The sequence below is a fragment of the Burkholderia sp. Bp8991 genome (assembly GCF_003853795.1).
GTDB lineage: Bacteria > Pseudomonadota > Gammaproteobacteria > Burkholderiales > Burkholderiaceae > Burkholderia.
On sequence record NZ_QTQJ01000006.1, the window covers coordinates 1 to 112,068 of the forward strand.

Annotated in this window: 106 protein-coding genes and 1 pseudogene (1 of these 107 only partly in view); 53 read left to right on the top strand and 54 right to left on the bottom strand. The window is 69.2% G+C overall.

The annotated features are described in order from the left end of the window. On the bottom strand, window positions 1–477 hold a 477-nt coding region (locus DIE02_RS08510; RefSeq protein ID WP_185702610.1), incomplete at its 3' end, for a hypothetical protein. 36 nt (window positions 478–513) lie between these two features. Beyond that, window positions 514–1,359: an aldo/keto reductase gene (locus DIE02_RS08515; RefSeq protein WP_124486984.1), complete on the bottom strand. Its 846-nt coding sequence runs from the start codon at window positions 1,357–1,359 to the stop codon at window positions 514–516. Window positions 1,360–1,527: 168 nt separating this feature from the next. On the opposite strand from DIE02_RS08515, the gene DIE02_RS08520 reads away from it, so the two are divergent. Beyond that, entirely contained in the window at window positions 1,528–2,274 is a 747-nt protein-coding gene (locus DIE02_RS08520) for a GntR family transcriptional regulator (protein WP_044845577.1), read from the top strand. A gap of 37 nt (window positions 2,275–2,311) precedes the next feature. On the opposite strand, the gene DIE02_RS08525 is transcribed toward DIE02_RS08520, so the two are convergent. Further along, entirely contained in the window at window positions 2,312–3,703 is a 1,392-nt protein-coding gene (locus DIE02_RS08525; RefSeq protein ID WP_124486983.1) for a CoA transferase, read from the bottom strand. Between the two features lie 139 nt (window positions 3,704–3,842). Between DIE02_RS08525 and DIE02_RS08530 the strand changes: the two genes are divergently transcribed. Next, window positions 3,843–5,075, top strand: a complete 1,233-nt coding sequence (locus DIE02_RS08530; protein ID WP_124486982.1) for a citrate/2-methylcitrate synthase — start codon at window positions 3,843–3,845, stop codon at window positions 5,073–5,075. On the opposite strand, the gene DIE02_RS08535 is transcribed toward DIE02_RS08530, so the two are convergent. Then, window positions 5,048–5,371: a DUF2917 domain-containing protein gene (locus DIE02_RS08535; RefSeq protein ID WP_044845574.1), complete on the bottom strand. Its 324-nt coding sequence runs from the start codon at window positions 5,369–5,371 to the stop codon at window positions 5,048–5,050. The genes DIE02_RS08530 and DIE02_RS08535 overlap by 28 nt on opposite strands. A gap of 191 nt (window positions 5,372–5,562) precedes the next feature. Between DIE02_RS08535 and mdtD the strand changes: the two genes are divergently transcribed. Both mdtD and DIE02_RS08550 read left to right on the top strand, forming a co-directional pair. Further along, complete coding sequence (mdtD, locus tag DIE02_RS08545; protein ID WP_124486981.1) at window positions 5,563–7,002, top strand: multidrug transporter subunit MdtD; 1,440 nt, start codon at window positions 5,563–5,565, stop codon at window positions 7,000–7,002. Window positions 7,003–7,182: 180 nt separating this feature from the next. Next, window positions 7,183–8,457: an EAL domain-containing protein gene (locus DIE02_RS08550; protein ID WP_044845572.1), complete on the top strand. Its 1,275-nt coding sequence runs from the start codon at window positions 7,183–7,185 to the stop codon at window positions 8,455–8,457. 16 nt (window positions 8,458–8,473) lie between these two features. Here DIE02_RS08550 and DIE02_RS08555 read toward each other — a convergent pair whose 3' ends face one another. Both DIE02_RS08555 and DIE02_RS08565 read right to left on the bottom strand, forming a co-directional pair. Further along, window positions 8,474–9,088 (bottom strand): bifunctional 2-polyprenyl-6-hydroxyphenol methylase/3-demethylubiquinol 3-O-methyltransferase UbiG, encoded by a 615-nt coding sequence (locus tag DIE02_RS08555; protein WP_124486980.1) that lies wholly within the window; start codon window positions 9,086–9,088, stop codon window positions 8,474–8,476. A gap of 240 nt (window positions 9,089–9,328) precedes the next feature. After that, window positions 9,329–9,853: a DUF962 domain-containing protein gene (locus DIE02_RS08565; RefSeq protein WP_124486978.1), complete on the bottom strand. Its 525-nt coding sequence runs from the start codon at window positions 9,851–9,853 to the stop codon at window positions 9,329–9,331. A gap of 81 nt (window positions 9,854–9,934) precedes the next feature. Between DIE02_RS08565 and DIE02_RS08570 the strand changes: the two genes are divergently transcribed. Both DIE02_RS08570 and chrA read left to right on the top strand, forming a co-directional pair. After that, on the top strand, window positions 9,935–10,642 hold the full coding sequence (locus tag DIE02_RS08570; protein ID WP_124486977.1) for a Crp/Fnr family transcriptional regulator: 708 nt from the start codon (window positions 9,935–9,937) through the stop codon (window positions 10,640–10,642). A 141-nt stretch (window positions 10,643–10,783) separates the two neighbouring features. Beyond that, window positions 10,784–11,995, top strand: a complete 1,212-nt coding sequence (gene chrA, locus DIE02_RS08575) for a chromate efflux transporter (protein WP_124486976.1) — start codon at window positions 10,784–10,786, stop codon at window positions 11,993–11,995. 110 nt (window positions 11,996–12,105) lie between these two features. Here chrA and sodB read toward each other — a convergent pair whose 3' ends face one another. Together sodB and xseA are read right to left on the bottom strand one after the other, a co-directional pair. Then, window positions 12,106–12,684, bottom strand: coding sequence for a superoxide dismutase [Fe] (gene sodB / locus DIE02_RS08580; RefSeq protein ID WP_124486975.1), 579 nt, complete (start codon window positions 12,682–12,684; stop codon window positions 12,106–12,108). Window positions 12,685–12,924: 240 nt separating this feature from the next. Further along, on the bottom strand, window positions 12,925–14,307 hold the full coding sequence (xseA, locus tag DIE02_RS08585) for an exodeoxyribonuclease VII large subunit (RefSeq protein ID WP_124486974.1): 1,383 nt from the start codon (window positions 14,305–14,307) through the stop codon (window positions 12,925–12,927). 450 nt (window positions 14,308–14,757) lie between these two features. Here xseA and lpxK point away from each other — a divergent pair, with 450 nt between their 5' ends. The 4 genes from lpxK to adk all read left to right on the top strand — a co-directional run bounded on the left by lpxK (window position 14,758) and on the right by adk (window position 17,749). Beyond that, complete coding sequence (lpxK, locus tag DIE02_RS08590) at window positions 14,758–15,786, top strand: tetraacyldisaccharide 4'-kinase (protein ID WP_124486973.1); 1,029 nt, start codon at window positions 14,758–14,760, stop codon at window positions 15,784–15,786. Next, window positions 15,767–15,970 carry a Trm112 family protein gene (locus DIE02_RS08595; protein WP_006750935.1) on the top strand — a complete coding sequence of 68 codons (204 nt, stop codon included), beginning with the start codon at window positions 15,767–15,769 and terminating at the stop codon, window positions 15,968–15,970. Before lpxK ends, DIE02_RS08595 begins: the two co-directional genes overlap by 20 nt. Before the next feature lie 116 nt (window positions 15,971–16,086). Further along, complete coding sequence (gene kdsB, locus DIE02_RS08600) at window positions 16,087–16,878, top strand: 3-deoxy-manno-octulosonate cytidylyltransferase (RefSeq protein ID WP_044848576.1); 792 nt, start codon at window positions 16,087–16,089, stop codon at window positions 16,876–16,878. 208 nt (window positions 16,879–17,086) lie between these two features. Next, entirely contained in the window at window positions 17,087–17,749 is a 663-nt protein-coding gene (adk, locus tag DIE02_RS08605) for an adenylate kinase (RefSeq protein ID WP_044848575.1), read from the top strand. Between the two features lie 134 nt (window positions 17,750–17,883). On the opposite strand, the gene DIE02_RS08610 is transcribed toward adk, so the two are convergent. Continuing rightward, window positions 17,884–18,735, bottom strand: coding sequence for a LysR substrate-binding domain-containing protein (locus DIE02_RS08610; RefSeq protein ID WP_124486972.1), 852 nt, complete (start codon window positions 18,733–18,735; stop codon window positions 17,884–17,886). A gap of 113 nt (window positions 18,736–18,848) precedes the next feature. Here DIE02_RS08610 and DIE02_RS08615 point away from each other — a divergent pair, with 113 nt between their 5' ends. Continuing rightward, a complete protein-coding gene (locus DIE02_RS08615; RefSeq protein WP_124486971.1) occupies window positions 18,849–19,505 on the top strand; it encodes an FMN-dependent NADH-azoreductase in 657 nt (218 codons plus the stop codon). 247 nt (window positions 19,506–19,752) lie between these two features. After that, the gene (locus tag DIE02_RS08620) at window positions 19,753–20,511 is read left to right on the top strand and encodes an SDR family NAD(P)-dependent oxidoreductase (RefSeq protein ID WP_124486970.1); all 759 of its coding nucleotides are present in this window, start codon (window positions 19,753–19,755) and stop codon (window positions 20,509–20,511) included. 79 nt (window positions 20,512–20,590) lie between these two features. On the opposite strand, the gene DIE02_RS08625 is transcribed toward DIE02_RS08620, so the two are convergent. Both DIE02_RS08625 and murJ read right to left on the bottom strand, forming a co-directional pair. After that, window positions 20,591–21,433, bottom strand: a complete 843-nt coding sequence (locus tag DIE02_RS08625; protein ID WP_124486969.1) for a SirB1 family protein — start codon at window positions 21,431–21,433, stop codon at window positions 20,591–20,593. A gap of 8 nt (window positions 21,434–21,441) precedes the next feature. Further along, on the bottom strand, window positions 21,442–22,992 hold the full coding sequence (murJ, locus tag DIE02_RS08630) for a murein biosynthesis integral membrane protein MurJ (RefSeq protein ID WP_044848571.1): 1,551 nt from the start codon (window positions 22,990–22,992) through the stop codon (window positions 21,442–21,444). Between the two features lie 304 nt (window positions 22,993–23,296). On the opposite strand from murJ, the gene rpsT reads away from it, so the two are divergent. Then, on the top strand, window positions 23,297–23,569 hold the full coding sequence (gene rpsT / locus DIE02_RS08635) for a 30S ribosomal protein S20 (RefSeq protein ID WP_006482211.1): 273 nt from the start codon (window positions 23,297–23,299) through the stop codon (window positions 23,567–23,569). Between the two features lie 147 nt (window positions 23,570–23,716). On the opposite strand, the gene DIE02_RS08640 is transcribed toward rpsT, so the two are convergent. Beyond that, a complete protein-coding gene (locus tag DIE02_RS08640; protein ID WP_044848570.1) occupies window positions 23,717–24,037 on the bottom strand; it encodes a DUF3579 domain-containing protein in 321 nt (106 codons plus the stop codon). Between the two features lie 416 nt (window positions 24,038–24,453). Here DIE02_RS08640 and argF point away from each other — a divergent pair, with 416 nt between their 5' ends. After that, the gene (gene argF, locus DIE02_RS08650) at window positions 24,454–25,383 is read left to right on the top strand and encodes an ornithine carbamoyltransferase (protein WP_124486968.1); all 930 of its coding nucleotides are present in this window, start codon (window positions 24,454–24,456) and stop codon (window positions 25,381–25,383) included. 139 nt (window positions 25,384–25,522) lie between these two features. Here the strand turns inward: argF and murB are convergent, their stop codons facing one another. After that, entirely contained in the window at window positions 25,523–26,572 is a 1,050-nt protein-coding gene (gene murB, locus DIE02_RS08655) for a UDP-N-acetylmuramate dehydrogenase (RefSeq protein WP_124486967.1), read from the bottom strand. Between the two features lie 136 nt (window positions 26,573–26,708). Between murB and DIE02_RS08660 the strand changes: the two genes are divergently transcribed. Then, complete coding sequence (locus tag DIE02_RS08660) at window positions 26,709–27,194, top strand: YajQ family cyclic di-GMP-binding protein (RefSeq protein WP_014896235.1); 486 nt, start codon at window positions 26,709–26,711, stop codon at window positions 27,192–27,194. Window positions 27,195–27,309: 115 nt separating this feature from the next. Here the strand turns inward: DIE02_RS08660 and plsY are convergent, their stop codons facing one another. Next, a complete protein-coding gene (plsY, locus tag DIE02_RS08665; protein WP_044848567.1) occupies window positions 27,310–27,948 on the bottom strand; it encodes a glycerol-3-phosphate 1-O-acyltransferase PlsY in 639 nt (212 codons plus the stop codon). A gap of 182 nt (window positions 27,949–28,130) precedes the next feature. Then, window positions 28,131–28,622 (bottom strand): Cys-tRNA(Pro) deacylase, encoded by a 492-nt coding sequence (gene ybaK / locus DIE02_RS08670; protein WP_044848566.1) that lies wholly within the window; start codon window positions 28,620–28,622, stop codon window positions 28,131–28,133. Between the two features lie 345 nt (window positions 28,623–28,967). Between ybaK and DIE02_RS08675 the strand changes: the two genes are divergently transcribed. Further along, the gene (locus DIE02_RS08675) at window positions 28,968–30,530 is read left to right on the top strand and encodes a class I adenylate-forming enzyme family protein (RefSeq protein WP_124486965.1); all 1,563 of its coding nucleotides are present in this window, start codon (window positions 28,968–28,970) and stop codon (window positions 30,528–30,530) included. Between the two features lie 46 nt (window positions 30,531–30,576). Here the strand turns inward: DIE02_RS08675 and xerD are convergent, their stop codons facing one another. The 3 genes from xerD to queG form a co-directional block, all read right to left on the bottom strand. Then, a complete protein-coding gene (xerD, locus tag DIE02_RS08680; RefSeq protein WP_185500332.1) occupies window positions 30,577–31,545 on the bottom strand; it encodes a site-specific tyrosine recombinase XerD in 969 nt (322 codons plus the stop codon). Next, entirely contained in the window at window positions 31,545–32,012 is a 468-nt protein-coding gene (locus tag DIE02_RS08685; protein ID WP_124486964.1) for a methylated-DNA--[protein]-cysteine S-methyltransferase, read from the bottom strand. Before DIE02_RS08685 ends, xerD begins: the two co-directional genes overlap by 1 nt. A gap of 63 nt (window positions 32,013–32,075) precedes the next feature. Further along, on the bottom strand, window positions 32,076–33,311 hold the full coding sequence (queG, locus tag DIE02_RS08690; protein ID WP_124486963.1) for a tRNA epoxyqueuosine(34) reductase QueG: 1,236 nt from the start codon (window positions 33,309–33,311) through the stop codon (window positions 32,076–32,078). Window positions 33,312–33,328: 17 nt separating this feature from the next. Between queG and tsaE the strand changes: the two genes are divergently transcribed. Together tsaE and DIE02_RS08700 are read left to right on the top strand one after the other, a co-directional pair. Further along, window positions 33,329–33,880: a tRNA (adenosine(37)-N6)-threonylcarbamoyltransferase complex ATPase subunit type 1 TsaE gene (gene tsaE / locus DIE02_RS08695; RefSeq protein ID WP_044848561.1), complete on the top strand. Its 552-nt coding sequence runs from the start codon at window positions 33,329–33,331 to the stop codon at window positions 33,878–33,880. After that, window positions 33,862–35,397 carry an N-acetylmuramoyl-L-alanine amidase gene (locus tag DIE02_RS08700; RefSeq protein WP_044848560.1) on the top strand — a complete coding sequence of 512 codons (1,536 nt, stop codon included), beginning with the start codon at window positions 33,862–33,864 and terminating at the stop codon, window positions 35,395–35,397. The genes tsaE and DIE02_RS08700 overlap by 19 nt, the downstream gene beginning before the upstream one ends. A gap of 45 nt (window positions 35,398–35,442) precedes the next feature. Here DIE02_RS08700 and DIE02_RS08705 read toward each other — a convergent pair whose 3' ends face one another. Further along, window positions 35,443–36,321, bottom strand: coding sequence for an EamA family transporter (locus DIE02_RS08705; RefSeq protein WP_185500337.1), 879 nt, complete (start codon window positions 36,319–36,321; stop codon window positions 35,443–35,445). A 252-nt stretch (window positions 36,322–36,573) separates the two neighbouring features. Between DIE02_RS08705 and DIE02_RS08710 the strand changes: the two genes are divergently transcribed. Next, window positions 36,574–37,455, top strand: coding sequence for a pirin family protein (locus tag DIE02_RS08710; protein WP_124486961.1), 882 nt, complete (start codon window positions 36,574–36,576; stop codon window positions 37,453–37,455). A gap of 52 nt (window positions 37,456–37,507) precedes the next feature. After that, entirely contained in the window at window positions 37,508–38,356 is an 849-nt protein-coding gene (gene trxA / locus DIE02_RS08715) for a thioredoxin (RefSeq protein ID WP_044848557.1), read from the top strand. Window positions 38,357–38,458: 102 nt separating this feature from the next. On the opposite strand, the gene tcdA is transcribed toward trxA, so the two are convergent. Then, window positions 38,459–39,316 carry a tRNA cyclic N6-threonylcarbamoyladenosine(37) synthase TcdA gene (gene tcdA / locus DIE02_RS08720; protein ID WP_124486960.1) on the bottom strand — a complete coding sequence of 286 codons (858 nt, stop codon included), beginning with the start codon at window positions 39,314–39,316 and terminating at the stop codon, window positions 38,459–38,461. Between the two features lie 128 nt (window positions 39,317–39,444). On the opposite strand from tcdA, the gene pdxH reads away from it, so the two are divergent. The 3 genes from pdxH (at window position 39,445) to DIE02_RS08735 (ending at window position 42,789) form a co-directional block, all read left to right on the top strand. After that, complete coding sequence (gene pdxH, locus DIE02_RS08725) at window positions 39,445–40,089, top strand: pyridoxamine 5'-phosphate oxidase (protein WP_044848555.1); 645 nt, start codon at window positions 39,445–39,447, stop codon at window positions 40,087–40,089. 130 nt (window positions 40,090–40,219) lie between these two features. After that, complete coding sequence (locus DIE02_RS08730) at window positions 40,220–41,440, top strand: cyclopropane-fatty-acyl-phospholipid synthase family protein (protein WP_124486959.1); 1,221 nt, start codon at window positions 40,220–40,222, stop codon at window positions 41,438–41,440. Between the two features lie 23 nt (window positions 41,441–41,463). Next, a complete protein-coding gene (locus DIE02_RS08735) occupies window positions 41,464–42,789 on the top strand; it encodes a DUF72 domain-containing protein (RefSeq protein WP_124486958.1) in 1,326 nt (441 codons plus the stop codon). 54 nt (window positions 42,790–42,843) lie between these two features. On the opposite strand, the gene msrA is transcribed toward DIE02_RS08735, so the two are convergent. Continuing rightward, entirely contained in the window at window positions 42,844–43,404 is a 561-nt protein-coding gene (gene msrA, locus DIE02_RS08740) for a peptide-methionine (S)-S-oxide reductase MsrA (protein WP_044844456.1), read from the bottom strand. A 563-nt stretch (window positions 43,405–43,967) separates the two neighbouring features. Between msrA and DIE02_RS08745 the strand changes: the two genes are divergently transcribed. The 3 genes from DIE02_RS08745 (at window position 43,968) to DIE02_RS08755 (ending at window position 46,865) form a co-directional block, all read left to right on the top strand. After that, window positions 43,968–45,374 carry a selenium-binding protein SBP56-related protein gene (locus DIE02_RS08745; RefSeq protein ID WP_124486957.1) on the top strand — a complete coding sequence of 469 codons (1,407 nt, stop codon included), beginning with the start codon at window positions 43,968–43,970 and terminating at the stop codon, window positions 45,372–45,374. Continuing rightward, window positions 45,371–46,036 carry a hypothetical protein gene (locus DIE02_RS08750; RefSeq protein ID WP_124486956.1) on the top strand — a complete coding sequence of 222 codons (666 nt, stop codon included), beginning with the start codon at window positions 45,371–45,373 and terminating at the stop codon, window positions 46,034–46,036. The genes DIE02_RS08745 and DIE02_RS08750 overlap by 4 nt, the downstream gene beginning before the upstream one ends. Window positions 46,037–46,355: 319 nt before the next feature. Then, window positions 46,356–46,865, top strand: a complete 510-nt coding sequence (locus tag DIE02_RS08755; protein ID WP_124486955.1) for a flavin reductase family protein — start codon at window positions 46,356–46,358, stop codon at window positions 46,863–46,865. Here DIE02_RS08755 and DIE02_RS08760 read toward each other — a convergent pair. After that, entirely contained in the window at window positions 46,852–47,352 is a 501-nt protein-coding gene (locus DIE02_RS08760; protein WP_044844460.1) for an Lrp/AsnC family transcriptional regulator, read from the bottom strand. The two genes, DIE02_RS08755 and DIE02_RS08760, sit on opposite strands and share 14 nt — an antisense overlap. Window positions 47,353–47,482: 130 nt before the next feature. On the opposite strand from DIE02_RS08760, the gene kynB reads away from it, so the two are divergent. From kynB to DIE02_RS08790, 6 genes are all read left to right on the top strand, one after another. Continuing rightward, window positions 47,483–48,124: an arylformamidase gene (gene kynB, locus DIE02_RS08765; protein ID WP_124486954.1), complete on the top strand. Its 642-nt coding sequence runs from the start codon at window positions 47,483–47,485 to the stop codon at window positions 48,122–48,124. Window positions 48,125–48,179: 55 nt separating this feature from the next. Then, a complete protein-coding gene (gene kynU, locus DIE02_RS08770; protein WP_409333442.1) occupies window positions 48,180–49,436 on the top strand; it encodes a kynureninase in 1,257 nt (418 codons plus the stop codon). 92 nt (window positions 49,437–49,528) lie between these two features. Continuing rightward, a complete protein-coding gene (gene kynA / locus DIE02_RS08775) occupies window positions 49,529–50,455 on the top strand; it encodes a tryptophan 2,3-dioxygenase (protein WP_044844544.1) in 927 nt (308 codons plus the stop codon). Between the two features lie 582 nt (window positions 50,456–51,037). Further along, window positions 51,038–52,432, top strand: coding sequence for a D-arabinitol 4-dehydrogenase (gene dalD, locus DIE02_RS08780; RefSeq protein WP_124486953.1), 1,395 nt, complete (start codon window positions 51,038–51,040; stop codon window positions 52,430–52,432). Window positions 52,433–52,559: 127 nt separating this feature from the next. Continuing rightward, window positions 52,560–54,041: a xylulokinase gene (gene xylB / locus DIE02_RS08785; protein ID WP_124486952.1), complete on the top strand. Its 1,482-nt coding sequence runs from the start codon at window positions 52,560–52,562 to the stop codon at window positions 54,039–54,041. Between the two features lie 116 nt (window positions 54,042–54,157). Continuing rightward, window positions 54,158–55,114, top strand: coding sequence for a sugar-binding transcriptional regulator (locus tag DIE02_RS08790; protein WP_124486951.1), 957 nt, complete (start codon window positions 54,158–54,160; stop codon window positions 55,112–55,114). A 13-nt stretch (window positions 55,115–55,127) separates the two neighbouring features. On the opposite strand, the gene DIE02_RS08795 is transcribed toward DIE02_RS08790, so the two are convergent. Beyond that, complete coding sequence (locus DIE02_RS08795) at window positions 55,128–56,366, bottom strand: MFS transporter (RefSeq protein ID WP_124486950.1); 1,239 nt, start codon at window positions 56,364–56,366, stop codon at window positions 55,128–55,130. Further along, window positions 56,363–57,565 (bottom strand): serine hydrolase, encoded by a 1,203-nt coding sequence (locus DIE02_RS08800; protein WP_124486949.1) that lies wholly within the window; start codon window positions 57,563–57,565, stop codon window positions 56,363–56,365. The genes DIE02_RS08795 and DIE02_RS08800 overlap by 4 nt, the downstream gene beginning before the upstream one ends. Before the next feature lie 113 nt (window positions 57,566–57,678). Here DIE02_RS08800 and DIE02_RS08805 point away from each other — a divergent pair. Then, window positions 57,679–58,556: pseudogene (locus DIE02_RS08805) on the top strand (LysR family transcriptional regulator). Between the two features lie 13 nt (window positions 58,557–58,569). On the opposite strand, the gene DIE02_RS08810 reads toward DIE02_RS08805, so the two are convergent. The 8 genes from DIE02_RS08810 to DIE02_RS08845 form a co-directional block, all read right to left on the bottom strand. After that, complete coding sequence (locus DIE02_RS08810; RefSeq protein WP_124486947.1) at window positions 58,570–59,679, bottom strand: ABC transporter ATP-binding protein; 1,110 nt, start codon at window positions 59,677–59,679, stop codon at window positions 58,570–58,572. Window positions 59,680–59,741: 62 nt separating this feature from the next. Continuing rightward, a complete protein-coding gene (locus DIE02_RS08815; protein ID WP_124486946.1) occupies window positions 59,742–60,470 on the bottom strand; it encodes an HAD family phosphatase in 729 nt (242 codons plus the stop codon). Then, on the bottom strand, window positions 60,467–61,318 hold the full coding sequence (locus DIE02_RS08820; RefSeq protein WP_124486945.1) for a carbohydrate ABC transporter permease: 852 nt from the start codon (window positions 61,316–61,318) through the stop codon (window positions 60,467–60,469). Before DIE02_RS08820 ends, DIE02_RS08815 begins: the two co-directional genes overlap by 4 nt. Continuing rightward, window positions 61,315–62,262, bottom strand: coding sequence for a carbohydrate ABC transporter permease (locus DIE02_RS08825; RefSeq protein ID WP_044844473.1), 948 nt, complete (start codon window positions 62,260–62,262; stop codon window positions 61,315–61,317). The genes DIE02_RS08820 and DIE02_RS08825 overlap by 4 nt, the downstream gene beginning before the upstream one ends. Before the next feature lie 102 nt (window positions 62,263–62,364). Then, the gene (locus DIE02_RS08830; protein WP_044844474.1) at window positions 62,365–63,690 is read right to left on the bottom strand and encodes a sugar ABC transporter substrate-binding protein; all 1,326 of its coding nucleotides are present in this window, start codon (window positions 63,688–63,690) and stop codon (window positions 62,365–62,367) included. A gap of 89 nt (window positions 63,691–63,779) precedes the next feature. Then, window positions 63,780–65,132 (bottom strand): D-tagatose-bisphosphate aldolase, class II, non-catalytic subunit, encoded by a 1,353-nt coding sequence (locus DIE02_RS08835; RefSeq protein ID WP_124528865.1) that lies wholly within the window; start codon window positions 65,130–65,132, stop codon window positions 63,780–63,782. Beyond that, window positions 65,120–66,076: a sugar kinase gene (locus DIE02_RS08840; RefSeq protein WP_185702612.1), complete on the bottom strand. Its 957-nt coding sequence runs from the start codon at window positions 66,074–66,076 to the stop codon at window positions 65,120–65,122. The genes DIE02_RS08835 and DIE02_RS08840 overlap by 13 nt, the downstream gene beginning before the upstream one ends. Before the next feature lie 72 nt (window positions 66,077–66,148). After that, window positions 66,149–66,925 carry an L-iditol 2-dehydrogenase gene (locus DIE02_RS08845; protein WP_124486942.1) on the bottom strand — a complete coding sequence of 259 codons (777 nt, stop codon included), beginning with the start codon at window positions 66,923–66,925 and terminating at the stop codon, window positions 66,149–66,151. A gap of 328 nt (window positions 66,926–67,253) precedes the next feature. On the opposite strand from DIE02_RS08845, the gene DIE02_RS08850 reads away from it, so the two are divergent. The 5 genes from DIE02_RS08850 (at window position 67,254) to DIE02_RS08870 (ending at window position 70,837) form a co-directional block, all read left to right on the top strand. Further along, complete coding sequence (locus tag DIE02_RS08850; RefSeq protein WP_014896195.1) at window positions 67,254–67,715, top strand: Fur family transcriptional regulator; 462 nt, start codon at window positions 67,254–67,256, stop codon at window positions 67,713–67,715. Window positions 67,716–67,763: 48 nt separating this feature from the next. Then, the gene (locus DIE02_RS08855; protein ID WP_124486941.1) at window positions 67,764–68,678 is read left to right on the top strand and encodes a metal ABC transporter solute-binding protein, Zn/Mn family; all 915 of its coding nucleotides are present in this window, start codon (window positions 67,764–67,766) and stop codon (window positions 68,676–68,678) included. Between the two features lie 13 nt (window positions 68,679–68,691). Further along, entirely contained in the window at window positions 68,692–69,585 is an 894-nt protein-coding gene (locus tag DIE02_RS08860) for an ABC transporter ATP-binding protein (protein WP_044844478.1), read from the top strand. Next, window positions 69,578–70,363, top strand: a complete 786-nt coding sequence (locus DIE02_RS08865; RefSeq protein WP_124486940.1) for a metal ABC transporter permease — start codon at window positions 69,578–69,580, stop codon at window positions 70,361–70,363. The genes DIE02_RS08860 and DIE02_RS08865 overlap by 8 nt, the downstream gene beginning before the upstream one ends. Window positions 70,364–70,558: 195 nt before the next feature. Further along, complete coding sequence (locus DIE02_RS08870; RefSeq protein WP_124486939.1) at window positions 70,559–70,837, top strand: hypothetical protein; 279 nt, start codon at window positions 70,559–70,561, stop codon at window positions 70,835–70,837. A gap of 28 nt (window positions 70,838–70,865) precedes the next feature. Here the strand turns inward: DIE02_RS08870 and fghA are convergent, their stop codons facing one another. Both fghA and DIE02_RS08885 read right to left on the bottom strand, forming a co-directional pair. Then, on the bottom strand, window positions 70,866–71,714 hold the full coding sequence (fghA, locus tag DIE02_RS08875) for an S-formylglutathione hydrolase (protein WP_124486938.1): 849 nt from the start codon (window positions 71,712–71,714) through the stop codon (window positions 70,866–70,868). A 257-nt stretch (window positions 71,715–71,971) separates the two neighbouring features. Next, entirely contained in the window at window positions 71,972–73,423 is a 1,452-nt protein-coding gene (locus DIE02_RS08885; RefSeq protein WP_124486937.1) for a xylulokinase, read from the bottom strand. A gap of 449 nt (window positions 73,424–73,872) precedes the next feature. Between DIE02_RS08885 and DIE02_RS08890 the strand changes: the two genes are divergently transcribed. Next, window positions 73,873–75,249 (top strand): nucleobase:cation symporter-2 family protein, encoded by a 1,377-nt coding sequence (locus tag DIE02_RS08890; protein ID WP_185500334.1) that lies wholly within the window; start codon window positions 73,873–73,875, stop codon window positions 75,247–75,249. Window positions 75,250–75,507: 258 nt separating this feature from the next. On the opposite strand, the gene DIE02_RS08895 is transcribed toward DIE02_RS08890, so the two are convergent. The 3 genes from DIE02_RS08895 to DIE02_RS08905 are packed head-to-tail and all read right to left on the bottom strand — an operon-like array spanning window position 75,508 to window position 81,524. Then, window positions 75,508–77,031, bottom strand: coding sequence for an efflux transporter outer membrane subunit (locus DIE02_RS08895; RefSeq protein ID WP_044844485.1), 1,524 nt, complete (start codon window positions 77,029–77,031; stop codon window positions 75,508–75,510). Next, the gene (gene bpeB / locus DIE02_RS08900; RefSeq protein ID WP_044844486.1) at window positions 77,031–80,231 is read right to left on the bottom strand and encodes an efflux RND transporter permease BpeB; all 3,201 of its coding nucleotides are present in this window, start codon (window positions 80,229–80,231) and stop codon (window positions 77,031–77,033) included. The genes DIE02_RS08895 and bpeB overlap by 1 nt, the downstream gene beginning before the upstream one ends. Window positions 80,232–80,246: 15 nt before the next feature. Further along, the gene (locus DIE02_RS08905) at window positions 80,247–81,524 is read right to left on the bottom strand and encodes an efflux RND transporter periplasmic adaptor subunit (RefSeq protein ID WP_124486935.1); all 1,278 of its coding nucleotides are present in this window, start codon (window positions 81,522–81,524) and stop codon (window positions 80,247–80,249) included. A 398-nt stretch (window positions 81,525–81,922) separates the two neighbouring features. Here DIE02_RS08905 and DIE02_RS08910 point away from each other — a divergent pair, with 398 nt between their 5' ends. Continuing rightward, window positions 81,923–82,564 (top strand): TetR family transcriptional regulator, encoded by a 642-nt coding sequence (locus DIE02_RS08910; protein ID WP_124486934.1) that lies wholly within the window; start codon window positions 81,923–81,925, stop codon window positions 82,562–82,564. A 5-nt stretch (window positions 82,565–82,569) separates the two neighbouring features. Here DIE02_RS08910 and DIE02_RS08915 read toward each other — a convergent pair whose 3' ends face one another. Further along, window positions 82,570–83,223 (bottom strand): cysteine hydrolase family protein, encoded by a 654-nt coding sequence (locus DIE02_RS08915; protein WP_124486933.1) that lies wholly within the window; start codon window positions 83,221–83,223, stop codon window positions 82,570–82,572. A gap of 152 nt (window positions 83,224–83,375) precedes the next feature. Between DIE02_RS08915 and DIE02_RS08920 the strand changes: the two genes are divergently transcribed. Further along, window positions 83,376–84,377, top strand: a complete 1,002-nt coding sequence (locus DIE02_RS08920) for a helix-turn-helix domain-containing protein (RefSeq protein WP_124486932.1) — start codon at window positions 83,376–83,378, stop codon at window positions 84,375–84,377. Window positions 84,378–84,450: 73 nt separating this feature from the next. Here the strand turns inward: DIE02_RS08920 and DIE02_RS08925 are convergent, their stop codons facing one another. From DIE02_RS08925 to DIE02_RS08950, 6 genes are all read right to left on the bottom strand, one after another. Beyond that, window positions 84,451–85,161: a CoxG family protein gene (locus DIE02_RS08925; RefSeq protein ID WP_124486931.1), complete on the bottom strand. Its 711-nt coding sequence runs from the start codon at window positions 85,159–85,161 to the stop codon at window positions 84,451–84,453. A gap of 28 nt (window positions 85,162–85,189) precedes the next feature. Next, the gene (locus DIE02_RS08930) at window positions 85,190–85,549 is read right to left on the bottom strand and encodes a DUF427 domain-containing protein (protein ID WP_044844491.1); all 360 of its coding nucleotides are present in this window, start codon (window positions 85,547–85,549) and stop codon (window positions 85,190–85,192) included. Between the two features lie 138 nt (window positions 85,550–85,687). After that, window positions 85,688–86,125, bottom strand: coding sequence for a carboxypeptidase-like regulatory domain-containing protein (locus DIE02_RS08935; protein WP_124486930.1), 438 nt, complete (start codon window positions 86,123–86,125; stop codon window positions 85,688–85,690). A 93-nt stretch (window positions 86,126–86,218) separates the two neighbouring features. After that, window positions 86,219–87,703, bottom strand: a complete 1,485-nt coding sequence (locus DIE02_RS08940; protein WP_044844493.1) for a DegQ family serine endoprotease — start codon at window positions 87,701–87,703, stop codon at window positions 86,219–86,221. A 120-nt stretch (window positions 87,704–87,823) separates the two neighbouring features. Further along, window positions 87,824–89,170 carry an ATP-binding protein gene (locus tag DIE02_RS08945; protein WP_124486929.1) on the bottom strand — a complete coding sequence of 449 codons (1,347 nt, stop codon included), beginning with the start codon at window positions 89,168–89,170 and terminating at the stop codon, window positions 87,824–87,826. A gap of 3 nt (window positions 89,171–89,173) precedes the next feature. After that, on the bottom strand, window positions 89,174–89,836 hold the full coding sequence (locus DIE02_RS08950; protein ID WP_044844495.1) for a response regulator: 663 nt from the start codon (window positions 89,834–89,836) through the stop codon (window positions 89,174–89,176). 183 nt (window positions 89,837–90,019) lie between these two features. On the opposite strand from DIE02_RS08950, the gene dacB reads away from it, so the two are divergent. From dacB to DIE02_RS08965, 3 genes are all read left to right on the top strand, one after another. Beyond that, entirely contained in the window at window positions 90,020–91,555 is a 1,536-nt protein-coding gene (dacB, locus tag DIE02_RS08955) for a D-alanyl-D-alanine carboxypeptidase/D-alanyl-D-alanine-endopeptidase (RefSeq protein ID WP_124486928.1), read from the top strand. A gap of 441 nt (window positions 91,556–91,996) precedes the next feature. After that, entirely contained in the window at window positions 91,997–92,911 is a 915-nt protein-coding gene (locus DIE02_RS08960) for a sterol desaturase family protein (protein WP_124486927.1), read from the top strand. Window positions 92,912–93,006: 95 nt separating this feature from the next. Then, on the top strand, window positions 93,007–94,152 hold the full coding sequence (locus DIE02_RS08965) for an SGNH/GDSL hydrolase family protein (protein WP_124486926.1): 1,146 nt from the start codon (window positions 93,007–93,009) through the stop codon (window positions 94,150–94,152). Between the two features lie 91 nt (window positions 94,153–94,243). Here the strand turns inward: DIE02_RS08965 and DIE02_RS08970 are convergent, their stop codons facing one another. The 6 genes from DIE02_RS08970 to pyk form a co-directional block, all read right to left on the bottom strand. Beyond that, window positions 94,244–95,272, bottom strand: a complete 1,029-nt coding sequence (locus DIE02_RS08970; protein ID WP_044844499.1) for an L-threonylcarbamoyladenylate synthase — start codon at window positions 95,270–95,272, stop codon at window positions 94,244–94,246. Between the two features lie 11 nt (window positions 95,273–95,283). Continuing rightward, entirely contained in the window at window positions 95,284–96,477 is a 1,194-nt protein-coding gene (locus tag DIE02_RS08975) for a 5-(carboxyamino)imidazole ribonucleotide synthase (RefSeq protein ID WP_044844500.1), read from the bottom strand. Between the two features lie 88 nt (window positions 96,478–96,565). Further along, complete coding sequence (gene purE, locus DIE02_RS08980) at window positions 96,566–97,087, bottom strand: 5-(carboxyamino)imidazole ribonucleotide mutase (protein WP_044844501.1); 522 nt, start codon at window positions 97,085–97,087, stop codon at window positions 96,566–96,568. Between the two features lie 17 nt (window positions 97,088–97,104). After that, complete coding sequence (locus tag DIE02_RS08985; protein WP_044844502.1) at window positions 97,105–97,995, bottom strand: phosphoribosylaminoimidazolesuccinocarboxamide synthase; 891 nt, start codon at window positions 97,993–97,995, stop codon at window positions 97,105–97,107. Window positions 97,996–98,226: 231 nt separating this feature from the next. Continuing rightward, window positions 98,227–99,291 carry a class II fructose-bisphosphate aldolase gene (gene fba, locus DIE02_RS08990; RefSeq protein ID WP_044844503.1) on the bottom strand — a complete coding sequence of 355 codons (1,065 nt, stop codon included), beginning with the start codon at window positions 99,289–99,291 and terminating at the stop codon, window positions 98,227–98,229. Between the two features lie 312 nt (window positions 99,292–99,603). Beyond that, window positions 99,604–101,040: a pyruvate kinase gene (gene pyk, locus DIE02_RS08995; RefSeq protein WP_044844504.1), complete on the bottom strand. Its 1,437-nt coding sequence runs from the start codon at window positions 101,038–101,040 to the stop codon at window positions 99,604–99,606. On the opposite strand from pyk, the gene DIE02_RS35940 reads away from it, so the two are divergent. After that, window positions 101,039–101,167 carry a hypothetical protein gene (locus DIE02_RS35940; protein ID WP_257773798.1) on the top strand — a complete coding sequence of 43 codons (129 nt, stop codon included), beginning with the start codon at window positions 101,039–101,041 and terminating at the stop codon, window positions 101,165–101,167. The genes pyk and DIE02_RS35940 overlap by 2 nt on opposite strands. Window positions 101,168–101,324: 157 nt before the next feature. Here DIE02_RS35940 and DIE02_RS09000 read toward each other — a convergent pair whose 3' ends face one another. From DIE02_RS09000 to DIE02_RS09010, 3 genes are all read right to left on the bottom strand, one after another. Beyond that, complete coding sequence (locus DIE02_RS09000; RefSeq protein ID WP_124486925.1) at window positions 101,325–102,521, bottom strand: phosphoglycerate kinase; 1,197 nt, start codon at window positions 102,519–102,521, stop codon at window positions 101,325–101,327. Window positions 102,522–102,800: 279 nt separating this feature from the next. Continuing rightward, the gene (locus DIE02_RS09005) at window positions 102,801–103,124 is read right to left on the bottom strand and encodes an AzlD domain-containing protein (protein WP_124486924.1); all 324 of its coding nucleotides are present in this window, start codon (window positions 103,122–103,124) and stop codon (window positions 102,801–102,803) included. Continuing rightward, complete coding sequence (locus DIE02_RS09010; RefSeq protein WP_124486923.1) at window positions 103,121–103,876, bottom strand: AzlC family ABC transporter permease; 756 nt, start codon at window positions 103,874–103,876, stop codon at window positions 103,121–103,123. Before DIE02_RS09010 ends, DIE02_RS09005 begins: the two co-directional genes overlap by 4 nt. A gap of 207 nt (window positions 103,877–104,083) precedes the next feature. Between DIE02_RS09010 and DIE02_RS09015 the strand changes: the two genes are divergently transcribed. From DIE02_RS09015 to DIE02_RS09040, 6 genes are all read left to right on the top strand, one after another. Then, window positions 104,084–105,007: a branched-chain amino acid transaminase gene (locus DIE02_RS09015; RefSeq protein ID WP_047898927.1), complete on the top strand. Its 924-nt coding sequence runs from the start codon at window positions 104,084–104,086 to the stop codon at window positions 105,005–105,007. 50 nt (window positions 105,008–105,057) lie between these two features. Then, window positions 105,058–105,252, top strand: coding sequence for a zinc-finger domain-containing protein (locus tag DIE02_RS09020; RefSeq protein ID WP_006749970.1), 195 nt, complete (start codon window positions 105,058–105,060; stop codon window positions 105,250–105,252). A 141-nt stretch (window positions 105,253–105,393) separates the two neighbouring features. Further along, entirely contained in the window at window positions 105,394–106,431 is a 1,038-nt protein-coding gene (gene waaF, locus DIE02_RS09025) for a lipopolysaccharide heptosyltransferase II (RefSeq protein ID WP_044844509.1), read from the top strand. A 115-nt stretch (window positions 106,432–106,546) separates the two neighbouring features. Further along, on the top strand, window positions 106,547–106,993 hold the full coding sequence (locus DIE02_RS09030; protein ID WP_006749968.1) for a nuclear transport factor 2 family protein: 447 nt from the start codon (window positions 106,547–106,549) through the stop codon (window positions 106,991–106,993). Between the two features lie 33 nt (window positions 106,994–107,026). Next, entirely contained in the window at window positions 107,027–108,064 is a 1,038-nt protein-coding gene (locus tag DIE02_RS09035) for a hydrolase (RefSeq protein WP_044844510.1), read from the top strand. Beyond that, a complete protein-coding gene (locus DIE02_RS09040) occupies window positions 108,057–108,662 on the top strand; it encodes a DUF2946 family protein (RefSeq protein ID WP_044844511.1) in 606 nt (201 codons plus the stop codon). The genes DIE02_RS09035 and DIE02_RS09040 overlap by 8 nt, the downstream gene beginning before the upstream one ends. Window positions 108,663–108,692: 30 nt before the next feature. On the opposite strand, the gene DIE02_RS09045 is transcribed toward DIE02_RS09040, so the two are convergent. Next, complete coding sequence (locus DIE02_RS09045; protein WP_124486922.1) at window positions 108,693–110,387, bottom strand: M48 family metalloprotease; 1,695 nt, start codon at window positions 110,385–110,387, stop codon at window positions 108,693–108,695. Between the two features lie 275 nt (window positions 110,388–110,662). Here DIE02_RS09045 and moaC point away from each other — a divergent pair, with 275 nt between their 5' ends. Together moaC and DIE02_RS09055 are read left to right on the top strand one after the other, a co-directional pair. Further along, complete coding sequence (gene moaC / locus DIE02_RS09050; RefSeq protein ID WP_044844513.1) at window positions 110,663–111,151, top strand: cyclic pyranopterin monophosphate synthase MoaC; 489 nt, start codon at window positions 110,663–110,665, stop codon at window positions 111,149–111,151. A gap of 215 nt (window positions 111,152–111,366) precedes the next feature. Then, window positions 111,367–112,068 carry the 5' portion of a type VI secretion system Vgr family protein gene (locus DIE02_RS09055; RefSeq protein WP_124486921.1) on the top strand. It continues 1,986 nt past the right edge of the window, so the window shows 702 of its 2,688 coding nt (coding positions 1–702); the start codon lies at window positions 111,367–111,369; the stop codon falls past the right edge of the window.

Sequence of the window (112,068 nt, forward strand, 5' to 3'; positions counted from 1 at the left end):
GGAGGCCACGGCGACGGGGGTCATGGTGGTGGCGGCTCCGGCGATGGCGGAGGCCACGGCGACGGAGGTCACGGTGGTGGCGGCTCCGGCGGTGGCGGAGGCCACGGCGACGGAGGTCACGGTGGCGGCGGCTCCGGCGGTAGCGGAGGCTCCGGTGGCGGAGGTCACGGTGGTGGCGACTCCGGCGGTGGCGGAGGCCACGGTGGCGGTGGTTCCGGCGGTGGTTCCGGTGGCGGTTCCGGTGGCGGTTCCGGCGGTGGTTCCGGCGGTGGTTCCGGCGGTGGTTCCGGCGGTGGTTCCGGCGGTGGTTCCGGCGGCGGCGGCCATGGCACCGGCGGTCACGGCAACGGCGGTGGCAACGGTAATGGCAACGGTAGCGGCGGCGCTGGCAACGGTGGCGCCAACGGCGTCGGCAATGGCAATGGAAGCGGCAGTGCCGGCGGCAATGGCGGCAACGGCGGATCGTCCAGTGGCCATGGCCACTGACCGACGCATCGCCTGCCCCCGACGCGGTCAGAGCATTTCGAGCGCGCGCTTGCTGCGCGGCGGACGGAAGTACCCGTCGAGTTGCGCGCGCTCGTCATCGCTCAACACGAGATCGAGCGCGGCGCGATTGTCGCGCACGTGCTCGATCCGCGACGTCTTCGGAATCGCGAACACGCCCGGCTGCGCAAGCACCCAGGCGAGTGCGACGCGCGTGACCGACACACCGCGCTGCCGCGCGATTTCATCGAGCGGAGAACGCTTCGGCAGCCGTCCGTGATCGACCGGGCTGTAGGCCATCGCCGGCATCCGATGATCGACGAGCCACGGCAGCAGGTCGAATTCCGGGCCGCGCCGCGCGATGTTGTAGAGAATCTGGTTGGTCGCGCACGCGCCACCGCCCGCCTCGTCGACGAGCTCGGCCATGTCGGCCGTATCGAAGTTGCTGACGCCCCAGTGGCGGATCTTGCCCGCGCGTCGCAGCGCCTCGAACCCCTCGACCGTCTCCTCGAGCGGCACCGAACCACGCCAGTGCAGCAGGTACAGGTCGAGACGATCGGTACGCAGACGCTTGAGGCTCGCGTCGCACGCGGCGACGACGCCGCGCCGGCTCGCATGATGCGGATACACCTTGCTGACCAGGAACACGTCGTCGCGCAGGCCGGCGAGCGCCTCGCCGACGAGTGCCTCGGTCGCACCGTCGCCGTACATCTCGGCGGTATCGACCAGCGTCATCCCGAGATCGATCCCCTCGCGCAATGCGGCGATCTCGTCCGCCCGGCGCGCGGGCCGCTCGCCCATTTCCCAGGTGCCCAGGCCGAGTTTCGGAATCGTCTCACCGTCCGGCAGGACGACCGTGGCGATCGTGTCTGTCATGTGCTCCTCGCTGCGGATTCGTGGCCGCGCACCCGCGGCCGAAGCATCAAATACGACGCATCAGTGTAGTCAATCGGTGCGGCGTCCACCTGTTACACGGCAAAAACCGGCTATAACGGCACCGCATGATGACTTAGAATGGCCGGCACCCTGATCGATACCCATTCCATGAAGGCACCCACGGACGACCGCTGGCAGGACCTGCGCCCCGACCCCGACAACGACACGCCGCTCTACCTGCAGCTCGCCCGCAAGCTCGGCGACGCGATCCACGACAATCGCTGGGCGGCCGGCGAGGCGCTGCCGTCCGAACGCGTGCTGTCCGAAGCGCTCGGCGTGTCGCGCATTACCGCGCGCAAGGCGATCGCGCTGCTCGTCGAGCAGGGCCTGATCCGCCGCACGCAAGGGGCCGGCAACTTCATCCGGCCGCGCTACGAGGATCCGCTGTCGCGGCTGTCGAGCTTCAGCGAGATGCTCGAGCGCCGCGGCTTCAAGCCGAGTTCGCAATGGCTCGAGCGCGAAATCCAGCCCGCGAATCGCGACGAAGTGATCCAGCTCGGCCTGTCGCCGGCCGCCTCCGTTACACGGCTGAAACGCCTGCGCCTCGCCGACGGCATCGTGATGGCCGTCGAGAACTCGACGTTCCCCGCCACGCTGATTCCCGATCCGCAGGCGATCGGCGGTTCGCTGTACAGCTATCTCGAAGCGCGCGGCACGCCGATCGTGCGCGCACTGCAGCATTTCCGCGCGGTCAACGCGACCGACGAGATCGCGCAACAGATGGGCATCGCGCCGCACGACGCGCTGCTGCTGATCACGCGGATCGGTTATACGGCCGACCAGCGCGCGATCGAACTCACCGATACCTACTGCCGCAACGACTACTACGACTTCGTCGTCGAACTGCGCAAGTAACGCCGGCAATACTCACGGCGTACGGCGCCGCCGGCGCTCACAACCAGCATGCTTCGTCCGTGCCGAGCGGCACGGGCGGCCTCGAGAAGCGCGGCGGTGTCGCCGACAGGCGTTCGGCCGGACGCACGGCATCGATCGTGCCAAACGGCGACGCGCTCCGGTCGATCCGGTCGCGCACGTCGTCGAACGTGAAATCCGGCGCCCGCAGGCCGTCCGGCACCGTGCCGAACGATTGCAGCCAGCGCCCCGTCTGCGCGAGCGAGAGCCGCACGTGCCAGCTCCCCCCTTCCGTCGCACGGCGCGCGAGCGCGATCATCGCGCCGAACGCCGCGAGATAACCCGTCGCATGATCGAGCGCCTGGCATGGCAGATGGCGCGGGCCGTCCGCGTGCGCGGCGTGCTGCTCGTGCCACGCGATACCGCTCGCCGACTGCACGAGACTGTCGAAGCCACGCCGCATCGACCACGGCCCCGCGTGCCCGTATGCGGACACCGACACGCAGACGATGCCGGGTCGCAGCTCCGCCAGCGCCTGCGGCGAAAACCCGCGCGCCGCGAGCGCGCCGGGGCGATAGGCCTGCAGGAATACGTCGGCGTCGCGTGCGAGCGCGCGCAACGTGGCGACACCGCCCGCCTCGCGCAGGTCGATCCACGTCGAGCGCTTGCCGCGCCCGTTGTCGATCACGAGCGACGCGATGTTCGGCAGGTGCGGGCCGTTGACGAGCAGCGTCTGTGCCCCGTGCGATGCCAGCGTGCGGCCCGCGACCGGCCCCGCGATGATGCGCGTGAGATCGAGCACGAGCACGCCCGCGAGCGGCTGGTCGGGCGCGCCGTGGCCGATCGCCTCGACGGGCGCGTCACCGATCCGCTCGATCTCGAACAGCGGCAGCGACGCGAGTGCCCGTGCCTGGTCGTGCGCCGCCCATTCGTCAGGGGTTCTGATCAATGCCGCGCACAGGCCGGCCTCGGCGAGCGCGGTATCGAGTGCCGCGCCGTCCCACGTGCGGATCGCCGCGGCCACGTCATCGCGCTGCGGGCCGCTGCCGAGCACGTCGAGAATCCCGTGCAGGTGATGCGGAAAGTTCGCATGCAGCTGGATCCAGCGCCCGTCGCGCGTTTCGTAGAAGCCCGTCACCGGATGGCGCGGCTCGGGCGGCAGGCCGTCGTCCACGCGCAGGTAGCGTTCGCTGCGAAACGCGACGAGCGCGTCGCGCATCGACACGTCGACGCGCTGCGCGACGCCCGTGCGCAGCCGGTGGCATTCGGCCGCCGCGAGCCCGGCCGCCGCGATCGTCGCCGCGGCGAGCGTGCCGACGTGGAATGCCGACGGCAGCGTCGGGTCCTGCCCCGCCACGGCCGCGCGGGCCAGTGCGCGCGGTTCGCCGTGCGCCAGTTGCCACAAGTGGGTCAATGCGAGTTCGGGGGTCATGGTGGAAGCGCGCCGTGGAGGAGACGCATTCGAGTCTAGAATTCGCGACAGGCGCGATCAATCTTGATTGCGCGAATCAACGCATAACGAATAGTTGTAGCCGGGCCGCGCTTCATGCGCCCCGACAGGAGCGATCGGCATGACGTCCCTCAGCGCGCCGGAAGCCGCCGGCATCCTCGGTGTCAGCGTGAGCACCCTTTACGCGTATGTGAGCCGCGGCCTGCTGCGCTCGCTGCCCGACGGCGCGAGCAAGCGCCGCCGCTACGACGCGGACGAGGTGCGCCTGCTCGCGCGCCGCCGCGCCGATGCAAAACGCGCGGGCGGCGTCGCCGAACGCTCGCTCGACTGGGGCGTGCCCGTGCTCGAATCGCGGATCACGCAAATCGCCGACGGGCGCCTGCACTATCGCGGCGCCGATGCGATCGCGCTCGCGAACGACGCGACGCTCGAGGAAACGGCGGCCCGCCTGTGGGATTGTCCGCCCGCGCGGCTCGCGGCGGCAGGCCTTGCGTCGATCGGTTTCGACACCGCCCAGTGGGAAGACTGGGCCCGCCGCTGGGCCCATCTCGCGCCGCTCGAGCGCACGCTGGTGCTGCTCCCCGCCGCGGCCGCCTCGCTGCCGCGCCTGTGGGCGCAGGGGCGCGACGCGCAGTTCGACGCGGCCACGCTGCTGCTGCGCGTGACGACGGCCGCGCTGGCCGGCATCGCACCGGGCGACGCGCCCGTGCATCGACAGCTCGCCGCCGCGTGGCGGATCCGGCGGCGCGACGAAGCCGACCTGCTGCGCCGCGCACTCGTGCTGTGCGCCGATCACGAACTGAACCCGTCGACCTTTGCGGTGCGCTGCATCGCGTCGACCGGCACCCATCTGTTCGGTGCGATCGCGGGCGGGCTCGCGGCGCTGTCGGGCCCACGCCACGGCGGCGAGACGTTCCGCGCGGGCGCCCTGCTCGACGAAGCCGCGCGGGCCGCCGACCTCGACCGCTACCTCGCGCTGCGCGTCGCACACGACGAACGCGCGGACGGCGCACGCACGGCGCTGTCCGGTTTCGCGCATCCGCTCTATCCCGACGGCGATCCGCGCGCACGCGCGTTGCTCGACGCACTGCACGCGACGCTGCCCGCCCGGGCACCGCTGCGCATGGCCCGCGCGCTCGCCGCGCGCGTCGAGGCGGCGACCGGCCTGCGGCCGTCGATCGATTTCGCGCTCGCGGTGCTGGAGCGCACGCTTGCGCTGCCCGACGGCGCCGCGTTCACGCTGTTCGCGGCCGGCCGCACCGCGGGCTGGATCGCGCACGCACTCGAGCAGTACGCTGACGGCAAGCTCATCCGGCCCCGCGCGCGCTACGTCGGCAGCGACGCGGCTGCCTGAGCGCGGCCGCCGCGCCATGCGGCGAGCCGCCGCCACGCGCTCGGCGCGGCCTGCACGGCCGGCGCCGCCTGCGGGCCGAACGCGAACACCGCGCCGCCCGCCGCCGCGCTGATCCATACGCGCATGCCGGGCAGCAGCGCCAGGGTCTCGCCGGCATGCAACCAGTGATCGTCGGGCCGGCCCTCGATCGTCACCCATAGACCGCCGTCCGCGACCTGCAACGCGGTGCGATCGACGATTCGCCACCGCCCGGCCGGTTCGTTGCCGTCCATCTCGTAGAGTCGCAGTTCGCGCATGGCCGCCTCCGGGTCGCGTGGGTTCGATGACGCCAGTATTTCGGACCGTGGCGACACACGGACAGATACGCCTGCAGACACTTTCGACTGAACTGTATCGGTCCGCCGCCGGACAGGCGTCCGGACCGATCCTGCGTGGCACGGCGGCTTTGCCTACAATGGCGGCTGTCCCGCGCCACCGGTCCGTCCCCATGTTCCAACGTCCGCCCGCCGCCGCTCCCGGCGAAAAGAACCTCACCATAATGCTCTGGCTCGTTGCGACGGGTTTCTTCATGCAGACGCTCGATGCGACGATCGTCAACACGGCGCTGCCGTCGATGGCAGTGAGTCTCGGCGAATCGCCGCTGCGGATGCAGTCGGTCGTGATCGCCTACTCGCTGACGATGGCGGTGATGATTCCCGTCTCGGGCTGGCTCGCGGACACGTTCGGCACGCGGCGCGTGTTCTTCAGCGCGATCCTGGTGTTCTCGCTCGGTTCGCTGCTGTGCGCGAATGCGCATACGCTGTCACAGCTCGTCGTGTTCCGCGTCGTGCAGGGGGTGGGCGGCGCGATGCTGCTGCCGGTCGGGCGGCTGGCGGTGCTGCGCACCTTCCCGGCCGAACGCTACCTGCCCGCACTGTCGTTCGTCGCGGTTCCCGGGCTGATCGGGCCGCTGATCGGGCCGACGCTCGGCGGCTGGCTCGTGAAGATCGCGTCGTGGCACTGGATCTTCCTGATCAACGTGCCGGTGGGCGTCGCCGGCTGCGTCGCGACCTTCTACTCGATGCCCGACGCGCGCAACCCGGCCGTCGGCCGCTTCGACCTGAAGGGCTATCTGCTGCTGACGATCGGGATGGTCGCTATCTCGCTGTCGCTCGACGGGCTCGCCGATCTCGGGATGCAGCATGCGGCCGTGCTCGTGCTGCTGATCCTGAGCCTCGCGTGCTTCGTCGCGTACGGGCTGTACGCGGTGCGCGCGCCGCAGCCGATCTTCTCGCTCGAGCTGTTCAAGATCCATACGTTCAGCGTCGGCCTGCTCGGCAACCTGTTCGCGCGGATCGGCAGCGGCGCGATGCCGTACCTGATCCCGCTGCTGCTGCAGGTGAGCCTGGGCTATTCGGCATTCGAGGCCGGGCTGATGATGCTGCCGGTCGCGGCGGCCGGGATGTTCTCGAAACGGATCATCACGCGCCTGATCACGCGGCACGGCTACCGCAAGGTGCTGCTCGCGAACACGATCATGGTCGGGGTGATGATGGCGAGCTTCGCGCTGATGCGCGACACGGTGCCGGTGTGGGTGAAGGTCGTCCATCTCGCGCTGTTCGGCGGCTTCAACTCGATGCAGTTCACCGCGATGAACACGCTGACGCTGAAGGATCTCGGCACCGGCGGCGCGAGCAGCGGCAACAGCCTGTTCTCGCTCGTGCAGATGCTGTCGATGAGCCTCGGCGTCACGGTCGCGGGCGCGCTGCTGGCCACCTTCACCGGGATGCTGCGCACGGTGACGCCGAGCAACACGCTGCCCGCGTTCCATGCGACCTTCATCTGTGTCGGGATCATCACGGCCGCGTCCGCGTGGATCTTCGCGCAACTCGCGCCCGACATCCGCGGCGGCACGCAGCACAAGACCGATCCGTCCGAACGCGCGTGACGCACGGCGCGCGCCGCCACAATCGCCACGGCGGCGCGCCGCGCACCATGTCGGTGCAGCACGGCTGCACCGCGCGCGCCCTGCCGGCCGCGACGGCCCGCCGCACGGGGCACGATGCCGTGCATGCTTCTTGCTCGCCTATTCTGTAGGTAAACTGGCAGTCTTCCTTCGGCCGACATCATGAGCATGATCGACATCGATCCACCCGGCTTCCAGCCGCCCCGCCCCGTCGCCGGCGACGACGGGAAGCGGCGCACCGTGCTGTACGGCGCATACACCGTGTTCAGCGTGTTCCAGCCCGTTTTCTCGGTGTCGCACCGCCGCGCGATCGGCTATCACGCGTCGCTGCGCGCGCACGACGAGGACAGCCGCCAGGTCGCGTCGCACGAGGTGTTCACGCAGGCGGCGCGGCGCGGCGACCTGCTCGAGCTCGGCCGGCTCGCCGAATCGCTGCATCTCGGCAACTTCCACGCGTTCGACAGTCACGACGAATGGCTCTTCCTGAGCCTGCACCCGGCGGCGCTGATGGACACCGTCTACGGCGACGCGCTGCTCGCGAACCTGAAGGCGCTCGGCCTGCCGCCGCATCGCGTGGTGCTCGAGGTGCCCGAGCAGGCGGGCGGCGAGACGCCGCGCTATGCGGCGATCGTCGACGGGCTGCGCAAGGCCGGCTTCCTGATCGCGCTCGGCGGCTTCGGCGCGAAACATTCGAACATCGACCGCGTGTGGCACCTGCACCCCGACATCGTCACGCTCGACCGCGGGATCCTCGCGCAGGCGAGCGAACACTCGCATCTCGAGCGCGTACTGCCCGGGCTCGTGTCGCTGCTGCACGAATCCGGCCAGCTCGTGCTGATGGGCGGGCTCTCGACCGAGCGCGACGCGATGATCGCGCTCGAATGCGACGTCGATTTCGTGCAGGGACAGTACTTCGCGGGGCCGAGCGTCGACCCCGTGCAACCGCAGGCCGCCGCAGGCTGCATGGATACGCTGTCGGCCGCGTTGCGGCTGCGCGTCGCGCAACGCGAGCGCACGCAGGCCGAACGCCTCGCACCGTATGTCGCCGCGCTGGAGGAGGCCAGCCGGAAGCTCGTCGCGGGCGAATCGCTGATCGACGCGGCCGGCGCCGTGCTCGGGTTGCCGGAAACCGCGCGCTGCTTCCTGCTCGATGCATCGGGCCGCCAGATCGGCGACAACGTGCTCGCGCGCGGCAGCGTCTCGCAGCGGGCGAAGCGCTTCCGGCCGCTGCTGCATTCGGAAGGCGCGAGCTGGGAGCGCCGCCCCTACTTCATCCACGCGATGCGCGCGCCCGGCCGCGTGCATCTGACGCCGCCGTACCTGTCGATCAACGAAGCGCACCTGTGCGTGACCGCATCGATCGCCGCGCCGGCCGCGACCGGCATGCAGGTGCTGTGCGTCGACATCAACTGGGAAGCGGCACTCAGCCGCGAATGAGTTCGCGCGGCCGCGCTCACGCGGCGCCGTCGAGGGCGTTGGCGCGGCGCGCGATCAGCCGGTGCACGCGCTTGCCGGACGACGCGCTGACCACCTCGTGCTCGTCGATCACGTGCATGCCGGCGCCGAGCGCCGCATGCATGCGCGCCGAATCGAGCGGCGTATACAAGCGGCCGCGCTCGTCGCGCAGCGCGCCGTTGCCGGCCACCCGCCAGCTCAGGTACAACGTGCCGCCGGGCATCAGCAACCCGGCCAGCCGCGCGGCCGCCGCTGCAGCATCCGCCTGTTCGAGGTGCATGACGACCGTCTCGCACAACACGTTTCGAAACGCGCCGGCCGGCACGCCGGCGAGCGCCGGCAGCGCAGCCAGCTCGAAGGTCAGCGACGGGTGGCGCAAGCGCGCCTCGGCGAGCAGCGCGGCGCTCGCATCGTAGCCGCGCACGTCGAATCCGCGCGAAGCGAGCCACGCGGCGTCGCGTCCCGCACCGCAGCCGACGTCGGCCGTCGGCCCGGGCGAGAAATACTGCTCGAGCAGTGCATACATGTCGTCGGGGGCGGCCTGGTCGAGCCAGTCCTGCGCGTATTGCGCGGCATGGGCTTCGTAGGCATCGAGAGTCGGGCGATCCACCATGGCGATTGCTCCGCGTACGCGTCCTGTCGTGCGACGCACCCCGCATCTTAGCCGTTGCGCGTCGCGCGTGGGATGGCGGGCGACGCGCGGCCCCGCGCCGCTCGCAGGTCGCCGGCGCGGTCAGTTCGGCCCACGGCGCATCGCCGCGCCAGGGCCGGCCGCGATGCCGCCGCGAACCGGCCGCCGAGGGCGCAGCCGACCGCGTCCGCGCCGAACCCGCAGGCCGGCGCGGCCGACGCGTCAGACATGCGAATGCGCGCCGCCGTGCACGGGCCCCGCGCGCCGCTCGACCTCGCGGCGCACGTCGCCGCGCAGGCCCGCGAAAAACGCGACTTCGGCGACGACGAACAGCGGCCCGACCATCAGCCCGACCAGGTCATCGACGAACGCGGGCTTGCGCCCCTCGAACCAGTGCCCGACGAACTGTACGATCCAGCCGACCACGAACGCGCCGATGCCGATCCCGAGCCATTGCGCGGTCTGCAGCAGCGCGAGCGTCTGCGCGGCCCACAGGCCGAGGGCGAACAGCGCGGTCATGACCGCCCCGAAGCGCAGGTCGAGGCGCAGGTAGAACACCGCGAACGCCACCGCGAGCAGCAGCGCCGGCGACAGCGCGACACCGGCCAGCGTGCCGAGCGCCGGCCGCGACAGCAGCACCTCGACCGCGAACACGATCATCGGAATGCCGACCAGATGCGTCGCGATGTTGCGCGCGTCGCGATGGTAGGCCGCATACTGGGAAAGGTGGTCTTCGAGCGTCTTCATGGCGTCTCCTGAACGATCATTGGGCGCTATGATGCGCGTCACGCCCAGGAACCTCTGTCAGCTACCCGACATCGCGTGCCCATGCCCTCGCCGCTCGCCCCGTACCTGCCGCAGATCGAAGCGCACCCTTGGTTCGCCGCGCTGCCGCCGGCGTTGCGCGACGACCTGCTCGCCCGCGCCGCGTTGCGGCACCTGCCGGCCGGCCACGCGCTGTTCCGCCGCGGCGACCCGCCATGCGGGCTGTATGCGGTGCTGGCCGGCGCCCTCACCATAGGCGCGGTCGATCCGCAGGGCAAGGAAGCGCTGCTGACGGTCGCCGAACCCGTCACGTGGTTCGGCGAGATCGCGCTGTTCGACGGCCAGCCGCGCACGCACGACGCGATCGCGCTCGACGACACGCTGCTGCTGCACGTCCCCCAGCGCGCGCTGCTCGCGATTCTCGACACGACGCCGCAATACTGGCGGCAGTTCGCGCTGCTGATGGCGCAAAAGCTCCGGCTGAGCTTCCTGACCGTCGAATCGATGAGCGTGATGCCGGCCGCGCAGCGGCTTGCCGCACGGCTGCTGATGATCGCCGACGGCTACGGCGGGATCAGCGCCGGCCGCACGCGCATCCGGCTGTCGCAGGAAAAGCTCGCGGCGATGCTGTCGCTCACACGGCAGACCACCAACCAGCTGCTGAAGGCGCTGCAGGCCGACGGCGTCGTGCGGCTGCATGTCGGCGAGATCGAACTCGTCGATGTCGATGCGCTGCGCCGGGCGAGCGGGCTGCCTGACGGCACTCACTGACGGCACGCACTGACGACGCGCCGCCTCCGTCCTGACGCGCCCGTCGTGACGCCATCGAGCGATCGCCGCAACGCCGCATTCCCGCCGTCATCGCTTCGCGCTATCGTGGCGGCTCGTTCGTCCTTCTCCCCGCATACGCGCTTGAACACGTCCACCCTTACCGCCCCTTCCCGCCACGCGTGGCCTGTCTTCGTCGCGTTCCTGCGGCTCGGCCTCACGTCGTTCGGCGGGCCCGTCGCGCATCTCGGCTACTTCCGCGACGCGTTCGTCACGCGGCGCGGCTGGCTGACCGAACGCGCGTATGCCGATCTCGTCGGCCTGTGCCAGTTCCTGCCGGGGCCGGCGAGCAGCCAGGTCGGGATGGCGATCGGCCTGTCGCGCGCTGGTTATGCGGGAATGTTCGCCGCATGGCTCGGCTTCACGCTGCCATCGGCGCTGCTGATGATGCTGTTCGCACTCGGCATGCACGCTGCGGGCATGCCGGTCGCGGCCGGCGCGCTGCACGGGTTGCGGATCGTGTCGGTCGCGGTGATCGCGCAGGCGGTGTGGGGCATGGCGCGCACGCTGTGCCCGGATGCGCGCCGCGCCACGCTGATGGCGGTCGCGGCCTGCCTCGCGCTGCTCGTGCCGGCCGCATGGCTGCAGGTGGCCGTGATCGTCGCGGCCGGCGCGGCCGGCTTGGTACTGTTGCCGCAGCCCGAGCGCGGCGCGCACGATCCGCTGCCGCTGCACGTGTCGCATCGCGCGGGTGCGCTGTGGCTCGTGCTGTTCGCCGCATTGCTCGTCGCGTTGCCGTTCGCGGCGGGCGCGCTGCATTCGCATACCCTCGCGGTGGCCGACGCATTCTTTCGCACCGGCGCGCTGGTGTTCGGCGGCGGGCACGTCGTGCTGCCGCTGCTGCAGGCGGCCGTCGTCGCGCCGGGCTGGGTCGGCGATTCGGCGTTCCTCGCCGGCTACGGTGTCGCGCAGGCCGTGCCGGGGCCGCTCTTCACGTTCTCGGCGTTCCTCGGTGCGTCGCTGCGCGACGCGCCGAACGGCTGGCTCGGCGGGACGATCGCGCTCGTGTCGATCTTCGCGCCGTCGTTCCTGCTCGTCGCGGGCACCGCGCCGTTCTGGGAACGCCTGCGCCGCAGCACACGCATGCAGGCCGCGCTCGCGGGCGTAAACGCGGCGGTGGTCGGGCTGCTGCTCGCCGCGCTGTATCACCCGGTGTGGAGCGAGACGATCGTGTCGCCGCGCGACTTCGCGGCGGCGCTCGTCGCGTTCGTCGCGCTCGTGTTCTGGCGGGTGCCGCCGTGGGCCGTCGTGATCGCGAGCGCGGCGCTCGGCTGGTTGGCGACGGCGCTCGCCTGATCCGGCAAGTGCCACGCATCGATTCCCGCCCGACCAAAACAAGAAAGCCCTCGTGACGAGGGCTTTTCTTCGGGTGCCGCGCGCCGCAACGGCGCGCAGTACGCATGGACTTACGCGAAGTTCTTCGCTGCGAAGTCCCAGTTGACGATGTTCCAGAACGCTTCGACGAACTTCGGACGTGCGTTGCGGTAGTCGATGTAATACGCGTGTTCCCACACGTCGATCGTCAGCAGCGGCTTGTCGGCCGTCGTCAGCGGCGTGGCGGCGTTGCTCGTCGACACGATGTCGAGCGAACCGTCGGCCTTCTTCACGAGCCATGCCCAGCCCGAACCGAACGTGCCGACTGCGGCCTTCGAGAACGCTTCCTTGAACGCGTCGTACGAACCCCACTTCGCGTTGATCGCGTCGCCCAGCGCGCCCGACGGTGCGCCGCCGCCGTTCGGCGACAGGCTGTTCCAGAAGAACGTGTGGTTCCAGATTTGCGCGGCGTTGTTGAAGATGCCGCCCGACGACTTCTTCACGATCTCTTCCAGCGACAGGTTTTCGAATTCCGTGCCCGGGATCAGATTGTTCAGGTTCGTCACATAAGCCTGATGATGCTTGCCGTAGTGGTACTCGATCGTCTCTTTCGAGATGGTCGGCGCGAGTGCGTCTTCAGCGTACGGGAGCGGCGGGAGCGTATGAGCCATGGCGATTCCTTCGTTGAGTATGTAGGGAGGCTGTGTTGAATGCTGCCGAGCGTCCGATTGTAGGCGAGTCCGAATATCCCCGCAAACTCACGGGCATTTATCCGCGGTATGCAGAAAATCGGCGTTCCCGCTTCATCCGGCAGGACCAGAAGACGGATGCGCAGCATCCGTTCCCGCGCCGGGCGCCGGACCATCCGGAGCGCAGGACGCGCGACCTTCGTTCCGCTTACGCCGCCGCCGTCAGATCGTATCGGTCAGCCGCGGCTGCACGTCGGCGAGCGATACGTCGGCCGAGCCTTCGGCGAGATGCACGGTCAGGCGGCGCTGCGGTTTCAGCGCATTCGGCGCGCGCACCGCGCGGCCGGTCTGCGTGTCGATCAGCGCCGCGTAGCCGCGCTCGAGCGTGCGCTGCGGGCTCAGCACCTCGAGCCGCGCCGCGCAGGCCGTCACGCGCGCGGTATCGCGCTCGTGACGGCGCTGCAGCGCCACCGCGAGACGTTGCGACAGCCCGGCGAGTGCCTGACGCGCCTGCGCCGGGTCGGGCCGCGCGCGCTGCCAGCGCAATTGCGCGAGCGCGAAACGCGCACGCGCGTCGCGCACCGGCCGCGACGCGGCCGAGGCGAGCCGCACCGCCAGTTGCTCGACGTGGGTGCGCTGCCGCTGCAGCCGCTCGGCCGGGCTGACGAGCCGGCGCGCGAGCCAGTCGAGCTGCTGCGCGCGCTGCTCGAGCCCGCGTTCCAGGCAGCGCGCAAGCGCGCGCTGCCGGTCGGCCACCTCGCGCAACAGCAACGCGCGCTGCGGACTCGCGAGCTCGGCCGCGCCGGTCGGCGTCGGCGCGCGCAGGTCGGCCGCGAAGTCCGCGATCGTGAAATCGGTTTCGTGGCCGACGCCGCTGACGACCGGCAGTTCGCTCGCCGCGATCGCACGCGCGAGCGCTTCGTCGTTGAACGACCACAGATCCTCGATCGACCCGCCGCCGCGACAGACCAGCAGCACGTCGACCTCGCGCCGCGCGTTCGCCGCCTGCACGGCCGCGACGAGCTTCTCGGCCGAGCCCGCGCCCTGCACGGGCGCCGGATAGACGATCACCGGGATGTGCGGCGCGCGGCGCGCGAGCGTGGTCAGCACGTCGCGCAGCGCGGCGGCCTGCAGCGACGTGACGATGCCGATCGCGCGCGGGTGCGCCGGCAGCGGCCGCTTGCGCTCGGGCGCGAACAGGCCTTCGGCCTCGAGCTGCGCCTTCAGCCGCAGGAACGCCTCGTACAGGCGCCCCTGGCCGGTACGCCGCACGGCCTCGACGTTGAGCTGCACTTCGCCGCGCGGCTCGTACATCGTGACGACCGCTCGCACCTCGATCCGGTCGCCTTCGCGCGGCGTGAATTCCGCGTACTGCGCGCGACCGCGGAACATCACGCAGCGCATCTGCGCCTGCTGGTCCTTGATCGAGAAATACCAGTGGCCGCTCGCGGCGCGCGTGAAATTCGACACTTCGCCCGAAATCCACAGTAGCGGAAACGAGCGCTCGAGCATCGTCGAAATCGCGCGATTGAGCGCCGAAACGGGAATCACTTCGTCGCCGCCGCGGGTCGCGCCGGGAGCGGAAAAAGGAGAGTCGGAAAGCATGGGCGGTCGGATGAATGCTGGCGGCGACACGATAGTCCGACACGCGCGCGGCGTCCAGCGCCGGCCGCCCGCGCTGCACCATTTGAAAGGTGTCCACACTCTGGCAATCGTCCATCAAAAACGCTTCAAAACCGCGGAAAAACCCAGACGATTCCCCACAACGCATTGATTTTTATAGTTTTTTAAACCTTGCAGTTTGATTTGCCGCCGATTCGATGTCCGCCCGGCGGGCGTTTCGCGCGGACAGGCCGGGAGTTTTTCACAGAGTTATCCACAGCCCGTTCCGTTCCGGCCCCATCGGGTGCGTCGCACGGCCGCGCTTGCCGCGCCCGCGTGCGGCGCGCTAGAGTGCCGCCTTCCGAACCCCTTGCGGCATGCGCCGCCCCACGGAGAATCCGTCTTGACGAATCCGTCCCACGCCGCGGCGCAAGACGCGCCGCGCCCGGCCCGATGAGCGCGCCCGGCGGCCCGCTCGCGCGGCTCGAAGCGCGCCTCACGCGCGAATGGCAGCGACGCGGCGCCCTCGCATGGGCGCTCACGCCGTTCGCGTGCGTGTTCGGCCTGTGCGCGGCGCTGCGCCGCACGGCCTACGCGCAGGGCTGGAAACAACCGGTCGACGTCGGCGTGCCCGTCGTCGTGGTCGGCAACGTGACCGTCGGCGGCACCGGCAAGACGCCGACCGTGATCGCGCTCGTCGACGCGCTGCGCGCTGCCGGCTTCACGCCGGGCGTCGTGTCGCGCGGCTACGGCGCGAACGTGAAGGCGCCCACCGCGGTCACGCCCGCGTCGCGCGCGAGCGCGGCCGGCGACGAACCGCTGCTGATCGCGCGCCGCACCGGCGCGCCCGTATGGGTGTGCCCGGACCGCGTCGCGGCCGCGCAGGCGCTGCGCGCCGCGCACCCGGACGTCGACGTGATCGTCAGCGACGACGGCCTCCAGCACTACCGCCTCGCGCGCACGGTCGAGCTCGTCGTGTTCGACCACCGGCTAGGCGGCAACGGCTTCCTGCTGCCGGCCGGGCCGCTGCGCGAGCCGCTGTCGCGCCACCGCGACGCAACGCTCGTCAACGATCCATACAGCGGCGCGCTGCCGCCGTGGCCCGACACCTATGCGCTCGCGCTCACGCCGGGCGCCGCGTGGCACCTCGACCAGCCGGCGCTGCGCCGCCCGCTGTCGCAGTTCGCGCACGAGCGCGTGCTCGCCGCGGCCGGCATCGGCGCGCCGGAACGCTTCTTCGCGACGCTGCGTGCGGCCGGCCTCGCGCCGGCGACGCGCGCGCTGCCCGACCATTACGCGTTCGCCGACAATCCGTTCGTCGACGACGCGGTCGATGCGATCCTGATCACCGAGAAGGATGCAGTAAAATTGGGCGCTTCCTGGCGCGACGCTCGGCTGTGGGTCGTCCCCGTCGAAGCCGCGCTCGATCCTCGCCTCATTGCCCTCGTTGTGGAGAAACTCCGTGGACGCTCGCCTGCTTGAAATCCTTGTGTGCCCTATCTGCAAAGGCCCGCTCCACTATGACCGCGCCGCGCAGGAGCTGATCTGCAACGCGGACAAGCTCGCCTACCCGATCCGCGACGGCATCCCCGTGATGCTCGTCGACGAAGCGCGCCAGACCGTCGAAGGCACGCCGGTCGACCCCGCCGGCCCGGCCGGCAGCTAAACGCCGCACCGCTGCACCGGCGCCCGGCCGCGCTTCTTCGCGGCCGCGTGCCGGCCCTGCCGGGCGGCCCGCCTTCGACGCGCCGCCCGCCCCGCTCTTCTCACCGCTCAGCCCCGATGACTCATCCGCAGCCCTTCATCGCCGTCATTCCTGCCCGGCTCGCGTCGACGCGCCTGCCGAACAAGCCGCTCGCCGATCTCGGCGGCAAGCCGATGGTCGTGCGCGTCGCCGAGCGCGCGCGCGAAGCGGGCGCGCAGCAGGTGCTCGTCGCGTCCGACGCGCAGAGCGTGCTCGACGCGGCCCGCGAGCACGGTTTCGAAGCGGTGCTGACGCGTGCCGACCATCCGTCCGGCACCGACCGGCTCGCGGAAGTCGCCGCGACGTTCGGGTGGAGCGACGACACCGTCGTCGTCAACGTGCAGGGCGACGAGCCGCTGATCGACCCGGCGCTCGTCCGCGACGTAGCGTCGCACCTCGCCGCGCACCCGGACTGCGCGATCGCGACCGCCGCGCACCCGATCCACGACGCGGCCGACGTGTTCAATCCGAACATCGTGAAGGTCGCGCTCGACGCGCGCAACGTCGCGATGTACTTCTCGCGCGCGCCGATTCCGTGGAGCCGCGATGCGTACCAGCCGCACTGGCCCGACGTCGCGGCCATGCCCGCACCGGCCTTTCCGGTCTATCGCCACATCGGACTCTACGCCTATCGCGCGCGTTTCCTGCGCACCTATCCGTCGCTCGCGCAGGCGCCGATCGAGCAGGCCGAGCAGCTCGAACAGCTGCGCGCGATGTGGCACGGCGAGCGCATCGCGGTGCTGATCACCGAGCATGCACCCGAAGCCGGCATCGATACGCCGGCCGATCTCGCACGCGTGCAGGCCCTTTTTCGGCCGGGTTCAAAATAACCCGTGGCATAATCAGGCGATTGTGCGAGCCGTCCGCGACCCGCGCGTCCTAGCTTGACCCTGCCACGGCCCGTCCCGGCAGCCGCGCGTCGCCTTTCGCCGACGCGCCGCATCAGACCGGTCCGCCGCGCGCAAGGCAAGCCCCGCGCACGCTGTCGCCGACGCTTTTGCGTCTCGCCACACGAATCTACATACCGGAGATATCACCATGCGTTTGATCCTGTTGGGTGCGCCCGGCGCGGGCAAGGGTACCCAGGCAAACTTCATCAAGGAAAAGTTCGGCATCCCGCAAATCTCGACGGGCGACATGCTGCGCGCGGCCGTCAAGGCCGGCTCGCCGCTCGGCGTCGAGGCGAAGGGCTACATGGACGCCGGCAAGCTCGTGCCGGACGCGCTGATCATCGGCCTCGTGAAGGAGCGCCTGAAGGAAGCCGACTGCGCGAACGGCTACCTGTTCGACGGCTTCCCGCGCACGATCGCGCAGGCTGACGCGATGAAGGAAGCCGGCGTCGCGATCGACTACGTGCTCGAAATCGACGTCCCGTTCTCGGAGATCGTCGAGCGCATGAGCGGCCGCCGCACGCACCCGGCATCGGGCCGCACGTACCACGTGAAGTTCAACCCGCCGAAGGTCGAGGGCAAGGACGACGTGACGGGCGAACCGCTGATCCAGCGCGACGACGACAAGGAAGAAACCGTCCTGAAGCGTCTCGAAGTGTACGAAGCGCAGACCAAGCCGCTGATCACGTACTACGGCGACTGGGCGCAGCGCGGCGAGGAAAACGGCCTGAAGGCCCCGCAGTATCGCAAGATCTCGGGCCTCGGCAGCGTGGACGAAATCCGCGAGCGTGCGTTCGACGCACTGAAGTAAGCACCGCGTCGTGCACCGCAAGCCGCCCTTTCGGGGCGGCTTTTTTTTGGTTCATCGTGGAATTGCGTGAACCGGCGACGATGCATGTGCCTCTGGCCGCGCAAATCCCAACGCTGTCGCCGCGATGAACGTGGTCACGCGTTGTGCGCGAATGCCAGCACGATTGCGTTGCCCAGTTCATCGACAACCCTGGCCGACGCGCCCGGCGCCGCGAACATCGTGAACTCGACATCGGGCAGGGCCGGCAGGCCGGCATCCGGCGGAATCGCACGCAAGCCGTGCGCAAGTTGTGTGTGCACGATCGGCGTCACCGCAAGGCCCGCGTGCGCGGCGGCGCACAGGCCGGCGCCGCTCGGGCACACGAGCACGATCCGGTAATCCACGCCCGCTCGGGCCAGTGCTGCCAGCGAGGCCTCGCGATACGGGCAGGGTTCCGGCAGCAGCGCAATCGGCACCGGTGCGCCGGGCGTGAGCGACGCCCAATCCGCACCGGCCCACACGAGCGGCTCGCGCCAGAGCACGCGTCCGGCGGGCCCGCCGTGGCAGCGCCCGCCCATCACCACATCCAGTTCACCGTGATCCAGCGCCTGGAGCAGATCGCCCGGGATACCCACTCTGATGCTGAATGCGATGCGCGGGTACCGCCCGGCAAACGCCTTCATCACATGCATCAGCCTGACGTTGGCGAGGTCTTCCGACAGACCCACGCGGATCGTGCCCGCGCTCGGTTCGCGCAGCAGTTGCGCCCGCGCGTCCTGATTGAGCGCGAGGATGGCGCGCGCGTAACCCAGCAGCAGCTCGCCGTCCACCGTGAGCGCGACCGAGCGCGTGGTGCGCACGAGCAGGTCACGGCCGACCTGTTTTTCCAGGCGGCGCAGATGCGCGCTGACCGCGGACTGCGTCAGATTCAGACGGGCCGCGGCATGCGTGAACCCGCCTTCCTGGACGACGGCCACGAAGGAGCGCAGCAAAACGGTATCGAACATGAGATGTCCCGCAATACAGTGCGAATTCTACTGAGTAGCGTGATGATACTTCGTTTATATTTCGAATCGAACTATGTTCTGATGAGGGCCGTCAACCCGTCAGGAGTCGTTCCATGTCGACCTTGCTTCATATCGAATCGTCCCCGCGCAAGTCGCGGTCCGCATCACTCGACGTTGCGCACGCGTATCTGGAAGCCTGGCGCGACGCGCATCCGGTGCATCGGGTCGACGTGCTCGATCTGTGGGCGACGCAATTGCCGGAACTCGACGGCGATGCGCTCGGTGCCAAATACGCGGACTTGAGCGGCACGCCGCTCAGCGAAGGCCAGCAGCAAGCGTGGGCGGATTTCCGCCAGCTGGCGCAGCGGATGCACGACGCGGATACGCTGCTGTTCTCCGTGCCGCTGTGGAATTTTTCCATCCCGTACAAACTCAAGCATTTCATCGACGCCGTGTCCCACCGCGGCCTCCTCTTCTCATTCGACGAGCGTGGGTTGGCGGGATTGCTGAACGGCAAGAAAGCCGTCGTGATCTATGCGAGAGGCCTCGACTATTCAAGGCAATCGAGCACGCCCGCCGAGTCGTTCGACTATCAGCGGCCGTTTCTTGAGGCGTGGCTGCGCTTCATCGGTATCACCGACATCGAATCGATCGTCGTCGAGAAAACGCTGTTTGGACCCGAAATCGATCACGCGGGCAGGGAGGCTGCGCGCGAACAGGCAGTGACGCTGGTACACGCGGCTTCAGCATCAGCTTCGGTTGACGGCTGAACTGGCCAACGGCTGGAGACCGCCGAGCGCCGACGGTCTTCCACGTGTTCGCCGGCAATCTTCGATGAACCTTTTTTTCGCCTGCGCCATCCGTTTCGTCCGACCTCGCACGACCTCGCACGACCGCGCCGGTCTCGCCGGCATCCGGCGGCGCCCCGTACAATCGATCGAATACGTGCGCCGCACGAACCGGCGCGGCGGCCGTGCCTCCGATCGACCGGCATCGGACCCAACCAAGGAGACAGTGATGGAGATTCGCGACAACGTCTTTCTGATCACGGGCGGCGCATCGGGCCTCGGCGCCGGAACGGCCCGCATGCTCGCTCAGGCCGGCGGCAAGGTCGTGCTCGCCGACCTCAACGAAGCAGCCGGCGCGGCGCTCGCGGGCGAACTCGGCGGCGTATTCGTGCGCTGCGACGTATCGAGCGAGGTCGATGCGCAGGCGGCCGTCGACGCCGCGACGCGCGCGGGCACGCTGCGCGGCCTCGTGAATTGCGCGGGCATCGCGCCCGCCGCGAAAACCGTCGGCAAGGACGGCGCGCATCCGCTCGACGTGTTCGCGAAGACGATCAACGTCAACTTGGTCGGCACCTTCAACATGATCCGGCTCGCGGCCGCCGCGATGGCCGCGACCGCGCCGAACGCCGGCGGCGAACGCGGCGTGATCGTCAGCACCGCGTCGGTCGCCGCCTACGACGGGCAGATCGGCCAGGCCGCGTATGCGGCGTCGAAGGCCGGTGTCGCTGGCATGACGCTGCCGATCGCGCGCGACCTGTCGCGCCACGGCATCCGCGTGATGACGATCGCGCCCGGGCTGTTCGAGACGCCGATGCTGCTCGGCATGCCGAAGGACGTGCAGGACGCGCTCGGCGCGATGGTGCCGTTCCCGCCGCGGCTCGGCAAACCGGACGAATACGCGATGCTGGTGCGCCAGATCGTCGAGAATCCGATGCTCAACGGCGAAGTGATCCGCCTCGACGGTGCGATCCGGATGCAGCCGAAGTAAGTGCAAGCAAGCAGCTGCAAAAAAAACGCCCGCGATGCGGGCGTGTCGACGTTCGGGGCGCCGGTGAGACTGCGACGGCTCAGTCCTCGCCGTCGCGCTGCATCCGCTGCCGCAACTCGGTCACCTGCGACTCGACGACGGTCGCGTCCTCCGCATCGGGCCGCTCGCCGAGATACTGCTCGAGATCCTCGAGCGCGGGGCGCAGGTAGTCGAGCCGCGCATACGCGAAGCCGCGGTCGCGCACTTCGTCGAGCTGTTCCGGCAGCAGGATCACGAGCCGCTGCTGCACCGCGAGCAGCCGCTGCCAGCGTTCAGTCTGCAGATAGATCGTCTTCAGGTTGCGCAGCATCCGCGCGATGATCTCGCGGCTGGTGGCCGGCTGCAGCAGCGCGCGCAACGCGCTGTCGACCGCGCCCGCCGCACGCGCGACGTAGGGCTCGAGCATCTCGACCATCTCGGCCTCGGACAGCGAATGGCCGTTGGTCGGATCGATGATCAGGTCGCCGTCCGGCAGCGTCACGCGCAGCAGGAAGTGGCCGGGGAACGACACGCCGCGCGCCGGCACGCCGATCTGCTCGGCGAGCTCCAGGTACAACACCGACAGCGAGATCGGAATCCCGCGCCGCCGCTTCAGCACCGCGTTCAGGTGGCTGTTATCGGGGTCGTAGTAATCGTTGTGATTGCATGCGAAGCCGAGTTCGCGGAAGAAGAACGCGTTGAGCGCGGCGACGCGGTCCTTCAGGTCCGCATCGTCGCCGAGCCGGCGGCTCAGCCGCGCGGCCAGGATGTCGATTTCGGCCAGCGTACCCTGCAGGTCGAGGTCGGGATACGCGTCCTGCGCAAGCGACAGCGCGGTTTCCGTGACGGGCAGACTGTCGTCGTCCGCCACGAGCGTGCTGAAGTAGTCGAGGACGCGGGTCATTGCGGTCGTCACTTGGCGCGCCTTCTGAAGTAAGCGTATTTGAAGCCCATCACCCACAACATACCGAAATATAGTGCAGCGAACAGCACGAGGCACGCGGCCATCAGTGCAATGCGATCGAGCGGCTGCGCACGCATGCCGGCCCAGTCGAAGTTGATCGCGCACCAGTGCATCAGGCCGGCGAGCACGAGCGCCGCGCCGATCAGCTGCACGAAGAAGCGCAGCCAGCCGGGCGACGGCTGGTAGATGCCGCGCTTGCGCAGCCCGAGGAACAGCAGCAGCGAGTTCAGGCAGGCACCGACGCCGATGCTCAGCGTGAGGCCCGCATGGCCGATCAGCGGCACGAACACGTAGTTCGAGATCTGCGTGACGATCAGCACGCCGATCGCGATCTTCACCGGCGTCTTGATGTCCTGCTTCGCGTAGAAGCCCGGCGCGAGGATCTTGATCAGGATGATGCCGACGAGACCGATCCCGTAGGTCGCGAGCGCGCGCGCGACCATCGTGACCGTATGCGCGTCGAACTTGCCGTAGTTGAACAGCGTCGCGGTGAGCGGCGTCGCGAAGAAGAACAGCGCGAGCGCGCTCGGCGCCGCGAGCAGGAACGTGACGCGCAGCCCCCAGTCGAGCAGCGCCGAATATTCATGCGAATCGGCGTCGACGTGCGCCTTCGACAGGCTCGGCAACAGGATCGTGCCGAGCGCGACGCCGAGCAGCGCGGTCGGGAACTCCATCAGGCGGTCGGCGTAGTTGATCCACGAGACCGCGCCCTGCCCGAGCCGCGACGCGATGTTGGTGTTGATGATCAGCGACAGCTGCGCGACCGACACCGCGAACGTCGCGGGCACCATCTTGGCGAGCACCCGCTTCACGCCGGGATGACGCAGCGCGCGCACCGGGTTGAGGCCGATCAGCGGCACCATGTCGATCTTCTTCAGCCCCGGCAGCTGCACGATGAACTGCAGCACGCCGCCCACGATGACGGCCCACGCGAGCGCGTAGACCGGCACCTTCAGGTGCGGCGCGACGAACACGGCCGCGGCGATGAACGCGACGTTGAGCAGCACCGGCGCGAACGCCGGCAGCGAGAAGCTCTTGTAGGTATTGAGCACGCCTGACGCGAGCGTCGTCAGCGAGATGAACACGATGTACGGGAACATGATCCGCGTCATCGTGACCGCGAGCGGGAACGCCTGCCCGTCGGTATGCAGGCCGGACGCGACCGCGAACACGACCCACGACGCGCCGGCGATCCCGACGACCGACAACACGGCGAGCGCCCACGCGAGCACGGTCGACATCGCGTCGACGAGCGCCTTGGTCGCATCGTGCCCCTGCTGGTTCTTGAACTCGGCCAGGATCGGCACGAACGCCTGCGAGAACGCGCCTTCGGCAGACAGGCGGCGCAGCAGGTTCGGAATGCGGAAAGCGACGTAGAACGCGTCGGTGTATTGACTGGCGCCGAACGCACGGGCGATCAGCGTCTCGCGGGCCAGTCCGGTCACGCGCGACAGCAGCGTGAAGCCGCTGACCGTCAGCAGGGCTCGGAATAGATTCATGGGGCGCTTATTATACGGACGTTGCGTGGCCCGGCACGGACGGATGGCGAAAAGGGCGCGCGTCGCCGGCGCCCCCGTCCGGCCGACGTCACGTTGACCTTGCCACGCGCTTGATTTTGTTGCTATAATCGCCGGTTTCTGAGCCTGTTACATGCACGGCGCCTGTCGTTTTCATGTCTCGGCCTCGGTTAAAATCACCGTTTTTTATGCGCCCCTGGGCAATCGCTCTCAGGGGACGGATCGAAAAGCAGCGCTTGGCCGTCAGGCTCCAAGCTCTGGAAACAGGACAGGATAAGGAACCGTCATGGCTAACTCCGCACAAGCACGCAAGCGCGCCCGCCAAGCCGCGAAGGCAAATTCGCACAACTCGGCGCTGCGCTCGAAATTCCGTACCGCGATCAAGTCGGTTCGCAAGGCTGTTGAAGCCGGCGACCAGGCAAAGGCTGCCGAGCTGTTCAAGGCTGCCGTGAAGACGATCGACACGATCGCCGACAAAAAGATCGTTCACAAGAACAAGGCCGCTCGCAGCAAGAGCCGCCTCGCCGCAGCCGTCAAGGGTCTGCAGGCAGCAGCGTAAATCCGGTGTGCCCGCTTCGGCGGGCGCTCCTGTTTCCTGCGATCGCAAAAAAGCCCGCCTAGGCGGGCTTTTTTGCTGTGCGTCGCCCGCGCATCGCGCCGGGCGACCGCCAGGCAGGGGCGCGGCACGCGCCCTCGCCCGTCGAACTCACTTCTTCTCGTGGTAGTCCGGCAGCTCGCACGCCTCGGTGACGACGAGGTTGTTGTCCTTCGCGAAATTCAGCACGAAATCGAACGCCATCGGCTCGACGTCGCGCAGCCGGGAATCGAGGATCACGCATTTGAGGTCGCCGAGCATCGTCGGGCGCACGTACAGCGAATATTTCAGGCGCGCGTTCGGCCCGCTCGCACCGGGCCCGAAGCAGGCCATCACGCCGGCCAGACGCTCCGACCAGTCGCTCGGGCGAAATTTTTTCCCGTCTTTCGTAATGCCCTGGATGAAGAATTCGGTCGGAGGGGTTTCAGCCATGTGGTTACCCAAGTGACGGCCCGGCGATGTCCAGGCGACAGCGCCCGGATACGCGAACACAAAGCTCGAGCGGACAGCGGCACTCGCGCTCCGAAGTCCCGAAAAAAACAGGCTGTCGAGGCGTGCCGCCGACGCGCCGCACCGGATTTGTGCAGCGCATGGCTTGTGTCCGGCAGAGCGCGAAGAGGCTTGCCTGCCGGGCTGGAGAAAACTTTTGAATTATACCGCAGCGCGGCATCGCGCGTCGTCTCGCCGCCCCTCTTCCGGCGCCTTCCAGCGTGCGCCACGATCCCAACCCGGTTTTCGTCGCGGCTCGTCAAAGCACAGAAAATCCTTTATGCTGCTTTGAGTTATCCACACCCGACGGCGGCGCCGTCCGGCCGCGCGGCCGGTTCAGACCCGCCGTATTTCGTTTCATGACCGCCAAAACCATTCGTCACTACCTGCAGTTCAAGGATTTCTCGCTGGAAGACTACGAGTACGTGCTCGAACGCACGGGTATCCTGAAGCGCAAGTTCAAGAACTACGAGACCTATCACCCGCTGCACGACCGCACGCTCGCGATGATCTTCGAGAAGAGCTCGACGCGCACGCGCCTGTCGTTCGAAGCCGGCATCTTCCAGCTCGGCGGCCACGCGGTCTTCATGAGCACGCGCGACACGCAGCTCGGCCGCGGCGAGCCGGTCGAGGATTCCGCGCAGGTCATCTCGCGGATGGTCGACATCATCATGATCCGCACGTTCGAGCAGGACGTGATCACGCGCTTCGCGGAAAACTCCCGCGTGCCGGTGATCAACGGCCTGACCAACGAATACCACCCGTGCCAGGTGCTCGCCGACATCTTCACGTACTACGAGCACCGCGGCCCGATCGCCGGCAAGACGGTCGCGTGGGTCGGCGATGCGAACAACATGCTGTACACGTGGATCGAAGCCGCGCAGATCCTCGGCTTCAAGCTGCGCCTGTCGACGCCGCCGGGCTATGCGCTCGACATGAAGCTGGTGGCGCCGGACAGCGCGCCGTTCTACGAGGTGTTCGACGATCCGAACGAAGCGTGCAAGGGCGCCGATCTCGTGACGACCGACGTGTGGACGAGCATGGGCTTCGAAGCCGAGAACGAAGCGCGCAAGCAGGCGTTTGCCGACTGGTGCGTCGACGAGGAAATGATGGGGCACGCGAATCCCGACGCGCTCTTCATGCACTGCCTGCCCGCGCACCGCGGCGAGGAAGTGACGGCCGGCGTGATCGACGGCCCGCAGAGCGTCGTGTGGGACGAGGCGGAAAACCGCCTGCACGTGCAAAAGGCGCTGATGGAGTTCCTGCTGCTCGGCCGCCTCAAGCACTGACCGCCGCGCGCATTACGTGCGCATGCCGCGCGCATGCCGCCATCCGCGCGGCATGCGGAAAAAAGCGCCGATCGACGACGATCGGCGCTTTTTTGTTGGGTCGGACGAACGCGAATGAACCGCGCGGCGCAACACCGCGTTACAGGCACACGGGCTCGGGTTCGAGCTCGACGCCGAAGCGCTCGCGCACGTCGTCCTGGATCGCGCGCGCCAGCGCGAGCACGTCGGCGCCCGTCGCGCCGCCGCGATTGACCAGCACGAGCGCCTGCCGGTCGTGCACGGCCGCCGCGCCGAGCGCGCGCCCTTTCCAGCCGCAGCGGTCGATCAGCCAGCCGGCCGCGAGCTTCACCTGCCCGTCCGGCTGCGGATACGACACGACTTCGGGTGCGCGCGCGCGCAGCGCGTCGAACTGCGCGACGTCGATCACCGGATTCTTGAAGAAACTGCCCGCGTTGCCGAGCACGAGCGGATCGGGCAGCTTCGCGCGGCGAATCGCGACAACGGCGTCGAACACGTCGCGCGGGGTCGCGGCGTCCGGCGCGATGCCGCGTGCGTCGAGCTCGCGCGTGACGTCCGCGTAGCCGAGCCGCGGCGTCCAGCGCTTGGGCAGCCGGAACGTCACGGCGACGATCGCGAAGCGGCCGCGCCCTTCCCGCTTGAAGAAGCTGTCGCGATAGCCGAACCCGCAGCGCGCGGCGTCGAAGCGCTCGCTGCGCCCCGTCGCGAGCTCGACGGCGACCAGCGAGTCGAAATAGGTCTTCATCTCGAGGCCGTATGCGCCTATGTTCTGGATCGGCGCGGCGCCGACGGTGCCCGGAATCAGTGCAAGGTTCTCGAGGCCCGGCATCCCGTGCTCGAGCGTCCACGCGACGAACGCGTGCCAGGTCTCGCCGCCGCCGGCCTCGACGTACCATGCGTCGTCGTCCTCGCGCACGACGCGACGGCCGGCGATCTCGTCGAGCAGCACGACGCCGTCGAAATCGCGCGTGAACACGACGTTGCTGCCGCCGCCGAGCACGAGCTGCGGCAGCGATGCGACGCGCGGGTCGCGGTGCAGCGCCTCGAACTGCGCCGCATGCGTGACGCGCGCGGCAAAGCGCGCCTTCGCGGCAATGCCGAACGTGTTGTGCGCGGCGAGCGGATGGTCGGGGAGCAGCGACAGGGCGGAATCGTCAGGAGGCATCGGCATTCGCGGTCACGTCCGCCGGGCGGCCATGCGGCCGGCCTTGGGCAAACGGAGGGGCATCGGTAAAATGGCAAACAGTCCGCAATTATAGCGAGTGCCCGCGCGCGAGCCGGGCGCCCGCATCTCAAGGGAGAATGCCATGCCATCGTTCGACGTCGTTTCCGAAGCGAACATGATCGAAGTGAAGAACGCCATCGAGCAGTCGAACAAGGAAATCTCGACGCGCTTCGACTTCAAGGGCTCCGACGCGCGCGTCGAGCAGAAGGAGCGCGAGCTGACGCTATTCGCCGACGACGATTTCAAGCTCGGCCAGGTCAAGGACGTGCTGATCAACAAGCTCGCGAAGCGCAACGTCGACGTGCGCTTCCTCGACTACGGCAAGGTCGAGAAGATCGGCGGCGACAAGGTCAAGCAGGTCGTCACCGTGAAGAAGGGCGTGACGGGCGACCTCGCGAAGAAGATCGTCAGGCTCGTGAAAGACAGCAAGATCAAGGTGCAGGCGAGCATCCAGGGCGACGCGGTGCGCGTGGCCGGCACGAAGCGCGACGACCTGCAGAGCGTGATCGCGATGCTGCGCAAGGACGTGACCGACACCCCGCTCGACTTCAACAACTTCCGCGACTGATCGACGCGGTCGGCCGCGCCGTCAAGCGCGCCGTCGACCACGCCGTCGAACAGTCACGCCGCGCCGCCGGGCCCCGCATGCGGGGCGCCCCGGCGGGCGGCGGCAATCCCCTTCATCAGGCCTTCCCGCCGTCCTGCGCGCCGCCGTCGGATGCCGCCTTCTTCTTGTCGCCGATCCGGCTTTCCTGCCCCGCCAGCAGCTTCGAGATATTGCCGCGGTGACGCCACACGAGCAGCACGCTCATCGCGAGCACGGCCCACGCGACCGGGTTGTGGCCGGTGCCGAACAGGAACACGTCGAACACCGGTGCGAACACGGCCGCCACCAGCGCCGCGAGCGACGAGTAACGGAAGAAGAACGCGACGATCAGCCAGGTCAGCGCGGTCGCGAGGCCGAGCACCGGGTGCACGGCGAGCAGCACGCCGGCCGCTGTCGCGACGCCCTTGCCGCCCTGGAAGCGGAAGAACACCGGATAGAGGTGGCCGAGGAACACGGCGATCGCGACCCACGCGACGGCGACGTCGGACAACCCGAAGTGCCGCGCGAGCCAGACGGCGAACCAGCCCTTGAACGCGTCGCCGACGAGCGTCAGGATCGCGGCCTTCTTGTTGCCGCTGCGCAGCACGTTGGTCGCGCCGGGATTCTTCGACCCGTACGAACGGGGATCGGCCAGGCCCATCGCGGCGCTGACGACGACGGCAAACGACACCGAACCGATCAGGTAGGCAACAAGTGCGGCGAGCAGGATCTGCATGCGGAAAACTCTTCTTTCAACGTATCGGTAAAGGGACGGCCGGGCGCGGCGGGCCGGCCCGTCGGGGCAGGCGCCGCCGCGGCGAACCGCCGGCAGGCCGCGGCAGCCGGCCGTGCGGGCCGACCGGCCGAAACGGCGCCCATTCTACCGAACGAGCGCGGCCTGCCACGAAGGTGAAACCCTCAGTCGACGCTCGCGCACTGCACGGGCGTCGCGCCGAGCAGCGTCGTGAGTACCGCCGGCGCGAGGCTGACGAGGTAGCCGCGGCGGCCGCCGTTCAGGTAGATCGTCGGCAATTCGAGGATGGTCGACTCGACGTACACGGGCATCGTCTTGCGCGTGCCGAACGGCGACGTGCCGCCGACCAGATAGCCGGAATGGCGGTTCGCGACGTCGGGCTTGCACGGCTCGACGCGCTTCGCGCCGATCTGCCGCGCGAGGTTCTTGGTCGACACCGTGCGGTCGCCGTGCATCAGCACGATCAGCGGCTTCGCGTGCTCGTCCTCCATCACGAGCGTCTTCACGACGCTATGCTCGTCGACGCCGAGCTGGCGCGCCGACTCGCCGGTGCCGCCGTGCTCGACGTAATCGTACGGATGCTCGCCGAACGCGACGCCGTGGCGGCGCAGCAGCTGGGTCGCGGGTGTCTCGGACACGTGTCTGGATTTGCTCATGGCGGCATTTTAATGGCGAACGACCGGCGGGCGGGCGGCGTTGCGGCCATCGCATGCATCGCCCGCCATTGCGCACGAGCGCATCACGCCTTCGCCTTCGCCTTCGCCTTCGCCTTCGCCTTCGCCTTCGCGACAGCGTACCGGGCGCCGGCGGTATACTCGCGGCCCTTTTGTCCCGGGCGAGCGCAGCCGCAGCCGCGTCGAGCCGATTCGCACCGCACCGGCATCATTGCGGACATCGCGAACCGCTATTGCCCGATTGACCGATTGTGGCGCGCCCGCCGCCATGGCACGATCGTTCGCAAAACTCGCCGCGCCACTGCACGGCCTTCTTCTGGAGACGCCATGTCCTCGCCTGTCCGCTCATCCGCGCCGCTCGACGTCGCGGCACTGCTCGCCGCGCTGCCCGGCCGCATCGCCGACGTGCCCGCCCGCTGGGCCGCGCAAGCGCCCGCGCACCCGGCGCTGATCGAGGACGCGCGCCGCCTGTCGTACGGCGAGCTGTCGCGGGCCGTCGATGCGGCCGCCGAGCGGCTCGCGCGCCTCGGCGTGCGCGGCGGCGATCGCGTGATGATCGTCGCGGAAAACAGCGTCGCGCAGATCGTGCTGCTGTTCGCAGCCGCGCGCGTCGACGCTTGGGCGCTCGTGTCGAACGCGCGGCTGTCGGCCGGCGAGCTCGATGCGATCGCCGCGCACGCGCGGCCGAAGCTGATCGCGTTCTCGACGGAAGCATCGCCCGATGCGCGCACGCACGCGGCGCGCCACGGCGCGACGCCCGCCGACGCGCTGCCGGTCGACATCGGCACGTGGTCGTACCGCGTCGACGCGAGCGCGCCCGACGAGCCGGTGTCACCCGACGGCGCCGCGCAGTGCGCGGCGCTGATCTACACGACCGGCACGACGGGTACGCCGAAAGGCGTGATGCTGTCGCACCGCAACCTGCTGTTCATCGCGGCGACGTCGAGCGCGCTGCGCGGCGTGTCGCCCGACGACGTCGTCTATACGGTGCTGCCCGTGTCGCACGTGTACGGGCTCGCATCGGTCTGCCTCGGCAGCCTGTACGCGGGGGCGACGCTGCGGCTCGCGCCGCGCTTCGCGCCCGAGGCCGTGCGCGTCGCGCTCGCCGACGAAGGCGTGACGATCTTCCAGGGCGTGCCCGCGATGCACGCGAAACTGCTCGAGCACCTGCACACGCACGCGCACGCATGGCATGCGCCGCGGCTGCGCTTCGCGTATTCGGGCGGCTCGCCGCTCGACGCCGACCTGAAGGCGCGCGTCGAGCGCGTGTACGGCGTGCCGCTGCACAACGGCTACGGCATGACCGAGAGCAGCCCGACGATCACGCAGACGCCGCTCGACGCGCCGCGTACCGACTGCTCGGTCGGCGTGCCGATCCCGGGCGTCGAGATGCGGATCGTCGCACCGGACGGCACCGACGTGCCGCCGGGCGAAGTAGGCGAAATCCGCGTGCGCGGGCCGAACGTGATGCTCGGCTACTACCGCAACGCGGACGCGACGCGCGCGGCCGTGTCGCCGGACGGCTGGCTCAGCACCGGCGATCTCGCACGCCAGGCAGCGGACGGCTCGGTGACGATCGCGGGCCGCAGCAAGGAGCTGATCATCCGCTCGGGCTTCAACGTGTATCCGGTCGAGGTCGAACAGGTGCTGAACGCGCACCCGGACGTCGTGCAGGCGGCCGTCGTCGGCCGTGCGGTCGAGGGCAACGAGGAAGTGCTCGCGTTCGTCGAGCTGGTGCCGGGCGCGGCCGCGACCGAGGCCGCGCTGCAGGCGTGGTGCGCGCAACGGCTCGCGCCGTACAAGCGCCCCGCGCGCATCCGCGTGCTCGATGCGCTGCCCGCCGCATCGACGGGCAAGGTGCTGAAGCACAAGCTGCGCGAACTCGCGTGACGCGCGGCGCCGGCCGCATCCCGCGCGTGGGCCGGCGCGCGCCGCGCTAGCCGCGCGGGTGGTGTTGCGCGTGCAGCGTCTTCAGCCGCTCGCGCGCGACGTGCGTGTAGATCTGCGTGGTCGAGATGTCGCTGTGGCCGAGCAGCAGCTGCACGACGCGCAGGTCGGCGCCGTGGTTCAGCAGGTGCGTCGCGAACGCGTGGCGCAGCGTATGCGGCGACAGGTGCGCGCGCACGTCGGCCTGCTGCGCGTGGCGCTTGATGATGTTCCAGAACTGCTGGCGCGTCATCCCGTCGCCGCGCGCGGTCACGAACAGCGCGTCGGCCGCGCGCGCGCCGAGCAACGCGGGCCGCGCGTCGCGCAGATAGCGTTCGATCCAGCCGTGCGCGACTTCGCCGAACGGCACGAGCCGCTCCTTCGAACCCTTGCCCATCACACGCACGACACCCTCGTTGAGCCCGACCTCGACGGTCTTCAGCGTCACGAGCTCGCTCACGCGCAGCCCGCTCGCATACATCAGCTCGAGCATCGTGCGATCGCGCAGGCCGAGCGGCGTGCCGATGTCGGGCGCGCCGAGCAGCGCTTCGACCTGCGCCTCGGACAGCGTCGACGGAAACCGCGCGGCCTGCTTCGCCGACGTGATCCGCAGCGTCGGGTCCGCGCTCGCGTGACGCTCGCGCACGGCCCAGCCGTAATAGCGCCGGAACACCGACAGCCGCCGGTTCGACGACGTCGCCTTGCCGTCGCTGCGCGCGGCGATGTAGCCCGTCAACATCGCTTCGTCGGCCGAGTCGAGCGACGTGTCGTGCGTCGCGGCCAGCCATTGCGAAAACAGCGCCAGGTCGCGCCGGTACGCATCGAGCGTGTTTCGCGCGAGCCCATGTTCGAGCCACAGCGCATCGCAGAACACGTCGATCGACGCGCGGCTCGCGAGCAGCGCGGGCGATGCGGCGGCCGCGGCATCGCTGGCGTCGGATGCGGAATCGGAATCGGGGGAAAGCAACGGTTCGCTCATCAGTACGGCACGCCTTCATGCGCCAGCAGCCAGCGCTTCACTTTCTGGTAATAGCCATTGTCGTCGTGATTCGCGAAACCGCCGAGGCCGCCAGCCGCGACGACACGATGACACGGGATCACGAGCGGGAAATAGTTCGCGCCACACGCCTGGCCGACCGCGCGCGGCGCGCTGCCGATCCGCTTCGCGACCTGCCCGTAGGTCAGCACCGTGCCCGGCGGAATGTCGCTGATCACGTTCCACACGCGGTGCTGGAATGCACTGCCGACGTCGGCGAGCGGCAGGTCGAAGCGCGCCGACGCACGCTCGAAATAACGTTCGATCTGCTCGACCGCGCGCTTCGCGAGCGGCGAATCCGGATCGACCGACTTGACCGACTCGGGTAGATAGACGATCTCGCGCACCACCGCGGCATCGGTGCGGATGCCGACCTTGCCGAACGGCGCGTCGATGACTGCGTTGAACATGAATTTCTCCTGACCGGTGAAACACGCGGCGCCGCCGCGCGCCGACGACACTTTACGCCGCCTTCATGCGGCACGCAGCGCCCATTCGACATGCTCGCGCACGACCGGCGACGGATCGTCGGCCCGCGCGCGCAACGCGGCGACGATCGCGGTGCGCGCTTCGGGTGCGAGCCGATCGGCCGGCGCGCGCAACGCATTGCCGAGCCCGACCGCGAGATTGCGCAGCCAGCTTTCGTAACCGATGCGCCGGATCGCGCTGCCCTGCATCCGCGTGTCGAACGCGTCGGCGTCCCACGCGAACAGCTCGACGAGCGTCGCGCGGTCGAGCCCGTGCCGCACGTCGAAATCGGCGACGGGCGCGGCCTGCGCGAACTTGTTCCACGGACACACGAGCTGGCAGTCGTCGCAACCGTACACGCGGTTGCCGATCATCGGCCGCAGCGGCTCCGGAATGCTGCCTTTCAGTTCGATCGTCAGGTACGAGATGCAGCGGCGCGCGTCGACGCGATACGGTTCGACGATCGCGCCCGTCGGGCACGCGCCGATGCAGCGCGTGCAGCTGCCGCAGTGCGCGCCGGGCGTCTCGGGCGCGCGCTCGGGCGCCGTTTGCGCGTCGGTCGGCAGCGGCACGTCGACGTAGATTTCGCCGAGGAAGAACAGCGAACCCGCGTCGCGCTGCAGCAACAGCGTGTGCTTGCCGCGCCAGCCGACCCCGGCCTTCTGCGCGAGCTCGACCTCGAGCACCGGCGCCGAATCGGTGAACACGCGGTAGCCGAATGCGCCGATCTCGCGCTCGATGCGCTCCGCGAGCGTCTGCAGCCGGTTGCGCAGCACCTTATGGTAGTCGCGGCCGCGTGCGTAGATCGACACGACGGCCGCCTGCGGATCGTCGAGACGCGCGCGCTCGCGTGCGCGCCAGTCGTGCGGCGCGAGCGCGCCGGATGACGCATCGGGTGGGTCGGCGGCGAGCGTTTCGGCCGGCAGATAGGCGAGCCGCGCGGAAATCACGCGTCGCGTACCGGCCACAAGTTCGGCCGGCCGCGCGCGTTTCATCCCGTGTTTCGCCATATAATCCATTTCGCCGTGGTACCCGGCTTCCAGCCAGGCGGCGAGGCCTGCTTCGGCATCCGAGAGATCGGTATCGCTGATGCCTATCGCCCCGAAACCCAATTCGCGCCCCCACGCCCTGATGCGCGCGGCGAGCGCAGCCAACGTCGCATCATCGAGCGCGCACGGCGCCGCGCCTTCGGCACGAGTCGAAGGCCTGTCGGATGCGGCGAGTTCCGGTAATCGGTTCATCGCACTATTTTACGAGAATGCCAGCCACGTCCCATACGCCTCATGCCGACACGCTGCCCGCCCCGCTCGCGGAGCGCGTGATCGCACTCGCCGACGAAGCGGCGACCGAGGCCTTCGGCACCCGCTTCGCGCACGCGCTCGACGCGGCGCGTAGCGAACTCGCCCATGCACACGCGTTCAACGGGCTGCAGATCCAGCTGATCGGCGACCTCGGCGCGGGCAAGACGACCCTCGTGCGCGCGATCCTGCGCGGCCTCGGCCACCCGGGGCGCGTGCGCAGCCCGACCTACACGCTCGTCGAACCGTACGCGTTCGCGCGCGACGACGGGGAACTTGAGGTCTATCACTTCGATCTGTATCGATTCAACGATCCGGCCGAATGGTCCGATGCAGGCTTTCGCGAGTATTTCAATTCCAGCGCGATCTGCCTCGTCGAATGGCCGCAGCAGGCGGGCCCGCTGCTCGGCGTGCCCGATCTGGTTTTCTCGCTCGACGTGGATGGCGACGGCCGCGCCCTCACCGTCCGTGCGTACAGCGCTTCAGGAAAGGCATGTCTCGAAAGATGTTGATCAAACCGTTCCGCTCGATCGAATCGGCGGCCACCGCCACGCACAACTGGCGGCGCCGCCAGATCCTGTGCGCGGGCGCGTCGACGCTGGTGCTCGGCCTCGTCGCGCCGCGGCTCGCGCACGCGTCGTCGGTGCTCGGCGTGCGTGTATGGCCCGCGCGCGATTACACGCGCGTCACGATCGAATCCGACCAGCCGCTGCAGAATAGCCAACAGCTGCTGCAGGGTCCCGACCGGCTCGTCGTCGACCTGAACGGGCTCGACCTCGACCAGGCGCTGCGCGACCTCGTGTCGAAGATCGCGCCGAACGATCCGCAGATCCAGTCGGTGCGCGTCGGCCAGTATCAGCCGCACGTGGTGCGGATGGTGTTCGACCTGAAAGGCTCGGTGAAGCCGCAGGTGTTCACGCTGCCGCCGGTCGGCACCTACAAGTACCGGCTCGTGTTCGACCTGTATCCGGCCGTCGCGCCCGATCCGCTGACCGACCTGATCGCGCAGACGGAACGCAAGGAACAGGCGCTCAACGACACCGCGCGCGCGCAGCAGGTGCAGCCGCCGAGCGCGCTGAACGGGCCGGCGACGCCGCCCGTCGCGGGCAACGACAACAGCGACGCGTTCTTCCAGCGCTTCGCGCAGAACACGCCGGCCGCGCCGCGCACGCCGCCGGCCGCCGCGACGCCGTCTTCGCCTGCCACGCCCGCGAAGCCGGCCGTCAAGCCGCCGCCCGTCATCGCGCGCCGCGACGACAGCGAGGACGACGGCGACACCTACAAGTTCACCGCGCCGAAATCCGGCAAGGGCGGCACCGTGCGCCTGCTGACGGTCGCGATCGACCCGGGCCACGGCGGCGAGGATCCGGGCGCGATCGGCGGCGGCGGCACGTACGAGAAACACGTCGCGCTCGACATCGCGAAGAAGCTGCGCGCGAAGATCGACGGCGCGCCGAACATGCGCGCGATGATGACGCGCGACGCCGACTTCTTCGTGCCGCTGAACGTGCGCGTGCAGAAGGCGCGCCGCGTCGGCGCGGACCTGTTCGTGTCGATCCACGCCGATGCGTTCACGACGCCGTCCGCGCGCGGCTCGTCGGTGTTCGCGCTGTCCGACCACGGCGCGTCGAGCGCCGCGGCGCGCTGGCTCGCGAACAAGGAGAACTCGTCCGACCTGATCGGCGGCATCAACATCAAGACCCAGGACGCGGCAGTCAGCCGCGCGCTGTTCGACATGTCGACGACCGCGCAGATCCGCGATTCGCTGCGCTACGGCAACTACGTGCTGAAGGAAGTCGGCGGCATCAACAAGCTGCACAAGGGCTCGGTCGAGCAGGCCGGGTTCGCGGTGCTGAAGGCGCCCGACATTCCGTCGATCCTCGTCGAGACGGCGTTCATCAGCAATCCGGAAGAGGAAAGCCGGCTGAACGACGACAGCTACCGCGACCAGATGGCCGACGCGATCTTCCGCGGCATCAAGCGTTACTTCGCCGCGAATCCGCCGCTCGCGAAGAGCCGGATGGCCTGACCGGCCACCCTGCCCCGCCGCCGGCACGCGCTGCGTGCCGGCGCGTCACAACGCCGCGAAGCGGCGCGCGAGCTTCCCGCCGAACACGTTCACCGCGAGCCCGCCCATCACGAGCGCGGCGCCGATCAGCTGCGCGTCCGTCAGATGCTCGTCGAGCAGCAGCGCCGACGACGCGAGCCCGACGATCGGCACCAGCAGCGAGAACTGCGCGACCTGGGCGGCCGGATAACGCGACATCAGGCGGCTCCACAAGCCGTAGCCGAGCAGCGTCGCGACGAACGCGAGATAGACGACCGCGAAGATCGACGCGCCGTTCAGCCCGAGCAGCGCGGCCTCGATCCGCTGCGGCCCCTCGAACCACAGCGACAGCAGGAAGAACGGCACCGGCGGCACGAGGCTCGCCCACACGACGAGCGACACCAGGTTGGCCTTGCCCAGCTTCTTCGTGACGATATTGCCGAACGCCCACATCGCGGCCGAGCAGAGGGTCAGCAGGAAGCCCGCGAGCGTCATCGCGCGGCCGCCCTGCGCAGCGATCACGACGAGTCCGGCCGCGGCGACCGCGAGCCCGACCAGGCTCTGCACGCGCAGCCGCTCGCCGAGGAACAGCATCGCGAACACCAGCGTGAAGAATGCCTGCGACTGCAACACGAGCGACGCGAGGCCGGCCGGCATGCCGACGTACATGCCGGTAAACAGGAGCACGAACTGGCCGAGCTGGATCGTCGCGCCATACAGGATCAGCATGCGCCACGGAATCTGCGGCCGGCGCACGAAGAACACCGCGGGCACCGCGGCGAGCGTGAAGCGCAGCGCGCCGAGCAGCATCGGCGGCATGCCGTGCAGGCCGACCTTGATCACGACGAAGTTCACGCCCCACGCCAGGATCACGACCAGCGCGAGCAGCAAGTCCTTCGGGGCCATCATCGGCGTCTCCTCGATTTTGTCGGATGGTTTCCTGAACGCCGCTCAGTCTACCGAATTTCGCCGCGCGACCCGATACCCGCGCGGTGCACATGGAATCGGCGCCAGGCACGGCGCCGTGGCCGCGCCGCACGACGCGTGCCTGCCCCGCGGCCGCATCGCGCGGCGGACATCCGGCTGCCCGTTGCACGCGTGGCCGCCGTGCCGCCAGTACAATTACCGGCATTCCTGCCGTTCCCCACGAGGCCCGCCATGACCGATCCGATCAAAGCCCTGCTGAAGCCGCACATCCGCGACATCGGCAACCTGCAGGTGCGCCGCACGCTGCCCGCGCTCGCCGCACGCCTCGTCGGCCCGTTCATCTTCTTCGATCACATGGGGCCCGCGACGCTGCCGGCCGGCACCGGGCTCGACGTGCGCCCGCATCCGCATATCGGGCTCGCCACCGTCACCTACCTGTTCGACGGCGCGATCCTGCACCGCGACAGCCTCGGCTCGCTGCAGGAGATCGTGCCGGGCGACGTGAACTGGATGACGGCCGGCCGCGGCATCGTCCACTCGGAGCGCACGCCCGACGCGCAGCGCGCGAGCGGCCACACGGTGCACGGGATCCAGACCTGGGTCGCGCTGCCGGTTGCCCACGAGACCACCGAGCCGTCGTTCGAGCACCATGCGGCCGACACGCTGCCCAAGCGCGACGAGAACGGCGTGTCGCTCACGGTGATCGCCGGCGACGCGTTCGGCCTGCGCTCGCCCGTCACGACGTTCTCGCGCACGCTGTACGTCGCCGCCGAATTCGCGGCCGGCGGCCACCTCGAACTCGACGCATCGCACGAGGAACGCGCGGTCTACGTGGTCGACGGCGACCTGTCGATCGACGGCACGCCGGTGCCGGCCGAGCAGATGGCCGTGCTCGCACCGGGCGCCACCGTCACGCTCGAGAGCGGCAACGGCGCGCGCGCGATGCTGCTGGGCGGCGACAGGATCGACGGCGAGCGCTTCATCGAATGGAACTTCGTCGCCAGCAGCCGCGACGCGATCGAGCGCGCGAAACGGGCGTGGACGAACCAGGAAATGGGCAAGGTGCCCGGCGAAACCGAGTGGATTCCGCTGCCCGAGTCGAAGCCGCGTTGAAAAAGGGGCGCGCCGCCCCCATCCTGACGACATTCGAACCGAAGAGAACGACATGGACACCACGCTTGCCACTTTCGAGAAAGACGTCATCGAGGCGTCGCTGGACACGCCCGTGCTGGTCGACTTCTGGGCGCCGTGGTGCGGCCCCTGCAAGACGCTCGGTCCGCTGCTCGAAAAGCTCGAAGCCGATTACGAAGGCCGCTGGAAGCTCGTGAAGGTGAACGTGGACGAGAACCAGGAACTCGCCGCGCACTTCCAGACGCGCAGCATCCCGCACGTGATCGCGTTCGCCGACGGGCGCCCGGTCGACCAGTTCATCGGCGTGCTGCCGGAAGGCCAGTTGCGCGCGTTCCTCGACCGGCTGCTGCCCGCGCCCGACGAAGCCGAGCGCCGCGCCGCACAATACGCGATCGCCGAATCGCGCTACGACGATGCGATCACCCACCTCGAAGCGGCGCTCGCGCTGAACCCCGGCTTCGACGACGCGCGGCTCGACCTGATCGAACTGCTGCTCGCGAACAACCAGGTGGACGCCGCACGCGCCGAGGCCGAACGCCTGTCGCCGCAGACCGTGCAGGGCACCGATCCGCGCTACCAGGCGATCAAGACCCGTTTCGATGCGCTCGACGCGACGGCCGACCTGCCGCCGACCGACGCGCTCGAGGCGCGCATCGCGGCGAACCCCGCCGATCTCGACGCACGCTTCGACCTCGCGCAGAGCCTGATCGCGCGCCGCGCGTACGAAGGCGCGCTCGAGCAGTTGCTGGAAATCGTGCTGCGCGACCGCGCGTATGGCGACGACCTCGGCCGCCGTACGATGATCTCGGTGTTCGAGCTGGCGGGCGATCGCCCGGAACTCGTCGCCGCGTGGCGGCGCAAGCTGAGCATGGCGCTCAACTGACGAACGAACGGCCGGGCCGCGATGGCCTGGCCGACTCGCCTCGTCGCGCGCGGCGGCTCCGCCGCGCCGCAACATTCCTTGGCGCGTCGCTCGACGCCGCGATCAACCCGCGGCCCGCGCCGCGATCGCCCGCAACGCATGCGCGGCGGCCGCGAAACCGAAGCTCGCGGTCACGCACACGCTCGAACCGAACCCCGCGCAGTTGAGCCCCGCGACATGCGCGGCGGCGGACGGTTCCGCGCCATCCTCGATGTCGCACGCGGCCGCTTCCGGATAGATCAGCGGCTCGTCCGAATACACGGCGCTGACCTTGAAGCGCGCCTTCGGCCCGCGCGGAAAGCCGTGCTGCTTGCGCAGCTGCGCACGCACCTTCGAGAGCAGCGGATCCTGGATCGTCAGCGCGAGATCGTCGATGCGGATGCGCGTCGGGTCGAGCTGCCCGCCTGCGCCGCCGACCGTGACGAGCGGCTGCCCTTTCGCGACGCACCACGCGATCAGCGCGACCTTCGTGCGCACGCTGTCGATCGCGTCGATCACGTAGTCGAAGCCGCCGCCGAGCAGCGCGTCGAAGTTGTCGGGTTCCGCGAAATCCTCGATGCGGTTCACGCGGCACGCGGGATCGATCAGCGCGATCCGCTCGGCCATCGCGTCGACCTTCGGCTTGCCGTAATTGCCGTCGAGCGCGTGGATCTGCCGGTTCGTATTGCTTTCGGCGACGTTGTCGAGATCGATCAGCGTCAGCGTGCCGATCGCGCTGCGCGCGAGCGCCTCGGCCGTCCACGACCCGACGCCGCCGATGCCGATCACGGCCACGTGCGCGCCCTCGAACGCGGCGAGCGCCGGGGCGCCGTACAGCCGCGCGATGCCGCCGAAGCGGCGCTCGCGATCCACGTCAAGCTGGATTGTCGGGGTCGGGGTAAGATCAGAGGAACTGAGCGGGGCGGTGTCGGCAGCGGACATGGCAGCAAGGAAAACGTAAGTCGAGCAGCCCTCTATTTTGCCTGAACTCCCCGCCGGCACGCGCCACTGTGCACGCACGATTCTCGCGCGTTAGCTATACTGGCCCCAGATTGAAGCGTTCGCATAACATGACGACTCTCGCCGATCTCCGCATCAACTATTCGCGTGCTTCGCTCGACGAAGCCGATGCCGCCCCCGACCCCTTCGCCCAGTTCGATCGCTGGTTCAAGGAGGCGCTCGCCGCCAAGCTCCCCGAGCCAAACACGATGACGCTCGCCACCGTCGGCGACGACGGCCGGCCGTCGGCACGCATCGTGCTCATCAAGGCTGTCGACGAACGCGGGTTCGTCTTCTTTACCAATTACGAAAGCCGCAAGGGGCGCGACCTCGCCGCCCATCCGTACGCGGCACTGCTGTTCTACTGGATCGAGCTCGAGCGCCAGGTGCGCATCGAGGGCCGGATCGAAAAGACCAGCGCCGACGAAAGCGACCGCTATTTCGCGTCGCGCCCGCTCGGCTCGCGCATCGGCGCGTGGGCGTCCGAGCAGAGCGCCGTGATCGACAGCCGCGCGACGCTCGAAGCGCGCGAGAAGGACGTGGCCGAACGCTACGGCGAGAACCCGCCGCGCCCGCCGCACTGGGGCGGCTATCGCGTCGTGCCCGACGCGATCGAGTTCTGGCAGGGCCGCCCGTCGCGGCTGCACGACCGCCTGCTCTATACGCGCGACGCCGCTGCGGCGTCGGGCTGGACGATCTCGCGCCTGTCGCCGTAAGCCGAACCGCGGCCGCGGTGCCGCTTGCCGGTCGTGTCTCGTGTTGCATCCGGGCGCCCGCCTCGCAGGAGGCGGGCGCCGGTCAAGATACTTGGCTGTATTCGATTCAACGAACAAACGGAGAATCCAAATGTTCTGGGAAAAGAAGCTGGCACAGTGGGCGGACGAAGTACGGGCGAAAGCGAACATACCGGCGCGCCTCGTGCTGTGGAACGGCGATCAACTCGATTTCGGCACCTTCAGCGCACCGCAGGTCACGCTGAAGGTCAACAGCGCGTCGGCGCTGCCGCTCTTGCTCGAACCGAGCCTCGACAATCTCGGCGAGGCGTACGTGAAGGGCAAGATCGACATCGAAGGCCGGCTGTCGGACATCATCAACATCAGCTATTCGCTCGCGCGCAGCACGGTCACCAGCGCGAGCAAGCTCGCGCGCGTGAAGCGCTACTTCAATCACACGAAGAACACCGACCGGAAGGCGATCCAGTATCACTACGACGTCTCGAACGAGTTCTACCAGCTGTGGCTCGACGAGAACATGGTGTACTCGTGCGCGTACTTCGAGAACGGCGACGAGGATCTCGCGACCGCGCAGATCAAGAAGATCGACCACATCCTGACCAAGATCCAGCTGGAGCCCGGCCAGCGCCTGCTCGACATCGGCTGCGGCTGGGGCGCGCTCGTGCTGCGCGCCGCGCAGAAGTTCGGCGCGACGTGCCTGGGCGTGACGCTGTCGCAGAACCAGTTCGATCTCGCGACCGCGCGCGTGAAGGCCGCCGGGCTCGAGGACAAGATCGAGATCCGCCTGCAGGACTACCGCGAGATCGACGGGCAGTTCGACCGCATCACGAGCGTCGGGATGTTCGAGCACGTCGGCCGCAAGAACCTGCCGCTCTATTTCTCACGCGTGCACGACCTGCTGACCGACGACGGCATCGCGATGAACCACGGGATCACGTCGACCGACGCGGAAAGCGGCGAAACGGCGCTCGGCGGCGGCGAATTCATCGACCGCTACGTGTTCCCGGACGGCGAGCTGCCGCACATCAGCCTCGCGCTCGAAGCGGCGCAGCGCGGCGGGCTCGAGGCGATTGACGTCGAAAGCCTGCGGCGGCACTATGCGCGCACGCTCGACATCTGGACCGAGAACTTCGAGGCGAAGGCGGACCAGGCGCGCGCGCTCGTCGACGACGAGAAATTCCGCATCTGGCGCGTGTACCTCGCCGGTTGCGCGTATGCGTTCGAACACGACGACGTGTCGATCTTCCAGATCGTGTGCCGCAAGGCCGGACGCAGCGCGAAAACGCTGCCGTGGTCGCGGCGCTACATGTACGAACACACGCTGCCGCGCTAGGCGGCACTTCACGCTGGGCATGCATGGGTGACGGCAGGACGCGGCGCAACACGCCGCCGCAACGACAGCAGCGCGACGAACCGGGCGGATCGCACGCCGACGGGCAGTTCGACCTGTTCGGCGGCGCGGCGCCCGACGACGCGCGCGCGGCCGCGCCCGCGGATGGCGACAGCGCTGCAGGTGCCGGCGCACGCGTGACGCCGGACGAACACGACACTGCGCGGCCGGCAAAGTCGCCCGCGCGCCCCGGCCGTGCATCGCCCCGCCCTTGCGCCGACCAGGAACCGGCGGAACCGCCCCCTGCCTCCGGCCTGCTGTGGGACGAACCGTCTCCACCGGCCGCGCCGCCGAAGAAAAGCCGGCGCCGGCGCGGCGTGCCGCCCGCCCCGGTTTCCGCGGAAGTCGCCGCCGCCGCGGCCGCGCTGCCGCCCAATGTGCGGCTCGGCACGTCGTCGTGGTATTTCCCCGGCTGGGACGGCATCGTCTACGACGGCGATTTCGCGCAGACGAAGCTGTCGCGCGAAGGGCTCGAGGCGTACGGCGCGCATCCGCTGCTGAAGAGCGTAAGCCTCGACCGCTCGTTCTACGGGCCGCTGTCGGTGGCCGATTACCTGCGCTACGCGCAACAGGTGCCGGACGACTTCCGCTTCGTCGTGAAGGCGCCGGCGTCCGTCACCGATGCGGTCGTGCGCGGCAGGCGCGGCGAGCCGTCGGGCCCGAACCCGACCTTCCTCGACGCGCAGCTCGCGACCCGGGAATTCGTGCAGCCGTGCCTCGAAGGGCTCGGCCGGAAGGCCGGCGTGCTGGTGTTCCAGTTCTCGCCGATGCCCGATCAACTGCTCGCCGAGCCGGCCGCGCTGATCGACCGGCTGTCGGCATTCTTCGCGGCATTGCCGCTGCTGCCGCCGGACGCCGACGGCACGCGCTACGCGATCGAGATCCGCGACGCGAGCCTGCTCACGCCGCGCTTCATCCGCGCGCTCGCGGCGCTCGGCGTGCGCTACTGCGTCGGCCTGCACGCGCGGATGCCCGACCCGCTGCGCCAGGCGGCCGCGCTCGCGCTGCTCGACGGCGATGCGCCGGGCCCGCTGATCGTGCGCTGGAGCCTGCACGGCGGCTTCAAGTACGAACAGGCGAAAGCGAAGTACGAGCCGTTCGACAAGCTCGTCGACGAGGACCCGGCCACGCGCGCGGCGCTCGCCGAGCTGGCCGCGCGCTACGCGCTGGCCGGACAGCCGGTGATCATCACGATCAACAACAAGGCGGAAGGCTCCGCGCCGCTGTCGTGCCTCGCGCTCGCGCGCGAGATCGCCGCCGCGTGCGCGCACTGGCGCAGCGAGGCTGCGTAGGGGTCGCGGCGCGGGTGCCCGCGCCGCTTGCGGCCGACGTGCCGATTACGTCGATTACGCGCCGCGCTGCGACTTCAGCCGGTGCGAGAACTTCTGGCGGAATTTCGCGAGCTTCGGCCCGATCACGACCGAGCAGTAGCCCTGCCCCGGATTGCGTGCGTAATAGTTCTGATGATAGTCCTCGGCCGGCCAGTAGTTGCCGTCGAGCGGCACGACCTGCGTGACGATCGGCTGCCCGAACACCTGCTCGCGCTCCAGTTCGCGGATCACGTCGAGCGCGACGTCGCGCTGCGCGTCGGAATGCGTGAACACGACCGACCGGTATTGCGTGCCGACGTCGTTGCCCTGCCGGTTCAGCTGGGTCGGATCGTGCGTCGCGAAGAAGATCTCGAGGATCTCGCGATAACCGATGCGCGCCGGATCGAACGTCACGTTCACGACCTCGGCGTGACCGGTGTCGCCGTCGCAGACGTCGCGATAGCCGGGATTGCGCGTATGGCCGCCCGCATAGCCCGACTGGACGGCCGTCACGCCGTCGACGTCGAGAAACACGGCCTCCGTGCACCAGAAGCACCCGCCGCCCACAGTCGCGGTTTCAAGCATCTCGTTCACCATGAAATCAGTACCTCGTTGAAGACGGCGGCCGGCACGCAGGCACGCGCCGGCGCCGCCGGTCCTTATCGTCGCTGCCCGGTTGCCCGGCGCGCAGCGGCAGCGTTCAAGTATCTCACTCGCGCGCGAATCCGGCAGAACCGCATGCGCGCCGCGCGCCACCGGCTGCGCGTTTCTCGACTACACTTAGGCACGCTTCGCCGCGACGGCACACCGTCCGGCTGCACGCAGCGTCCGATGCATGCCCGCCCTGATGCCAACAACATCTGCCGGAACATCGATATGCACGCCTCAGCAGAAATCGCCCGCATGACGGGCCCGGCCGCCGGTGCCCCGCGCGCCGTCGCCTTCACCGCACCCTCGCGTCACCGTACGCCCGTTGCGCCGCCTGCGCGACGATCCGGCGCGCCGCGTTTCCCCGCTTTCCCGATCTGATGCACCGCACCGCGCGTCCTGCAATCGCGCGCCACCGCCTGTGCATTCCCGTCACGCAACCTGTTCGACCCGCACGCCCGCAGTGAACGGCCGTGCGCCCGTGATCCGATACAACCGAGAGAGGCACCACGATGAGCATGCGGCCTGACCCGACCTTTCACGCTTCGCCGGAACTTGCGATGCAGGCGCCGGCGGAGGAATTTGCCTATACGTTGTTGCTGAGCCCCGATTTTTCCAGGCCCGACGCGCTCGCCGTGATCGACGTGAAACCCGGCTCGGCGACCTACGGCAAGATCGTGCACACGGTGACGATGCCGAACACCGGCGACGAATTCCACCACTTCGGCTGGAATGCGTGCTCGTCGTCGCTGTCGCCGCTGACCGGTCACGCGTTTCTCGAGCGCCGCTTCCTGATCATCCCGGGCCTGCGCTCGTCGCGGATCTACGTGATCGACACGAAGCCGCACCCGACGCAGGCGCGTATCCACAAGATCATCGAGCCCGGCGAGGTGTTCGCGAAGACCGGCTATTCGCGGCCGCATACGGTTCATTGCGGCCCCGAGGGCATCTACGTGAGCACGCTCGGCGGCGCGGGCCCGGACGGCACCGACGGCGCGCCCGGCATCTTCATCATGGACTGCGAGACCTTCGACGTGCTCGGCCGCTGGGAAATCGACCGCGGCCCGCAGGACAAGCATTACGACTTCTGGTGGAACCTGCCGCGCGACTACATGGTGTCGAGCGAATGGGCGCTGCCGCCGCAATTCGAGAACGGCATCGTGCCGGAAGACCTGCTCGCGAACCGCTACGGCCACCGGCTGCATTTCTGGGACCTGCGCGCGCGGCGCAACGTGCAGACGATCGATCTCGGCGCGCAGCACCAGATGGCGCTCGAAGTGCGGCCCGCGCACGATCCGGTGCGCGAATACGGGTTCGTCGGCGTCGTGGTCGACACGACCAATCTCGAAGGATCGATCTGGACCTGGTGGCGCGAGGACGGCCAGTTCCATGTGGAGAAGACCGCGACGATTCCGCCCGAGCCGGCCGCCGCCGACGAACTGCCGCCGCTGCTCCAGGGATTCGGCGCGGTGCCGCCGCTCGTGACCGACATCGACCTGTCGCTCGACGACCGTTTCCTGTACGTATCGTGCTGGGGCACGGGCGAGATGCGTCAGTACGACGTGTCGGATCCGCGTCACCCGGTGCTCGCCGGGTCGGTGCGCATCGGCGGGATCGTGCGCCGCGCGCCGCACTCGAACGGCCGCGCGTTCGCCGGCGGCCCGCAGATGGTGGAAATCAGCCGCGACGGCCGGCGCGTGTACTGGACCAACTCGCTCTACTCGACGTGGGACGACCAGTTCTATCCGGACGGCGTGCCGGCCGCGCAGGTGCTCGCGCATGCGGGGCCGGACGGCGGGCTGACGCTCGCCGACGACTACTGGGTCGAGTTCCCCGACGGCTATCGCGCGCACCAGATCCGGCTGGAAGGCGGCGACTGCTCGACCGACTCGTTCTGCTATCCGTCGGTCAAGCGTTGAGCGCCGGCCTCTCCGCGCCGCTCGCGCTGTGGGCGGCCGTGCTCGCGAGCGGCGTCTATCACGGGCTCAATCCGGCGATGGGCTGGCCGCTCGCGGTGTCGAACGCGTTGATGACGCGCCGCGACGGCGCGCTCGTCGCGGCGCTCGGCTATCTCGCGCTCGGCCATGCGCTCGCGGTATTCATGGTGATGCTGCCGTTCGGGCTGCTCGCCGCGCTGCTTGCATGGCAGTCGGCGATCCGGATCGGCGCGAGCGCGCTCGTGATCGGCTTCGGCGCGGTGCTGCTGATCCGGCGGCGTCACCCGCGTGCGCTCGCGCGGATTCCGCCCGCGCGGCTCGGGCTGTGGTCGTTCGCGGTCGCGCTCGCGCACGGCGCCGGGCTGATGCTGGTGCCGATCTATCTGGGGCTTTGCGGGCTCGACACGGACGCCGGCGATCGCGCGGCGGCCACGCTCGTCGACGCGCATCTCGGAATGGCGCTCGTCGTCGCGGCCGTGCACGCGGCCGCGATGATCGGCACGGGCGGCGTGCTCGCGTGGCTCGTGTACCGCTATCTCGGGCTGAAGTTCGTCGCGCGGAGCTGGTTCAACCTCGATGCGGTGTGGGCGTCGAGCCTGATCCTGACGGGTGTGCTGTCGCTCGGGCTGGCGGCGGCGCGGTAGCGCACGCGCGGCGGCTGCCGCGCGGGATTCATGGCGTGACGGATGGCCTGCCGCATGGGCGGGCCACCGACCGCGCGCGATAAAACACGCCAGAAACGCCGCCGCCGGCCCGATCGCGGCGCCGCGCGACTGTGTTCGCTACCTCACGCTGGCCCCGCAATGCACCGTCCGCACGGGCCCGGCGGTCGCGATTCCGCTAAAATCGCGCCATGCGCACCACTTCCCGACCGACCGCCCTGGCCTTGCCGCCTTTCGTCCGCCGCGCCTCCCGCACCCGCCGCGCGCCGCGCCTGTCCGTTTCGATCCGGATGGCCGCCCGATGAAGCATGCCACCCCGCCCGATTTCGACTCGGCCGCCTTTCGCCAGGCGCTCGGCCAGTTCGCGACCGGCGTCACGGTCATCACGACGCGTGCGCCGTCCGGGCAGTTGATCGGCATCACCGCGAGCTCGTTCAACTCGGTGTCGCTCGATCCGCCGCTCGTGCTGTGGAGCCTCGCGCACAAATCGGCGTCGACGCCGGTGTTCCGCAGCAACAGCCATTACGTGGTGAACGTGCTCGCGGCGTCGCAGCTCGACCTGTGCAAGCGCTTCTCGACCTACAAGGGCGACCGCTTCGAAGGGATCGCGCACGCGGCCGGCAACTCGGGCATGCCGGTGCTCGACGGTGCGCTCGCGTGGTTCGAATGCCACAACCGCAGCCGCTACGACGAAGGCGACCATGTGATCTTCGTCGGCGAAGTGGAACGCTGCGGCGTGCGTGCCGTGTCGGATGCCGCTCCGCCGCTCGTGTTCCACGGCGGCGGCTTCCACCGCCTCACACCGCTTTGATCGCCCCCATGCGCGCCAGCCCGACCGGCGCGCCCGCTTCGTCCTTCAGCGTCTGCAGCACGATGTTCGAACGGATGTCCATCACGCCCGGCGCCTTGTAGAGCCGGTTCAGCACGAAATCCGAATAGTGCTTGAGGTTGTGCGCGAGCACGCGCAGCAGGTAGTGGCTCTCGCCCGTCACGACGAACGCGCCGACCACCTCCGGCCATTCGCGCAGCGCCTCCGCGAAGCGCTCGTGCCATTGATTCTCTTCGTTGCGCATCGACACCTGCACGAACGCCTCGAGCTCGAAGCCGAGCTTCTCGCGGCTCAGGCACGCGCGATAGTGCTCGATCACGCCCTGCTCCTCGAGCAGGCGCATCCGGCGCAGACAGGCGGATGGCGAAAGCGAGATGCGTTCCGCCAGATCGAGATTGCTGATTCTGCCCTCTTCCTGCAGGACCGCCAGAATCCGGCAGTCGGTGGCATCGAGCGTGATCGCGTGCATTTTTGGTCCCCGTTTTCCCTCTGAGTCGAATTATCTGCCAATCGGGCGGATTGTCCATGTTTATTTCGCAAGCACTTTCTGCGAGCGTCCACCTATCATTCGAAGCATCGATTCACCGACTCGTCATGCCATGGACACACTCTGGGACATCTCGCCGCCCGTCAGCCCCGCCACCCCCGTGTGGCCGGGCGACACGCCGGTTTCCGTCGAACGCATATGGCGGATGGAGGCCGGCTCGCCGGTCAACGTCGCGCGCCTGACGCTGTCGCCGCATACCGGCGCGCACTGCGACGCGCCGCTTCACTACGACGCCGACGGCGCGCCGATCGGCGCGGTGCCGCTCGACACCTATCTCGGCCCGTGCCGCGTGATCCACTGCATCGGCGCATCGCCGGTCGTGCGCCCGGCCGACCTCGAGGCCGCGCTCGCCGGCGTGCCGCCGCGCGTGCTGCTGCGCACCTATGCGCGCGCCAGCGTCGCGCAATGGGACAGCAGCTTCTGCGCGGTCGCGCCCGAGACCGTCGACCTGCTCGCCGCGCACGGCGTCAAGCTGATCGGCATCGATACGCCGTCGCTCGACCCGCAGGACTCGAAGACCATGGATGCGCATCACCGCGTGCGCGCGCACCGGATGGCGATCCTCGAAGGGATCGTGCTCGACGACGTGCCGCCCGGCGACTACGAGCTGATCGCGCTGCCGCTGAAGTTCGCGACGCTCGACGCGAGCCCCGTGCGTGCGGTGCTGCGCGCGCTGCCCGGCCGGTCCTCCTGATTCATCCAACCATCGACCCGCGAACCACTCGTCCGCGAACTACTGACCCGACATCATGATCATCAAGACCCGTGAAGACGCGCTCGCCCTCGACCGCGACGACCCGCTCGCCGCGCTGCGCGACCAGTTCGCGCTGCCCGACGGCGTGATCTATCTCGACGGCAACTCGCTCGGCGCGCAGCCGCGCGCATCGGCCGCCCGCGCTCAACAGGTGATCGGCGCCGAATGGGGCGAAGGCCTGATCCGCAGCTGGAACACCGCCGGCTGGTTCGCGCTGCCGCGCCGCCTCGGCGACAAGCTCGCGACGCTGATCGGCGGCGCGCCCGGCGAAACCGTCGTGACCGACACCATCTCGATCAACCTGTTCAAGCTGCTGTCGGCGATGCTGCGCCACCAGGCCGAACGCGCGCCGGAGCGCCGCGTGATCGTGTCGGAGCGCTCGAACTTCCCGACCGACCTGTACATCGCGCAAGGGCTGATCGAACAGCTCGGCGGCGACTACGAGCTGCGCCTGATCGACGATCCGGCGGACCTGCCCGACGCGCTCGGCGCGGACACGGCCGTCGCGATGATCACGCACGTGAACTACCGCACCGGCTACATGCACGACATGCCGGCCGTCACGCAGCTCGTGCACGATGCGGGCGCGCTGATGCTGTGGGATCTCGCGCATTCGGCCGGCGCGGTGCCGGTCGACCTGAACGGCGCGCACGCGGACGGCGCGGTCGGCTGCACGTACAAGTACCTGAACGGCGGCCCCGGTTCGCCGGCCTTCGTGTGGGTGCCGCGGCGCCATCTCGCGCATTTCTCGCAGCCGCTGTCGGGCTGGTGGGGCCACCGCGCACCGTTCGCGATGCAGCCGGGCTTCGCGCCCGATCCGGGCATCGCGCGCTTCCTGTGCGGCACGCAGCCGATCGTGTCGATGTCGATGGTCGAATGCGGGCTCGACGTGTTCCTGCAGACCGACATGCACGCGATCCGCCGCAAGTCGCTCGCGCTGACCGACGCGTTCATCGCGCTCGTCGAAACGCGCTGCGCGGGCCTGTCGCTGAAGCTCGTCACGCCGCGCGCGCATCACCAGCGCGGCTCGCAGGCGAGCTTCGAGCATCCGCACGGCTACGAGGTGATGCAGGCGCTGATCGCGCGCGGCGTGATCGGCGACTACCGCGAGCCTTACGTGCTGCGCTTCGGTTTCACGCCGCTCTATACGCGCTTCGTCGACGTGTGGGATGCCGTCGAGACGCTGCGCGACATCCTCGCCACCGACGCGTGGAAGGCGCCCGAGTTCGCCGAGCGCGGCGCGGTGACCTGACCGCTTCCGGCCCGGCGCGCGCCGCCGCGACGTGCGGATTGCGCGCCGCGCCCCGTCATTCAAATCTGGAGAAAGTCGTGAATTCTGGTCATATTCAGCCACCCGGCGACGACGCGCCGGCGGGCTGCCCGTTCTCGGGCGCACGCGCGGCCCAACCGGCTCATGAAGCGCCGCACGTGCCCGGCGAAGCCACCGCTCAAGCCGGCTGGCACGATGCGCAGCTCGATTTCTCGAAGTCGATGAGCTACGGCGACTACCTGTCGCTGAACGCGATCCTCGACGCGCAGCATCCGCTGTCGCCCGATCACAACGAGATGCTGTTCATCATCCAGCATCAGACGAGCGAGCTGTGGATGAAGCTCGCGCTGTTCGAGCTGCGCGGCGCGCTCGACGCGGTGCGCGGCGACGCGCTGCCGCCCGCGTTCAAGATGCTCGCGCGCGTGTCGCGGATCCTCGAGCAACTCGTGCAGGCGTGGAACGTGCTGTCGACGATGACGCCGTCCGAGTATTCGGCGATGCGGCCGTATCTCGGCCAGTCGTCGGGCTTCCAGTCGTACCAGTACCGGCAGCTCGAATTCCTGCTCGGCAACAAGAACGTGCAGATGCTGCAGCCGCATGCGCACCGGCCCGACATCCTCGAACAGGTGCGCGCGACGCTCGAGGCACCGTCGTTCTACGACGAGGTCGTGCGCCTGCTCGCACGGCGCGGTTTCCCGATCGCGCCGGAACGGCTCGAGCGCGACTGGACGCAGCCGATGCGTCACGACGAAACGGTCGAGGCCGCGTGGCTCGAGGTCTATCGTCACCCGCAGCAGCACTGGGAGCTCTACGAGATGGCCGAGGAACTCGTCGATCTCGAGGATGCGTTCCGCCAGTGGCGCTTCCGCCACGTGACGACCGTCGAGCGCATCATCGGCTTCAAGCAGGGCACCGGCGGCACGAGCGGCGCGCCGTATCTGCGCAAGATGCTCGACGTCGTGCTGTTCCCCGAGCTCTGGCACGTGCGCACCACGCTGTAACGCACGCCTCGCGCCCGCGCGTCACGACGACGTGCGGGCCGGCGCCTCCCCTTCGCGCGGCAACGCGCGTTCGTGTGCACGCCGCGGAATGTGCCGCCGCAGCCGGCGCCGCCGGCTCGCGCAAGGGCCGGGCACGCACGGGATCGGCCTCGCGCCGTCCGCGTGCGGGATCCGATGCCGACGCGGTCGCCGCGTTTCCGACGGGCCGACGGGCCGACATATCGACGTGCCGACGAGCCGACGAGCCACCGGGACGATCGCCGGCATATCGCCATATCGTTGCGGCGCCGCACCATCCGCTACTCACGCTCACCGTGTTCCGACGGCGTCACGGCACCCTGCCGGGGCGGCCAGCACGCTCGCTGCTCGACGAACTCGTCACATCGATGCGCGACAGACGCTGACGCCTTCCGCCTTCCGCCCCCGCTTCCGCCCCGCCCCGCCCACGCGCCGCCGCAGCGCACCATCGAAATGCCGCGCCCGCGCCTTGACTTTCGCTCGCCCGAATACGATCATTCGCTCACATAAAGAGCAAATGATCGTATTCGACAGGAAAGACTGGCACGAACAGGAGACACCCGGATGAGCGAATCGCCCTCCGCCCACGCGCCCGTGCTGCTGCACATCGGCGCAGGCTCGTTCCACCGCGCGCACCAGGCGTGGTATCTGCACCGCGTGAACGCGGCCGTGCCGGCCGACGAACGCTGGTCGCTGACCGTCGGCAACATCCGCGACGACATGCGCGCGACGATGGACGCGCTCGCCGCGCAGCACGGCGCCTACACGCTCGAAACCGTCACGCCGCAGGGCGAGCGCGCGTACGAGACGGTCCGCGCGATCTCGCGCGTGCTGCCGTGGTCGATCGATCTCGCCGCGCTGATCGACGCCGGCGCCGACCCGGCGTGCCGGATCGTGTCGTTCACCGTCACCGAAGGCGGCTACTACCTCGACGAACACAACCGGCTCGACCTCGCGAACGCCGATCTCGCGGCCGACCTGCAAGGCGCGCGCACGACGCTGTACGGCGCGCTCGCGGCGCTGCTCGCCGAACGCGCGAAACGCGGCGCGGGCCCGCTCACACTGCAGAGCTGCGACAACCTGCGCAACAACGGCGCGCGCTTTCGCGCGGGCATGCGTGAATTCCTCGAGCGGCGCGGCGAGACCGATCTGCTCGCGTGGTTCGATGCGAACGTCGCGACACCGAGCGCGATGGTCGACCGCATCACGCCGCGCCCGACCGCCGACGTGCGCGAACGGGTGCGCGCGGCAACCGGCGTCGACGACGCGTGTCCGGTGATGGGCGAGTCGTTCATCCAGTGGGTGATCGAGGACCGCTTCGCGGCGGGCCGGCCGCGCTGGGAGCTGGCCGGCGCGGAACTGGTCGACGACGTGCATCCGTACGAGGAAGCGAAGATCCGCATCCTCAACGCGACGCACAGCTGCATCGCGTGGGCCGGCACGCTCGCGGGCCACACGTACATCCACGAAGGCACGCACGACGCGGCGATCCGCCGCTTCGCGCACGACTACGTGACGCAGGACGTGATCCCGTGTCTCAGCCCGAGCCCGCTCGACCTCGAACGCTACCGCGACGTCGTGCTCGAACGGTTCGGCAATCCGTACGTGCTGGACACGAACCAGCGCGTCGCGGCCGACGGCTTCTCGAAGATTCCCGGCTTCATCGCGCCGACGCTCGCCGAATCGCTCGCTCGCGGCGCGGCGCCGGTCGCCACCGCGGTGCTGCCGGCGCTGTTCCTGCGCTTTCTCGAACGCTGGGCGCGCGGCTTGCTGCCGTATGCGTACCAGGACGGCGTGATGGACGACGGCGCCGCGCGGGCGATCGTCGAGGCCGACGACCCGGTCGTCGCGTTGTGCGCGAGCCGCGCGCTGTGGGGCTCGCTCGCCGGCAACGCGGCGTTGTTCGACGCGCTGCGCGCCGGGCTCGCACGCGTCGACGCATGGCTCGCGCAGCGCTGACGCATGGCGGCCCGCGGCCTCGCAGCCGGCCGCCCGCGAGCGGCCGCGCATTCGGGCGAACCTGCGTTGGCAGGCGCGCGCGCGTGCGGCTAAAGTAGCGGCTCCTCACTGACGGAACGGATCGCTCATGTATCTCGGCATCGACCTCGGCACCTCGGAAGTGAAGGTGCTGCTGCTTGCTCCGGACGGCACCGTGGTCGGCACCGCCGGCACGCCGTTCAGCGTGTCGCGGCCGCACCCGCGCTGGGCGGAACAGCATCCGGACGACTGGTGGCAAGGCACGCTCGCCGCGCTCGCGGCGCTGCGCGAACGGCATCCGCAGGCCTTCGCGCAGGTGCGCGGGATCGGCCTGTCGGGCCAGATGCACGGCGCGGTGCTGCTCGGCCGCGACGACCGCGTGCTGCGCCCCGCGATCCTGTGGAACGACATGCGCAGCGCCGACGAATGCGCGCTGCTCACCGAACGCGCGCCCGATCTCCACGCGCTGGCCGGCAACCTCGCGATGCCCGGCTTCACCGCGCCGAAACTGCTGTGGGTCGCGAAGCACGAACCCGACGTGTTTGCCGCAACGGCCTGCGTGCTGATGCCGAAGGACTACCTGCGCTTCCGGCTCACCGGCGCGAAGGTGTCCGATCCGTCCGACGCGGCCGGCACGTTGTGGCTCGACGTCGCGCGCCGCGACTGGTCCGACGCGCTGCTCGCCGCGTGCGACATGACGCGCGACCAGATGCCGCGCATCGTCGAAGGCAACGCGCCGTCCGGCACGCTGCGCGCCGACGTCGCGCGCGAACTCGGGCTGTCGGAGGCCGTCGTGGTGGCGGGCGGCGGCGGCGACAACGCGACGAGCGCGCTCGGCATCGGCGCGATCCACGCGGGCGACGGCTTCGTGTCGCTCGGCACGTCGGGCGTGCTGAGCGTGGTCGGCGACCGCTTCATGCCGAATCCGGCGTCGGCCGTGCATGCGTTCTGCCACGCGATTCCCGATCGCTGGCAACTGATGAGCGTCGTGCTGTCGGCCGCGAGTTGCCTGCGCTGGGTCTGCAAGCTGACGGGCACCGACGAGCCGGCGCTGCTCGCCGAAATCGCGGCGCTCGACGCGGACGCACTCGCGACGGCGCCGGTGTTCCTGCCCTACCTGTCCGGCGAACGCACGCCGCACAACGATCCGTATGCGCAGGGCGTGTTCTTCGGGATGACGCATGCGACCGAGCGCGCGCATCTCGGCTACGCGGTGCTCGAAGGCGTGACGCTCGGCCTCGCGGACGGCCTCGACGCGCTGCACGCGGCCGGCGTCGAAACCGACCGGCTGTCGCTGATCGGCGGCGGCGCGCGCAGCGCGTTCTGGGCGCAGCTGATCGCCGACGCGCTGGACGTGCGCACCTGCCAGCACGGCGGCGGCGAAACGGGTGCGGCACTCGGCGCCGCGCGGCTGGGCTGGCTCGCCGTCGGCGGCGATCCGCAAGTCGTGCTGACCAAGCCGCCGGTGCGCGCCGAATACGTGCCCGACGCCGCGCGTCATGCGCTGCTGCGCGAGCGCCTCGACGCGTTCCGCGCGCTGTATCGCCACGTGCGCCCGCTTTACGAACCGTCGCGCGCGCGGCTCGCGTAGGCGGCGACGCAGGGCGGCCGTCGGCCGCACGCCGCGCATGCGTTACAGTGGATGCCATTGCGCCGCCCGACGGCCGGTCCGCGGGCGGCCCCCCAGATCCGAACCGAACCGCTATCGTGTCCAAGTCCTCAGAAAAACTCGATCTCGCCACGCGTGCCGCGTGGCTCTACTACGTCGCGGGCGACACGCAGAACGAAATCGCCGAGAAGCTGCAGGTGTCGCGCCCGGTCGCGCAGCGCCTCGTCGCGTTCGCGGTCGAGAAGAACCTGATCCGCGTGCGCGTCGATCACCAGCTCGCCGACTGCCTCGAGCTCGGCGCGCAGCTGTCGAAACGCTACGGGCTCACGATGTGCGAAGTCGTGCCCGTCGATGCCGATGCGGCCGAAGCGATCGACCGCAAGCTCGCGGTCGCCGGCGCGCAGGTGATGGAGCGCTACCTGAACGAGACGCGCCCGATGGTGATCGCCGTCAGCAGCGGCCGGACTCTGAAGGCGGCGGTCGCGCAGATCGCGCAGATCGAGCGGCCGCAGCACCGGCTCGTGTCGATGGTCGGCGCGATCGCGGCCGACGGCTCGTCGAACCGCTACGACGTCGCGCAGTACATCTCCGAGAAGACCGGCGGCAAGCACTTCCTGCTGCCCGCGCCGCTGTTCGCCGACAGCGACGCCGAGCGCGCGCAATGGTGCAATCACCGGCTGTACCGGATCGTCGACGCGCTGTCGGCGCAGGCCGACGTCGCGTTCGTCGGGATCGGCAACATCGGCCCGCACTGCCCGCTCTATGAAGACGGCTTCATCACCGAACAGGAACGCGACGAGATGACCGCGCTCGGCGCGGTGGCCGAACTGCTCGGCGTGCCGATCGATGCGCAGGGCCGGCTCGTCGACGTGTCGACGAGCGCGCGCGTGACGAGCGTCGCGCTCGACGCGCCGCCGAAGCGCCCGACGATCGCGTTCGCGGGCGGCCCGAAGAAGCGCGACGCGGTGATCGCCGCGCTGCGCGGCGGCTGGCTGTCGGGGCTCGTCACCGACGAAACCTGCGCACGCGCGGCGCTCGACGCGAAGGTGGCCTGACGCCTCCGCACGCTCACGCGGCCGCGCACGGCGCCGGAAACGCATGCCGGCGCGCGCGCCATGCGCCGAGCCACGCAGCCGCCAGCAGCGCGACCAGCACCCACGGAATCGCGCCCGCGCCCGTCGCGCCGAGCAGCATCCCGCCCGCGATGCCGCCGCCCGCGATCGCGAGGTTCCACACCGTCACGAGCATCGACTGCGCGACGTCGGCCGCATCGCCCGCCGCGTTCGCGGTGGCCGTCTGGAACAGCGTCGGCGCGCCGCCGAACGCGAGCCCCCACAGCGCGACACCCGCATAAACGATCGTCATCCCGGACCCGGCACCGAGCATCGCCGCCGCAAGCGCGAACAGCGCGATGCTCGCGAGCGTCAGCCGCCGCTGCGCGGCGCCGATCCATGCGCCCGTCAGCGCGATGCCGACCAGCGACGCGATACCGAACACGAACAGCACCGCATCGACCTGCGCGCCCATCCGCACGCCGGCAAGGAACGGCGCGACGTACGTGTACAGCATGTTGTGCGCGAGCACATAGGCGAACATCACGACCAGCACCGGCCGCACGCCGGGCAGTGCGATCACGCCGAGCACCGGCTCGCGGGCGCCGGCGGGCTGCCCCGGATAGTCGGGCACGCGCAGCCGGATCCAGCCGATCAGCGCGAGCGCCGCGACCGTGATGCCCGCGAACGCGATGCGCCAGCCGAACATCGCGCCGAGCGCGGTGCCGGCCGGGATGCCGATCGACATCGCGACCGGCGCGCCGAGCATCGCGACCGCGATCGCCCGGCCGCGCAGCGATGCGTCGACCATCCGGCTCGCATAGCCGGCCAGGAGCGCCCACAACAGCCCGGCCGACATGCCCGCGACGAAGCGCGCGGCGAGCGTGAGCGCGTAATACGGCGACGCTGCCGTCAACGCATTCGACACGACGAACCCCGCAAGCGCCGCGAGCAGCAGCCGGCGCCTGCGCATCGCGCGCGTCGCGGCGACGAGCGGGATCGCCGCGACGATCGAGCCGAGCGCGTAGACGGTCACGAGCTGGCCGATCAACGCCTCGGTCACGCGCAGGTCGATGCTCATCAACGGGAGCAAGCCGGCCGGCAACGCTTCGGTGAGGATCGTGATGAACCCGGCGGTGGCGAGCGCCAGCAGGTTCGCGACCGGCAGGCGTTCGCGCACCGGTGCGGACAGACCGGACGCCGGGTCGGCGACGCGGTCGGAAGCGCGGTCGGGAACGGATACGCACCCGCTCATGCCGCGCTCCGGTCGTCGACGCCATACACCGCGTCGCGCACGTCGGTGACGACACGCCCGTGCATCCCTTCGTACAACGTATTGGTCAGCGCGACGACCGTCAGCCCGGCCGCGCGGTCGACGAACCACGCATGCCCGTACGCACCGCCCCAGCGCCACGTGCCGACCGACTCCGGCGACTGCGCGGCCGCCGGATCGCGCAGCACCGAAAAACCGAGCCCGAAACCGAATCCCGGCGCGTCCGGCAGGTCGTGCGCGCCCGGCTGCACGCGCGCCATCTCGTCGATCCAGCGGCGCGCGAGCCAGCCGTCGCGGCCGGTGCGCAACGCATCGAGCAGCGTCATGCAGTCCAGCGCGGTGCCCACCATTCCCGCGCCGCCCGACGGCCACGCGGCCGCGTCGAACGCGCGCGCCGGCGCGAAGCGGATGCCGACCGTGCCGTCGTACACCGGCGCGAGATCGTCGTCGGCCATCCGGCGCGGCGCGCCCGGCGTGCTGACGTACGGCGTCGCGAAGCGCGCGGCGTCATTCGAGTAGAACGCGGTGTCGGTCATCCCGAGCGGCGTCGTGACGAGCGCGGCCACGGCTTCGGCGAGCGGCCGGCCGTCGACCGCCTCGATCAGCGCGCCGACCACGTCGGTCGCGAGCGAGTAGTCCCACGACGTGCCGGGCGCGAACCGCAGCGGCACGCCGGCGATGCGCCGCACGTTCTCCGCGAGCGACAGGTCCGCGCGGTCCATCCCGTCGGACACGCCGGCACGCGCATACGGGCCGTCGGCGTCGGCTTCGAGGAAGCGGTAGCCGAGCCCGGCCGTATGCGAAAGCAGATGACGCAACGTGATGTCGGCCGGCGTGCCGTCGGGCAGCGTCGGCCGGAACGCGGGCAACCAGCGCGCGACCGGCTCGTCGAGCCCGATGCGCCCCGCCGCGACCAGCCGCATCGCGGCGGCCGTCACGATCGGCTTCGATACCGATGCGAGCCGGAACAGCGTGTCCTCCCGCATCGGCGTGCCGGCCTCGCGATCGGCCAGACCGGCCGCGCGCGCATAGCGAAGTTGGCCGTGGCGGGCGACCAGCACGACCGCGCCGACCACGCGCGCATCGGCCAGCGCGCGATCGAGCGCGGCGTCGAGGCGCTCGGGCAGCGCGGCGTCGGCATCCGGTTCGGCGCGGTGGGCGGTGACAGGCAGGGATGACATGGCGTGACCTCGAACAGTGAAGGAACGCCCATCGTAGGGAGCCGGCGCGAGAAGAAAAACCGGGTTAGAGTTCCGGACACTCCGGACATCGATGTCCGCAATCGAGAACCAGCATGGAAAATCTTGGCGGCTTCGTCGTGTTCGTCCAGGTCGCGGAAACGCGCAGTTTCGTCGCGGCCGGCCGCGCGCTCGGGCTGTCGGCGTCGGCGATCGGCAAGCGCGGCTCGAGGCGCGGCTGAACGTGCGCCTCTTTCACCGCAGCACGCGCAGCATCACGCTGACCGCGGAAGGCACGCGCTTCCTGGAACGGTGCCGGCGCGTGATCGCCGAGATCGACGCGGCCGAGCAGGAACTGACGCACAGCGCCGAAGCGCCGCGCGGGCGCCTGCGCGTGAGCCTGCCGACGATCGGCACGCTGCTGCTGCCGCTGCTCGCCGATTTCATGGCCGCGTATCCGGAGATCGAACTCGACATCGATTTCAGCGACCGCCTCGTCGACGTCGTCGAGGAAGGCTTCGACGCGGTGCTGCGCACCGGCCAGCCGACGGATTCGCGGCTGTCGTCGCGGCTGCTGCGCCATTTCCGCCAGCACCTCGTCGCGTCGCCCGGCTACCTCGCGCGGCACGGCACGCCGCGCACGCCGGCCGATCTCGCGCAGCATCGCTGCCTGCACTACCGCTTTCCGAGCAGCGGCAAGCTCGAGACCTGGCCGCTGCGCGTGCCGCATGCGAGTACGCCGCCCGAGGTGCCGGTCGCGATGGTCAGCAACAGCGCGGAAGCGCGCCTGTGCTTCACGCTGCGCGGGCTCGGCATCGCGTGCCTGCCCGAGTTCTTCGTGCGCGACGCGCTCGACGACGGCACGTTGTGCGCGGTGCTCGACGAACACGTCGCGAGCTGCACGCCGATCTACGTCCTGTGGCCGTCAGGCCGCCATCCGACGCCGAAACTGCGCGCCTTCGTCGATTACATGGCCGACCACCTGCGGCTCTGACCGGCGCGCGCCCTCACGCCGCCTTCGCGTGCGCGCTCAAGCGCCGGAACGCCTGACCTTGCTCGTCGAACAGGTGGCAGTGCTCGGCCTGCGCATGCACGTGCAGCGCCTCGCCGGTGCGGTACGTGTCGAGCGGCGGAATCCGCGCGATCAGCCCGTCCGGCGCGACCGCCGACTCCGCATACAGGTACGCGGCATCGCCGAGCGATTCGACGGCCATCGTCCGCGCGGCCACGCCGGTCTCCGCCTGCCCCACCATCAGATGTTCGGGCCGCACGCCGACGGTCACCGCCGCGCCGCGCAGCAGTCCGGCCGCCTCGACCGCGACGCGCTGCGTCTCGCCGCTGCCGAAGCGCACCAGCACGCCGGCCGCGTCGACCGACTCGACGGTGCCTTTCAGGAAGTTCATCTTCGGCGAGCCGATGAAGCCCGCGACGAACTGGTTGGCCGGCGCGTGGTACAGCGCGTTCGGCGTGCCGACCTGCTGCACCGCGCCGCCCGACAGCACGACGATCTTGTCGGCGAGCGTCATCGCCTCGACCTGGTCGTGCGTCACGTAGATCATCGTGGTCTTCAGCTCGTCGTGCAGCCGCGCGAATTCCAGCCGCATCTTCACGCGCAGCGCCGCGTCGAGGTTCGACAACGGCTCGTCGAACAGGAACACCTTCGGCTTGCGCGTGATCGCGCGGCCGATCGCGACGCGCTGCCGCTGGCCGCCCGACAGCTGCTTCGGCTTGCGGTCGAGCAGGTGGTCGATGTGCAGGATCTTCGCGGCCTGCTTCACCGCCTGCTCGATCTCGGGCTTCTTCGCGCCGGCGAGCTTCAGGCCGAACGCCATGTTGTCGTACAGCGTCATGTGCGGGTACAGCGCATACGACTGGAACACCATCGCGATGCCGCGCTTGGCGCTCGGCACGTCGTTGACCTTCGCGCCGTCGATCAGCAGCTCGCCGCTCGAGATGTCCTCGAGCCCGGCGATCATCCGCATCAGCGTGGATTTGCCGCAGCCGCTCGGCCCGACGAACACGACGAATTCGCCGTCGGCGATGTCGAGGTTCACGTTGCGCAGCACTTCGGTGTCGTCGTAGCGCTTCGCGATGTTGCGCAGGAGCACGCTTGCCATGGTCTGTCTCCGTTCGTTCGTGATGCGCCGCGTTGAAGGCGGCGCGCATTCGTTCCTGGTTGCTAGCCCGGCAGCACCGCGCCAGTCGCCTGCCAGCGCGCGACGTAGCCGGGCAGCTCGTGCATGTCGTCGAATACGTGACGCGCGCCGATCCCGCGCAACGCGTCGATCTGCGCGGCCGACGCATGCCCGCCGCCGACGAAGCCGAGCACGGTCATGCCGGCCGCGGCGGCCGCGGTGATGCCGGTCACGCTGTCCTCGACGACGAGGCACTGCGCGGGCACCGCGCCGAGCGCACGCGCGGCCGCGAGATACACGTCGGGCGCCGGCTTCGGCCTCGCCACGGCGTCCGCGCAGAACAGCCGGTCGCCGAAGAAGCGCGCGAGGCCGGTGCGCGCGAGCGCCGCCTCGACGTACGCGCGGTAGCTGTTGCTCGCGCACGCGGTCGTCAGGTTGAGCGCCGCGAGGGCCTTGTCGATGCCGTCGACCATCGGCGCGTTGACGGCCGCCGCCTCGACCGCGCGGCGGATCGCGTCGACGTCGCCGGTCGACAGCGTGCGGCCGACGGCCTCGCCCGCGCCGGCCAGCACGCGCTCGATGCGCAGCCCGAGCAGCGGCATCACCGCCGGCCGCGCGTCGACACCCGGCCAGCGCGCATCGAGCTCGCGCACGATCACGTCGGCGGCGACGGCCTCGCTGTCGATCAGCACGCCGTCGCAGTCGCAGATCAGCACGTTCATCCCGTGACCGAACGCGCGTTCGCCGGCCGCACCTTCGCCGGTAGCGCTCATTTGACCGCCCCGAACGTGAGCCCGCGCACGAGCTGCTTCTGCGACAGCCAGCCGACGATCAGGATCGGCGCGACCGCGAGCAGGGAAGCCGCGGACAGCTTCGCCCAGAACAGCCCCTCGGGGCTCGAGTACGACGCGATGAACACGGTCAGCGGCGCGGCGTTCGAGCTCGACAGGTTGATGCTCCAGAACGCCTCGTTCCACGACAGGATCACGAGCAGCAGCGCGGTGGACGCGAGCCCCGGCAGCGCCATCGGCATCAGCAGGTAGACGATCTCCTGCCACGTCGACGCGCCGTCGATGCGCCCCGCTTCGAGGATGTCCTTCGGGATCTCGTTGAAGTACGTGAAGGTCATCCACACCGCGATCGGCAGGTTGATCAGCGTGTACACGATCACGAGGCCCGACACGGTATCGAGCAGCCCCGCGTTCTTCCACAGCAGGTAGATCGGCACGAGCACGCCGACCGACGGCATCATCTTGGTCGACAGCATCCACAGCAGCACCTTCTGCGTGCGGTGGTTCGGGAAGAACGCCATGGCGTAGGCCGCCGGCACCGCGAGCAGCAGCGAGATCACCGTGACGCCGGCCGAGATCAGCACCGAGTTCCACGCGAACGAGAAGTAGTTGCTGCGCGCGAACACCTCGCGGAAGCTGTCGAGCGTCGGCATGAAGAACAGCGTCGACGCATACGCCTGCTGCTCGGTCTTGAACGCGGTGATCGCCATCCAGAAGATCGGGAAGAACAGCAGCAGCGCGAGCAGCCACGCGAGCGCGCCGGGCAGCGCGCGCCGCACGAGGTCGAATGCAGCCGGCGCGCGCCGGCCTTCCAAAGTCAGGTCGCTCATTTCTCGTACTCCCCCTTCAGGTTGCGCGCGAGCATCCGCACCAGGAAGAACGACACGACGTTCGCGACCACGACGGCGATGATCCCGCCCGCGGATGCGAGGCCGACGTCGAACTGCTGCAGGCCGAGCGCATAGATCAGGTACGACAGGTTGGTCGTCGCATCGCCCGGGCCGCCGCCCGTCGTCGTGTAGATCTCCGCGAAGATCGACAGCAGGAAGATCGTCTCCATCATCACGACCACGGCGATCGCGCGCTTCAGGTGCGGCAGCGTGATGTAGAAGAACATCGCGATCGGGCCCGCGCCGTCGATGCGCGCGGCTTCCTTCTGCTCCTGGTCGAGCGACTGGATCGCGGTGAACAGGATCAGGAACGCGAACGGCAGCCACTGCCACGCGACGATGATGATCACGGCGGTGAGCGGATAATCGGCGAACCAGTCGATCGGCGTCATCCCGAGCGCGCGCATCGCGTTCGCGACGAGCCCGTACACCGGATGCAGGATCATGTTCTTCCAGATCAGCGCGGCGACCGTCGGCATCACGAAGAACGGCGCGATCGCGAGCAGGCGGGCCACGCCCTGCCCGTAGAACTTGCGGTCGAACAGCACGGCCATCAGCACGCCGCCGACCACGGTGATCGCGAGCACCGCGCCGATCAGCACGAGCGTGTGCCAGATCGCGGGCAGGAACGACGGATCGGTCGCGAGGAAGCGGTAGTTGTCGATCCCGGCGAAGCCCTTCACGTCCGGGTTCAGCAGGTTGTAGCGCGAGAACGAATACCAGATCGTCATCGCGAGCGGGATCGACATCCACAGCAGCAGCACCGCGACGGACGGCGACACGAGCCAGCTGGCGCCGCCGCGCGCGCGGCGCGGCGCGCCCGGCGGCGACGATGCGTCGCCGACCGGCGACGCGTGGCTCAGGGGAAGACGCAAATGACGCATGATCGGAGTCCCTCCGGTTGAGACGCGGGCACGAACGGGCGGCCCGCCTTTCTGCATCGGCGACGCGCACCGTGCGCGGCGGCGCGCACGGTGCCAGCCGCGTTACTTCTTGTAGCCGGCCTGCCGGACCGCGCGGTCGGCCGCCGCCTGCCCGGCGGCGAGCGCCTGGTCGACCGTCATCTGGCCGGCCACCGCACCCGCGATCGCCTGCCCGACCACCGTGCCGAACGACTGGAATTCAGGAATCCCGACGTACTGCACGCCCGTGTACGGCACCTTCTTCAGCGACGGATCGTTCGGGTCGGCCGTCTCGATCGCCTTCAGCACGAAGTCCGAGAACGGCGCGGCGGCCTTGTACTCGGCGCGCTGGTAGGTCGACGTGCGGGTGCCCGGCGGCACCGACGCCCAGCCTTCGTCCTTGCCGACCATCTCGATGTACTGCTTCGACGTCGCCCACGCGATGAACTTGCGCGCGGCGTCCTGCTGCTTCGACGTCTTCGGCACGGCCAGCGCCCACGCCCACAGCCAGTGCGAGCCCTTCGGCGTGGCGGCGACCGGCGCGGCGGCGAAGCCGATCCGGTCGGCGACCTGCGACTGCTGTTTGTTATAGAGCATCCCGGCCGCGACCGTCGCGTCGATCCACATCGCGCACTTGCCCGACGCGGTCAGGGTCAGGTTCTCGTTGAAGCCGTTCGAGCTCGCTCCCGGCGGGCCGTCCTTCTTCAGCAGGTTCACGTAGAAGCCGATCGCCTTCTTCCATTCCGGCGACGTGAGCTGCGCGTTCCAGTTCTCGTCGAACCAGCGCCCGCCGAACGTGTTCACGACCGTCGACACGTACGCCATGTTCTCGCCCCAGCCGGCCTTGCCGCGCAGGCAGATCCCGTAGGTGCCCTTCGCCTTGTCGGTGAGCTTGTCCGCGAACTCGGCGATCTGGTCGTAGGTCGGCTGGTCGGGCATCTTGAGCCCCTTCGCCGCGAACAGGTCCTTGCGGTAGAACGTCATCGAGCTCTCGACGTAGAACGGCAGCGCATACAGCTGGCCGTTGTACGACAGGCTGTCGCGTGCGGTCTTCACGATGTCGTTCAGGTCGTAGTCGGCGGGCAGCCCCGTGATCGGCGCGAGCCAGCCGCGCTTGCCCCACTGCGGCGTCTCGTAGGTGCCGATCGCCATCACGTCGAACTGGCCGCTGCCGGTCGTGATGTCGGTGGTCGCGCGCTGGCGCAGCACGTTCTCCTCGAGGATCACCCAGTTCAGCTTGATATCCGGGTTCGCCTTCTCGAACGCCGGCGACAGCTTCTTCAACTCGATCATGTCCGGGTTGTTCAGCGTCGCGATCGTCAGCGTGCCGGCGGACGCCGCGCACGCGGCCGTCGCGAGCGCGGCCCCGGCGAAGCAGCGTACGGCGGCATCGAGCATCTTTCGTTGCATGGCATGTCTCCTGTGATTGTTCGAACTGTCGTCGGTGTTGCGTATTGCGTATTGCGTGTGTCGCGTTGCTGCACTTCCTTCGCGGCCCGTCACGCCGGCCGCTGCATCCCGCACGCGCGCGCATAGTGCGCGATCACGTCGCGTATCCGGTGGCGCACCCAGGCGCGCGGCTCCTTCGCGAGGCCACCCGCACGGCACGCCGCGTACACGTCCGGCAGCCACTGCGCGACGAGCGTTTCGGGCACCGGTTGCCGCGCGAGGTTGTCGAGCAACTGCTCGACCGCCGCCGCGACGGCCGGCTGCAGCCAGTAGTAGCGGATCCGGTCGCTGTAGCCGAACTGGCGCGCGAGCCGCTGCTCGGTCTCGTCGCCGCGGTAGTACGGCGCCCAGTGCTCGGGCTGCGCGCGCATCGCGGCATCGACCACGTCGCGCAACCGCGAGCGCTGCGCGCCGTCGCCGATCAGCGCGTCCTCGATGAAGGTGAGCGCGAACAGCGCCTCGCGCAGCGCGAAGGTCAGCGCGGGGCCAACCTTCAGCACCGCGAAGTGGTCGCGCACGAGCGCGGCGAGCGCGCCTTCGGTCTGGTAGTCGGTCGAATGCGCTTCGAACACGAGGCGCGGCGTGCGCAGGATGCTTGCACCGAGCGATGCGGCCTTCGCGCTGTCGTAGTCGAGCACGTGGCGATCGTCGAAATCGACGCCCGGCTGCGCGACGATCGCGACCACGCGCGTCCATGCGTCGTCGAGCCCGGCCGCCGCGAATGCGCTGCGATGCGCGTCGAGCGTCGCCGCGATGCTGTCGCTGCGCGTGACCGCGATCCGCGCGATCGCATCGCCGGCTGCGTCGCCGGCCACTTCGCCGCCCGGCGTCGGCACCTCGGTGCCGATCACGTAGACGGGCGCGACGCCGGCGCGCGCCGCCGCGTCTTCGGCCGCGCGGCACAGCCCGGCCGCGCGCGCGGCGATCGTCCGGTCGTCGAGCCGCGCCGGATCGTCCGCACACGCCATGCTCGCATCGAGATGGATCTTCTCGAACCCGGCTTCGACATACGCGGCGACCATCGCGGCCGCTTCGCGCATCGCGTCGGCCGCGCGGCGGTGCCGCCACGGGTTCGGTCCCAGATGATCGCCGCCGAGCACCAGCGCCGACGGCGCGAGCCCGCAGCGCTGCGCGATCGCATCGACGTCGCGCCGGAAATCGGCGGGCGTCATGCCCGTATAGCCGCCGAGATGGTTCACCTGGTTGCAGGTCGCCTCGATCAGGAGCGGCGAGCCGTCCGCGCGCGCGGCCTCGCACGCGGCCTCCAGCACGAGCCGGTGCGCGCTGCAGACCGAATAGATGCCGCGCTGCGCCTGCGCGCGGTTCGCGTCGAAGATCATTCGCAGCACGGCGCCGGCGTGCGCGCTGCGCGGGCGTTCGGCAGTGGAAGTCAGGCCGGGCATGCGACACCTCGTTCGGTCAGGAAGCGGTCAATCTCGGCCGCGCTGCTGTTGCCCTCCATCGGGCCGCGCCGCGTGACCGCGATCGCGCCGGCCGCGTTCGCGCGGCGCAATGCGACGTCGATCGGCTGGCCGGCGACGAGACTCGCGACCAGCGTGCCGCCGAAGCAGTCGCCGGCGCCGGTCGGGTCGCGTTCGTCGACGGGATAAGCCGGCGCGTCGACGCGGCTCGCACGGTCGAACGCGACGCTGCCGGCCGCGCCACGCTTGAGCACGACGCGTTCGAGCAGCGGATGCGTCGCGAGCAGCCCGGCGATCGCGCGCTCGGCCGGCTGCGGCCCGCAGAAGAACGGCAGGTCGGCCTCGCTCGGCAGGAACAGGTGGCACGCGGCGAGCAGCGTGTCGAGCGCCGCGCGCATCGGGCGGAAGCTCAGCATCTCGGGCCGCACGTTCGGGTCGAACGACACCTTCGCGCCGGCGCGCGCCGCCTCGATCACGCCGCGCTGGACCGCCGCGATCGCCGATTCGCTCGTCAGCGACGAGCCCATCACGTGGAAGTAGCGGCAGCCGTCGAACATCGATGTATCGACGTCGGATGCGTCGACGCACGCGGCAGCGCTGGTCGACAGACTGAACACGAAGCTGCGCGAACCGTCGTCGCGATACGCGACGAACGCGGTGCCGGTCGGACGTGCGACGCGGCGGATGCGCGCGACGTCGACGCCATCGCGCTCGAGCCGCGCGACGATCGCGTCGCCGAACGCGTCGCGGCCGACGCAGCCCGCATACGCGACGCGCACGCCGAGCCGCGCGGCCTGGTCGGCGAAGATCGCCGGCGCGCCGCTCGGGAACGGGCCCGCGAACAGGCCCGGCACGTCGAAGCCCTGGCCGCGCTCGGCGGCGACGAATTCGGCCAGCAGTTCGCCGGCAACCACGATCTCCGCCATCATGCGTGTCCTCGTGCGGCGGCGGCCGCGCGCGGCACGAACGCCAGGGGTAAGCGTGCGAGCGGCGCCACTTCAGCTCATCCAGTTGCCGCCGTCGACGTTCAGCGTCTGGGCGGTGATGTAGTCGGCGTCGGCCGACGCGAGGAACAGCGCGGCGCCCGTCAGGTCGCCCGGCACGCCCATCCGCCCGAGCGGCACGGCAACGCCGACGAGCCGCTTCTTCTCGCCGAGCGGCCGGTTCTCGTAGCGCGCGAACAGCGCATCGACCTGCTCCCACATCGGCGTGTCGACCACGCCCGGCGCGATGCCGTTCACGTTGATCCGGTGCGGTGCGAGCGCGAGCGCGGCCGACTGTGTATAGCTGATCACCGCGGCCTTGGTCGCGCAGTAGTGCGAAACGAGTGCCTCGCCGCGACGCCCCGCCTGCGATGACATGTTGACGATCTTGCCGCCGCGGCCCTGCTCGACCATCCGCTGCGCGACCGCCTGCATCAGGAAGAACAGCCCTTTCACGTTGACCGCGAACAGCCGGTCGAACACGTCCCAGGATTCGTCGAGGAGCGGGCGCATGTCGAACAGCGCCGCGTTGTTGAACAGGATGTCGACGCCGCCGAAGCGCTCGACCGCGGTCGCGACGATGCGCGCGATGTCGTCGCGGCGCGTGACGTCCGCGGTAACGGCCACCGCCCGGCCGGGATTTTGCTCGATCAGCCGCGCGAGCGAGCCGCTCGGCGGCTTCACGTCGACCAGCACGCAGCGCGCGCCCTCGTCCAGATAGCGTTGCGCGACCGCTTCGCCGATGCCGCTTGCCGCGCCCGTCAGGATCGCGACCTTGTCTGCCAGTCTCACTGGTTGTCTCCGGTTCGTTCTGCTGCACGAAGGCCGCGAGGTGAGCGAACGCTCGCCGGCCGATCAATTGCTCTGTTGTTGATCGAATGATCGGATACGCGATTCATGCTGTCAAGGCGACACGGCGGCTTTCGATGATGCGCTGCGGCACGGCCGCGCCGTGCGCCGGCCGGCGACCCGCGCCCGGCAAGGCGCGGCGGGCTGGGTGCGGCGCGGCTGAAACGGCGCTGAAGGGGACAGAGCGCGTGCATCGGCAGGAATTCGGGCTGCACGGCATGGAGATACGTTATATCATCGCGATACTTCGTTTCATTGCCTGCTTCACGCCATGGCCACCTCATCGCCCATCGACGCCCGGCTGTCCCGGGCCGACGCATTCGCCGCCGAGCACGGGCTCGCGTGGACGCCGCTGCGCCGCCAGGTCTACGAACGCGTGCTGGCCGCGCAGCGCCCGATCGGCGCGTACGACCTGCTCGCCGAGCTCGAGCCCCAACGCGGCCGCGTGCCGCCCACGACCGTCTATCGCGCGCTGGATTTCCTCGTCGAGCACGGCTTCATCCACCGGATCGAATCGAAGAACGCGTTCTTCGCGTGCTGCGAGATCGGCGTGCCGCACGAAGGCCAGTTCCTGATCTGCGATTCGTGCGGCGAGACCGTCGAGATCCCGGGCAGCGACCTCGCGAAACAGTTGTCCGCGAGCGAGCCCGCGCACGGGTTCGAAGTCCACCACCAGGTCGTCGAGCTGAACGGCCTGTGCGGGCACTGCAAGGGCAAGCCCGCGCAACGCTGACACCGCACCGCGCGGCGCACGGCGCCGCCCCTTCCAACGAGGAGTTTCATGTCCATTGCCCTGAAGCGCGCGCCGCGGCGCGCCCTGCCGCTTGCCCGCCTGCTGGCCGCTGCTGCTGCCGCGCTGTCGATCGCGGCGCCCGCGTTCGCGCAGGCCGCGACCGTCAACGTGGTCGCCGCCGAGAATTTCTATGGCGACGTCGCGTCGCAGATCGGCGGCCGCCATGTCGCGGTAACCAGCATCCTCAGCAGTCCCGACCAGGATCCGCACCTGTTCGAAGCGAGCCCAAAGACTGCGCGCGCGCTGCAGCACGCGCAGGTCGTGATCTACAACGGGGCGAACTACGACCCGTGGATGGCCAAGCTGCTGTCCGCATCGAAGCAGGCGAAGCGCGCGACGATCGTCGTCGCGGATCTCGTCGGCAAGAAGGCCGGCGACAACCCGCACCTGTGGTACGACCCGGCGACCATGCCGGCCGCGGCGCGCGCGATCGCGGCCGAGCTCGGCCGGGCCGACCCGGCGAACAAGGCCGACTACGACGCGAACCTGCAGAAGTTCGTCGCGTCGCTGAAGCCGATCGACGACAAGGTCGCCGCGCTGCGCGCGCAGTACAAGGGCGTGCCGGTGACGGCCACCGAGCCGGTGTTCGGCTACATGTCGGATGCGATCGGCCTCGACATGCGCAACCAGCGCTTCCAGCTCGCGACGATGAACGACACCGAAGCCAGCGCGCAGGACGTCGCCGCGTTCGAGAACGACCTGCGCAAGAAGCAGGTGCGCGTGCTGATCTACAACAGCCAGGCCGAAGCGCCGATGACCATGCGCCTGCTGAAGGTCGCGCGCGACGGCGGCGTGCCGAGCGTCAGCGTCACCGAGACGCAACCGGCCGGCAAGACCTTCCAGCAATGGATGGCCGGCCAGCTCGACGCGCTCGCGGCCGCGCTTTCCGCCAGCAAGAAATGATTCACGCTACGACATGACCGCCACTCCCCACGCACTCGCACTCGATCGCGTCACGCTCGAACTGGGCGGACGCACGATCCTGCGCGACGTGAGCTTCTCGATCGAACCCGGCGAATTCGTCGGCGTGCTCGGGCCGAACGGCGCGGGCAAGACGACGCTGATGCGCGCGGTGCTCGGCCTCGTGCCCGTCACGGGTGGCACGCTGTCGGTCGGCGGCGTGCCGGTCGTGCGCGGCAACGCGTCGATCGGCTACATGCCGCAGATCAGAAGCGGCCTCGCGAATCGCCGGATGCGCGGCTACGACTTCGTCGCGATGGCCGCCGACGGCCACCGCTGGGGGCTGCCGCACACGAACGCCGCGACGCGGCGCGACGTCGACCGCGTGCTCGACCTCGTCGGCGGCCCGACGCTCGCGCGCCGGCCGCTGTCGGAACTGTCGGGCGGCGAGCGGCAGCGCCTGCTGCTCGCGCAGTGCCTGCTCGGCAGCCCGAAGCTGCTGCTGCTCGACGAGCCGCTGATCAGCCTCGACCCGAACCACCAGCGCGGCGTCGTCGAACTCGTGCGCAACGTCCAGCGCGAGCTCGGCATCACCGTGCTGTTTTCCGCGCACGAACTGAATCCGCTGCTGAACGCGCTCGACCGCGTGCTGTATCTCGGCAACGGCGTCGCGGCGCTCGGCACCGTCGACGAGGTGATCACGAAACCCGTGCTGTCGCGGCTCTACGGCTCGCCGATCGACGTGATGCGCGTGAACGGCAGGATCTTCGTGATGTCGGGCGACGTCGAAATCGAGAAGCACGATCACGAACACGAGGACGACGACGGCCACTCGCACGGCGGCGGCGGTCACGATCACGGTCACCACCACCACGGACACGCTCATCCCGGGCATTCGCACGATGTTTGAATACGACTTCATGATCAACGCGTTCGCCGCGTCGGGGATCGTCGCGGTGCTCGCGGGCATCGTCGGCTACTTCCTGGTGCTGCGCGGACAAACCTTCGCCGGCCACGCGCTGTCGCACGTCGGCTTCACCGGCGCGACCGGCGCGGTGCTGCTCGGCATCTCGCCGATCTGGGGGATGGTCGGCTTCACGCTCGCGGCCGGGATCGGGATGGGCGCGCTCGGCGAACGGCTCGCGGGCCGCGACGTCGCGATCGGCGTGATCCTGTCGGGCGCGCTCGGCTTCGGGCTGCTGTTCCTGCATTTCTACACGTCGTTCGCGACGCAGGTCACCGCGCTGCTGTTCGGCAACGTGCTCGCGGTCAGCCACGATACGCTCGCGGTGCTGGCCGGCATCGGCGCGGTGAGCCTCGCCGCGCTCGCGCTGATCGCGCGGCCGCTGCTGTTCGCGTCGCTGCAGCCCGAGCTGGCCGAAGCCAAGGGCGTGTCGCTGCGCACGGTGTCGATGCTGTTCCTCGCGGTGTGCGCGCTCGCGGTGGCCGCGGCGACGCAGATCGTCGGCGTACTGCTCGTGTTCACGCTGCTGGTCGGGCCGGCCGCGGCCGCGCAGAACGTGTCGACGCGGCTGTCGACCGGCGTGCTGCTCGCCGCGCTGTTCGCGCTGTTCGAAGCGTGGGCCGGGATCGCGCTCGCGTATCACACCGACTGGCCGACGAGTTTCTGGATCACCGCGCTGTCCGCGCTCGTGTATGGGGCGAGCCTGTTGCGGCGACGCACATGACGTTCAGCCGGCGCTCGACAGGGTGCGCAATCGCGCATGTCGGCACGCCCCCAAAGGCGTGCACGGAATCAGCAGGGGATGCGTGACCATCGAATCGACGATCGATTACGCGCGACTGAGAAACTTGCTGACCGCGTAGAAGCCGGTTCCGATCCCCGGCCCCTCCGTGCGTGCGTACGGCACGATTACAGTCAAATGAAGCGAGTCGCGTACCGAGCCGCGGTGACCGCTTGGGTACTCGTGGCATCCGTGTCGCTTGCACGGCTGTGCCTCACTCACGAGTCGTTCGCACTGCCGATACCCGAGCGCACGTGGGCTTGGCTCGTCACGCATGTTCCCGGATTCTGGGACGGCGAGTCGGGCGATGATCTCGTCATCGTCGTGCACTTGCTGATAGCGCTTGCGGTCGTGATACCGGTGACCTGGCTCGCCTTGCGCACGCTGCGAAAGTGGAAGCGCCGCGCCACTCGCTGATGGCGGATGGCGCGGCCGGTTTATCGCACTAACGTGCCAGCACCCGCGCATGATGCGCGACGTGATCGGCGATGAACGTCGAGATGAAGTAATAACCGTGGTCGTAGCCCGCATGGCGGCGCAGCGTCAGCGGCTGGCCGGCTTTCGCGCACGCGGCTTCGAACACGTCGGGGTTCAGCTGGTTCGCGAGGAACTGGTCGGCGAGGCCCTGGTCGACGAGGATGCCGTCCGCGAACTTCGGCGCATCCGCGCGCGCGACGAGATCGCTTGCGTCGTGCTCTTTCCATGCTTCGCGGTCGGCACCCAGATAACCCGAGAACGCCTTCTCGCCCCACGGGCAGCGCGTCGGCGCGGCGATCGGCGCGAACGCCGACACCGACCGGTACAGGTCGGGGTGACGCAGCGCGAGCGTCAGCGCGCCGTGTCCGCCCATCGAGTGGCCGAAGATCCCGAGCCGCGCGCCGTCGATCGGCAGCTCGGCCGCGACGAGTTCGCGCAGCTCGCCCGTCACGTAGGACTCCATCCGGTAGTGCGTCGACCACGGTGCTTGCGTCGCGTCGACATAGAAACCCGCACCGACGCCGAAATCCCACGCCTCCGACTCGCCCGGCACACCCGCGCCGCGCGGGCTCGTGTCGGGCATCACGAGCGCGAGGCCGTGCTGTGCCGCGTACTGCTGCGCGCCGCCCTTGATCGCGAACGTCTCCTCGGTGCAGGTGAGCCCCGCGAGATAGAACAGCGCCGGCACGCGGCCGTGCGCCGCCTGCGGCGGCAGGTACACCGAGAACTTCATCGGCAGGCCGATCGCCTTCGAATCGTGGCGATAGAAGCGTTGCTCGCCACCGTGGCAAGCGTGCGAAGAAACGAGTTCGAGCATGGGGTTCCCTTCCGTTCAATACAGCACGATCGGGCGAATCGATTCGCCCTTCTTCATCGGGTCGACGCCGTCGTCGAGCATCTCGCGCGGCAGAGCGCGCGTGATCAGGTCGCGCCGTGCCGCGCGACACGGCAAAGCCGTATCGTGTCCGGCATGATCTCCGATCCCGCTGCCCGGCGCGCGCGGGAAACGGCCGCCGGCTTGCCGCGAGGCGTCACCGTGGTCGCAACAGGACAATCCAGGACAAGTGCCCGAGTTTAAACGCCGCTCGTGAACCACGCATCCGTTCGCGCATACAGATCGATGAAACGCGCATGGCGGGCGGCCAGCGCGCGATCGTCGCGCGGCGCGGCGACGGGCGACGCAGCCGGCGCCAGCGTGCGCAGCGCGTCGTCGCGCCAGTGTCCGATCGCGACGCCGGCGAGCAGCGCGGCACCGCGCGTCGCGGCGTTCGGGCAATCGACCGCGTCCAGCGACGCGCCGAGCGCATCCGCGAGCAACTGGCGCCAGCGCGGATCGACCGAGCCGCCGCCGGCGAGGCGCAGCGCCGTCACCGGATCGGCCGGGTTCGCAGCGCGGATCGCATCGAGCCCCGCGCGCAGCCCGAACGCGACGCCTTCGAATGCGGCGCGCATCATCGCGCCGCGCGTGTCGCCGAGCCCGAGCCCGAGCCAGCCGCCGCGCGCGTCGGGATTCATCCACGGCGAGCGCTCGCCCGTCAGGTACGGCAGGAAGCACAGCCGCTCGGACGCCGGCTGCGCGAACGCGTCGTCGTACGCATCCGCCCAGCCCGGATAGCCGAGCCAGCCGCGCACGGCTTCGAGCGCGAGCCCGACGTTCTGCATCGCGGCCATCGTGTAATAACCGTCGCCGGCTGCCGCGCGATAGCGGTGCAGCCCGCGCCGCGCGGGCGGCAGCGCATCCGCGAGCACGACGATCTGGCCGCCGCTGCCGGTGGTCAGCAGCGCGTCGCCGGCCGCGACGAGCCCGCTGCCGAGCGCCGCGCACGCCGTATCGGCCGCCCCCGTCGCCAGCGGCACGCCGGCCGGCAGCCCGAGTGCCGCCGCGGCCTTCGCATCGAGCACGCCGCAGCGCGCGCCCGACGCCCGCACCGGCGCGAATCGGTCGAGCGGCAGGCCCAGCGACTCGATCAGCGCCGTATCCCATGCGCCGTCCGGCGTCGCGAGCGCGGTCGCGCACGCGTCGCTCGGATCGGCCACGACCTCGCCGCCCAGCGCCACGCGCAGCCAGTCCTTCGGCTGCACGGCCCAGCGTGCGGCCCGCAGCGCCTGCGGTTCGTGTGCGGCCAGCCAGCGCAACAGCGGCCCCGCCATGCCGGGCGCGACGGGATTCGGTGCGACGGGCAAACCGGCGACGGGCCAATCCGCCGCGTCCGCTTCGCGCACCGCGCGCGTATCGGGCCACAACAGCGCGGGCCGCACCGGCTGCCCGGCCGCGTCGATCAGCACGACGCCATGCATCTGGCCGGAGAAGCCGATCGCGGCGACCTGCGCGCGCTCGCCGGCCGGCAGCCGCGCGGCGGCCCGCACGAGCGCCTGCCACCAGACGTCGGGCGCGATTTCGGCCCAGCCGGGCTGCGGCGACGACAACGCATAGGGTTCGCTCGCCACCGCGCGCTCGATGCCATCGGCATCGAGCGTGACGAGTTTGACGGAGCCGGTGCCGAGGTCGATTCCGAGCAGGCGCATGACGGGATGGCGTAGTCGAGTGGACGGATATCGATGATAGCGGGATCGCGCCATGCGCCCCGATTTTTGCGACGCTTTCGGCCGCGCGGCGACGCGAAAACACGGTCGTGAACGACCGGCTTCGCCGGGCCGCACCTTGCCCGCCAAAACAGCCGCTCGCGGGTTAACCCGGCGCGATCTTGCTCCGGTCGTTTTTGCCACTATGCCGCGGTCGCGATACACACCATAAAGCGGCCGATATTTGACACGGGGGTCCGCGCTATTTTGTAGGGCTATAAAACCGGGGAACCTCACTCCAGCGGCAGTTTCCCGATGATCGACACCCTGTTTCATGCCGACCAGGCATATCGAACCAGCAAAGAACGGAATAGAACCCAGCGCTCTTGTTGCGATGTGGCATTCCGCATAACTTCGTACCACCCCGAAAACAAGATCATGGAGTGAGACAGATGCAATCGAACACGGTCCATCCGTGCGATGAGGTGCTGCCGACCGGCAAGCTTGTAACGCTTGGTCTCCAGCACGTCCTCGTCATGTACGCCGGCGCCGTCGCCGTGCCGCTTATCGTCGGCGGCGCGCTGAAGCTGCCGAAAGACCAGATCGCGTTCCTGATCAGCGCCGATCTGTTTTCGTGCGGCATCGCCACGCTGATCCAGACGCTCGGCCTGTGGATCTTCGGGATCCGCCTGCCCGTCATCATGGGCTGCACGTTCGCGGCCGTCGGCCCGATGATCGCGATCGGCACCAACCCCGGCCTCGGCATTCTCGACGTCTTCGGCTCGACCATCGCGGCCGGCATCATCGGCATCGTGCTCGCGCCGATGATCGGCAAGCTGTTGCGGTTCTTCCCGCCGGTCGTGGTCGGCACCGTGATCGCGGTGATCGGGCTGTCGCTGATGGAAGTCGGGATCAACTGGGCAGCCGGCGGCGTCGGCAACCCCGAATACGGCAGCCCCGTCTACCTCGGCCTGTCGCTGCTCGTGCTCACGCTGATCCTGCTGATCAACAAGTACGGCCGCGGCTTCCTCGCGAACATCTCGGTGCTGCTCGGCATCGTCGCCGGCTTCGTGATCGCGTTCGCGATCGGCCGCGTGAATACCGACGGCGTCGCGCACGCACCGTGGGTCGGCTTCGTGATGCCGTTCCACTTCGGCCTGCCGCACTTCGACCCGCTGTCGATCGCGACGATGGTCACGGTGATGTTCGTCACGTTCATCGAATCGACCGGCATGTTCCTCGCGGTCGGCGACATGGTCGATCGTCCGGTCAACCAGGACCGCCTCGTGCGCGGCCTGCGCGTCGATGGCCTCGGCACGCTGATCGGCGGCATCTTCAACTCGTTCCCGCATACGTCGTTCTCGCAGAACGTCGGCCTGATCGGCGTGACGGGCGTGAAGAGCCGGTTCGTCTGCGCGACGGGCGGCGTGATCCTGGTGCTGCTCGGCCTGTTCCCGAAGATGGCGCAGGTCGTCGCGTCGGTGCCGCCGTTCGTGCTCGGCGGCGCGGGCATCGTGATGTTCGGGATGGTGGCCGCGAACGGCATCAAGGTGCTGTCGAAGGTCGACTTCGTGAACAACTCGCACAACCTGTTCATCGTCGCCGTGAGCGTCGGCATGGGACTCGTGCCGGTCGTGTCGCCGCACTTCTTCTCGAAGCTGCCGCCCGCGCTCGCCCCGATCCTGCATAGCGGCATCCTGCTCGCGTCGGCCACCGCCGTGATCCTGAACGTCGTGTTCAACGGCGTGAAGGGCGAGAAAGACGCGCGTTGCGAGATCCGCCGCGCAGGGCACGACTTCGACGGACGCCCGGCCGACGTGCATCACTGATCGGTCCGACCCGGACGCGCCGAAGGACGGCGCGATACGGTAAAGGAAAAACGCCACGGCTTGCCGTGGCGTTGTGCTTTGCGGCGAGTGATTGAGCGACGATAGCGGAGGTGCCGGTGATGACGATCCGCGGTCGCGGCCAACCGAACCGGCCGCACAAAAAAAACGCCACGGACCTTCGTCCGTGGCGTTGTCGCATCCCGGGGACCGCGACTTCGGCGAACCGGCGCGGTCGCCCGCTCCTGCCCGCCGTCGCGCTTACCCGTTCGTCGCTGCCGCCGACGCAGCGGCCGGAGCAGCCGCCTTGTCGTAGTCGACCGTCTCGTCCGGTGCGCGCGGCGTCTCGCCCGCGTGCTGGATCCAGCCGCCGCCCAGTGCGCGGTACAGCGTGACGAGGTTCGTCCAGCGTGCCAGGCGCGCGCTGATCAGCGACTGCTGCGCCGAGTACAGGTCGGTCTGCGCGGTCAGCACCGACAGGTAGCTGTCGACACCGTTCTTGTAGCGCAGGTCCGACAGGTCGAAGCGACGCTGCTGCGCGTGCTCGTTGCGCTCGAGCGCGGCGATCTGCTGGTCGTACGTGCCGCGTGCGGCCAGCCCGTCCGACACTTCGCGGAACGCCGACTGGATCGCCTTCTCGTAGTTGGCGATCTCGATGCGCTTCTGCACGTTCGCGAGGTTCAGGTTCGCGATGTTCTGCCCGCCTTCGAAGATCGGCATCGTGATCTGCGGCGCGAACGACCACGCCGCGGTGCCGGCCTTGAACAGGCCGCCGAGCGTCGGGCTGCCGGTGCCGAACGCGCCCGTCAGCGAGATGCGCGGGAAGAACGCCGCACGCGCCGCGCCGATGTTCGCGTTCGCGGCCAGCAGCGTCTGCTCGGCCTGCATCACGTCCGGACGACGCGTCAGCAGGTCGGACGGCAGACCGGCCGGCACGTCCGTCAGCAGGTTCTGCGCGTCGAGCGGCATGCCCGCCGGCAGATCGTCCGGCAGCGGCTCGCCGATCAGCAGCACCAGCGCGTTCAGCGCCTGCGCACGCGCGCGCGCCTGCGCCTGCTGGTTCGCGAGCGCCGTCTCGACGACCGTCTGCGCCTGACGCAGCTCGAGCTCGGAGCCCGTGCCGTTGTCGAACTGCAGCTTGGTCAGGTCGTACGACGCCTGGGCCGACTTCAGCGTGTTTTCCGTGACCTGCAGCAGGTCGTCGGTCGACAGCAGCGTCAGGTACTGATCCGCCACCTGCGACACCAGCGAGATCTCGGCAGCCTGCCGTGCGTACGACGTCGACAGGTACTGCGCGAGCGCCTGGTCCTTCAGGCTCTGCACGCGACCGAACAGGTCGAGTTCCCACGACGCGGAAACGCCGACGTTGTAGGCCCGCGAGATATACGGCGCACCCGTCTGCGACAGGCCCTGCGGTACGCGCTGGATGCTGCCCGTGCCCGTGCCGTCGAGCGTCGGGAACAGGCCCGCGCGCGTGATCTGGTACTGCGCGCGCGCCGCCTCGATGTTCAGCACCGACACGCGCAGGTCGCGGTTGTTCTTCAGCGCGATCTCGATCAGCCGCTGCAGGCGCGGATCGACGAAGAATTCGCGCCAGCCGATGGCGGTCGCCGCCTGGCCGTTCGCGCTGCGCGCGCCGGCAGCGCCCGGCTGCGTCGCATAGACGCCGCCGGCCGGGTACGCCTGCGCGACGGGCGCGTCGGGCCGCGTGTAGTGCGGCGCCATCGTGCAGCCCGTGGCCAGCAGCGCGACCGCGATTGCAGTCAAAGCGTGTTTTTGCATCATCACTGTCCCTTGTTGCCTTCGTCGCCGTTGCCCGGCTTCTCTTCGTGGTGCGAGTGCTCCTGAGCCAGACGCAGCGCCTGGTCGACGTCTTCCTTCTCGCCGCTGAAGATCGCGCGGATCTTCACGAAGAACATCGGGATCATGAAGATCGCGAGGAACGTCGCCGTGATCATCCCGCCGATCACGCCGGTACCAATCGCGTGCTGGCTGGCCGAACCCGCGCCGTTGCTGATCGCGAGCGGCATCACGCCGAGAATGAACGCGAGCGACGTCATCAGGATCGGACGCAGCCGCAGGCGCGCCGCTTCCAGCGCAGCCTCGATCGGCCCCATCTTCTCCGTCATCTGCAGTTCGCGCGCGAATTCGACGATCAGGATCGCGTTCTTCGCGGACAAGCCCACCGTGGTCAGCAGGCCGACCTGGAAGAACACGTCGTTCTCGAGGCCGCGCATCGTCGCCGCGAGCAGTGCGCCGACCACGCCGAGCGGCACCACCATGATCACCGAGAACGGGATCGACCAGCTTTCATACAGTGCCGCGAGACACAGGAACACGACGAGGATCGAGATCGCGTACAGGATCGGCGCCTGCGAGCCGGACTGGATTTCCTGGAACGACAGGCCGGTCCACGAATAGCCGATACCGACCGGCAGCTTCTTCGCGAGCCCTTCCATCGCGGTCATCGCCTGACCGGTCGACTTGCCCGGTGCGGCCTGACCCTGGATTTCCATCGCCGACACGCCGTTGTAACGCTCGAGCTTCGGCGAACCGTACGTCCAGTGACCGGTCGCGAACGCGCTGAACGGCACCATCCCGCCCGACCCGTTGCGCACGTACCAGATGTTCATGTCCTCCGGCGTCATCCGGAACGGCGCATCCGACTGCACGTACACCTTCTTGATCCGGCCGTCGGTGTCGAGGAAGTTGTTCACGTACTTCGACGCCCACGCGATCGAGAACGTCTGGTCGATCGCATCCGCCGTCACGCCGAGCGCATTCGCCTTCTCGCGATCGATGTCGACCTTGTACTGCGGCGTATCGTTCAGCCCGTTCGGACGCACGCCCTGCAGCGTCGGATCCTTCGAGGCCATCCCGAGCAGCTGGTTACGTGCGGCCATCAGCGCGTCGTGGCCGAGACCGGCGTTGTCCGTCAGCTCGAAGTCGAAGCCGGCGGCGGTGCCGAGTTCCGGAATCGACGGCGGGTTGAACGGGATCACGATCGCGTCCTTGTAGCCCGAATAGCGCCCGAACATCCGGCCGATCAGCGCCTGGACCTTCTGGTTCGCGTGCTGGCGCTGCGAGTAGTCCTTCAGGCGCACGAACACGAGACCCGAGTTCTGGCCGCGGCCGGCGAAGCTGAAGCCGTTGACCGTGAACGCCGATTCGACGATTTCCTTCTCGTCCTTCAGCAGGTAGTCGGAAATGTTCGCGAGCGTCTTCGCGGTCGTTTCCTGCGTCGAGCCCGACGGCGTCTGCACGATCACGAACATCAGGCCCTGGTCTTCATCGGGCAGGAACGACTTCGGCAGGCGCACGAACAGCAGGCCGACCGCGACGATCACGACCAGGTAGATGATCAGCCAGCGGCCCGAGCGCTTGATCACGTGGTGCACGCCGACGTGGTACTTGTCGCGGCTGTTGTTGAACGTGCGGTTGAACCAGCCGAAGAAGCCCTTCTTCTCTTCGTGATGGCCCTGCGGGATCGGCTTGAGGATCGTCGCGCACAGGGCGGGCGTCAGAATCAACGCGACCAGCACCGACAGCACCATCGCCGACACGATCGTCAGCGAGAACTGACGATAGATCGCACCGACCGACCCGCCGGAGAACGCGACCGGCACGAACACCGCCGACAGCACGAGCGCGACGCCGACGAGTGCGCCGGTGATCTGGCCCATCGCCTTGCGGGTCGCCTCCTTCGGCGACAGCCCCTCTTCCGCCATCACGCGCTCGACGTTCTCCACCACCACGATCGCATCGTCCACCAGCAGGCCGATCGCGAGCACGAGGCCGAACATCGACAACGTGTTGATCGAGAAGCCCACCAGCGACATGATCGCGAACGTGCCGAGCAGCACGACCGGCACCGCGATCGTCGGGATGATCGTCGCCCGCAGGTTCTGCAGGAACAGATACATCACGAGGAACACGAGCACGATACCTTCGAGCAGCGTCTTGACCACTTCCTCGATCGACAGCTTCACGAACGGCGTCGTGTCGTACGGATACTTCACGACGAGGCCGTGCGGGAAGAACGGTGCGAGCTCGTCGATCTTCGCGCGCACGGCCTTCGCGGTCGCGAGCGCGTTCGCGTTGGTCGCGAGCTGGATACCGAGTGCCGCGGTCGGCTGACCGTTGTACTTCGTGTCGAAGTTGTAGTTTTCGCCGCCGAGGCCGATTTGCGCGACGTCCTTCAGGCGCACCTGCGAGCCGTCCTGGTTGACCTTCAGCAGGATGTTGCCGAACTGCTCGGGCGTCTGCAGCAGCGTCGATTCGGTGATCGTCGCCTGCAGCACGGTGCCCGGCTTGGCCGGCGTGCCGCCGATCTGGCCGCCCGCGATCTGCACGTTCTGCGCGGTGATCGCGCTCGTCACGTCGACCGGCGTGAGGCCGTAGTTCGTCAGGCGGGTCGGGTCGAGCCAGATCCGCATCGCGTACTGCGAGCCGAACAGCGTGACGGTACCGACGCCGTTCAACCGGCTGATCGGATCCTTCACGTGCGACGCCACGAAGTTCGCGAGGTCGTACTTGTTCATGCTGCCGTCTTCGGAGTTGAAGGCGAGCACCAGCAGGAAGCTGCTGCTCGACTTCGTCACCGACAGACCGAGCTGCTGCACGACCTGCGGCAGAACCGGCGTCGCGAGCGACAGCTTGTTCTGCACCTGGACCTGCGCGATGTCGGCGTTGGTGCCCGGCGCGAACGTCAGCGTGATCGTGGCGTTGCCCGAGTCGTCACTCGTCGACGACATGTACAGGAAGTTGTCGAGACCGCTCATCTGCTGCTCGATCACCTGCGTCACCGTGTCTTCCACCGTCTTCGCGGAAGCGCCCGGGTAGTTCGCGGTGATCTGGATCGATGGCGGCGCGATCGTCGGATACTGCGCGATCGGCAGCGTGAAGATCGCCGCAACCCCGGCCAGCATCAGGATGATGGCGATCACCCACGCGAAGATCGGGCGATCGATAAAAAACTTTGCCATGAAACAGGCTCCCTGTTATTGCGCGCTCGAAGCAGCGGCGGCGCTCGCCGGCGCTGCGCCCGATGCGGCGGCGCCGGACGCGGCGGCGGCGCCGGAACCGGCGGCAGCCGGCGCGGCGGTGGCAGCGGCGACACCCGATGCGGCACCGGCCGCCGGTGCGAGTTGTGCCTCCACCGACTTCACGGTCGCGCCCGGACGCACCTTCTCGCCCCCCTGCACGATCACGTGGTCGCCCGCCTGCAGACCGCCTTCGACGATCCAGTCCTGGCCGCGCATGCCCGCCGTCTTCAGCGGACGCGGCTCGACCTTGTTGCTCGCGTTCACCACCATCGCGATCGCCTGGCCCTTCTGGTCATGCGTGACGCCGATCTGCGGCACCAGGAACGCGTTCTCGTTCACGCCTTCCTCGATCCGTGCGCGCACGAACATCCCCGGCAGCAGCACGCGGCCCGGGTTCGGGAAGACCGCGCGGATCGTCACCGAGCCGGTGGCCTGGTCGACCGTCACGTCGGAGAACTGCAGCTTGCCGGCTTCGGAGTACGTCTTGCCGTCTTCCAGGATCAGCGACACCTTCGCCGCGCCCGGGCCGCTCGTCTTCAGGCGGCCGCTCTGCACGTCCTGGCGCAGCTTCAGCCCGTCGAGGCTCGACTGCGTCAGGTCGACATAGACCGGATCGAGCTGCTGCACCGTCGACATCAGCGTCGCCTGGCTCGCCTGCACGTACGCGCCCGGCGTCACCTGCGAAATGCCGACGCGGCCGGTGATCGGCGAGACCACATCCGTGTAGCCGAGATTGATCTGCGCGGTGTCGACCGCCGCCTTGCCGGCCGCGACGTCCGCCGCGGCCTGCCCTTGGGTGGCCACCGCGTTGTCGTAGTCCTGCTTGCTGACCGCGTTCGCGGCCACCAGCACCTTGTAGCGCGCGACCAGCGCGTTCTGCGTGACGAGGTTCGCCTGCGCCTTCGCGAGCGTCGCCTTCGCGCTGTTCAATGCAGCGAGGTACGGCGCCGGATCGATCTTGTACAGACGCTGGCCGGCCTTGACGTCGGTGCCTTCGGTGAATTCACGGCGCAGCACGATGCCGTCGACCCGCGCGCGGACCTGCGCAACGAGGAATGCGCTGGTACGGCCCGGCAGTTCGCTGTAGACCGGCACGGCTTGCGGCTGGACGGTGACGACGCCGACTTCCGGCGTTTGCGGCGGCGGTGCCGATTCTTTTTTTCCGCATGCAGCCAGGAAAACCGCGGCTGCCGCGACAGTGATCAAGCGGTATGGAACCCGTTCGACGCGCATGGAGCGACCTCTGTGTGTAACCAATGGAATGAGTGCGGCGCACGGACGGAGCGCCACACGGATGCGCCTCGCGGCGCAGATCGAACACCTGAATTACTGGACTACTGGATACAGCAAGTCGGCACGAGACCTCCATGCCGACGAGATGCCGCGAACTGCGGACTGGTACTTTGGCGGGAATCAGCAGAGTGGGATATTAACTGATTGCCACTTTGGTCATTCGATCGTAGGGTGGTATTGTATATACATTCACGAATGTATGTAAAAAGCCCGCTCGTCCGTCGCCAACCGCCAAGTCTTACGAATTATTACCAGTCGCAAGCATAGCCCGTCCGCACAGCCGCGACGAGGGTTACGGACCCTATATTCACCTACGATCGATCCATTCAGGCCTGCACATGGTCAGACGCACCAAGGAGGAGGCGCTCGAGACGCGCAACCGCATTCTCGACGCCGCCGAACACGTGTTCTTCGAGAAGGGCGTGTCGCACACGTCGCTCGCGGACATCGCCCATCACGCCGGCGTGACGCGCGGCGCGATCTACTGGCATTTCGCGAACAAGAGCGAGCTGTTCGACGCGATGTTCGACCGCGTGTTCCTGCCGATCGACGAACTCAAGCGGATGCCGCTCGATGCGCCCGGCGGCAATCCGCTGGAGAAGATCCGCAAGATCCTGATCTGGTGCCTGCTCGGCGTGCAGCGCGACTCGCAGTTGCGGCGCGTGTTCAGCATCCTGTTCATGAAGTGCGAGTACGTCGCGGACATGGAGCCGCTGCTGCAGCGCAACCGCGCGGGGATGAGCGAGGCGCTGCACGCGATCGATGCCGATCTCGCGGGCGCCGTGCGGCTCAAGCTGCTGCCCGAGCGGCTCGACACGTGGCGCGCGACGCTGATGCTGCACACGCTCGTCAGCGGTTTCGTGCGCGACATGCTGATGCTGCCCGACGAGATCGACGCCGAGCAGCATGCGGAACAGCTCGTCGACGGCTGCTTCGACATGATGCGTTACAGCCCGGCGATGCTGAAGACGGGCGACTGACCGGCTCAGGCCGCCTTCGCGCGTTGCGCGCGGGCCCGCCGGTTCGACGCGGCCACCGAATCGCGCGTCGGCATCGCCGCGCCGCCGAGTCCCGCGATCCATGCGTCGGTCGACATCACGGCCGCGAAATTCGACTGGAACACCACCGTGTACGCGCGGTGAATCTCTTCGGCGCTCGCCGCGCCCGCTTCGTTCGCGTACGGCAACGCGCCGGTCGCGTCCGCCAGGTATTCGACGGCGAGCCCCGCGTGGGCCGCGTGATAGACCGTCGACGCATTGCAGTTGTGCGTCATGTAGCCGGCGACCGCGAGCGTATCGATGCCGTGCGCGTCGAGCCACGCGGCGAGATCGGTGCCGGCGAACGAACTGGCCTGCGCCTTCACGACGAGGTGCGCATACGGCCGGTCGGCGACGACCGGATGCAGCGCGACACCGTCGGTGCCCGGTGCGAAGATCGGCGCGCCCGCCGGCGCGACGTGCTGGACGACGATCACCGGCACGCCGGCCGCGTGCGCGGCGTCGATCGCGCGGCCGATGTTCGCCAGCGACGCGTCGACGGGCGGATATTCGATCGGCAGGTTGCCGGTCACGTATTCGTTCTGGACATCGATCACGATCAGGGCACGGCGGGAAGCGGAAGACGATACGGCGTTCGACATGGCAGGCTCCGGGTTCGGCCGCGCCGCCCCGCTCCGGAACGGGGCGGACAGCAGCGCGATGCGATGCATTGTCGGATTGCATCGCGCCGGCGGACAGTGGCCCGATAGCCATTCTTCGATAGAATCGGGCCATCGCCACCCCGGAGCCCGTCATGCGCGCCGCTGCGTCGTCCGTTGCCCCCGCCTCGACCGTCGTCGCCGTGATCGCGTACGACGGCATCAGCCCGTTCCACCTGTCGGTGCCGTCCGTCGTGTTCGGCAAGGAGCGCGATGCGGCCGCGATGCCCGCGTTCGAGTGCCGCGTGTGCTCGGCCGAGCGCGGCCCGCTGTCGACGACGGGCGGCTTCACGATCACCGCGCCTTATGGGCTCGACGCGCTCGACGACGCGGACATCGTGATCGTGCCGGCATGGCGTGATCCCGACGAAGCGCCGCCGGACGTGCTGGTCGATGCGGTACGCGCGGCCGCCGCGCGCGGCGCGCAGGTGGTCGGCCTGTGCCTCGGCGCGTACGTGCTCGCCGCGGCCGGGCTGCTCGACGGGCGCCCGGCCACGACGCACTGGGCGTGGGCCGACGACTTCGCGCAGCGCTTTCCGCGCGTGAAGCTCGACCCCGACGTGCTGTATGTCGACGACGGCAACCTGATGACGTCGGCCGGCACGGCCGCGGGGCTCGACTGCTGCCTGCACGTCGTGCGGCGGCGCTTCGGCTCGGACGCCGCGAACCAGATCGCGCGGCGTCTCGTGATCCCGCCGCACCGCCAGGGCGGCCAGGCGCAATACGTGCCGCAGCCGGTCGCCGCGCATCCGCGCGACGCGCGCCTCGCGGGCCTGCTCGACTGGGTGCGCGCGCATCTCGACGTCGCGCACAGTGTGGATTCGCTCGCCGAACGCGTGCTGATGAGCCGGCGCACCTTCACGCGCCACTTCCGCCAGGCGACGGGCACGACCGTCACCGCGTGGCTGCAGGCCGAGCGGCTCACGCGCGCGCAGCATCTGCTGGAAACCACCGGACAATCGATCGACGCGATCGCGCAAGCGGCCGGCTACGGCTCGAGCGTGTCGCTGCGCCAGCATTTCGCGGGCGCGCTCGGCACGTCGCCGTCGGCATATCGGCGGGAATTTCGCGGCGCCGGGCCCGACGCCCGACGCTAGCGGCGGCCGCACCGCCGACGAACGGCCGGCGACCGGCCGGACAATGAGGCAGCGCGGCGGCGCGCGCAGGCGCTCAGGCGCCGTTGATCCAGCGCGCCGCGTACAGCAGCAGCGCCACGAACACGACGATCGCGGCCCACGCCCAGACGGGCAGCGGACCCGATTCGCGATGATGCACGGCGCTCGCGGCGCGGCCGCCGAGCGCGCCGCCGAGGTGCGGCGGCAGCGGACGCTTCGCCGCGGCCATCAGCGACGCCGGCCGCAGGAACACATGCTGGCGACGCTGCGGGCTCGAGCGCGCGCGGTTCGGCACGAGACCGTGCTTCGCCTGCACGACCGCGCAGAATTCGCGGAAGAAATCGTCCGTCCACTCGTGCAGCGCGTTCTCGATCTGCCGCGCCGGCAGCTCGGCGAGCGGCCCGCTCGCCGTCGCCCACACCACGTATTCGATGCACGTCGCAGCCGTGTCGTCATCGTCCGGCCGCAGCACGAGCTCGACCTGCCCGCGCAGCGCGCCGAGGCCGTCGGCCCGCGCCTTGAAGTTGAGCACGCGGCGCGGCTGCCCTTCCGCGTCGCCCTGCTCGCTCGCCGAATGCGCACGCACGTCGTAGCGCGCGCGCAGCGGGCCGAGCGGCACCGTGATGGTCAGCGCGAACTCGCCGCGCGCGAGCTTCACGAACGATTCGCAATGATCGAAGCTCGCCCGCAGCAGCGCGAGATCCTCGAGCGCCGCCCGCACGACGGCCGGCGCGAGCGGTACGCGTAACGTGTCGTTCAGTTCCATGATGCCTCCCCGATGAACACGCGCCGCATCAGGACGTCTCGACGAGACTGTCGACCCGTGCGACGTCGAAAGCGACGTAGTGCGCAAGCGCGGACGCAGTCGCCCCCGGTTCCTCGTAACTCCATGCGGCGTTCTCGATCACGCCGTCTTCGGTCTGCAGGTCGAAATACACGGCCCGGCCCCTCAGCGGACAGTCCGTCGTGACGCTCGACTTCACGAGCCGGTGCATGTTCACGTCGCCGCGGGGCAGGTAATGGATATCCGGCAGGCCCGTTTCGCGCACGGTCAGCGCGCCGTGCGAATCGGCATACGTGATGCCGCGATGGATCACGCGCACGCGATGGCGGTTCGGCACGATTTCGAGGCGAGGGTCGGCGGCATCGGACATCGTTTCTCCTCCGGGCGGCGGTCCCGGCGCGCAAGCCGCGGGCCGGAAACGAAAAAGCCACGGCACAAGTGCCGTGGCCTTCATTATGGGCGAAACTGGGCCCGATTGCGCGGCCCGGCCGGGCCTGCGCGCGACGCGCTACTGCGCACTCCACTGGAACGCGACCTTCGCGCCGCCCTTCGCGCCGACCATGACCGCCCGCGATTCGTCGCTGCCCTGGTACGACGCATGCACGGTGTAGCGCCCCGGCGGCAGCTTCACGAGCATGTACGGCCCGCGCGCGTCCGTCGCCAGCAGCTCGGTGCCCTTGCCGTCGACGATCCGCACATGGACGTCGGCCAGGTATTCGCCGCCCTTGCCGGTGAACCGCAGCGCCAGCGGCCACGCCGCCTCGTTGCTCTCGAATGCCGTCGATTGATCCTTGCCGATGCCGCCCGACACGTAGCTGACATCGCCCTGCTGGCTCGCCGCGGGCAAGCCGTCCGATTGCGCGTACGCGCCGGGCACGGCGGCGGCGAAGCCGGCGGCCAGCGCCGCCGCGACGGCAAATCGGGACACGTTGCGTAGATATTGCATGGCTCCCTCCTTTCGGGTCGGAACACAGCACCACGGGCCGAACGCCGGCGACGCCCGTCGGGGCCGGCCAGGCCGGCCCGCAACGGCCGCCGGTCAGCTCAGGTCGACCGGCACGAAGATCTGTGCATTATCCCGCTGGATCAGGAGAGCAAGACTGTTGCCTGCTCCCTTGACCGCGTCGCGCAACTGCTCGGGGCTCGTGACCGGGCGGCCGTTGACCGCGAGGATCACGTCGCCGGGCTGGATGCCCGCGCTGGCTGCCGGCCCACCGGCCTGCTGCACGATCAGCCCGTGCGACAGGTTGGCGGCACTGCGCTCCTGCGGCGTGAGCGGACGCACCGCGACGCCGAGGCGCCCCTGCTCGACGGGGCCGCCGTCGTTCGATGCCAGCTTCGCGTCGGTCATCGCGCCGAGCGTCACGCTGATCGACTTCGTCGACTTGTCGCGCCACACCTGCAGGTCGGCCTTCGAGCCCGGCTTCAGGTTCGCGATCTGCGCGGGCAGCGACGTGGAGTCGGCCACCGGCGAGCCGTTGACCGCGAGGATCACGTCGCCCGGCTGCAGGCCGGCCTTCGCGGCCGGGCCATTCGGGTCGACCGAGCTGACGAGCGCGCCGTCCGGCTTCTGCAGTCCGAACGAGCTCGCGAGCGTCTGGTTCAGCCCCTGCACGGCGACGCCGAGGCGACCGCGGCTCACGTGGCCGGTCTTCACGAGCTCGTCCTTGACCTTGATCGCCTCGTTGATCGGGATCGCGAACGACAGGCCCTGGAAGCCGCCCGTCTGCGAGTAGATCATCGAGTTGATGCCGATCACCTCGCCCTGCAGGTTGAACAGCGGGCCGCCCGAGTTGCCGGGGTTCACCGGCACGTCGGTCTGGATGAACGGCGTGTAGTTCTCGTCGGGCAGCGCGCGCGATTTCGCGCTGATGATGCCGGACGTGACCGTGTTGTCGAAGCCGTACGGCGAACCGATCGCGACGACCCACTGGCCGACCTTGCTCTGTGCCGGGTCACCGATCTTCACGGTCGGCAGGCCGCTCGCGTCGATCTTCAGCACCGCCACGTCGGACTGCTTGTCGGCGCCGACGACCTTCGCCTTGTACTCGCGCTTGTCGGTCAGCTTGACCGTAACGACGTTCGCGCCGTCGATCACGTGCGCATTGGTGAGGATGTACCCGTCCGAGCTGACGATGAATCCCGACCCGAGGCTCGCGCTCGGCTGGTCGTCCGGCTGCGTGTCGCCGCCCATGCCCGGCACCTGGCCGTAGAAGTGCTTGAAGAACTGGTAGAACGGATCGCTCGGATCCATCGGCAGCTGCGGCTGCGGCACGCGCCGCGACACCTGCTTCACGACGTGCTTTGCGCTGATGTTCACGACCGCCGGGCCGTAGGTTTCGACCAGCCCGGAGAAATCGGGAATGCCGGTCTTCGCCGCGGCCTCGGCCGGCATCAGCGCGGCGGCCTGCGCGGGCGTGATGATCTGCGGATCGGCGCGGCGGGTGCCCGCGACATAACCGGCGGACAGGGCGGCCGCCACGGCGACCGCGACGGCGCCGCGCGCAAGGAATCGGGTGTTCATCGTAGGACCTCCTCGTTGTTAGGACGCAGCGTAACGACGCTGACTTAAAGGAGGCTTAATCGACCTTAAGCGGGGCTTAGGCCGCCGCTACCGCGCGGCGCCCGCGCGGTGTGCCGTTCGTCATACGGATTCGGACGCCTGCGGCGCCGGCTGCGGCAGCTCGGCATCGCGGAACACGACGCTCACGAGCAGGCCGCCCGCGGCCGCGTCGCCGAGCGTCACGGTCGCGCCCTGCTGAGCCGCCACGCGCTTGACGATCGCGAGCCCCAGCCCGCTGCCCGACACGTCGGCCCGCGCCCGCGCGGAGCTGTCGCGGTAGAAGCGGTCGAACACGCGCTCGCGCTCTTCGGCCGGGATGCCGGGGCCGCTGTCGCCGATCTGCACGCACGCGCGGCCGGCCGCGTCGCGCGTCAGCGACACGTCGATGCGGCCGCCGTCCGGCGTGTACTTCACCGCGTTGTCGAGCAGGTTGCCGAACATCACGCGCAGCGCGCCGACGTCCGCGACGACGGTCGCCGCGCGCGTCTCCTCGAAGCCGAGATCGATGCTGTGCCGTTGCGCGAGCGGTGCATGCGCGGCCACGCATTCGACCAGCAGCGCCTGCAGGTCGACCGGCTCGCGCATCGTCGCGCCGTCCGGTTCGGCGCGCGCCAGCGCGAGCAGTTGCTCGGCGAGGCGCGTCGCGCGCGTGACGCCGTCCTGCAGATCGGCGAGCGCCTCGCGGCGCGAAGCGTCGTCCTTCGCGCGCGCGACGAGCTGCGCCTGGATCTGCACGGCCGCGAGCGGCGTGCGCAGCTCGTGCGCGGCATCGGCGACGAAGGCCTTCTGCGTGTCGAGCGCGGCCGCGAGCCGCGCGAGCAGCCCGTTCAGCGCGCGCACAAGCGGCTGCACCTCGAGCGGCAGGCGCGCATCGGGCAACGGATCGAGCGCTTCCGGCCGGCGCGCCTCGACCGCGCGCGTGAGGCGCTCGAGCGGCGCGAGCCCTTGCCCGACGATCATCCAGACCGCCGCGCCGAGAAACGGCAGCAGCACGATCAGCGGCCACAGCGTGCGCAGCGCGACGTTCGCCGCGAGCCGGTTGCGCACCGACAGCGGCTGCGCGAGCTGCACGACGTTGTCGCCGACGATCGCGCCGTACACGCGCCATTCGCCGCGATCGGTGCGCTCGGTCGAGAAGCCGAGTTCCGCGCGCGGCGCGATCGGCGCGCGCGGATGCGAGAAGTACATCAGCACGCCGTTGCGGTTCCAGATCTGGATCACGATGCCTTCGTCGCCGTTGGTGCGCGAACCGAACACCTGCGAAAACGGCTCGGACGGCAGCGCCGCGGCGATTTCCTGCAGCTGGTAGTCGAACAGCTCGTTCGCTTCGGCGAGCGCCTGCCGGTAGATCAGCCAGCCCGCGGCGCCCACGCCCGCGACGACGATCGCGAGCAGCCAGATCAGTAGTTGATGACGAATCGACCGCACGCGTCAGCTTTCCTTGACGACCATGTAGCCGAGCCCGCGCACGTTGCGGATCAGGTCCGAGCCGAGCTTCTTGCGCAGCGCGTGGATGTAGACCTCGACCGTGTTGCTGCCGATCTCCTCGCCCCAGCCGTACATCTTTTCCTCGAGCTGGCTTTTCGACAGCACCGCGCCGGGCCGCGCGAGCAGCGCCTCGAGCAGCGCGAACTCGCGCGCGGACAGCGCGACGGGCGCGCCGTCGAGCGTCACCTGGTGCGACGCGGGGTCGAGCGTCAGCGCGCCGTGGCGGATCAGCGACTCGCTGCGCCCCGCCTGGCGGCGGATCAGCGCGCGCATCCGCGCGCCCAGTTCGTCGAGGTCGAACGGCTTGACGAGGTAGTCGTCGGCGCCCGCGTCGAGCCCCTTCACGCGATCGGCCACCGCATCGCGCGCGGTGACGATCAGCACTGGCAGCGACTGCCCGCGCGCGCGCAGCGTGCGCAGCACGTCGATGCCGTCGCGCTTCGGCAGGCCGAGGTCGAGCAGCAGCAGGTCGTACGTCTCGCCGCCGAGCGCCGTGAGCGCGGCGTCGCCGTCCTGCACCCAGTCGACCGCGAAGCCGTCGGCGCGCAACGCCTTGCGTACGCCCTCGGCGATCATTCGATCGTCTTCAACAAGCAGAATCCGCATCGGAACCGGAACCCATCTGACGAGTAAGACATGGCGACCATTGTAGCGCCGCGAATCGCGTGCGCCGCCTGCAATGCAACAGAAAGGCGGATTGCAAGGGGCGTGTGCGCACTTGTCTCTACAATGTGCGCTCCGGCGCCGCGCGCGCCCTGCCCGAGCCCGATGCTTTTCCCGTATTCGCCCATGCCGATTTCCGATTTTTCCGCCCGGTTCGCCCCCCGCGCCCGCCCCTTCCTGCGTGCGGCCGCCGTCGTCGCCACCTGCACGGCCCTTGCGTTCGCACCGTCCGCCCAGGCCCGCAAGAAGTCCCACAAGGAAGCGCGCAAGACCGCCGTGGTGTCGCCCGCCGCGCGGGCGGCCGGCCTGCCGGCGTCCGTGCTCGTCGCACTGCAGCGCGCGAAGGTGCCGGCCTCGGCGATGAGCGTCGTCGTCGAGCGCGTCGGCGATCCCGAGCCGCTGATCGCGTGGAACGCGAGCCGGCCGATGATGCCGGCGTCGACGATGAAGCTCGTCACGACCTTCTCGGGGCTGTCGATCCTCGGCCCCGACTTCCGCTGGCGCACCACCGCGTACGCGGACGGCCCGGTCGATCCGGACGGCACGCTGCAGGGCAACCTCTACATCAAGGGCACCGGCGATCCGAAGCTCGTACCGGAGGAACTGATCGACCTCGTCGACAAGATCCGCAAGGCGGGCATCAAGCGCGTGGCCGGCGGCCTCGTGCTCGACAAGAGCTATTTTGCCGCGTCGACACGCGACCTGCCGTCGTTCGACGACGACGTGAGCGCGCCGTACAACGTCGGCCCCGATCCGCTGTTGTATGCGTTCAAGGCCGTGTCGTTCACGGTGACGCCGGGCGACGACGGCAAGATCGCCGTCGACGTGCTGCCGCCGCTCGCGAACCTGTCGATCGACAACCAGCTGGTCGAAGGCACCGGGTCGTGCGGCGCGGCGGCCGCGGCCGCGCGTCCGACGTTGTCGGCGGGCGGCGGCGGCATCATGACCGCCTCGTTCGCCGGCGACTATCCGTTGCGCTGCGGCGCGCACACCACGAACCTCGCGATCCTCGATCACACGACGTTCTTCGCACGCGGCTTCCTCGCGCTGTGGCAGCAGGACGGCGGCACGATCGCGGGCCCCGTCAGCGAAGGCAAGGTGCCGACCACCGCACGGCCGCTCGCGGTCCATCACAGCCCCGTGCTCGGCAGCATCGTCTACGACATCAACAAGTTCAGCAACAACGTGATGGCGCGCAACCTGTTCCTGACGATCGGCGCGGTCGCCGGCAAGCCGCCCGCGACGCCCGAGCAGTCGAGTCGCGCGATTCGCGCGTTCCTGCAGAAGAGCGGGATCGCGATGCCCGACCTCGACCTCGAGAACGGCTCGGGCCTGTCGCGCGAAGAACACGTGAGCGCGCAGTCGCTCGCCGCGCTGCTGCAGGCGGCGAACGCGAGCCCCGTCGCGCAGGCGTTCATCGATTCGCTGCCGATCGCCGGCATCGACGGCACGATGAAGAACCGTCTCACCAACGCCGGCGTGCTCGGCAACGCGCACATCAAGACCGGCACGCTGCGCGACGTGCGCGCGATCGCGGGCTACGTCGCGGGCGCCGACGGGCAGAGCTACATCGTCGTCAGCTTCATCAACGACGATCGCGCCGAAGGCGCGCGTGCCGCGCACGACACGCTGCTCGAATGGATCTACGCGGGCGCGCACTGACGACGCACGCGCCGCGAAGCGGCGCACGCATGCCGCGCTGCCGGCTTGCGTCGATCGCGGGCGGCGCCACATGTCGGGGCGCCCCGCACCCCGGGCGTTCTCGCCGCGCGGTTTGAAACGGTCCCGGCCGCCGGCGCGCCGCGCAGCGCCCGCCAGCCGTGCCCATGAAACGGGGCCGCACCGCGTGGCCCCGTTCCGCATGGCTTCCGTAGAAACCCTGTCCTCAAGAAAACGCCGGGCCGCCCCCAGGTTTTCCGCCCCGCACGACGCCCCCTCGGCGGCCTGGCGCGAAGCGACCGGTTTGGGCCGCTCAGAGGGAACCCTCTACGCTGCCCCCTCGCCTAGCGCGTGCCGATTGCGTAGGCTGTTGGCCTGACCGATATCTACAACGGGCCATACGCCCGGCCTCACGGCTTGCAGGGGAAAGGAGGAGACACGTCCATGCGATTCGACGTCGAATTGCTTCTGCTCGCGCTGGCGCCCGTCTTCCTGCTCTGCATCGCGTGGGAGGCCTGGCACCTCGCCCGCACGCGCGCGCAGGATCATCTCTATGCGTGGCGCGACACGCTGTGCAATGCGGCGCTCGCGCTGATGCACCAGGCCGCCGACAAGCTCGCGTGGCTGTTCGTGATCCCCGTTTATGCGTACTGCTACGCACATTTCCGGCTGTTCACGTGGCACGACGGCTGGCTGTCGTTCGCCGTGCTGTTCGTCGGCCAGGATCTCCTCTACTACGGGTTCCATCGCGCGAGCCATCGCGTGCGCTGGCTGTGGGCCGCGCACGTCGTGCACCACTCGTCCGAGCGGATGAATTTCTCGACCGCGTTCCGGCAGAGCCTGATGTATCCCGTCGCGGGCATGTGGGCGTTCTGGCTGCCGCTCGCGTTCCTCGGCTTTCCGCCTCAGCAGATCGTCGGCGTCGTGCTGATCAACCTCGCGTTCCAGTTCTTCGTGCATACGCAGGCGATCGGCAAGCTCGGCTGGCTCGAATACGTGCTCAACACGCCGTCGATCCATCGCGCGCACCATGCACGCAACCCGCGCTACATCGACCGCAATTACGCAGGTGTGCTCGTGATCTGGGATCGCCTGTTCGGCAGCTACGTCGAGGAGTCGCCCGACGATCCGCCGCAATTCGGAATCGTCGAGCCACTCGGCTCGAACAACCCGCTCGTCGCGACGTTTCACGAGTGGGTGTCGATGGCGGCCGACGCGTTGCGCGTCCGTGGATGGCGCAACAAGCTGCGCGCGATTTTCGGCCCGCCCGAATGGGCGAGCGCTTATCATGCGCAGATCACCGAGGCCGCAAACCACGATCCGCGCACCACGCCGCTCGCGGCCGTGCGCGACCAATAAACCGCTTCAGCCAACGGCCGCCGCGCAGCCAGTACCGGAGGAGACGCGCGGCAGATGCACAATACATCAGGCCATATCTACGAGGAGATCCATCGATGCAGTCACGACAACACACTCCGTCGCGCAACCGCCAACGCCTGCTGCGCACCGCGCAAGTCGCGATCGCGGGCGCCGCGCTCGCCTTGCTCGCCGCATGCGGCGGCGGTGACGACAACAACAGCAGCAGCGCGTCGAACACGCCGCCGTCCGGCGTGAAGATGCAGATCGTGTCGTTCGGCGACAGCCTGTCGGACGCCGGCACCTACTCGCAGATCAAGCTCGGCTTCGGCGGCGGCCGCTTCACGACCAACCCCGGCCAGGTGTGGACCCAGGATGTCGCGCAGTACTACGGCGACACGCTGCAGCCCGCGAACCAGGGCGGCTTCGGCATTCCGCTGCAGGCGACGGGCGGCCTCGGCTATGCACAGGGCGGCTCGCGCGTGACGCTGCAGCCGGGCATCGGCCACGCGGACGCGAGCGTGCCGAACGCCGACTACGCGCAGGCGACCACGACGCCGATCGCCGATCAGGTCAAGCAGTACCTGACGCAGCACGGCAGCTTCAACGCCGGCCAGATCGTGCTGGTCAACGGCGGCGCGAACGACATCTTCTACCAGGCGCAGGTCGCGCAGGCGCAAGGCAACACGCCGGCCGCGCAACTCGCGGCGGCGCAGGCGATCGGCCTGGCCGCGCAGCAGCTCGGCGGGATCGTCCAGCAGATCGTCGCGGCGGGCGCGGCGCACGTGTACGTGTCGAACGTGCCGGACATCGGCGGCACGCCGCTCGCGCTGCAGGGCGGCGCGCAGACGCAGGCCGCGTTCACGCAACTGTCGGGGCTGTTCAACCAGACGCTCGCCGGCACGCTGGCTGCGCTGAAGGTCGACACGACGAAGGTCGCGTTGCTCGACACGTTCACGTGGCAGGACGGCATCGCGGCCAACTACCAGGCGAACGGCTTCAGCGTGTCGAACACCGACACCGCGTGCAACCTGAAGGCGATGGTCGCGGCCGCGACGCAGTACGGCGTCGCGAACGCGACCGCATTCGGCTCGTCGCTGTTCTGCTCGCCGCAGACCTACACGGTCCCGAACGCGGACCAGACCTACATGTTCGCCGACACGGTCCACCCGACGACGCGCCTGCACGCGCTGTTCGCACAGTTCGTGGAGAAGCAGATCGCGGCTTCGGGCGTCGGCAAATAAGCCGCCCGCCACGCGCGCAAACAATAACGCCCGACCGGTTCGCCGGTCGGGCGTTGTTTCATTCCGGAGCGGACGGCGTCGGAAAGCCGCGTCAGTCGCGCGCTTCGAACGCCGCGGCCGCACGACCGAGACGATCGTTGACCGCGATCCACTCGACGGTCTCGGGCAGCTTCTCGACGAGAATGCGGGCGACCTGCGCACGATCGAGCGCGCGCAGCATCCCGTACAGATCGCGCGCATATGCCTGCGGATCTTCCGGCGCCGCGACGAAATGCACGCCGTCGGCCTGCGCCCAGCGTCCCGCGCGCGACGCGCGCGCGACGAGCGCGACGCGTTCGCCGTCGGTCTGCGCGGCCGCGAGCAGCGGCTCGAGCGCGTCGAACGGCAGCAGCGCGAGCGGCGTGCGCGGCGCGTAATGCGCCTTCAGCGTGCCGGACGCGCGCGGCGCGGTCGCATCGCTGCCGTCGGGCAGGCGCGGCGCGCGGCCGAGCACGTCGGCGATCTGCTGCGGCGTCACGTGGCCCGGGCGCAGCAGCGCCGGAAAACCGCGCGACAGGTCGAGGATCGTCGATTCGATGCCGACTTCCGACGGACCGCCGTCGAGCACGTGCACGGTGTCGCCGAATTCTTCGCGCACATGTTGAGCGGTGGTCGGGCTCACGTGGCCGAAGCGGTTCGCGGACGGCGCGGCGACGCCGCCGTGGCCGCCGCGCCGCGCGCTGAATGCGGCCAGCAGCGCCTGCGCGACCGGATGCGACGGACAGCGCAGGCCGACCGAATCCTGGCCGCCGCTCACGGCATCCGGAATGCGCGCATGACGCTTCAGGATCAGCGTCAGCGGGCCCGGCCAGAATGCATCGATCAGCGCCTGCGCATCGGCCGGCAGGTCGTCGGCCCAGTAGCCCGGGTCGCCGCCGGGCGGCAGATGCACGATCACCGGATGGTTCGCCGGCCGCCCTTTCGCCGCATAGATGCGCGCGACGGCCTCGGGATTCGCCGCGTCGCCGCCGAGCCCGTACACGGTTTCGGTCGGGAATGCGACGAGTTGCCCCGCGTCGAGCAGCGCGGCAGCCGCGTCGATCTGCGCGGGCGTCACGGTGTTCGGGAGATCGATGGACATCGGCCGGTGCCTCAGTCGAGCGGCACGCGCAGCAGCTGCGCGCACGCGGTGGCCGCGGCAACCGCGTCGTCGCGCGTCTCGGCCGTGAAGTTCACATGACCCATCTTGCGGCCGACGCGCGCTTCTTCCTTGCCGTACAGGTGCAGGTGCGCGGCCGGCATCGCGGCGACCGTGTCCCACGGCGGCGTGACGGCCTCGGCCGCACCGTTCGGAAACCACACGTCGCCGAGGATGTTCAGCATCGCGGCGGGCGAATGCTGGCGCGGGTTGCCGAGCGGCATGCGCGTCATCGCGCGCACCTGCTGCTCGAACTGGCTCGTTGCGCACGCATCGACCGTGTAGTGGCCGGAGTTGTGCGGGCGCGGCGCCATTTCGTTCGCGACGAACGAGCCGTCTTCCAGCACGAAGAATTCGACGCACAGCACGCCGACGTAGCCGAGCGTATCGGCGATCCGCACGGCTGCCTGCTGCGCCTCCTCGACGCGCGCGGCATCGGCGGCCGGCGCCGGCACGACCGTCAGCGCGAGGATGCCATTGTGATGCACGTTCTGCGCGAGCGGGAACGCGGCCGAGCGGCCGTCCGCGCCGCGCGCGATCAGCGCGGACACTTCGTATTTCAGCGGCAGGCGCTTCTCGAGCACGCACGGCACGCCGCCGAGCGACGCATGCGCGTCGCGCGCTTCCCGCGCGGTGCTCACGCGCACCTGGCCCTTGCCGTCGTAGCCGAGGCGCGCCGTCTTCAGGATGCCCGGCAGCACCGCGTCGAGCGCGGCATCGTCGAGCGCTGCGAGTGCCGCCGCCGATTCGATCACGACGTGCGGCGCGACCGGCACGCCCGACGCCTCGATGAAACGCTTCTCCGCGATCCGGTCCTGTGCGACCGCGACGCAGCGGCCGGCCGGCGCGACGAACGTCGTGCGCGCGAGGAAATCGAGGCTCGCGGCCGGCACGTTCTCGAATTCCGTCGACACGGCATCGCACAGTTCGGCCAGTTCGGCGAGCGCGGCTTCGTCGTCGTAGGCCGCGCGCAGGTGACGGTCGGCGACCGCGCCGGCGGGGCTCGTCGGATCGGGATCGAGCACGGCGACGCGATAGCCCATCGACTGGGCGGCAAAGCAGAACATGCGGCCGAGCTGGCCGCCGCCGACCATGCCCAGCCACGCGCCGGGCAGGATCGGGGAAACGGAATCAGGAGTTGCGGTCATGTCAGTGGTCGGTCGCAGCGGGCAACGCCCGCCGCAGTGGGGAGGATCAGGCGGCCGCTGGCATCGCAGTGCGGCCGCCGGTGCGCCGTCACGCGAGCGGCGGCAGCACCATCGCGTGCGCGGCTTCGTTCTGGCGCACGCGGAACGCGGCGAGCCGGTTCGCGTAGTCGACCGAGTTGCCGGACAGGATCGACACCGCGAACAGCGCGGCATTCGCGGCGCCGGCCTCGCCGATCGCGAACGTCGCGACCGGCACGCCCTTCGGCATCTGCACGATCGAGTGCAGCGAATCGACGCCCTTCAGGTACTTGCTCGCGACCGGCACGCCGAGCACCGGCACCGTGGTTTTCGCGGCCAGCATGCCGGGCAGGTGCGCGGCACCGCCGGCGCCCGCGATGATCGCGCGCAGCCCGCGCTCGCGCGCCTTCTCCGCGTAGTCGAACATCTCGTCGGGCATCCGGTGCGCGGACACGACCTTCGCTTCGTACGGCACGCCGAATTCCTGCAGGATCGCGACCGCGTTCTTCATCACGTCCCAGTCGGAACTCGAACCCATCAGCACGCCGACGAGCGGCGCGCTGTGCGTGTGGGCAGTCTGGACTTCACTCATTTCGTGCGTTCCTTCGTTCAGGCGAGCGGCTGGCCGGTGATGCGCTCGAGCGCTTCCTGGTACTTCGCGGCCGTCTTCTCGACGACGTCGGCCGGCAATGCCGGTGCCGGCGCGGTCTTGCCCCACGGCTGCGCCTCGAGCCAGTCGCGCACGAACTGCTTGTCGAACGACGGCGGGTTGGTGCCGACCTGGTACTGGTCGGCCGGCCAGAAGCGCGACGAATCGGCCGTCAGCACTTCGTCCATCAGGTACAGCTTGCCGTGGTTGTCGAGGCCGAATTCGAACTTCGTGTCGGCGATGATGATGCCGCGCGTCGCCGCGTAGTCGGCTGCTTCCTTGTACAGGCGGATCGAGATGTCGCGGATCGTCGCGGCCAGCTCGGTGCCGATGCGGCGCTCGGTTTCCTCGAACGTGATGTTCTCGTCGTGCTCGCCGAGCTCGGCCTTCGCGGCCGGCGTGAAGATCGGCTCGGGCAGCTTCTGCGCGTTCTGCAGGCCTTCCGGCAGCTTGACGCCGCACACGGCGCCCGACGCCTGGTATTCCTTCCAGCCGCTGCCGGCCAGGTAGCCGCGCACGACCGCCTCGATCATGATCGGCTCGAGGCGCTTGACGACCACGGCGCGGCCCTTGACCTGCTCGACCTCGTCGGCCGCGACGACCGCTTCCGGCGCGTCGCCCGTCAGGTGGTTCGGCACGATGTGCGCGAGCTTGTCGAACCAGAAGTTCGCCATCTGGTTCAGCACGCGGCCCTTGTTCGGAATCGGCTCGCCCATGATCACGTCGAATGCCGACAGGCGATCGGTCGTGACGATCAGGAGCTTGTCGTTGCCGACCGCGTAGTTGTCGCGGACCTTGCCGCGACCGAGGAGCGGCAGCGAGCGGAGCGTGGATTCGTAAAGGGTAGACATCGTCTTTTCGCAGATAAGGAGCCAAACAAAAAGGGAAACGCCGTTCCCCGCGGCAGGCGGGAACGGCGGTCTTGCAATGCGTCGGCGAACCGCCGGGAGATCACGCCCGTCGGTTGCCGGCCGGCCCTTGTTCGGCCGGACGGAACGGCTGCCGGAGCCGGATCCGATCCGGCCCCAAGGCAGTCAGCCCCGGCCCGGCGCGAAACCGGGCGGGGCAATCGTACTACAGTCTCAGCGCACGACCTGCGCGAGCGCGCCGGACTTGTACTGTTCGGCGATCTTGTCGAGCGACACCGGCTTGATCTTCGCGGCCTGGCCTTCGCAGCCGAACGCGAGGTAGCGGTCGACGCAGACCTGCTTCGCCGCTTCGCGCGCGGGCTTCAGGTAGTCGCGCGGATCGAACTTGCCCGGGTTCTCGAACAGGTAGCGGCGGATCGCGCCGGTGATCGCGAGACGCAGGTCGGTGTCGATGTTGATCTTGCGCACGCCGTGCTTGATGCCTTCCTGGATTTCCTCGACCGGCACGCCGTAGGTTTCCTTCATGTCGCCGCCGAATTCGCGGATCTCGGCCAGCAGTTCCTGCGGCACCGACGACGAACCGTGCATCACGAGGTGCGTGTTCGGGATGCGTGCGTGGATTTCCTTGATGCGCTGGATCGACAGGATGTCGCCCGTCGGCTTCTTCGAGAACTTGTACGCGCCGTGCGAGGTACCGATCGCGATCGCGAGCGCGTCGCACTGCGTGAGCTTCACGAAGTCGGCGGCCTGCTCCGGATCGGTCAGCAGCTGCTCGCGGGTCATCGTGCCTTCCGCGCCGTGGCCGTCTTCCTTGTCGCCCTTCATCGTCTCGAGCGAGCCGAGCACGCCGAGTTCGGCTTCGACCGTCACGCCGATCGAGTGCGCCATCTCGACGACCTTGCGCGACACGTCGACGTTGTATTCGTACGAGGCGACCGTCTTGCCGTCGGCTTCGAGCGAACCGTCCATCATCACGCTGGTGAAACCGCTGCGGATCGCGGCCGTGCAGACCGCCGGCGACTGGCCGTGATCCTGGTGCATCACGACCGGGATGTGCGGATACGACTCGACCGCCGCTTCGATCAGGTGGCGCAGGAACGGCTCGCCCGCGTACTTACGCGCACCGGCCGATGCCTGCATGATCACGGGCGCGCCGACCTGGTCCGCTGCCGCCATGATCGCCTGGACCTGCTCCAGGTTGTTCACGTTGAAGGCCGGCAGGCCGTAACCGTGCTCTGCCGCGTGGTCCAGCAATTGACGCATTGATACGAGAGGCATTGTGGAACTCCTTGGAATGAAAACCGGTGCGCCCTGACGCCGGCGCGGCGCTCGCTCCCCGTCGAATCCGGGGCGGCACGGCGCGGCTGAGCGTCGAATAGCCGCATTTTATCGCGAAGCGCCTCCGATTCCGACCGCCCGGTGGCGCGTACTCGCATTTTGTTACCTTCGCACGGCACAATGCGGCCAAAAAACAGAAAAAAAGCCGCGCGGGGCATCGAACCCCACGCGGCTTTCGTCGAATAAACGGTGCCCGATCAGTTCGGGCGGCCGTCGGACCGGTCGACGGACCGGCCCGGTGCACGCCGGCGCTCAATAATGTTCGCCGACCCGCACGATCTTCAGCGTGTTGGTGCCGCCCGCCTGCCCCATCGGCTCGCCGACGGTCAGCACGACCATGTCGCCGTGCTGGACGTAGCCCTGCTTGACGACGATCTCGAGCGCCGCCTGCAGCGCCGAGTCGCGGTCGCTGTTGAAGTCGACGTGCAGCGGCGTCACGTTGCGGTACAGCGCCATCGTGCGCTCGCTGCCGACGCGCGGCGTCAGCGCGAAGATCGGCACGTGCGTGTAGTGACGCGACATCCACAGCGCGGTCGCGCCCGATTCGGTCAGCGCGACGATCGCCTTCGCACCCAGGTGATAGGCGGTAAACAACGCGCCCATCGCGATCGACTGGTCGATTCGCGTGAACGTGCGGTCGAGGAAATCCTTGTCGAGTTCGACGTGTTCCGACTTTTCCGCCTCGACGCACACGGCCGCCATCGTCTCGATCGTGACGACCGGGTACTTGCCGGCGGCCGTCTCGGCCGACAGCATCACCGCGTCGGTACCGTCGAGCACCGCGTTCGCGACGTCCGACACTTCCGCGCGGGTCGGCACGGGCGCGTGGATCATCGATTCCATCATCTGCGTCGCGGTGATCACGAGCTTGTTCGACTCGCGCGCCATCCGGATCATGCGCTTCTGCAGCGCCGGCACGGCCGCGTTGCCGACCTCCACCGCGAGGTCACCGCGCGCGACCATGATGCCGTCGGACGCGTCGAGGATGCTCTGCAGCGCCGGAATCGCCTCCGCGCGCTCGATCTTCGCGATCATCTTCGGCTTGATGCCGTACGGCGCGCCCGCGATGTTCGCGAGCTGGCGCGCCATTTCCATGTCGGTCGCGTTCTTCGGGAACGACACCGCGACGAGATCCGCGCCGAGCGACATCGCCGTGCGGATGTCTTCCATGTCCTTCGCGGTCAGCGCGGGCGCCGACAGGCCGCCGCCCTGGCGGTTGATCCCCTTGTTGTTCGACAGCTCGCCGCCCACCTTGACGATCGTGTGAATCTCGTCGCCGAGCACGCGCTCGACGGTCAGCACGATCAGGCCGTCGTTCAGCAGCAGCAGGTCGCCCGGCTTCAGGTCGCGCGGCAGTTCCTTGTAGTCGAGGCCGACCCGCTCGTCGTTGCCGAGCTCGCAGCCCGCGTCGAGGATGAAGGCCTGGCCCGGCACGAGCGTCGTCTTGCCGTTCTCGAACTTGCCGACGCGGATCTTCGGGCCCTGGAGGTCGGCCATGATCGCGATCTCGCGGCCGACCCTGCGGGCGGCCTCGCGCACCATCTCGGCGCGCTGGCGGTGATCGTCGGCCGTGCCGTGCGAAAAATTGAGCCGCACGACGTCGAGGCCCGCCTGCATCATCTGCAGCAGAATCTCCGGCGAACTGGAAGCCGGGCCGATCGTGGCGACTATCTTGGTGGCGCGCTGCATGAAACTCCTCATCTGGATCAAGGTGGATGCGCTGGGTGAAACGCTGCGAGAGCCGGAATCGGCGAGCCCAGCGGCGGCCGTTCCGGGGGGCGTGCCGGTGCTTGCGCCCGGCATCGCTTTGTTCTGAATCTCGTGGTGCTGCATGGCCGCGTCGCCGGCGGCCGCCGGTGCGCGCGGGGTGGAGTTCGCCCGCGCGGGCGCGCGTTTGCGCTTGCCCGCGCCGGCCGGCTGCTCCGCTTTCGCGGAGCGCACGGCCTTCGTCACCCCTGCGCGCGCCACCACGCTCAGGCCGCCCGCGTTTCGAGCACTTCCACGGCCGGCAGCTTCTTCCCCTCGAGGAACTCGAGGAAGGCGCCGCCGCCCGTCGAGATGTAGCTGACCTGGTCGTGGATGCCGTACTTCGCGATGGCCGCGAGCGTGTCGCCGCCGCCCGCGATCGAGAACGCGGACGATTTGGCGATCGCTTCGGCGAGCGTCTTGGTGCCGTTGCCGAACTGGTCGAACTCGAACACGCCGACCGGGCCATTCCACACGATCGTGCCGGCCTTCTCGAGCTGGCTGGCGAGCGCGCGGGCCGTATCCGGGCCGATGTCGAGGATCATGTCGTCCGCTTCGATGTCGGCGACCTGCTTCACCGTGGCTGCTGCCGTCGGCGAGAATTCCTTGGCGGTGACGACGTCGCTCGGGATCGGCACCGACGCGCCGCGCTCGCGCGCCTCGTCGATGATCGCCTTCGCCTCGGCGACGAGATCGGCTTCCGCGAGCGACTTGCCGATCGACAGGCCGGCCGCGAGCATGAACGTGTTCGCGATGCCGCCGCCGACGATCAGCTGGTCGACCTTGCCGGCCAGCGACTTGAGAATGGTCAGCTTGGTCGACACCTTGGAACCGGCGACGATCGCGACCAGCGGACGCGCCGGATTGCCGAGCGCCTTGCCGAGCGCGTCGAGTTCGGCGGCCAGCAGCGGGCCCGCGCACGCGACGGGCGCGTACTTCGCGATCCCGTGGGTGGTCGCTTCCGCGCGGTGCGCGGTGCCGAACGCGTCGTTCACGTACACGTCGCAGAGCTTCGCCATCTTCTGGGCGAGCTCGTCCGAATTCTTCTTCTCGCCCTTGTTCACGCGGCAGTTCTCGAGCAGCACGACCTGGCCCGGCGCGACGGTCACGCCGTTCTCGACCCAGTTCGAGACGAGCGGCACGTCGCGGCCGAGCAGTTCGGCGAGTCGCTTCGCGACCGGCGCGAGCGAGTCTTCCGGCTTGAATTCGCCTTCGGTCGGACGACCGAGGTGCGACGTGACCATCACGGCCGCGCCGGCGTCGAGCGCGGCCTGGATGGCCGGCACGGACGCGCGCACGCGCGTGTCTTCGGTGATGTTGCCTTGATCGTCCTGCGGGACGTTCAGGTCGGCGCGGATGAACACCCGCTTGCCGGCGAGCTGGCCGGCGGCGATCAGGTCGGTAAGACGCTTGACTTGGCTCATGTTGAACAGATTGAAGTAGTGGATGGGGAAAGGGGGTTCACGCTGGACGTGCGCGGGCTGCCGCGAAAGGGCGCCGGATGCGGCCGTGGCTGGCGGTTCGCATGACGCGCACGGGTAAAAAATCTCGAACGGGCATTCTAGCCGATCCATCCGGCAGACTGACCCGTGCGGCGGCGAATTCCGCCTATTTGGGATCGCGCGTGGCCATCGACACATTGCCGCAACGCAGCAATGCGCGCGCGCCAGCGGCCGGCCCCGGCCGGCCGGCGCGGCGATTCGTCAGAAGATCAGGCGCAGCACGGTGAAGACGAGCATCCCGATGACGATCGTACCGAGCATGCTGCGCCGCCACAAGAACCAGCCGAGGCCGGCGAGCGCCGCGTAGAACGGGTGATTGGACAGCGCGAACGACAGCCCGGCCGGCGTTTCGAGCACGTCGGGCAGCACGACCGCGACGAGCGCGGCGGCCGGCGCGTAGCGCAGCGCGCGCTGGGCGCGCTCGGGCAGCACGGTGCGTTCGCCGCCGAGCAGGAACAGCGCGCGCGTGACGGCCGTGACGACCGTCATCCCGACGATGACGATCCAGATCTCGGTCGCGCTCATTCGATCTCCTTCTCGTGCACGGTTTCGGTACGGATGCGCCGCCAGTCGGCCCGTTCGACGAAGAAATCGGCCATGCTGCCCGCCGCGAGCGCGGCCAGCACCGCGATCGGCAGCGCGAGCCGGTACGGCAGGTCGAACGCGACGAGCGACACGATGCCGGCGACCGCGACGGCCGCGAGCGTCGAGCGGTTCGCGACCGCCGACACCATGATCGGGATCAGCGCGAGCGTGCCGGCCAGCTCCAGCCCCCAGCTCGCGGGAACGAAGCTCGCGAGCAGGATGCCGGCGAGCGACGACGCCTGCCACGACGCCCAGCTCGCGAGCGCCATCCCCCAGAAATACGCCTCCTTGCCCGGCACGTGGCCGTTCGCGAAGCCCTGTTTCTGGAACAGCAGGTAGATCACGTCGCCGTTGAAATAGCCGATCGCGAGGCGCCGCCACAGCGGCAGGTAGGAAAAATGGGGAGCAAGCCCGGCGCTGAAGATCACGAAGCGCAGGTTGACCATCGTGGCCGTGAGCAGGATCGTCCAGATCGGCAGCTTCGCGACGAGGAGCGGCAGCACCGCGAGCTGCGACGAGCCCGCGTAGACGAAGATCGACATCGCGCTCGCCTGCCCGAGCGTCATCACCGACTTGCTCATCGCGACGCCGGTGACGAGCCCCCAGGACAGGATCGCCATCAGGGTCGGGGAATAGTCGCGCGCGCCCTGGATCAGCGCGAAGCGGTCGGTGGCGGACAATCGAGCGAGCATGGGAAAGCGGGCCGCAGCGGGCGGTTCGTCCGGGCTCCGGCGTCTCCCGCCGGCACGGCCCGTCGTCATTGGAATCGGTGCCGGACGATTATAGCCCCGGCCCTCGGCCGACCGACCGGCTCGACGCCAAATGACGCTAAAATATGCGTCTTTCCGGCTCAACGCTGCACACAACCCGCAGCACCTCACCGCTTCCAGGAGAATCCTATGTCAATGGCCGACCGCGACGGCAAGATCTGGATGGACGGCAAGCTGATCGACTGGCGCGACGCCAAGATCCACGTCCTGACCCATACGCTGCACTACGGCATGGGCGTCTTCGAGGGCGTGCGTGCGTACAAGACGGCCGACGGCAGCACCGCGATCTTCCGTCTGCGCGAGCACACCAAACGTCTGCTGAATTCGGCGAAGATCTTCCAGATGGACGTGCCGTTCGACCGGGAAACGCTCGAAGCCGCGCAGCTCGAAGTCGTGCGCGAGAACAAGCTCGAGTCGTGCTACCTGCGCCCGATCATCTGGGTCGGCTCGGAAAAGCTCGGCGTGTCGGCGAAGGGCAACACGATCCACGTCGCGATCGCCGCATGGCCGTGGGGCGCGTACCTCGGCGAGGAAGGCCTCGCGAAGGGCATCCGCGTGAAGACGTCGTCGTTCACGCGCCACCACGTGAACGTGTCGATGGTGCGCGCGAAGGCGTCGGGCTGGTACGTGAACTCGATCCTCGCGAACCAGGAAGCGACCGCCGACGGCTACGACGAAGCGCTGCTGCTCGACGTCGACGGCTACGTGTCGGAAGGCTCCGGCGAGAACTTCTTCCTGGTGAACAACGGCAAGCTGTACACGCCCGACCTGTCGTCGTGCCTCGACGGCATCACGCGCGACACGGTCATCACGCTCGCGAAGGACGCCGGCATCGAGGTGATCGAGAAGCGCATCACGCGCGACGAGGTCTACACGGCCGACGAGGCGTTCTTCACGGGCACGGCCGCCGAAGTCACGCCGATCCGCGAACTCGACAACCGCACGATCGGCAGCGGCGCGCGCGGCCCGGTCACGGAAAAGCTCCAGTCGGCGTTTTTCGATATCGTGTCGGGCAAGAACGCGAAGTACGCGCACTGGCTGACGAAGGTCTGAGTGCGCTGCGCCACCGACCGCCCCACAAAAGAGTGATAAGAGAAAGTCTCATGAGCGAAATCAAGGAAATGCCGCTGGTCGAGCTGACGGCCAAGGATCTCCCCGCCTACTGCCCGAACCCGGCCATGGCGCGCTGGAGCGCGCACCCGCGCGTGTTCATCGACGTCTCGCACGGCGAGGCGCGCTGCCCGTACTGCGGCACGCGCTACAAGCTGCGCGACGGCGAGGTGGTCAAGGGCCACTGAGCCCCGGCCGGCCGGGCCCGCGGGCCCGCCGCACGCAAGGCGGCGCAGCCGGAATCCCGGCGCGCCGCCCTTTTCCTGTTCTGACAACCCGAACGCGGTGCCTGTGCGCCGTGCTTCATTACGACATCGGAAGTCGACCTGATGCGTCGAGCGCTGGTTATCGCACCGAACTGGATCGGTGACGCATTGATGGCGCAGCCGCTTTTTGCGCTGCTGAAGAAGCTCCATCCCCGCATCGCGATCGATGCCGTCGCGCCCACCTGGGTCGCGCCCGTGCTCGAGCGGATGCCCGAGATCCACGATGTCTACGCGACCGACCTCGCGCACGGCAAGCTGCAGCTGCTGCGCCGCTGGCAGCTCGCGAGCGACCTGCGCGACGTCGGCTACGACGCGGCGTACGTGCTGCCGAATTCGCTGAAGTCCGCGGTGATCCCGTGGCTCGCGAACATCCCGCTGCGGATCGGCTACACGGGCGAGCATCGCTACGGCCTGCTGAACGTGCGGCACGCGAACCCGGACAAATCGGCCGAGCGAGCGCCGATGACGACCCACTACGCGGCGCTCGCGTATGCGCCGGGCGCGAAGCTGCCCGAGTCGATGAAGACGCTGCCCGCGCCGCGCCTCGACGCCGACCTGAACGAGACGGCGCGCGTGTCCGCGCGTTTCAATCTCGATACGCGCAAGCCGCTCGTCGTGTTCTGCCCGGGCGCGGAATACGGCCCGGCCAAGCGCTGGCCGCCCGAACATTTCGCGACGCTCGCGACGATCGTCCACCAGTCGTTCCCGTACACGCAGATCGTCGCACTCGGCTCGCAGAAGGACGCCGCCGCCGCGCAGGCGATCGCCGACCACGCGCCGAACGTGCGCAACCTGTGCGGGCAGACGTCGCTGTCCGAGGCATGTGCGCTGATCGCGCGCGCGAACGCGGTCGTGACCAACGATTCGGGGCTGATGCACGTCGCGGCCGCGTTGCGCCGGCCGCTCGTCGCGCTGTACGGATCGACCGATCCGCGCCACACTCCTCCGCTGTCTGACCTGGCGAAGGTACAATGGCTGCATCTCGAATGCAGTCCCTGCTTCGAACGCGAGTGCCCGCTCGGCCATCTGAAGTGCCTGCGCGAACTCGGTCCCGAGCAGGTATTCGGCGATTTGCGCGGCATGCTCGTCGGGCAGCGCTGACCCTGGCCGGCAGCGTCGCACGACGCGCCGGGCAATCCGATTCACCGGTGTACGGCGGCTCCATCCGGGCCGCCGTGCTGAATACGGCGCGCGACGCGCGCGAGAGATAACCCCGATGCCACGTTTTGCCCGCCTTTTCGAAGCCGCTGCCGATACGCTGAACGCCTACTACCAGGCCGTCGCCGATGCCAATCTCGACGCGCTGCTGGGGTTGTGGATCGACGAGGACTTCGCCAGCTGCGTCTGGGCCGACGGCGAGCATCTGCACGGCCTCGACCAGATCCGCAGCGGGCTGGCCAACCGGCTCGCGACGCGCCCCGTGACGATCGAACCGCTCGACATCCGCGTATACGACAGCCTCGGCACCGTCGTCTACACGATCGCCGAAGCGCATCAGCAGGCCGACCTGACGGCCGAACCCGACATGGTTTTCGCCACGTACGTGATGATTCACGAACGCGGCGAGTGGCGCATCGCGCATATTCACGCGAGCCCGATTCCCGAACAAGCGGCCGGACAATTCGCCGCGAAGATCCGTCACGGGCAGGGTCCGCTGCACTGACGAAGAACGAAGCAACGCATTAGCGGGGCGATCATGAGTACGGCTTCTCCGCCCACCTCGCCGCTGACAGGGGCCCCGGCCCCCGACGACGATTCACTGCGCTATCGCGCACCGCGCTGGCTGCCGAACAGCCATGCCCAAACCATCGTGCCCGCGCTGTTCGCACGGCGTCCGGCGGTCGCGTACCGACGCGAGCGATGGGAAACCCCCGACCACGACTTCATCGATCTCGACTGGGTCGCGCATCTCGACAGTGCCGCGCCGCCGCCCGACGCGCCGCTGTTCGTGCTGTTCCACGGCCTCGAAGGCAGTTCCGGCTCGCACTACGCGCTGGCAATGATGGCCGCCGCGCGCGCGAAGGGCTGGCACGCCGTCGTCCCGCACTTTCGCAGCTGCAGCGGCGAACTCAACCGGCAGCCGCGCTTCTACCATCTCGCCGACAGCGCCGAGGTCGACTGGATCCTGCGCCGGCTCGCCGCGCGGCATCGCGGGCCGATCGTCGCGGCCGGCGTGTCGCTCGGCGGCAACGTGCTGCTGCGCTGGCTCGGCGAGCACCGCAGCGACACGTCGATCGTGCACGCGGCCGCCGCGATCTCGACGCCGATCGACGTGCACGCGGGCGGCCGCGCGCTGTCGCAGGGCTTCGCGATGGTCTATACGCGCAGCTTCCTGAAGACGCTGAAACGCAAGGCGCTCGCGAAGCTCGACCAGTATCCGGGGCTGTTCGACCGCGACGCGATGCTGCGGGCCGTGACGATGCGCGACTTCGACGAAGTCGTGACCGCACCGCTGCACGGCTTCGCCGACGCCGACGACTACTGGACCCAGGCCACGACGCGCCCGCTGCTGCCCGCGATCGACGTGCCCACCTTGATCCTCAACGCCCGCAACGATCCGTTCCTGCCCGAATCCGCGCTGCCGAGTGCCGCCGACGTGTCGCCGGCCGTCGAGCTCGACCAGCCGGCGGACGGCGGCCATGCGGGATTCATGACCGGGCCGTTCCCCGGCCGCCTCGACTGGCTGTCGGCGCGGGTGTTCGGCTATTGCTCGAAATTCGTCGACCATGGATGACATCGTCAGGCAGGCCCTCGCCAAGTGGCCGAACGTGCCGCACTGCACCGGCTGGCTGCTGCTCGACCGGCGCGGCGAATGGCGGCTGCGCGACGACGCCGCGCAGGCCGCCGGCGAGCTCGGCTCGCCGGTCCGGCATGCGGCGCTGAACGCGTTCATCGGGCGCAACTACGAATGCGATGCGCACGGCCAGTGGTTCTTCCAGAACGGGCCGCAACGCGTGTACGTCGAGCTCGCCTATACGCCGTGGGTCGTGCGCCTGGCCGAGCGCGACGGGCAGCTCACGCTGGCCGACCAGACCGGCGCGCCGTTCGAGCCGGACGCCGCGTGGCTCGACGATGCGGGCGGCGTGCTGTTGCGCGCGCCCGGCACGCCGCCGCGCATCGCGGCGTTGCACGACCACGACCTCGGCCTGTTCGCCGATCACGCGGACTTCGACGCGACGCCGCCCGTGCTGCGCTGGCGCGACGGGCGCACGCTGCCGCTCGGCAGTCTCGCCCGTGCCGACGTGCCGGCGACGTTCGGCTTCGTCGCGAGTCCCGCGCAGCGGGCGCACGATACGTCGGGCGCGCCGAACGGCGGCAGCACCGGAAGCTGAAGCGCAAGCGCCCTGCCCGTCTGACGGCCGTCATCCGCGGCCGTTCTTCTCGTCCTCGCGCTCTTCCTTGTAGCGCGCCTCGAATTCCAGCAGCCGCGCGCCGATGATCGACTGGTCGTAGAACGACACGTCCTTCGCGTCGCGCGCCTCCTTCAGCTGGCGAATCGCCGACGGCCACGCGCCGTCGAGCGCCAGCTTCTCCGCGAGCGCGCGGCGCCGCGCGAGCACGTCGCCACGGCCGTCGCTCGCCTTCGCGAGGTAATCCCACCAGTCCGGCTGCTCGGGGTCCGCCTGCGCCTGGGTGCGCGCGAGCGCCTGTGCGTCGGCGAAGCGGCGTGCGGCGATCAGCGCCTGCAGGTGCGCGACGATCGCCGCATGCGACGCCGGCCAGCGCCGCTGCGCGAGCGCCGCGAGCCGCACCGCGTCGTCGGTCCGTCCCGCGCGGCGGGCGATGTCGGCCGCAAGCACGTCGAGGCTCGGCGAACTCGTCGCCGGATCGTCCGCGCGCCGCTCGCGCGCGTCGAACGCGGCGCGCGCCGACGCGAGCGCCTTGTCGGCCGCATCGTACTGGCCGAGCAGCGTGTTCGCGAGCGCGATCCCGTACGCGTTCGCCGCGACGTTCGGTGCCGTCCGATCGTCGAGCTCGAGCTGCATCCGGCGCACCTCGGCCGCGATGTCGTTCGGCGCGCGGTTCTGCAGAATGCGCAACCGCGCGCGCACGAAGCCATATTCGGCCGACTGGTGCGGCTGCCGATACGGCGCGCGGCGTGCGCGATCCTCCATGTCGGCGATCCGCTCGCCCGTCAGCGGGTGCGTGCGCGCATAGGCCGGCACGCCCGCGTCGCCCATCGACGTGCGCTCGAGCCGTTCGAAGAAGCCCGGCATCCCGTACGGGTCGTAGCCGGCACCGGCGAGCAGCTGGAACCCGACGCGGTCGGCTTCGCGCTCGGCCGACCGCGAGAAGCGCAGCTGGTTGTCGACCGCATAGGCCTGCCCGCCCATCGCGATCGCGCTGCCGAGATCGCCGCTGCGCGCGAGCACGCCTGCCAGCACGCCGAGCAGCATCGTCGCGAGCGCCGTGTAGCCGGTCTTCTCGTTCGCGCCGATCATCCGCGCGATGTGCCGCTGCAGCACGTGGCCCATCTCGTGGCCGACCACCGATGCGAGTTCGGATTCCGTCTGCGTCGTGACGACCAGCCCGCTGTTGATGCCGATGAAGCCGCCCGGCATCGAGAACGCGTTGATCTGCGGATCGCGCACCGGGAACAGTTCGAAGTCCGGCATGTAGCCGCCGATGTAGCGCGCCGCCGCAGCCGCCGCGAGCCGCTTCGCGATCGCGTTCAGGTAATCGCGTGCGAGCCAGTCGTCGAGATAGTCCGGATCGCGTCGCACCTCGCGCATCACGCGCTCGCCGAGACGGCGTTCGGCCTGCGGCGTGAGCGAACCGCCGGAGCCGTCGCCGAGGTCGGGCAGCTCCAGCGTGCGCAGCGGCGCGCGCAGGCTCGCGCCGGGCGCGGACGCGCCGTCGGCGCCGGCAAACCGGCTTTCCGCGCCGCCGTAGGTGCCGAACACGCCGGTCGCGATGCCCGACGGCACCGTGGAGATCGACGGCGAGGCGCCGGTCGCCGGCTCGAGCGGCAGCGCGGAGGTGCGCTGTGCATGGCCGCTCGGCGGCAGCACGAGCGCCGCCGACAGCAACACGGCAAGCAACTGTTTGACACGCATGGCAGGATGAAAGCGACGCCGCACCGCGCGCCGGGCGCGCATTGCGGCGTGTGGTCTGAATATTCGGGTCATTGTACCGGCGACATCGCAACTGTCCCGTGCGGCAAGTGCGCCATCTGCGCGCCCGGCGCCGCGAAGGCCACTGCTATGATAGGCGCCCGTTGAAACGTTGGATCGGATCGGGGTGCAGAGAGGGATTCGGCGCCCCAACCGGTCACGAAGCAGGATCGGGTGACGTGCTCGCGCGCGCGCACGCCGTTCCACTGGAGCAAGACATGTCAGGACTGACCCATTTCGACGCTGCCGGCCACGCCCACATGGTCGACGTCGGCGGCAAGCAGGAAACGCAACGCATCGCGATCGCGCGCGGCACGATCCGGATGCTGCCGGCGACCTTCGCGCTGATCCGCGACGGCAAGGCGAAGAAAGGCGACGTGCTCGGCGTCGCGCGGATCGCCGCGATCCAGGGCGCGAAGCGCACCGCCGACCTCATTCCGCTGTGTCACCCGCTCGCGCTGACGCGCGTGGCCGTCGACTTCGAACTCGACGATGCGCTGCCGGGCGTGCACTGCGTCGCGCAGGTCGAGACGTTCGGGCGGACCGGCGTCGAGATGGAAGCGCTGACGGCCGTGCAGGTCGGGTTGCTCACCGTGTACGACATGTGCAAGGCGGTGGATCGCGGGATGGTGATCACCGAGGTGAGCGTCAGGGAGAAGCGCGGCGGGAAGTCGGGGGACTGGAAGGCGGAGGATGTCGCGGGCTGAGCGGCCCGGGCCTGGTCGATCCGGCCTGAACCACCCACGCCCGACCATTGCCCGACCGGATGACGTGCACGCCCTGCCCCGTCAGGCCGACGCGCCGACCGCATTTGAAATGTCGTTGAAAGGCAAATTCGAGATAGCTGGCGTTTATCTCATACAATTGGCGGATTCCGCACGGGAGAGCGTGCGACCCAGCACAAAAAAAGCGAGCACGGGTGATGAATTCGCAAGCATTGAGAAACGCACGGCTGGCCGGGCCGATCCAGGACGAACGACTCGTCCAGCTAGAGACGCCGCTCGGCCCTGACGTCCTGCTGCCCCATCGCGTCAAGGGACGCTCCCGGCTCGGGCGTCATTTCGAGTTCACCGTCGACGCCGTGTCGGTGTCCGACGACATCGAACTCAAGAAGCTGATCGCGCAGCCCGTCACGCTGCGGATCCAGCAGGCCGACAAGTCGTACGCTCCGCACCACGGGTATGTGCATGCTGCCCGCCGGCTCGGGTCGGACAGCGGCCTCACGCACTACCAGATCGTCTTCGCGTCGTTCCTGCACTTCCTGAAGTTCCGCCGCGACCAGCGCATCTGGCAGGACAAACCCGCCGACGAGATCATCGCCGACGTCCTGAACCAGCACCCGCAAGCCAGGGGCTGCTTCGACTTCAGGCTCTACCAGCCGCTGCCGTCCCGCTCGTTCTGCATGCAATACGAGGACGACTGGAACTTCGTGCACCGCCTGCTGGAATCGGAAGGCCTGTACGGTTTCTGGGAGCAGGCGCAAGACGGCAAGTCGCACACGCTCGTCGTCGTCGACCGGATCGACGCGCTGCCCGCGCTGTCGCCGCCGACCGTGCGCTTTCATCACGCCGGCGCACGCGACGAGGCCGACACGCTCGTCCAGTTCTCCGGCACGCGCACGCTG

What these genes read in the sequence shown, in the direction of transcription:
- xylB (WP_124486952.1), top strand. Translation starts at nt 52,560, where the DNA reads ATGTATCTCGGCATCGACCTCGGCACCTCGGAAGTGAAGGTGCTGCTG.
- DIE02_RS08905 (WP_124486935.1), bottom strand. Translation starts at nt 81,524, where the DNA reads ATGCGCGTCGAACGGGTTCCATACCGCTTGATCACTGTCGCGGCAGCC.
- xerD (WP_185500332.1), bottom strand. Translation starts at nt 31,545, where the DNA reads ATGAGCGAACCGTTGCTTTCCCCCGATTCCGATTCCGCATCCGACGCC.
- DIE02_RS08535 (WP_044845574.1), bottom strand. Translation starts at nt 5,371, where the DNA reads ATGCGCGAACTGCGACTCTACGAGATGGACGGCAACGAACCGGCCGGG.
- waaF (WP_044844509.1), top strand. Translation starts at nt 105,394, where the DNA reads ATGCGTCGAGCGCTGGTTATCGCACCGAACTGGATCGGTGACGCATTG.
- DIE02_RS08745 (WP_124486957.1), top strand. Translation starts at nt 43,968, where the DNA reads ATGAGCATGCGGCCTGACCCGACCTTTCACGCTTCGCCGGAACTTGCG.
- DIE02_RS08550 (WP_044845572.1), top strand. Translation starts at nt 7,183, where the DNA reads ATGAGCATGATCGACATCGATCCACCCGGCTTCCAGCCGCCCCGCCCC.
- pdxH (WP_044848555.1), top strand. Translation starts at nt 39,445, where the DNA reads ATGACGACTCTCGCCGATCTCCGCATCAACTATTCGCGTGCTTCGCTC.
- plsY (WP_044848567.1), bottom strand. Translation starts at nt 27,948, where the DNA reads ATGCAGATCCTGCTCGCCGCACTTGTTGCCTACCTGATCGGTTCGGTG.
- DIE02_RS08795 (WP_124486950.1), bottom strand. Translation starts at nt 56,366, where the DNA reads ATGAGCGGGTGCGTATCCGTTCCCGACCGCGCTTCCGACCGCGTCGCC.
- kdsB (WP_044848576.1), top strand. Translation starts at nt 16,087, where the DNA reads ATGACTCATCCGCAGCCCTTCATCGCCGTCATTCCTGCCCGGCTCGCG.
- DIE02_RS08840 (WP_185702612.1), bottom strand. Translation starts at nt 66,076, where the DNA reads ATGGCGGAGATCGTGGTTGCCGGCGAACTGCTGGCCGAATTCGTCGCC.
- DIE02_RS08675 (WP_124486965.1), top strand. Translation starts at nt 28,968, where the DNA reads ATGTCCTCGCCTGTCCGCTCATCCGCGCCGCTCGACGTCGCGGCACTG.
- trxA (WP_044848557.1), top strand. Translation starts at nt 37,508, where the DNA reads ATGGACACCACGCTTGCCACTTTCGAGAAAGACGTCATCGAGGCGTCG.
- dalD (WP_124486953.1), top strand. Translation starts at nt 51,038, where the DNA reads ATGAGCGAATCGCCCTCCGCCCACGCGCCCGTGCTGCTGCACATCGGC.
- mdtD (WP_124486981.1), top strand. Translation starts at nt 5,563, where the DNA reads ATGTTCCAACGTCCGCCCGCCGCCGCTCCCGGCGAAAAGAACCTCACC.
- queG (WP_124486963.1), bottom strand. Translation starts at nt 33,311, where the DNA reads ATGAACCGATTACCGGAACTCGCCGCATCCGACAGGCCTTCGACTCGT.
- DIE02_RS08700 (WP_044848560.1), top strand. Translation starts at nt 33,862, where the DNA reads ATGTCTCGAAAGATGTTGATCAAACCGTTCCGCTCGATCGAATCGGCG.
- DIE02_RS08620 (WP_124486970.1), top strand. Translation starts at nt 19,753, where the DNA reads ATGGAGATTCGCGACAACGTCTTTCTGATCACGGGCGGCGCATCGGGC.
- DIE02_RS08855 (WP_124486941.1), top strand. Translation starts at nt 67,764, where the DNA reads ATGTCCATTGCCCTGAAGCGCGCGCCGCGGCGCGCCCTGCCGCTTGCC.
- DIE02_RS08865 (WP_124486940.1), top strand. Translation starts at nt 69,578, where the DNA reads ATGTTTGAATACGACTTCATGATCAACGCGTTCGCCGCGTCGGGGATC.
- DIE02_RS08520 (WP_044845577.1), top strand. Translation starts at nt 1,528, where the DNA reads ATGAAGGCACCCACGGACGACCGCTGGCAGGACCTGCGCCCCGACCCC.
- DIE02_RS08570 (WP_124486977.1), top strand. Translation starts at nt 9,935, where the DNA reads ATGCCCTCGCCGCTCGCCCCGTACCTGCCGCAGATCGAAGCGCACCCT.
- DIE02_RS08935 (WP_124486930.1), bottom strand. Translation starts at nt 86,125, where the DNA reads ATGCAATATCTACGCAACGTGTCCCGATTTGCCGTCGCGGCGGCGCTG.
- tcdA (WP_124486960.1), bottom strand. Translation starts at nt 39,316, where the DNA reads ATGTCCGCTGCCGACACCGCCCCGCTCAGTTCCTCTGATCTTACCCCG.
- DIE02_RS08890 (WP_185500334.1), top strand. Translation starts at nt 73,873, where the DNA reads ATGCAATCGAACACGGTCCATCCGTGCGATGAGGTGCTGCCGACCGGC.
- DIE02_RS08885 (WP_124486937.1), bottom strand. Translation starts at nt 73,423, where the DNA reads ATGCGCCTGCTCGGAATCGACCTCGGCACCGGCTCCGTCAAACTCGTC.
- tsaE (WP_044848561.1), top strand. Translation starts at nt 33,329, where the DNA reads ATGCCAGCCACGTCCCATACGCCTCATGCCGACACGCTGCCCGCCCCG.
- DIE02_RS08530 (WP_124486982.1), top strand. Translation starts at nt 3,843, where the DNA reads ATGACGTCCCTCAGCGCGCCGGAAGCCGCCGGCATCCTCGGTGTCAGC.
- DIE02_RS08850 (WP_014896195.1), top strand. Translation starts at nt 67,254, where the DNA reads ATGGCCACCTCATCGCCCATCGACGCCCGGCTGTCCCGGGCCGACGCA.
- DIE02_RS08985 (WP_044844502.1), bottom strand. Translation starts at nt 97,995, where the DNA reads ATGTCTACCCTTTACGAATCCACGCTCCGCTCGCTGCCGCTCCTCGGT.
- DIE02_RS08615 (WP_124486971.1), top strand. Translation starts at nt 18,849, where the DNA reads ATGTCGACCTTGCTTCATATCGAATCGTCCCCGCGCAAGTCGCGGTCC.
- DIE02_RS08820 (WP_124486945.1), bottom strand. Translation starts at nt 61,318, where the DNA reads ATGAGCGACCTGACTTTGGAAGGCCGGCGCGCGCCGGCTGCATTCGAC.
- murB (WP_124486967.1), bottom strand. Translation starts at nt 26,572, where the DNA reads ATGCCGATGCCTCCTGACGATTCCGCCCTGTCGCTGCTCCCCGACCAT.
- sodB (WP_124486975.1), bottom strand. Translation starts at nt 12,684, where the DNA reads ATGGCTCATACGCTCCCGCCGCTCCCGTACGCTGAAGACGCACTCGCG.
- DIE02_RS09045 (WP_124486922.1), bottom strand. Translation starts at nt 110,387, where the DNA reads ATGCGTGTCAAACAGTTGCTTGCCGTGTTGCTGTCGGCGGCGCTCGTG.
- lpxK (WP_124486973.1), top strand. Translation starts at nt 14,758, where the DNA reads ATGAGCGCGCCCGGCGGCCCGCTCGCGCGGCTCGAAGCGCGCCTCACG.
- DIE02_RS08730 (WP_124486959.1), top strand. Translation starts at nt 40,220, where the DNA reads ATGTTCTGGGAAAAGAAGCTGGCACAGTGGGCGGACGAAGTACGGGCG.
- DIE02_RS08710 (WP_124486961.1), top strand. Translation starts at nt 36,574, where the DNA reads ATGACCGATCCGATCAAAGCCCTGCTGAAGCCGCACATCCGCGACATC.
- DIE02_RS08525 (WP_124486983.1), bottom strand. Translation starts at nt 3,703, where the DNA reads ATGACCCCCGAACTCGCATTGACCCACTTGTGGCAACTGGCGCACGGC.
- fba (WP_044844503.1), bottom strand. Translation starts at nt 99,291, where the DNA reads ATGCCTCTCGTATCAATGCGTCAATTGCTGGACCACGCGGCAGAGCAC.
- DIE02_RS09015 (WP_047898927.1), top strand. Translation starts at nt 104,084, where the DNA reads ATGTCAATGGCCGACCGCGACGGCAAGATCTGGATGGACGGCAAGCTG.
- DIE02_RS08965 (WP_124486926.1), top strand. Translation starts at nt 93,007, where the DNA reads ATGCAGTCACGACAACACACTCCGTCGCGCAACCGCCAACGCCTGCTG.
- xseA (WP_124486974.1), bottom strand. Translation starts at nt 14,307, where the DNA reads ATGCTTTCCGACTCTCCTTTTTCCGCTCCCGGCGCGACCCGCGGCGGC.
- DIE02_RS08870 (WP_124486939.1), top strand. Translation starts at nt 70,559, where the DNA reads ATGAAGCGAGTCGCGTACCGAGCCGCGGTGACCGCTTGGGTACTCGTG.
- DIE02_RS08940 (WP_044844493.1), bottom strand. Translation starts at nt 87,703, where the DNA reads ATGAACACCCGATTCCTTGCGCGCGGCGCCGTCGCGGTCGCCGTGGCG.
- purE (WP_044844501.1), bottom strand. Translation starts at nt 97,087, where the DNA reads ATGAGTGAAGTCCAGACTGCCCACACGCACAGCGCGCCGCTCGTCGGC.
- DIE02_RS09005 (WP_124486924.1), bottom strand. Translation starts at nt 103,124, where the DNA reads ATGAGCGCGACCGAGATCTGGATCGTCATCGTCGGGATGACGGTCGTC.
- DIE02_RS08640 (WP_044848570.1), bottom strand. Translation starts at nt 24,037, where the DNA reads ATGGCTGAAACCCCTCCGACCGAATTCTTCATCCAGGGCATTACGAAA.
- DIE02_RS08800 (WP_124486949.1), bottom strand. Translation starts at nt 57,565, where the DNA reads ATGTCATCCCTGCCTGTCACCGCCCACCGCGCCGAACCGGATGCCGAC.
- DIE02_RS09020 (WP_006749970.1), top strand. Translation starts at nt 105,058, where the DNA reads ATGAGCGAAATCAAGGAAATGCCGCTGGTCGAGCTGACGGCCAAGGAT.
- DIE02_RS08910 (WP_124486934.1), top strand. Translation starts at nt 81,923, where the DNA reads ATGGTCAGACGCACCAAGGAGGAGGCGCTCGAGACGCGCAACCGCATT.
- DIE02_RS08920 (WP_124486932.1), top strand. Translation starts at nt 83,376, where the DNA reads ATGCGCGCCGCTGCGTCGTCCGTTGCCCCCGCCTCGACCGTCGTCGCC.
- DIE02_RS09010 (WP_124486923.1), bottom strand. Translation starts at nt 103,876, where the DNA reads ATGCTCGCTCGATTGTCCGCCACCGACCGCTTCGCGCTGATCCAGGGC.
- DIE02_RS08515 (WP_124486984.1), bottom strand. Translation starts at nt 1,359, where the DNA reads ATGACAGACACGATCGCCACGGTCGTCCTGCCGGACGGTGAGACGATT.
- DIE02_RS08555 (WP_124486980.1), bottom strand. Translation starts at nt 9,088, where the DNA reads ATGGTGGATCGCCCGACTCTCGATGCCTACGAAGCCCATGCCGCGCAA.
- DIE02_RS08960 (WP_124486927.1), top strand. Translation starts at nt 91,997, where the DNA reads ATGCGATTCGACGTCGAATTGCTTCTGCTCGCGCTGGCGCCCGTCTTC.
- DIE02_RS09035 (WP_044844510.1), top strand. Translation starts at nt 107,027, where the DNA reads ATGAGTACGGCTTCTCCGCCCACCTCGCCGCTGACAGGGGCCCCGGCC.
- kynB (WP_124486954.1), top strand. Translation starts at nt 47,483, where the DNA reads ATGGACACACTCTGGGACATCTCGCCGCCCGTCAGCCCCGCCACCCCC.
- DIE02_RS08610 (WP_124486972.1), bottom strand. Translation starts at nt 18,735, where the DNA reads ATGTTCGATACCGTTTTGCTGCGCTCCTTCGTGGCCGTCGTCCAGGAA.
- DIE02_RS08825 (WP_044844473.1), bottom strand. Translation starts at nt 62,262, where the DNA reads ATGCGTCATTTGCGTCTTCCCCTGAGCCACGCGTCGCCGGTCGGCGAC.
- dacB (WP_124486928.1), top strand. Translation starts at nt 90,020, where the DNA reads ATGCCGATTTCCGATTTTTCCGCCCGGTTCGCCCCCCGCGCCCGCCCC.
- moaC (WP_044844513.1), top strand. Translation starts at nt 110,663, where the DNA reads ATGTCAGGACTGACCCATTTCGACGCTGCCGGCCACGCCCACATGGTC.
- DIE02_RS08660 (WP_014896235.1), top strand. Translation starts at nt 26,709, where the DNA reads ATGCCATCGTTCGACGTCGTTTCCGAAGCGAACATGATCGAAGTGAAG.
- DIE02_RS08755 (WP_124486955.1), top strand. Translation starts at nt 46,356, where the DNA reads ATGAAGCATGCCACCCCGCCCGATTTCGACTCGGCCGCCTTTCGCCAG.
- kynU (WP_409333442.1), top strand. Translation starts at nt 48,180, where the DNA reads ATGATCATCAAGACCCGTGAAGACGCGCTCGCCCTCGACCGCGACGAC.
- DIE02_RS08895 (WP_044844485.1), bottom strand. Translation starts at nt 77,031, where the DNA reads ATGATGCAAAAACACGCTTTGACTGCAATCGCGGTCGCGCTGCTGGCC.
- DIE02_RS08930 (WP_044844491.1), bottom strand. Translation starts at nt 85,549, where the DNA reads ATGTCCGATGCCGCCGACCCTCGCCTCGAAATCGTGCCGAACCGCCAT.
- DIE02_RS35940 (WP_257773798.1), top strand. Translation starts at nt 101,039, where the DNA reads ATGAAACTCCTCATCTGGATCAAGGTGGATGCGCTGGGTGAAACGCTG.
- msrA (WP_044844456.1), bottom strand. Translation starts at nt 43,404, where the DNA reads ATGGTGAACGAGATGCTTGAAACCGCGACTGTGGGCGGCGGGTGCTTC.
- DIE02_RS08735 (WP_124486958.1), top strand. Translation starts at nt 41,464, where the DNA reads ATGGGTGACGGCAGGACGCGGCGCAACACGCCGCCGCAACGACAGCAG.
- DIE02_RS08925 (WP_124486931.1), bottom strand. Translation starts at nt 85,161, where the DNA reads ATGGAACTGAACGACACGTTACGCGTACCGCTCGCGCCGGCCGTCGTG.
- DIE02_RS08970 (WP_044844499.1), bottom strand. Translation starts at nt 95,272, where the DNA reads ATGTCCATCGATCTCCCGAACACCGTGACGCCCGCGCAGATCGACGCG.
- pyk (WP_044844504.1), bottom strand. Translation starts at nt 101,040, where the DNA reads ATGCAGCGCGCCACCAAGATAGTCGCCACGATCGGCCCGGCTTCCAGT.
- argF (WP_124486968.1), top strand. Translation starts at nt 24,454, where the DNA reads ATGACCGCCAAAACCATTCGTCACTACCTGCAGTTCAAGGATTTCTCG.
- DIE02_RS08810 (WP_124486947.1), bottom strand. Translation starts at nt 59,679, where the DNA reads ATGGCAAGCGTGCTCCTGCGCAACATCGCGAAGCGCTACGACGACACC.
- DIE02_RS08815 (WP_124486946.1), bottom strand. Translation starts at nt 60,470, where the DNA reads ATGAGCGCTACCGGCGAAGGTGCGGCCGGCGAACGCGCGTTCGGTCAC.
- DIE02_RS08975 (WP_044844500.1), bottom strand. Translation starts at nt 96,477, where the DNA reads ATGACCGCAACTCCTGATTCCGTTTCCCCGATCCTGCCCGGCGCGTGG.
- DIE02_RS08830 (WP_044844474.1), bottom strand. Translation starts at nt 63,690, where the DNA reads ATGCAACGAAAGATGCTCGATGCCGCCGTACGCTGCTTCGCCGGGGCC.
- DIE02_RS08915 (WP_124486933.1), bottom strand. Translation starts at nt 83,223, where the DNA reads ATGTCGAACGCCGTATCGTCTTCCGCTTCCCGCCGTGCCCTGATCGTG.
- ybaK (WP_044848566.1), bottom strand. Translation starts at nt 28,622, where the DNA reads ATGAGCAAATCCAGACACGTGTCCGAGACACCCGCGACCCAGCTGCTG.
- DIE02_RS08705 (WP_185500337.1), bottom strand. Translation starts at nt 36,321, where the DNA reads ATGGCCCCGAAGGACTTGCTGCTCGCGCTGGTCGTGATCCTGGCGTGG.
- DIE02_RS09000 (WP_124486925.1), bottom strand. Translation starts at nt 102,521, where the DNA reads ATGAGCCAAGTCAAGCGTCTTACCGACCTGATCGCCGCCGGCCAGCTC.
- DIE02_RS08565 (WP_124486978.1), bottom strand. Translation starts at nt 9,853, where the DNA reads ATGAAGACGCTCGAAGACCACCTTTCCCAGTATGCGGCCTACCATCGC.
- DIE02_RS08835 (WP_124528865.1), bottom strand. Translation starts at nt 65,132, where the DNA reads ATGCCCGGCCTGACTTCCACTGCCGAACGCCCGCGCAGCGCGCACGCC.
- bpeB (WP_044844486.1), bottom strand. Translation starts at nt 80,231, where the DNA reads ATGGCAAAGTTTTTTATCGATCGCCCGATCTTCGCGTGGGTGATCGCC.
- DIE02_RS08625 (WP_124486969.1), bottom strand. Translation starts at nt 21,433, where the DNA reads ATGACCCGCGTCCTCGACTACTTCAGCACGCTCGTGGCGGACGACGAC.
- DIE02_RS08950 (WP_044844495.1), bottom strand. Translation starts at nt 89,836, where the DNA reads ATGCGGATTCTGCTTGTTGAAGACGATCGAATGATCGCCGAGGGCGTA.
- DIE02_RS08685 (WP_124486964.1), bottom strand. Translation starts at nt 32,012, where the DNA reads ATGTTCAACGCAGTCATCGACGCGCCGTTCGGCAAGGTCGGCATCCGC.
- murJ (WP_044848571.1), bottom strand. Translation starts at nt 22,992, where the DNA reads ATGAATCTATTCCGAGCCCTGCTGACGGTCAGCGGCTTCACGCTGCTG.
- rpsT (WP_006482211.1), top strand. Translation starts at nt 23,297, where the DNA reads ATGGCTAACTCCGCACAAGCACGCAAGCGCGCCCGCCAAGCCGCGAAG.
- DIE02_RS09030 (WP_006749968.1), top strand. Translation starts at nt 106,547, where the DNA reads ATGCCACGTTTTGCCCGCCTTTTCGAAGCCGCTGCCGATACGCTGAAC.
- DIE02_RS09040 (WP_044844511.1), top strand. Translation starts at nt 108,057, where the DNA reads ATGGATGACATCGTCAGGCAGGCCCTCGCCAAGTGGCCGAACGTGCCG.
- DIE02_RS08860 (WP_044844478.1), top strand. Translation starts at nt 68,692, where the DNA reads ATGACCGCCACTCCCCACGCACTCGCACTCGATCGCGTCACGCTCGAA.
- fghA (WP_124486938.1), bottom strand. Translation starts at nt 71,714, where the DNA reads ATGCTCGAACTCGTTTCTTCGCACGCTTGCCACGGTGGCGAGCAACGC.
- DIE02_RS08760 (WP_044844460.1), bottom strand. Translation starts at nt 47,352, where the DNA reads ATGCACGCGATCACGCTCGATGCCACCGACTGCCGGATTCTGGCGGTC.
- adk (WP_044848575.1), top strand. Translation starts at nt 17,087, where the DNA reads ATGCGTTTGATCCTGTTGGGTGCGCCCGGCGCGGGCAAGGGTACCCAG.